This is a genomic window from Trinickia sp. (genome assembly GCF_035492435.1).
GTDB lineage: Bacteria > Pseudomonadota > Gammaproteobacteria > Burkholderiales > Burkholderiaceae > Trinickia.
In genome coordinates, this window is sequence record NZ_DATJJF010000205.1 from 1 (window position 1) to 86,031 (window position 86,031).

Annotated in this window: 61 protein-coding genes; 34 read left to right on the forward strand and 27 right to left on the reverse strand. The window is 58.9% G+C overall.

Annotated features, from left to right (window positions below; genetic code table 11):
* The coding region (locus tag VL598_RS14500; protein ID WP_325327425.1) for a trifunctional serine/threonine-protein kinase/ATP-binding protein/sensor histidine kinase at window positions 1-5,507 on the reverse strand (5,507 nt) is incomplete at its 3' end.
* A gap of 1,067 nt (window positions 5,508-6,574) precedes the next feature.
* On the opposite strand from VL598_RS14500, the gene VL598_RS14510 reads away from it, so the two are divergent.
* Window positions 6,575-7,861 (forward strand): MFS transporter, encoded by a 1,287-nt coding sequence (locus VL598_RS14510; RefSeq protein ID WP_325327427.1) that lies wholly within the window; start codon window positions 6,575-6,577, stop codon window positions 7,859-7,861.
* Window positions 7,862-7,898: 37 nt separating this feature from the next.
* Here VL598_RS14510 and VL598_RS14515 read toward each other — a convergent pair whose 3' ends face one another.
* Window positions 7,899-9,344 carry an NAD-dependent succinate-semialdehyde dehydrogenase gene (locus tag VL598_RS14515; protein WP_325327428.1) on the reverse strand — a complete coding sequence of 482 codons (1,446 nt, stop codon included), beginning with the start codon at window positions 9,342-9,344 and terminating at the stop codon, window positions 7,899-7,901.
* Between the two features lie 273 nt (window positions 9,345-9,617).
* A complete protein-coding gene (locus VL598_RS14520) occupies window positions 9,618-9,905 on the reverse strand; it encodes a hypothetical protein (RefSeq protein WP_325327429.1) in 288 nt (95 codons plus the stop codon).
* Between the two features lie 280 nt (window positions 9,906-10,185).
* Between VL598_RS14520 and VL598_RS14525 the strand changes: the two genes are divergently transcribed.
* Both VL598_RS14525 and VL598_RS14530 read left to right on the forward strand, forming a co-directional pair.
* Window positions 10,186-10,392 (forward strand): hypothetical protein, encoded by a 207-nt coding sequence (locus tag VL598_RS14525; protein ID WP_325327430.1) that lies wholly within the window; start codon window positions 10,186-10,188, stop codon window positions 10,390-10,392.
* Between the two features lie 122 nt (window positions 10,393-10,514).
* Window positions 10,515-13,373 (forward strand): ATP-dependent Clp protease ATP-binding subunit, encoded by a 2,859-nt coding sequence (locus tag VL598_RS14530; protein WP_325327431.1) that lies wholly within the window; start codon window positions 10,515-10,517, stop codon window positions 13,371-13,373.
* Window positions 13,374-13,455: 82 nt separating this feature from the next.
* Here VL598_RS14530 and VL598_RS14535 read toward each other — a convergent pair whose 3' ends face one another.
* Window positions 13,456-14,703: a DUF445 domain-containing protein gene (locus VL598_RS14535; protein ID WP_325327432.1), complete on the reverse strand. Its 1,248-nt coding sequence runs from the start codon at window positions 14,701-14,703 to the stop codon at window positions 13,456-13,458.
* Window positions 14,704-14,942: 239 nt separating this feature from the next.
* On the opposite strand from VL598_RS14535, the gene VL598_RS14540 reads away from it, so the two are divergent.
* Complete coding sequence (locus VL598_RS14540) at window positions 14,943-15,260, forward strand: hypothetical protein (RefSeq protein ID WP_325327433.1); 318 nt, start codon at window positions 14,943-14,945, stop codon at window positions 15,258-15,260.
* 240 nt (window positions 15,261-15,500) lie between these two features.
* On the opposite strand, the gene VL598_RS14545 is transcribed toward VL598_RS14540, so the two are convergent.
* Entirely contained in the window at window positions 15,501-16,733 is a 1,233-nt protein-coding gene (locus tag VL598_RS14545) for a molybdopterin-dependent oxidoreductase (RefSeq protein ID WP_325327434.1), read from the reverse strand.
* A gap of 323 nt (window positions 16,734-17,056) precedes the next feature.
* Between VL598_RS14545 and VL598_RS14550 the strand changes: the two genes are divergently transcribed.
* The 4 genes from VL598_RS14550 (at window position 17,057) to VL598_RS14565 (ending at window position 22,563) form a co-directional block, all read left to right on the forward strand.
* Window positions 17,057-17,917, forward strand: a complete 861-nt coding sequence (locus VL598_RS14550; protein ID WP_325327482.1) for a DMT family transporter — start codon at window positions 17,057-17,059, stop codon at window positions 17,915-17,917.
* Between the two features lie 168 nt (window positions 17,918-18,085).
* Window positions 18,086-18,478 (forward strand): DUF2946 domain-containing protein, encoded by a 393-nt coding sequence (locus tag VL598_RS14555; RefSeq protein WP_325327435.1) that lies wholly within the window; start codon window positions 18,086-18,088, stop codon window positions 18,476-18,478.
* Window positions 18,479-18,636: 158 nt separating this feature from the next.
* Complete coding sequence (locus VL598_RS14560) at window positions 18,637-21,087, forward strand: TonB-dependent receptor (RefSeq protein ID WP_325327436.1); 2,451 nt, start codon at window positions 18,637-18,639, stop codon at window positions 21,085-21,087.
* A gap of 42 nt (window positions 21,088-21,129) precedes the next feature.
* Complete coding sequence (locus VL598_RS14565) at window positions 21,130-22,563, forward strand: PepSY domain-containing protein (RefSeq protein WP_325327437.1); 1,434 nt, start codon at window positions 21,130-21,132, stop codon at window positions 22,561-22,563.
* Window positions 22,564-22,728: 165 nt separating this feature from the next.
* Here VL598_RS14565 and VL598_RS14570 read toward each other — a convergent pair whose 3' ends face one another.
* Together VL598_RS14570 and VL598_RS14575 are read right to left on the reverse strand one after the other, a co-directional pair.
* Window positions 22,729-23,340, reverse strand: a complete 612-nt coding sequence (locus tag VL598_RS14570) for a cupin (RefSeq protein ID WP_325327438.1) — start codon at window positions 23,338-23,340, stop codon at window positions 22,729-22,731.
* Between the two features lie 313 nt (window positions 23,341-23,653).
* Window positions 23,654-24,583: a histone deacetylase family protein gene (locus VL598_RS14575; protein WP_325327439.1), complete on the reverse strand. Its 930-nt coding sequence runs from the start codon at window positions 24,581-24,583 to the stop codon at window positions 23,654-23,656.
* A 644-nt stretch (window positions 24,584-25,227) separates the two neighbouring features.
* Here VL598_RS14575 and VL598_RS14580 point away from each other — a divergent pair.
* On the forward strand, window positions 25,228-25,890 hold the full coding sequence (locus VL598_RS14580) for a c-type cytochrome (RefSeq protein ID WP_325327440.1): 663 nt from the start codon (window positions 25,228-25,230) through the stop codon (window positions 25,888-25,890).
* A gap of 143 nt (window positions 25,891-26,033) precedes the next feature.
* On the opposite strand, the gene VL598_RS14585 is transcribed toward VL598_RS14580, so the two are convergent.
* The 5 genes from VL598_RS14585 to argG form a co-directional block, all read right to left on the reverse strand.
* Window positions 26,034-28,826: an Hsp70 family protein gene (locus tag VL598_RS14585; RefSeq protein ID WP_325327441.1), complete on the reverse strand. Its 2,793-nt coding sequence runs from the start codon at window positions 28,824-28,826 to the stop codon at window positions 26,034-26,036.
* Window positions 28,827-28,829: 3 nt separating this feature from the next.
* Complete coding sequence (locus VL598_RS14590) at window positions 28,830-30,677, reverse strand: Hsp70 family protein (RefSeq protein ID WP_325327442.1); 1,848 nt, start codon at window positions 30,675-30,677, stop codon at window positions 28,830-28,832.
* Window positions 30,674-31,252: a DUF2760 domain-containing protein gene (locus VL598_RS14595; RefSeq protein ID WP_325327443.1), complete on the reverse strand. Its 579-nt coding sequence runs from the start codon at window positions 31,250-31,252 to the stop codon at window positions 30,674-30,676. The genes VL598_RS14590 and VL598_RS14595 overlap by 4 nt, the downstream gene beginning before the upstream one ends.
* Window positions 31,253-31,476: 224 nt before the next feature.
* Window positions 31,477-32,601, reverse strand: a complete 1,125-nt coding sequence (locus VL598_RS14600; RefSeq protein ID WP_325327444.1) for a hypothetical protein — start codon at window positions 32,599-32,601, stop codon at window positions 31,477-31,479.
* Between the two features lie 98 nt (window positions 32,602-32,699).
* Entirely contained in the window at window positions 32,700-34,034 is a 1,335-nt protein-coding gene (gene argG / locus VL598_RS14605) for an argininosuccinate synthase (RefSeq protein ID WP_325327445.1), read from the reverse strand.
* Between the two features lie 877 nt (window positions 34,035-34,911).
* On the opposite strand from argG, the gene galU reads away from it, so the two are divergent.
* The 7 genes from galU to VL598_RS14640 all read left to right on the forward strand — a co-directional run bounded on the left by galU (window position 34,912) and on the right by VL598_RS14640 (window position 44,596).
* Window positions 34,912-35,826, forward strand: coding sequence for a UTP--glucose-1-phosphate uridylyltransferase GalU (gene galU, locus VL598_RS14610; RefSeq protein WP_325327446.1), 915 nt, complete (start codon window positions 34,912-34,914; stop codon window positions 35,824-35,826).
* Between the two features lie 159 nt (window positions 35,827-35,985).
* Complete coding sequence (locus VL598_RS14615; protein WP_414718725.1) at window positions 35,986-36,981, forward strand: helix-turn-helix domain-containing protein; 996 nt, start codon at window positions 35,986-35,988, stop codon at window positions 36,979-36,981.
* Window positions 36,982-37,098: 117 nt separating this feature from the next.
* The gene (locus VL598_RS14620) at window positions 37,099-38,457 is read left to right on the forward strand and encodes a UDP-glucose/GDP-mannose dehydrogenase family protein (protein WP_325327448.1); all 1,359 of its coding nucleotides are present in this window, start codon (window positions 37,099-37,101) and stop codon (window positions 38,455-38,457) included.
* A 365-nt stretch (window positions 38,458-38,822) separates the two neighbouring features.
* Window positions 38,823-41,114 carry a YjbH domain-containing protein gene (locus VL598_RS14625; RefSeq protein WP_325327449.1) on the forward strand — a complete coding sequence of 764 codons (2,292 nt, stop codon included), beginning with the start codon at window positions 38,823-38,825 and terminating at the stop codon, window positions 41,112-41,114.
* Window positions 41,115-41,132: 18 nt separating this feature from the next.
* Window positions 41,133-41,870: a carboxypeptidase regulatory-like domain-containing protein gene (locus VL598_RS14630; RefSeq protein WP_325327450.1), complete on the forward strand. Its 738-nt coding sequence runs from the start codon at window positions 41,133-41,135 to the stop codon at window positions 41,868-41,870.
* Between the two features lie 435 nt (window positions 41,871-42,305).
* Window positions 42,306-43,328 carry a GlxA family transcriptional regulator gene (locus VL598_RS14635; protein ID WP_325327483.1) on the forward strand — a complete coding sequence of 341 codons (1,023 nt, stop codon included), beginning with the start codon at window positions 42,306-42,308 and terminating at the stop codon, window positions 43,326-43,328.
* A gap of 146 nt (window positions 43,329-43,474) precedes the next feature.
* Window positions 43,475-44,596, forward strand: a complete 1,122-nt coding sequence (locus tag VL598_RS14640) for an acyltransferase family protein (protein ID WP_325327451.1) — start codon at window positions 43,475-43,477, stop codon at window positions 44,594-44,596.
* Here VL598_RS14640 and VL598_RS14645 read toward each other — a convergent pair.
* Window positions 44,587-45,318 carry a GDSL-type esterase/lipase family protein gene (locus VL598_RS14645; protein WP_325327452.1) on the reverse strand — a complete coding sequence of 244 codons (732 nt, stop codon included), beginning with the start codon at window positions 45,316-45,318 and terminating at the stop codon, window positions 44,587-44,589. The genes VL598_RS14640 and VL598_RS14645 overlap by 10 nt on opposite strands.
* Window positions 45,319-45,574: 256 nt before the next feature.
* Between VL598_RS14645 and VL598_RS14650 the strand changes: the two genes are divergently transcribed.
* Complete coding sequence (locus tag VL598_RS14650) at window positions 45,575-46,261, forward strand: hypothetical protein (RefSeq protein WP_325327453.1); 687 nt, start codon at window positions 45,575-45,577, stop codon at window positions 46,259-46,261.
* A gap of 12 nt (window positions 46,262-46,273) precedes the next feature.
* Here VL598_RS14650 and VL598_RS14655 read toward each other — a convergent pair whose 3' ends face one another.
* From VL598_RS14655 to VL598_RS14715, 13 genes are all read right to left on the reverse strand, one after another.
* A complete protein-coding gene (locus VL598_RS14655; protein ID WP_325327454.1) occupies window positions 46,274-47,443 on the reverse strand; it encodes a glycosyltransferase family 4 protein in 1,170 nt (389 codons plus the stop codon).
* Window positions 47,440-48,603 carry a glycosyltransferase family 4 protein gene (locus tag VL598_RS14660; protein ID WP_325327455.1) on the reverse strand — a complete coding sequence of 388 codons (1,164 nt, stop codon included), beginning with the start codon at window positions 48,601-48,603 and terminating at the stop codon, window positions 47,440-47,442. Before VL598_RS14660 ends, VL598_RS14655 begins: the two co-directional genes overlap by 4 nt.
* Window positions 48,600-49,769 (reverse strand): glycosyltransferase, encoded by a 1,170-nt coding sequence (locus tag VL598_RS14665; protein ID WP_325327456.1) that lies wholly within the window; start codon window positions 49,767-49,769, stop codon window positions 48,600-48,602. Before VL598_RS14665 ends, VL598_RS14660 begins: the two co-directional genes overlap by 4 nt.
* Window positions 49,766-51,244: a murein biosynthesis integral membrane protein MurJ gene (gene murJ, locus VL598_RS14670; protein WP_325327457.1), complete on the reverse strand. Its 1,479-nt coding sequence runs from the start codon at window positions 51,242-51,244 to the stop codon at window positions 49,766-49,768. Before murJ ends, VL598_RS14665 begins: the two co-directional genes overlap by 4 nt.
* Window positions 51,237-52,439: a glycosyltransferase family 4 protein gene (locus tag VL598_RS14675; RefSeq protein WP_325327458.1), complete on the reverse strand. Its 1,203-nt coding sequence runs from the start codon at window positions 52,437-52,439 to the stop codon at window positions 51,237-51,239. The genes murJ and VL598_RS14675 overlap by 8 nt, the downstream gene beginning before the upstream one ends.
* Window positions 52,440-52,446: 7 nt before the next feature.
* Window positions 52,447-53,577, reverse strand: a complete 1,131-nt coding sequence (locus VL598_RS14680) for a glycosyltransferase (RefSeq protein ID WP_325327459.1) — start codon at window positions 53,575-53,577, stop codon at window positions 52,447-52,449.
* A gap of 162 nt (window positions 53,578-53,739) precedes the next feature.
* Window positions 53,740-55,956, reverse strand: coding sequence for a polysaccharide biosynthesis tyrosine autokinase (locus tag VL598_RS14685; protein WP_325327460.1), 2,217 nt, complete (start codon window positions 55,954-55,956; stop codon window positions 53,740-53,742).
* A gap of 2 nt (window positions 55,957-55,958) precedes the next feature.
* A complete protein-coding gene (locus VL598_RS14690) occupies window positions 55,959-56,399 on the reverse strand; it encodes a low molecular weight protein-tyrosine-phosphatase (RefSeq protein WP_325327461.1) in 441 nt (146 codons plus the stop codon).
* The gene (locus VL598_RS14695) at window positions 56,396-57,451 is read right to left on the reverse strand and encodes a polysaccharide biosynthesis/export family protein (protein ID WP_414718726.1); all 1,056 of its coding nucleotides are present in this window, start codon (window positions 57,449-57,451) and stop codon (window positions 56,396-56,398) included. Before VL598_RS14695 ends, VL598_RS14690 begins: the two co-directional genes overlap by 4 nt.
* Before the next feature lie 174 nt (window positions 57,452-57,625).
* Window positions 57,626-59,014 (reverse strand): undecaprenyl-phosphate glucose phosphotransferase, encoded by a 1,389-nt coding sequence (locus VL598_RS14700; protein WP_325327462.1) that lies wholly within the window; start codon window positions 59,012-59,014, stop codon window positions 57,626-57,628.
* Window positions 59,015-59,066: 52 nt separating this feature from the next.
* The gene (locus tag VL598_RS14705; protein WP_325327463.1) at window positions 59,067-60,599 is read right to left on the reverse strand and encodes a mannose-1-phosphate guanylyltransferase/mannose-6-phosphate isomerase; all 1,533 of its coding nucleotides are present in this window, start codon (window positions 60,597-60,599) and stop codon (window positions 59,067-59,069) included.
* Window positions 60,600-61,063: 464 nt separating this feature from the next.
* A complete protein-coding gene (locus VL598_RS14710; protein WP_325327485.1) occupies window positions 61,064-62,446 on the reverse strand; it encodes a sigma-54 dependent transcriptional regulator in 1,383 nt (460 codons plus the stop codon).
* A 152-nt stretch (window positions 62,447-62,598) separates the two neighbouring features.
* Complete coding sequence (locus tag VL598_RS14715; RefSeq protein ID WP_325327464.1) at window positions 62,599-63,585, reverse strand: EAL domain-containing protein; 987 nt, start codon at window positions 63,583-63,585, stop codon at window positions 62,599-62,601.
* Between the two features lie 1,199 nt (window positions 63,586-64,784).
* Here VL598_RS14715 and VL598_RS14720 point away from each other — a divergent pair.
* Window positions 64,785-65,651, forward strand: coding sequence for a crotonase/enoyl-CoA hydratase family protein (locus VL598_RS14720; protein WP_325327465.1), 867 nt, complete (start codon window positions 64,785-64,787; stop codon window positions 65,649-65,651).
* A 23-nt stretch (window positions 65,652-65,674) separates the two neighbouring features.
* On the opposite strand, the gene pdeR is transcribed toward VL598_RS14720, so the two are convergent.
* Window positions 65,675-67,696 carry a cyclic di-GMP phosphodiesterase gene (gene pdeR / locus VL598_RS14725; protein WP_325327466.1) on the reverse strand — a complete coding sequence of 674 codons (2,022 nt, stop codon included), beginning with the start codon at window positions 67,694-67,696 and terminating at the stop codon, window positions 65,675-65,677.
* 1,108 nt (window positions 67,697-68,804) lie between these two features.
* Between pdeR and VL598_RS14730 the strand changes: the two genes are divergently transcribed.
* The 16 genes from VL598_RS14730 to VL598_RS14805 all read left to right on the forward strand — a co-directional run.
* Window positions 68,805-69,866: a DHHA1 domain-containing protein gene (locus VL598_RS14730; protein ID WP_325327467.1), complete on the forward strand. Its 1,062-nt coding sequence runs from the start codon at window positions 68,805-68,807 to the stop codon at window positions 69,864-69,866.
* 335 nt (window positions 69,867-70,201) lie between these two features.
* Window positions 70,202-70,777, forward strand: coding sequence for a DUF4255 domain-containing protein (locus tag VL598_RS14735; RefSeq protein WP_325327468.1), 576 nt, complete (start codon window positions 70,202-70,204; stop codon window positions 70,775-70,777).
* A gap of 41 nt (window positions 70,778-70,818) precedes the next feature.
* Window positions 70,819-71,658, forward strand: a complete 840-nt coding sequence (locus tag VL598_RS14740; protein WP_325327469.1) for a hypothetical protein — start codon at window positions 70,819-70,821, stop codon at window positions 71,656-71,658.
* 21 nt (window positions 71,659-71,679) lie between these two features.
* Window positions 71,680-73,269 carry a phage tail sheath family protein gene (locus tag VL598_RS14745; protein ID WP_325327470.1) on the forward strand — a complete coding sequence of 530 codons (1,590 nt, stop codon included), beginning with the start codon at window positions 71,680-71,682 and terminating at the stop codon, window positions 73,267-73,269.
* Between the two features lie 56 nt (window positions 73,270-73,325).
* Window positions 73,326-73,784, forward strand: coding sequence for a phage tail protein (locus VL598_RS14750; protein WP_325327486.1), 459 nt, complete (start codon window positions 73,326-73,328; stop codon window positions 73,782-73,784).
* Window positions 73,785-73,827: 43 nt separating this feature from the next.
* Entirely contained in the window at window positions 73,828-74,292 is a 465-nt protein-coding gene (locus tag VL598_RS14755) for a phage tail protein (protein WP_325327471.1), read from the forward strand.
* 5 nt (window positions 74,293-74,297) lie between these two features.
* Window positions 74,298-74,498 carry a DUF5908 family protein gene (locus VL598_RS14760; protein ID WP_325327472.1) on the forward strand — a complete coding sequence of 67 codons (201 nt, stop codon included), beginning with the start codon at window positions 74,298-74,300 and terminating at the stop codon, window positions 74,496-74,498.
* Window positions 74,499-75,197: a peptidoglycan-binding protein gene (locus tag VL598_RS14765; protein ID WP_325327473.1), complete on the forward strand. Its 699-nt coding sequence runs from the start codon at window positions 74,499-74,501 to the stop codon at window positions 75,195-75,197.
* On the forward strand, window positions 75,190-76,974 hold the full coding sequence (vgrG, locus tag VL598_RS14770; RefSeq protein WP_325327474.1) for a type VI secretion system tip protein VgrG: 1,785 nt from the start codon (window positions 75,190-75,192) through the stop codon (window positions 76,972-76,974). The genes VL598_RS14765 and vgrG overlap by 8 nt, the downstream gene beginning before the upstream one ends.
* A 71-nt stretch (window positions 76,975-77,045) precedes the next feature.
* Complete coding sequence (locus tag VL598_RS14775) at window positions 77,046-77,348, forward strand: PAAR domain-containing protein (protein ID WP_325327475.1); 303 nt, start codon at window positions 77,046-77,048, stop codon at window positions 77,346-77,348.
* Window positions 77,349-77,358: 10 nt separating this feature from the next.
* Window positions 77,359-77,784, forward strand: coding sequence for a GPW/gp25 family protein (locus VL598_RS14780; RefSeq protein ID WP_325327476.1), 426 nt, complete (start codon window positions 77,359-77,361; stop codon window positions 77,782-77,784).
* Window positions 77,768-81,592 carry a baseplate J/gp47 family protein gene (locus tag VL598_RS14785; protein ID WP_325327477.1) on the forward strand — a complete coding sequence of 1,275 codons (3,825 nt, stop codon included), beginning with the start codon at window positions 77,768-77,770 and terminating at the stop codon, window positions 81,590-81,592. The genes VL598_RS14780 and VL598_RS14785 overlap by 17 nt, the downstream gene beginning before the upstream one ends.
* Before the next feature lie 2 nt (window positions 81,593-81,594).
* Window positions 81,595-82,392, forward strand: a complete 798-nt coding sequence (locus tag VL598_RS14790; protein ID WP_325327478.1) for a hypothetical protein — start codon at window positions 81,595-81,597, stop codon at window positions 82,390-82,392.
* Window positions 82,393-82,415: 23 nt separating this feature from the next.
* Entirely contained in the window at window positions 82,416-82,760 is a 345-nt protein-coding gene (locus VL598_RS14795; RefSeq protein ID WP_325327479.1) for a hypothetical protein, read from the forward strand.
* A gap of 3 nt (window positions 82,761-82,763) precedes the next feature.
* The gene (locus tag VL598_RS14800; RefSeq protein WP_325327480.1) at window positions 82,764-85,286 is read left to right on the forward strand and encodes a hypothetical protein; all 2,523 of its coding nucleotides are present in this window, start codon (window positions 82,764-82,766) and stop codon (window positions 85,284-85,286) included.
* 5 nt (window positions 85,287-85,291) lie between these two features.
* Window positions 85,292-86,031 (forward strand): contractile injection system tape measure protein (locus tag VL598_RS14805; protein ID WP_325327481.1); only part of this gene is annotated, 740 nt, incomplete at its 3' end.

Here is an 86,031-nt window from a genome sequence, read left to right on the forward strand (position 1 = left end):
AATTGAAACAGGGCACCCTGGGGCATGTTCGCGCTCGCCCACAGTCGACCGTGATGAGACTCAATGATGGACCGGCAGATCGATAGCCCCATCCCCAAGCCGCCCGGCTTTGTACTGTAGAAGGCCTCAAAGACATGATCAAGAGCCGCCGGCTCCAGGCCCGGACCAGAATCTCTGACCGCGACGAGCACTCCCCCAAGCTCATCTTTCTCGGTGCTCACGAGCAATTGCCGTTCCCCTTCGCTGACAGCTCCCATCGCTTCTACCGCATTGACGATCAGGTTGAGGATGACTTGTTGTAGTTCGACTCGGTCCGCTTCGATGAGCGGCAAACCGTCCGCGAGCTCCGAGCGCACCGAAACGCCGTGCCTGAGCGCTTCACCCCTTGTGAGATCGATCATCTCTCGAATCACTTCGTTAATCGGCAAGCGGTCCTTCCGTGGCGGCGTTTTTTCGATGAGCACGCGGATACGGCCAATGACCTGGCCGGCTCGATAGCCATCCTTGACGATGTTTGCAAGCGCCTGACGCACCTCGTCCAGTTCCGGTGGTTCACGCGCAAGCCAACGCAGCGCCGCCTCGGCGTTGGTAGCTGTCGCCGCAATCGGCTGGTTGACTTCATGGGCAATCGAGGCCGTGAGTTGACCCATCGTTGCGACGCGGTTTGCGTGAGCCAGCTCCATCAGCACCTCCCGATAGCGGCGCTCACTATCGCGTGCTTCGGCTTCGGCCCGCTTGCGCTCAGTCAGATCGAGCACAAAAGCGACGCCCTGATTCGAGCGCCCCTCGAAGCTCACCGGCCCAACGAACACTGGCACGCGGCTGCCGTCTTTGCGCCAATACTCCTTTTCGAACGGTTGCGCCGTTCCCGTCATCTTGATCTCTTGAACGGCCCGCGCGTCGCTGGCGTGCCATTCGGGCGGCGTCAGGACCGTCCAGCGTATTCGATCTGACGTCAGGTCCTCACGGTCGTAGCCCACGATGCTCAGAAACGCGTCGTTGGCCTCGAGAACCCGACCTTCGAGATCCCACGTGCAAATGCCGACGACATTGGCGTCGACCAATCGGCGGATCTTGGACTCCCGTTCGCGAAGATCGTCATAAAGCCGTGAATTTGCGAGCGAAATCGCGGCTTGCGAAGCGAGCAGCTTGAGCACCGCGATGCGCGCCGGCGCGAAGACATGGGTGGCCACGTTGTTTTCAAGGTAGAGCACCCCGACGAGCGCCGCCTGGTTGATCAATGGCATGCAGAGAACAGAACGTGCTCGGCGATGACGAAGGTAGGGATCGTCGGCAAACGTGTCGTGCGCCGCGGCATCGTCGAGCACGACGCTTTCCTGCGTGCGCAAAACGAAGTGCAGGACTGACTCCGGCAACATGGCTGCCGTCACCCGCAGCTCCTGCATCGCCACCTTGATCTCGTTGTCATGCGTTGTGCCTTCCGCCGCGACCCACAGGTCCGCCCCCCGCGAAAGAATCAAGAGCCCGCGCTCGGCACCGGCATGCTTGATCGCGGCGCAGATGACGATGTCAAGCAGCCTTTCCAAGATGATCTCGCCCGCCACTGCTTGCAACACCTTGATGACCGTCGCAAGATCCAGGTGCTCGATCGGCGCACCGATGGTGCTCGTCGGGCCGGGCACGGGCACTTCTTGGCCGAGGTGCGGATGGCGATGATCGAGCTGCCGCACCTTGCCGTCGGCCCCCCAGCGTAGATAGCAGTAGCGCGCGTTGCGCAGATAGAGATGCTCGATCTGCTCGAAACCGCGCGCCCCATAGAAGCCCGCCGCAAGCTCATTGGCGAGCGCCTCATTATGGACAAAGTTGTTCGCGCGGGCCGAGCGAATGGCCCGCTCATAGAGCGCCTCGGCATCGACCACGCGACCTTCGATGCGGGCGATTTCAGCGCCCGCCAGTGCGGCCCGGTTCTCGAAATTCTCGGGGCAAATCTGCGCCCATAGTTCGAGCTGCTTGTGGTGCGCAGCCAATGCGTCGAAATGCCGCTGTCGTTGGTCGTCTGAGACGCAACCCCAGCATCCTGCGTGCGCAAGCGCGCTGTAGAAGTGAAACTCTGCCGTTTCAAAGAACGACGGCGATCTCCACAGAAGCCCTTTCACTCGCAAAGAGGCATCGACGGCAGCAGCATGCTCCCCGGCAAGACATCTCGCTTGCAGCTTTCTCACCCAATATCGGAACTCGATGAGCCCTAGACGCGGATTGCTCGCCAAGTGACATTCAAATCGATTTTCATCGAATGAGTCATCGTCGAAACAGCCAAATTTGGAGGTCAATCCACGAAGCGTCAGGACAAACGCACGTTGCGTGCTGATGTTGTCGATCATGACTCCAAACCGAACCTTCTGCACGAACGCAAGGCCATGCTCGACTTCACGTTGTACCTCCGCCAGCGGATCTCCCGCCGCAATGAGGTTGGTGATCAGGTGGTTCAGGCTATACGCGGCGCAGGCAAGATCCCCGATTTCGTTCGCCGCATCGAAGGCGCGACGTATCAGATCGCGGCCCGTTCGGACATGCCTCGTCCAAGGCATGATGACGTTTCCGTAGAACACATAGGTACGCGCTTGGAAGCGCTTTAACCCCCGCGCCTCGACAAGGTCATATCCCAATCGGCCAAATCGGAATCCTGCGTTGTAATTTAGAAAACGCGGCCCAGCGATGATGGCGAACATTACATAAGCGAAGCAGGACCCGTCGCTGTTGCCGTGCTCGAGACTGAGATTCACCATGCGGCAAATGACGAGTGCACAGAAGTTCTCTTCGGAAAAGAGCGCCGGTGTCACGAGTTCCGCCAGGACGTCGAGCGTATCGAGGACGTCTGGGTTCGTCATCAAGGGCAGTTCAATCAGTTCCTCGATTGAGCGGTTCCCAATCTGTGACCAGATACGATCGTATTCGCGCATGACTTCATCGCTGGTCGGATGAGGCGACCAGTCATTGCCAGTGCGCCTCAGATATTCAAGGCATACCTCAACGCCACGCTCAGTCCGACCCAACGTGTTGTACAGCATGACGCGCAAACGCGCGACGAGGGCAACGTCGTGACCGCCTTGGGCAAGTTGTGCCAGCCTCAGAAGCCGGGCTTCGGCTGCCGCCACGTCTGCGGTCAGCAATTCGCACTCGGCCGTTTCATATTCAGTGGAAAAGCTCAGTACGTAGTGTTTGTCCCAGCTTTCTTCGGTGAGTAACGCGCGGGCAGCGCGCAGATACGAAAGCGCCGAGGTATAGGCAGTCGAAATCTTGGCGCGTCTGCCAGCCATCAAGTTCAATTCGGAAAGCTGCCTACGTTCCTCTTCTGACTGAATGAGGAGAGACGCACGATTGAGCTGATTGACGATTTCGAAGACAGTCTCTGCGCGTTTCCAGGGAACAGTATGCGACGCAAGAAGACGCCCTAATCGCAGATGGGCGCTCGCGCGCGATGCCTCCGAAATCAGCGAATACGCTGCCTCCTGGATACGGTCATGCACGAATCGGTAGGCATTGTCGCAGCGTTGGACCAATCCAGCGTCGATCGCTTCGCGAAGGTTAGTGTGCAATTCATCTTCTGAATGCCCATACACCATGGTGAGGCGCGTGAACTCAGCACTGTTCCCGAGACAAGCAAGCTGCTGCAAGGCAACTTGCGTTTCGTTCGGAAGCCGGCGCAGCTTCTCGACCATGAGGTCAACAACGTTATCGGTGTAGCCCTTGGCACGAATCCGCCTGAGATCCCAAGACCACCGTGCGTTTTGATGGTCGAAGCAGAGTAGCCCCTCCTCGGCTAGCAACGACAGGAATTGGATGACAAAAAACGGATTACCCCCCGTCTTCTCGTGCAGCAAATGCGCCAGCGAGGCCGCCCCCAGCGGCTCGCAGCGCAGCGTGTCCGAGATCAATTGCCCCAGGTCTTCTCGCGTGAGCGGCGCGAGGACGATATCTTCCACTACCGCGCCGGCTTTCCTCATCGCTTCGATTTTTCGAATCAGCGGATGATTCGAATCCACCTCGTTGTCTCGATAGGCACCGATTAGCATCAGGTACCGCACGTCGGGCTGGATCAATAAGTCACCAAGGAAATCGAGCGTTGCCGCGTCGAGCCATTGCAAGTCGTCGAGGAAAAGTAGAAGCGGATGCTCCCGTCGCGCAAAAACGCTGATGAATCGCCGCAATACCAGTTGGAAGCGTCCTTGAGCATCATGTGACGGAAGAACGGGAACCGGTGGCTGTTCCCCTATGATGAACTTCAGTTCAGGGACGATCTCCACCATGAGTAATGCGTTCAGGCCGAGCGCCTCCTGAAAGGCGTCGCGCCACGTGCGCACCTCGGCTTCGCTCTTGCTCAGTAGCCGACGGACAAGGCTTCGAAACGCTTGCGCCAACGTGGCATACGGGATATCGCGCTTTAACTGGTCGAACTTGCCCGAAGCAAAGAGACCCTGTGGCGGGAGTACCCTGTTCAGCTCATTCACGATAGACGACTTGCCGATCCCCGAATAACCGGAAACGAGCGCCAATTGCGGCTTGCCACTCGCTACGACACATTCGAATAAGGCAAGCAAACGCTCAGTCTGGGAGGCTCGCCCATACAGTTTCTCGGGAATCAGCAGCCGATCCGGCGTATCGTGCTGGCCAAGCAGGAATTCATCGATGCTGCGCCGCGTTTCCCAGTCCACAAGGCAGCGTTGCAGATCGCGCTCGACGCCGGCTGCCGTTTGATAACGTTCCTCAGCCATCTTCGCGAGCAGTTTCATGACAATGGCGCAAACCGGCGCCGGCACACTCTCCAGCCTTTCGCTCAGTGGCGTCGGCTTCCTTGCGATATGGCAGTGAACCCATTCCATCGGGTCGGAAGCCGAAAACGGCAAACTGCCGGTCAACAGTTGATAAAAGGCGACTCCAAGCGAATAGAGATCACTTCGGGAATCGATAGAGCGGTTCATCCGACCCGTCTGTTCGGGCGCCATGTAAGCCAGCGTTCCAGCGATGAACTCCGGAGAGTCGGGCGACTGGCGCTCTCGTGATAGACGTGAAGCGATACCAAAGCCCGTCAGCCAGACGCGATCGACTGCCGGACTCACGAGGATATGGGTCGGCTTGATGTCCTTATGAATCAGTCCACGTTCGTGTACGCGGCCAACTGCAGCCGATAAGGCGACGGCGAGTCGTAAGAACTTCGCGACCTCCATAGGCGGCTTGACCAGACGGTCAAGCGGCTCGGCATCAGGGCACTCCAGCAGCAACACGGTTCGCCCGTGCTCGCGCACCAATTCCAGGGGCCGGAGCGCCCATGCGCCGTCGAGGTCGTCCCTCAACGCATACTCACGGGCGAGACGGTTGAGGCTGTCAGGAGTCGGGTGTTCTGTGGTGGGAAAGACGGCCAGTATGGCCTGCCGGTCGTGGTTTACATCATTGCGCCATCTTTTGCAGGCGACACGTTCGCCGTCGTGCCACCACACTTCTTCAGCACTTTGGCCCTGATCAGCGCCGAACAAGGAGGATGGGTTCACCTACGGAACTCCTCTAAGTGCCAATGCTCTCAGCGGCCAGTCAACCGGGGCATACGGCGATCGCCGTTCACCCTCTCCTTGCATCGGTCAACAGCATAGCACCGTGACCGAGTGGCAAAGAAACACCTTACGCTGCGGTGCTGCGTCGGCAGATCGCAGAATACCGGGCCCAAAAGCATGCCAGGGGGAGTCGGGGGCCATTTGTCGAACGCAGCGACGCGGCGCTGGAAAAATCGAAAGCGAAGCGGTTGCCACGTAGCGCCACCCCTCGACGGCGCCCCGGTTTATGTTAGCGGTCGTCTGCCCAGCGTCGGGAACGCGGCACCCGGGAATCCACTCAATGGCATCGACTAAGATCGTCACTACCGGCCGGCGCGGCCGTATCACCCGATGCCGAGCGACCGCCACCCGTACCGCTAACCGCGATGCAGCCCTGAGCGCCGGCCCGATGCTGTCCTACAGCGCGATCACCATCGTGCTGCGCTGCAAGCGTTTGCACACTTGGCCCGCGTTGCGACGCTGGCGCGCCCACCTCTGGATTGTAGAACGGCGCCGGCCCATAACCGCTTGCAAAAGCAGGCGCCGCAAGTGATCCAAAGGTCGCCAGCAGCAGTGGCGCAATGAGTTTGCTTTTCATGATGACCTCCTCGATTTGGATGACTCTATAGGTCCGCGCCTCGCGTCAAACCAAGCGCATCCAACCAATAACACCTTTCCCGGAATTTAAACAAATCAATCATCAGTCGTATAAACCCAATCCCCCAAATTGGTGCAATGCAAGCCCGAAGATCGGCCTGTGAAATCAGCATGAAAAGTCACATAGCCTTGTGCCAGGCCACCATCACTCACATCGCAGACAAAAACGCAATGCGTCAGGTTCGTTCGATGCAAACGCGAATGTAGCGCCTGACTGCAGGTCTCTCGCGACGCCCATAAAATAGCGGCGGTGGACGCCACTTATGTCCTTCCATTTAGCGATTAAGCGGCTCTGCGCGCTGACTGCCGTGTCCCGCGCGGCCGATCGGGGCGAAACGTCGTTGATCGCCCGAAGCACTGTCTAAAAAAACATGAGCTCCGATACACCCGCCCCCTCAACCCCTCGGTCACTCACCCCGCCCGCTCACGCCTCCCTCAGCCCCTCGCGCGGCGTCGTCCCCGGCTCAAAGGCCTATCGCCGCATCAGCCTCGCCCTGTTCCTTGCCGGGTTTTCGACGTTCTCGTTGCTTTACTGTGTGCAACCGTTGCTTCCCCTCTTCGCGCGGGAGTTTGACGTGGGCGCAGCGCAAAGCTCGCTCGCCCTATCAACGTCAACGGGCTTTCTTGCGTTTTCCATTCTTTGCGCAGGCGCGCTTTCCGAGCGCTGGGGCCGGCGCGGCCTGATTTTCGCTTCGATGACGCTCGCCGCAGGCTTCAACGTGTGCGCCGCCATCGTGCCCAGCTGGCACGGCATTTTGGTTGCGCGTGCGCTCGAAGGCCTGGCACTTGGCGGCGTGCCGGCGGTTGCGATGGCCTATCTGGCCGAGGAAATCGCGCCGCAGGGGTTGGGGTTCTCAATGGGACTGTATGTGGGCGGCACGGCGTTCGGCGGCATGATGGGGCGGGTCGGCATGAGCTATTTGAGTGACCATCTGTCATGGCGCACCGCGATGCTGACGCTAGGTATCGTCGACGTCACTGCAGCCATCGCCTTTGTCCTGCTGTTGCCCGCATCGCGTAACTTCGTGCGCCGCACTGACATGAGTCCCGCACTTCACTACGCGCTGTGGCGCAAGCATTTGACGAGTGCGACGCTACCCGCTGTTTTCGCCATCGGCGCCCTCGTCATGGGCGTTTTCGTGACGATCTACAACTATGCAGCGTTTCGCCTCATGGCGCCGCCCTTCGATTTGAGCGCAACACAAACGGGCCTGATCTTCTGCGCCTACGTGTTCGGCATTGCGTCCGCCTCCGGTGCCGGCGCACTCGCGGATCGGTTTGGCCGAGGCCCGATTCTGATCGCGGGCGTCGTGACCGCCGCTCTCGGACTCGCACTGACATTGGCTCACGAACTGCTGCCTGTGGTAATCGGCATCATCATGATCACCATCGGCTTTTTCATGACCCACTCAGTGGCGAGCGGCTGGGTCGGACAACTGGCCGATGGTGCCAAAGGACACGCGACCTCCCTGTACCTGCTCAGCTATTACCTCGGCTCGAGCATACTGGGTTCGTGGGGCGGGTGGTTCTGGCAAAAAGGCGCTTGGCCGAGCGTCGTGGCCTTTTCGTTCGCGCTGCTCGCCGCATGCGGCGTGCTTGCGATGCGCGTCGCACGATTCCAGTCGCGCAAGGATCGCACACCCGCAAACGCCGCCTGAACGGGACGTGCCGTGCGCCACGCGCACGGCACGAGGCTTACACCGCGGTGACCGTAACCGACTTCGTCACCAGATAGGCCTCCAGCGCTTCGGGGCCGCCTTCCGAGCCATAACCGGAATCCTTTACGCCGCCGAACGGCATCTCCGGAAAAGGCGTCGCCGGCTGATTGATCCAGAGCATGCCGACTTCGAGCCGCTGCGTGAGCAGGTGCACATTCTTAAACGAACGCGTGAACGCATAGCCGGCGAGGCCGTAGCGAAGGCGATTGGCTTCGTCGATCGCATCTTCGAGCGCGTCGAAGCCCCGAATGGCGGCCACGGGGCCAAACGGCTCGTTATTGAACACGTCGGCGTTGAGCGATACGTCGGTGAGCACCGTCGGCGCGAAGAAGTTGCCCTCGCTGCCGATGCGTTCGCCGCCGGTCGCGACCGTCGCACCTGTCGCACGCGCGTCTTCGATGACTTTCGCCATTGCGCTCAACCGACGCGCGTTCGCAAGCGGCCCGAGCGTCGTGCCATCGGTGAGACCATCGCCTACCTTGAGTCCTTGCGCATGCGCGACGAGCGCGTGCGTGAACGCTTCGCGAATGCTGTTGTGCACAAGAAAGCGCGTTGGCGAAATGCAGACCTGCCCCGCGTTTCGGAACTTCGCAGCCCCTGCGGCTTTGACGGCCAGCGCGATATCGGCATCCTCTGCCACGATCACGGGAGCATGCCCGCCGAGCTCCATTGTCGCGCGCTTCATGTGCTGGCCGGCAAGCGCTGCCAACTGTTTGCCCACGGGCGTGGAACCCGTAAACGTCACCTTACGGATAACCGGGTGCGCAATGAGGTGAGCGGAGATTTCAGCCGGATCGCCATACACAAGCCCAATGACCCCGGCTGGTGTTCCGGCATCGACAAACGCACGCAGCAGCGCCGCCGGCGACGCCGGTGTCTCTTCGGGCGCTTTGACGAGGAACGAGCATCCGGTGGCCAGTGCGGCGCTCAGCTTGCGCACCACCTGATTGACCGGAAAGTTCCATGGCGTGAATGCCGCGACCGGGCCAACCGGCTCCTTGACAACGGTTTGTTGGGCGGCGAGGTTGCGCGGCGGGACAATTCGCCCATAAACGCGGCGCCCCTCGTCGGCGAACCATTCGATGATGTCGGCGGCGGCCGTTACTTCGGCGCGTGCTTCGAAGAGCGGCTTGCCCTGCTCTTGCGTCATCAGCCGCGCAATCGCGTCGACGCGCTCGCGCACGAGCGACGCCGCGCGGCGCATGATAGCCGCGCGCTCGTACGCCGAGACTTTGCGCCAGGTTTCGAAGCCGTGCTGAGCCGCGGACAACGCGCGCTCCAGATCGGCTGTGCCGGCGTGTGCCACGTGGCCGATCACCTTGCCGGTGGCAGGATTGACGACATCGATCGTCTTACCGCTCTCTGCGTCGCACCACTCGCCGTTAATAAGAAGTTGTGTGTCTGCGTACCCTTCATTCGCCATGCTTATCTCCGGTTCTCGATCAGGGAACAGCCCGTCGCGCCGTGGACGCCAGACTCATGGTCTACGCGCAAAGCGCCGGGCGGAGCGTAACTTTCGCAGAATTTGAGCTGCTTAGGCAGCGTAGCGCACATCCTGGGATCGCGGGCCTTTCGTTTGAGTACGCTCCGGTTGGCCAACCTCGAGTCGACGAGGATACGTCCCTGGGCGCATTGTGCAGCGGTTTGCCTGGTTAGCCCAGGCGTTACCGATAGCGATGTGTTGCGTTATACGGTGTTACAACGCGCGTTGTAGATCTGCGCAGTCACCAGTCACGGGCAAGCGTTCGTCGCAACCTTCCGAGTGGACATTGTCTTTTTCCGAAGCCACAGGGTCCGGCTTGGCTGGACCGAGCAAAGTCAGCAACGCACACAAGCGCTGCCGGTCCGCGGCCGATATGCTCGGACGCTCAAGCAGGCCGTCGATTTGCGAAACCCAATAATCGCGCCGCAGTAAGCGCGGACGAATGACTAACGTGTTGACGGCTTTTTCGAGTGCCCCGATATCGACTTTCTGGACCTCCACCTGCCTCTCCTTCGAACGCCTGAAACTTCGAATTTAGGATGTAAGCGGCAATACACCTGCCCCGCAACGCACGCACGCACGCGCGTTGCGCGCAAAGCACTTTGTTATGTCTGAGATAACGGCAACGTGGCTCATTCGCTTGACTAGGGTAAACCCTTACTCTAGGGCGAGCATTCGTCTGTCCTCCGAAGCGTTCACCCTTCCGAAGATCGCGGAAAGGCAAGCTGGAGCGGCTCTAATCACTCATCGACGACATGGCGCCGCTCAGTGCCTCGGCGCAATGCGCAACGGCGATCGCCAAGACTTCACGATTGTCGAAGTGCTCATCGGGTTCGGCCATCGCGAGAATTGGCAACGTCCTCTCATCGAGACGGCCAATCCGGCCAATCCGGCCAATCAATACGCCGACCGGTTGATCATCGACTGGCGTGCTTATTGCGGAGCCTATGACCGCGCACCCTACATGTCTGAATGGGCAATCCGATAAGCGCAACGATAAGCGGGGCCCATACCACCATTTTTGCTGAAGCGAGTTGCTGCGCTGTGCCGCTCCCCGAGCGTTCGTACTGCCGGCAAGTGAATCCCGAAGCCGTTGTAAAGGAGCAAGTCATGGCCAACTGCAGCATTTGCGGCAAGCCTGCGACGTCGCAAATTACCCTTACCGAGAACGGTCAACATCGGCAGCTGATGTTATGCGATGAACACTACATGGAGTTCATGGCACGCAATCAGCAGCGATGGTCGCCGCTTGAATCCCTCTTTCACGGCGGACTCTTCGAAGGGCTTTTTGACGAGACATGGCCCTTTGAGCGCGGGCGTGCCGCGCGCCCCGGCGCACTTGCCGGGGACGTTGCCGGCGAAACGACGGCCAGCGCATCGGAAGACGAACCGCAGCCCCCTGCGGCTCACCGACGGCGTCGTGCCAGAGCCCGGGAAGCCGTCGATCTGCAGTCGCTGATGAGCGAGAGCGGACTTGATCGATTGCAAGCCGCGGCGCAAAAAGCCGCCGAGTTCGGCAAATCGGAGGTCGATACGGAACACCTGTTGCTATCGGTCGCCGAGGACAACGTCGCACGCGAGATTCTTCATGAATTCAAGCTCGACCCCGAGGAGCTCAAGAAGACGATCGAGCAGACCGCTCCGCGGGGCAAGCCGATCGAACACGCGGCGGAGATCGGCGTCTCCCCCCGGGCCAAGAGTGCGCTCGAGCATGCGCTCGTCGCATCCCGCGAACTCGAGCACAGCTATGTGGGCCCAGAGCATATTTTGATCGGATTGATTGAAGAAGAAGACGGCTTCGCCGGTGACCTGCTTAGAAAGTACGGATTGTCTCCCCACTCGCTCAGGCAAAAGACCGCCAAGGTCGTGGGCAAAGGCGCGGAGGAAGGCAAGCTGGAGGGTCGCTCGGCCACGCCGACGGTCGACAAGTACGCTCGGGACCTGAGCGAACTTGCAAAACGGGGCAAACTCGATCCGGTGATCGGTCGAGACAAGGAAATTGAAACGACCATCGAAGTGCTCGCCCGTCGCCGGAAAAACAACCCCGTCTTGATCGGCGAGCCCGGTGTCGGCAAGACAGCCATCGTCGAAGGTCTTGCTCAGCGCATCGCACAAGATCAGGTGCCGGAGGTGCTGCGCGGCAAACGGGTTGTCGAATTGAATGTCAATAGCCTCGTAGCTGGTTCGAAATACCGCGGCGAGTTCGAGGAACGCGTGAAGCAAGTTCTCGATGAAATCGTCGAGCACCAGGATCGCCTGATCATTTTTATCGACGAGCTTCATACGATCGTCAGTGCCGGACAGGGTGGCGGCGAAGGCGGCCTCGACATCGGCAACGTCTTCAAGCCGGCGCTATCTCGCGGGGAACTGCATCTGATCGGCGCAACAACGCTCAACGAATACCAGAAGTACATTGAAAAGGACACCGCGCTCGAGCGCCGCTTCCAGCCGGTCGTCGTGCCTGAGCCGAGCGTCGAGGAAACCATCGAGATCCTGAGAGGCTTGCGCGATCGGCTTGAGGCACACCATAAAGTGAAAATTAGCGAAGAGGCGATCCAGGCTGCCGCTAAGCTGTCAGACCGCTACATTGCCGCGCGTTTCCTGCCTGACAAGGCCATCGATCTGCTCGACCAAGCCGCGGCGCGTGTGCGGATTTTGTCAAGCTCACGTCCGGAACAATTGCACGATATCCAGACGAACATTCGCCGCTTGCATCAGGAACAAGACGCAGCCTCCGCCGCAAAGCAATTCGACAAGGCCAAAGAATTGCAGGAAAAACTCGTCGCCGACGAAGCGCGACTGCGCGAGGCCACCGAAGCGTGGAAAAAGCAGCGCGGCACGAGTTCGCAAAGCGTGACCGCCTCAGATATCGCCCAGATTGTCTCGTCGTTGACAGGTGTGCCGGTGTCAGAACTGACGCAGGAGGACCGGGAGAAGCTACTTCATCTAGAGCAACGGCTAAAAGAACGCGTGATCGGCCAAGATGAAGCCGTGAGCGCTGTGGCGAAGGCGGTTCGCCTCTCGCGCGCGGGCCTGAGCGAACCCGGCAAGCCAATTGCCACGTTCCTATTCCTCGGCCCAACGGGCGTGGGAAAAACGGAGCTGGCCAAAGCACTGGCCACCTGTGTCTTCGGCAATGAAAACGCGCTGGTGCGCATTGATATGAGTGAGTACGCAGAGCGGCACACCGTTGCGCGACTCGTCGGATCGCCGCCGGGATACGTTGGCTACGAAGAAGGCGGCCAACTGACGGAACGTGTGCGGCGTCGCCCATATTGTGTCGTCCTGCTCGACGAAATCGAAAAGGCCCACTCGGAAGTGCACAACATCCTCCTGCAATTGTTCGATGAGGGAAGGCTGACCGACGGCAAAGGGCGCCTCGTCGATTTCACCAACACAATCATCATCGCAACCAGCAACATCGGCTCGCAGATGATTCAGGACAACATGAGGGCCGACTCGAAGCAGCTCGATTACCCGGCACTGCGCGCTCGCTTGCTGGAAGTACTGCGACATCATTTCAGGCCGGAGTTTTTGAACCGTGTCGACGAAGTGGTCGTGTTTCATGCGCTCGGCAGGGAGCAGATTCGCGGCATTGTCGATTTGCAACTGGCTCGCGTACGTCATATCGCCATGACACAAGGGCTGGACCTGTCGTTCGATGACGCGTTACGCGATCACCTTGCCGCTATTGGTTATGACCCGGAATTCGGTGCGCGCATGCTCAAGCGCAAGATCCGTCTCGACGTGGAATCGGAACTCGCAGATGCCCTCTTGCGCGATGACGTTCGCTCAGGGGACAAAGTACTCATGAGCTACGATGCAAGCGCGAATGCCGTACGGGTCCATAAAGAGCCGCCCGATGCGCGCTCGCCTGGAGAGGAATCGAAAGAACCAGACCTGATGACCGAGCCACCGCCACAACGACATCGCGACGCCGCGGCCCACTCTGCACGTCATCGTCCGTGACGCGCTCATCGGTACGTTGCACGCCACCGGCACGGTCGCAATCGATGCAAAGGGAGCTGCTGACGCTGACTCCCCGGAGAGCTCACGCCAGCATCGCGAGCGCGTGCAATACGAGACCGACGATACCGCCGATCAGTGTGCCGTTGATCCGCACGAACTGTAGGTCACGGCCCACTTCGACCTCGAGCTTTCGCGTCACGGTGTCGGTATCCCAGCGTCGCACTGTTTCGGCGATCAGTTGGGCGAGTTGATGCCGCTGAGCGGGCATCAACTCGAGGATCACTTCTCTCGCGCGAGCGTTCATTTTTGCGCGCAATGCGTCGTCGCACAGTGCGTCTTGCGCCCACTGTGCGATGATCGCCTCCAGCTTTGCGTTCACCCACGAGTCGGAGGCCTGCCGATCCTCGCGCAAACGTTCGACCGTCTCGCTCCAAAGCCCAACCATAAGCGCGGAAAACGCTGGATGTGCCAGTAGCTCATCGCGCAACGCCTCACACTTCGCTCGCCACGCCGATGAGGCCGCGAGCCCGGCCATGCGCTCACGCGCGAACTCGCCGAATCGCCGGCGCCAGGGGTGCTCGCGCGTATTGCGAACTTCAGCCACAGCCTCGTCGATCACTTTGATCACCGCGTCCGCGATCTTCTCGTCGAGCGAAATACGCTGCCAGATCCAGCCGCTGCGCTCTCGAACACGATCGCGGATAATGTCCCGGTTCTCCTCGAAAAGCAGCGCAATCTCCTCCAACGCAGGGGTCAGCAGCGCATCGTAGTCGACGCTTTCTATGGTGTGCGTGACGATATCGTTCACTAGTGGCGCCAGATCGAACTCGCGGATGCGCATAGCAAGCTCGTTTTGCGTGAATCGCTCAACGTCTCTGGCGTCGACTTTTGCGAGCAAATCGGGGATGAGCGCAGCGCAATATTGGACGATTTGCCGGGTATGTTCCGGCTTTCCGATCCAGCGCAGCAATCCACCGGACAGGTCGACCTGCTCCAGCTTGTCGGCCACAACCTCTCTCGACAAGAAGTTTTGCTCAAAGAACGCGCCAAGGTTCTCACCAATGCGGTCCTTGTTGCGAGGAACGATCGCCGTATGCGGCAATGGCAGACGCAGCGGATGGCGGAACAACGCCGTGACCGCAAACCAGTCGGCAATACCGCCCGCCATGCCGGCCTCGGCGAACGCGCGCACGAATCCGAGCACGGGGTGTGCGCCCTCATAGAGCCTGGCGCCGACAAAAAGCGCGACCATCGCAATCAGGAGTCCCGTCGCGGCCCATTTCATGCGTAACAAGTCACGCATCTTGTCGTTTCGTTGTTTGAGTTTCATTACTGAAAGCAGAGCTCGTGTTACCAGTCGCCGTCATTCTAGGCGAGCGACCAGCAATCCATGCCAAGTGCCATTTGCGCAGCTTTTGATCATTGTTTTGCACCTCGTCGCCATGAAGGGTTGAGACCAGGAAGAGGCGCGCACGATCGGCGGCGGCTTGGAGGCATTGCAGTTGCGGGCAGGCGCGGTTCCGGGATTGAAAAAGCCGCTCGGGCTCGCACGCATCGACGCTCGATGCGGTGACCGCGACCCTGCGGGGCGCCGCGCTGCCTCATTTGATCAACGAACCGGTGAAGCCGTCGTTGGCACCCAAGCGAGTAGTCCTCGCAGGAAAACGATTGAAGCCGAGATTAAAGCAGCGCTCGTTGTCGAACAAGCTTCGCGAAGAAGCCCCCACGATTTGCTGTAAACGTGTATGCGTACGCTATGGCTTGCCGTTGATCGACGTCAAATATTTCGCGATGGGCTCGATGTCTTCTTCCGACAGTGGCGCACCATATGCAGCTCGCATCTTGGCGACCTCCGCCTTCCATTCGTTAAAGGAAAGCGGCGGCTGACGCAGTACCATCCCTGTGGAATGACATATCAAGCAGTGCTGATTGGCCAGATCGGAACCGGGCCCAGGAGGAAATGCCGTCGCTCCAGTCGGCAGCGTGACTTGCAGCGAGTGCAAGACCGCGCTGGCGGTAGGCTTCGCTGGGTCGGCTGTCGACGTAGAGACGACCACCGATGACGCAACAGCGACAAGACAGGCTCGAAAAACCAGAGTAGTCGCAAAAGGCTTCACGCGTCCCTCCTTATGCTGCTACGACCGTTATCGCTTCCACGACATTGCGCATATAGCCGCCCGGATTCCAGTTCGGCGTATCCGGCTGTGCCACGCCATCGTCATTGATGGCTTTCACCTTCAGCGTGTATTGGCCGGCTTTGGAAGGTGCAAAGTGCGCTTGCCAGCGGCGGAAACTGTACTTGCCGGAGTCAGGACCAAGACGTGCCGAGGCCCACGTTGCGCCGTTGTCTGAAGAAAAACGTACCTCACGCACGCCCTTGTCACCGCCGAACGCGATGCCACGCACTGTGTGCGGCTTTGCGACATCGATCGTCGAACCATCACTCACGTTGGTGAAAAACGATCTCGGCACCATGCGATTGATTGAGACCGTCTTCACCGCCGTCTCTTGCGGCGAAACGCTCGCATAGGGCGTATCGGGAATTTGGTAGGCCTTGGCCATCCAGAAGTTCTGATCCGGCGTGTCGATGACCTCAATGTCGTTCAACATCTTTACCCAATACGTCGAATACCAGCCGGGAACAATGAGCCGCAACGGGAAACCGTTCAGCAACGGCAGGGGATCGCCGTTCATGCCGAACGCGACCATCACCTCGCCGTCGCGTGCATGGTCGAGGCTGAGCGACTTGATGAAGTCGGGTGTCGCCGGAATGACGCCCTCGTCCAGCCCGTTGAAACGGACCTGGACCGCGCCGGCCTTGACGCCTGCACGCTCCAGGATGTCTCTGAGCCGCACGCCGGTCCACAGCGCATTGCCCATCGCACCATTTCCCCATTCGCCTCCGGCCACGCGCGGCTTGAAAAAGCCTCGTGAATTTCCGGCGCACTGGTTTACCGCAGCCATTTCGACCCGCTTGAAGTCCCGCATAACGTCGGCAATCCCGAGATCGAGCTCTCGTGCCACCGCACCGTGCACCCTCAGACGGAATGTCCGGGCGTCTACCTGCGCAGGAATGCTGGCCAGATGCCATCGCACGAAAAAACGATCGTTCGGCGTGAATACGCCTTCGTCGAAGACTTGAAAGGGCGTCTCGAGCAACGGGGGACGGCTGCGCAAGAGTAGCATCTCGCCCTTTTGCGGAAATTCAGTCGTGAGCGGGCGCAGGCCATTTTCGAAAGGCAGTGTGATGGCATCGACGGCGTGCACGACGTCCGTCCAGGCGCTCGTAGCGGCAGCCACGCCACCCGCCACCAGCGATCGAAGCACGCGGCGCCGCATCATGCGGCTCTGTTCGTTCATGGTCGATCTCCCCGAGCGAGCACGCAACGCACCGATGCGTGTCGTCGCTGGCACTCAGCGACAAACCCCTACCACTATAGGAAGCGAAACCATGACGCTGTATCGGGAATACCCGAAAACGTGCGGGCATCCAGTGCAGGAGAAAAGCCGTCGCGACTCGCGGGAAAATCTCGTGACTCAGCCCGGTGTCGCGGGCACCGCTCGCAGTTGGCGCGAACGCATGTGTGGGCGTCAAGCGCCCGATCATTGCGGCCATGCTATCGTCGATCCTCGTCATTGAAAGCGAGTCCGATCGTCGGTCTATCGAAGGGAGCGTTCCGAGCGTGTCTTTTGTGCGTGTTGTCATCCTGACGCTATTGTCGATGGTAGCGTTCGCAGCCAATTCGCTGCTGTGCCGTCTCGCCCTCCGGGCCGCGAAGATCGACGCGGCGAGCTTTACGTCGATCCGCATGGTTTCAGGTGCGCTCGCGCTGTTGCTGATCGTTTGGCTTCGCAGCAAGCAGTTCCGCAGTGCCGGCAACTGGCCCTCGGCGGTAGCGCTCTTCGTCTATGCAGCGGCTTTCTCGTTTGCGTACGTCAGTTTGCCTGCAGGCACTGGGGCGTTGCTTTTGTTCGCCGCCGTGCAAACGACCATGATCGGGTATGGCATCTATATCGGCGAGCGGTTTGCCGCACGTCAGTGGCTGGGCTTTGCGTGCGCGTTGTCCGGACTCGTCGGCCTGCTGCTTCCGGGCCTTTCCGCCCCCCCTCCCGGCGGTGCGGCTTTGATGCTCGTGGCCGGTATCGCGTGGGGCATCTATTCGCTGCGTGGCCGAGGCGCGCGCAATCCCACCTTGGAGACAGCCGGCAACTTCGCGCGCGCAGTGCCATTCGCCGCGGCTTTGAGCGCTGCGACGGGGATGCATGCGACACTCGACTACCATGGCTTCGTCTACGCGGCGGTGTCAGGCGTTGTGACGTCCGGCATCGGCTACGTGCTCTGGTATGCCGCTCTGCCCGAACTGAAAGCCGCGAATGCCGCCACGGTTCAACTCAGCGTGCCAGTAATCGCTTCCATCGGGGGCATCGCTTTTCTTGGAGAAAGCCTGACGCTGAGGAGTGCGCTAGCGTCGGTGGCGATCCTCGGAGGGATTGCCATGGTTGTTGCCGGCGGAAGGCGGGTTGCTGTGGCGAAAAAACGCTAGAAAGCGCGCGTGCCGCGGCTTAAAGCTGTGCCTCAAACGAGTGCTTGGGCGTGCAGGGCTTGATCTGCGCTTCGAGGGCGAATTGTCCGCAATATTGCGATCTAACACGTTAGACCATGACGATGATAGACTCCGCCTCGCGGCATTTTGCCCTATTGCATCTCGACCATGACCAACCGATCCCGCAACCGCTTGACCGCATGGCTTGGCCTCGTTGCCATGTGGCTCATCGTGCTTGCGCCGCTCGTCAGTCAGTTGGTGGTTTCCTCGCGATTGCAAAATCCGGCTGATGCACAGCTATGCTCGGCCGTGATGTCGATGTCTGGCGACATGTCCCACGACGTCTCGCATAGCCATGCCGATATGCTCGCCGCGTGCGGCTACTGCGATCTGCTCGCTGATCACGTCGCGATTCCGGCAATGCCACCGGTGCTATTACCGTTCGTGCTGCTGCTAACCTTGGTCGTCGCCACAGTGCGGTCGACCCGCTACACGCCATTCGGCGCATTCCCTTCCGGGCGCCCACGCGCGCCACCCGTTCTCCGTCCATCAAGCCTGTAACCGCGCAACGGCATCGTGCGCGTTCGTTCACGTTCGCGGGTCGCCGCGCGACGTGCTCAGTCTGATTCGACGGAGATGTACCGATGTGTACTCCGAGCCCTCGCGGCGCGGCATTTGCCGTGGCCGCGCGTTGTGCCGCTCCCGCTCTGGGAGCCCGCGTGCTTCTGCCAGTTCTTCTGTCCGGTGCACTTCACGGCGTCGCCAACGCGGCGTCCGACACTGCGGTCCTTCCCAGCGATAACGAGCAAGCGTCGCCGACCGGCCCTGCCGCCCCTGCTGCGGCGTCCAGCCCGCCCCGCCCGGCCGCCGCGGCTCGTCCTGCCACCTCCACTGCGCCTGTCGAGTCGCCCCCCGCTACTCAAAGCCTGCCGGCCGTGCAGGTCATCGCGACGGGCTCGTACGCGAAGCGCAACCGACTACCGCAGACTACTGCGAGCGTGACCGCACAGCGAATCGCCGACACGACCAACGCCATGGACGTCGAGGATGCCCTGAAATACATGCCGGATGTGCTCGTGCGCAAACGCTACATCGGCGACACGCAGGCACCGATGGCGACGCGCACCACCGGCATCAACGCGAGCGCGCGCAGCCTCGTCTACGCGGACGGCATTCTGCTCACGCCGCTGATCAACAACAACAACCAGAACGGTTCACCTCAATGGTTCATGGTTTCGCCGCAGGCGATCGACCGCATCGACGTGATGTACGGCCCGTTTGCCGCGGAATTCCCTGGCAACTCATATGGTGCCGTCGCCGAGATCGCGACGCGGATGCCGCAGCACTTGGAGGGGAGCATCGACATCACCGGTGCGACCCAGCACTTCAATCAATATGGGACAAACACGAGCGCACCGGCCGAGCAGTACAGCGCGACGCTAGGCGACCGAATGGGTAAGTTGTCATGGTGGTTTAGCGCGAATCATCTCGACAGCTTCTCGCAGCCGATCACGTATGCGACGGTCAGTCGCTCGACGACGCCTGCAGGCGCAGGGCTGCCGGTCATCAGTGGCGGATACTCGACCAGCAACCGCACTGGCACCCCGATCGAAGTCATCGGTGCGGGCAACTTCATCCACACCATCCAGGACGATGCGACGTTCAGGCTCGCATACGACTTCACGCCAACGCTATCCGCGACCTACACGATCGGTTACTGGCAAAACCGTTCGACCGCTCCGTCCGAGACCTATCTGACGACCGCGGCCGGCACGCCATACTATGGCGCGGCGAGTGGCAGCGTGAACCTCGGTGGCTTCGCTTACGGCGCGAGCACGATGGCCGGCCAGTTCTCCAGCAACGACGTCGAGCAAGAACATCTGATGCAGGCCCTCGAAGTCGGCACGCACACGCGCGGGCCATTCGACTGGCAGTTTGTCGTCAGTAACATGGACTATCTTCAGGACTTGACTCGGCTGTCGACCGGCCTCTATCCGGCCGCATTGAGCGGCGGCCCTGGCCGAACGACCGACATGGGTGGAACCGGCTGGACGACGCTGGACCTGAAGGGCATCTGGCGGCCTCAGGGCGTGAGCGGCGCGAACATCGTGAGCTTCGGCGCACATTACGACCAGTTTCGCCTGGAAAGCCCGACTTACACGACGACCAACTGGATGTCAGGCGGCGAGGGCTCACTCTATGCGAACTCGCTCGGCCGTACCGAGACCAGCGCGCTGTGGCTGCAGGACGTATGGCACTTCGCGCCATCGCTGACAGCAACACTCGGCGGACGCTACGAATGGTGGCGCGCATACGACGGCTATAACTACTCGATAGGCAGTGATGGCGTCGGCGTGTCGATCAACCAGCCCGGCGTAGCGAAGGCCGGCTTCTCGCCGAAGGCGTCGCTCACCTGGGCGCTGAACGACATTTGGTCGGTCACAGGCTCGGTCGGCCGCGCACTGCGCTTCCCGACCGTCGGCGAGCTGTATCAGAGCGTGCAGACCGGTACGACGTACCTGCAGGCAAACCCCTTCCTGATGCCGGAGGAGGTCTGGTCGGGCGAGCTCGCGATCGAGCGCCACACCAGCACGAGCCGGATGCGGCTATCGATCTTCGATGAGTACGTCTCCGATGCGCTGATCTCTCAAACTGCGCTGATCCCCGGCTTCGCGACACCAGTGTCGTTCACGCAGAACGTCGGCCGCACACGAGAGACCGGCGCCGAACTGGCCGGCGAGCAGGATAACGTCGTCGTCCGCGGACTATCGCTGTCGGGCAACGTCACGTACGTCAACTCGCGGATCCTGGAGGACGACAGTTTCGTATCGACGTCAGCGGGCGATACAGCGGTCGGCAAGCAGGTGCCTTACGTGCCGACGTGGCGTGCGACGCTCGAGGCGACGTACCGGCCGGATGCGCGCTGGGCGTTCACCCTCGCAGGCCGCTACAGCGCGCGGGTCTACGCGACCGTCGACAACAGTGACATCAACGCTGCCACCTACATGGGTTTCGAAAATTTCTTTGTGATGGACGTGCGCGTGCATTACCAGCTCGACCATCACTGGAGCGGCGCAGTTGGGGTCGACAACCTGAATAACCAGAAGTACTTCCTATATCACCCGTTTCCGCAGCGTACGATCTACGCGGAGCTGAAGTACGACCTGTGACGCGCTGCGCTTGCGTGCACACGACGGACAAGGAACCACTCCATGGATACACGACCTGAAACCTTTGTTCAATCAGTAAGCGGAACCCGCGGCTATCGCACACTCTGGCGCTGGCATTTCTATGCCGGACTATTCGTGATGCCGTTCCTGGTGATACTTGCGATCACCGGCTCAATCTACTGCTTTGCGCCGCAGATTGAGCCGCTGCTGTATTCGCACCAGCTCGTCGTCGCACCGCAATCCGCTCCGCGTCTCGGAGAAGATACGCTGCTCGCGGGCGCCCGCAAGGGGTTGCCGGTCGGCGCGATCCCAATCACCGCCCGGATCTCGGCGCAGGCCAACCGCAGCACCGAATTCATCTTCAGGATGCCGGACGGGCGCAAAGCGAGCGTGTACCTGAATCCGTATGACGGCACCCTGCTCGGCCAACTCGATCCCGAGCACCGCTTCATGCAGATCGACCGGATGATTCATCGTAAGCTGCTGCTCGGCAAGCCGGGCGAATTGCTAATGGAGCTAGTCGCGTGTTGGACGCTTGTGATGATTGGCACGGGCATCGCGCTGTGGTGGCCCCGCGCCACGCTCATGCCGGATTTGCGGTTGCGTGGGCGCCCACTATGGAAGAGCCTTCATGCGACCCTTGGCATCTGGATAGCGGCGGGTGCGCTCGCGTTTGTGGTCACCGGGCTCCCGTGGACCGGCTCTTGGGGCAAGCATTTCAAGGCACTTGCCACGAGCGCCGGACTAGGTTCGCCGCGGGGCCACGTGCCGTTTCGCTCGACCCCGCCGGGGCAGTCCGCTACGAACAGCGCAACAGCGAACCGCCATGCTTCCTCACCCGGCAGGGATTCGATGTCAGGCATGACGATGGACGACATGCCTTTGCCCCAGGTGCCTTGGGCAGTCGGCGCGGTACACGTGCCGAACTCACCCGGGGTCGGCGCCCCCCACGCCAGTCCGTTGCCACTCGATCAAATCGTCGCGCAGATGCGTGCGATCGGACTCACGGGCGGTTACGACATCGTTCTGCCGACTTCGCCCGAAGGCGTCTACACCGTGTCGTACTTTCCGGCGAACCCGAAGCTGGAGCGCACGATGTACATCGACCAGTACAGCGGCGCGCTCCTAAAGGACATTCGGTATCGCGACTACGGTGCCATCAGCAAGGCGGTGTCGTACAGTACGTCACTGCATATGGGGCGCTATTTCGGGCTTGCAAACCAGCTCGTCTGCACGGCGCTCTCACTTGCGCTAGCAACCCTTGCTATCACAGGCTGCGTGATGTGGTGGAAGCGCCGCCCCTCCGGCTCACTCGGTGCGCCCACACGCGAACGCACGGCCCCACCCATGCGGGCCTGGAAAATCGCACTCGTCGCCCTTGGTGTCGTATTTCCCCTGATGGGAGCGACTGTCGCCGCGGTCTGGTTTGCCGACCGCTTCTTGTTCGGTCGCGTGGTTCCGAGTGCTCCAGCGTGAATCCGTGCCGTCGAGAAGAGCGCCGGCGCCACGTCAGAGTGACGGTGAACTGACTCGTGATGGGCCAGTTTCACGCCCCGATGCCCGCAGGCAACGGCGAAAAAGCGGAGACCGCCCCTGCCGATGCGGCTAGACGGTGCAAAACGTGCAAGCTTGAGCGGCGCGCTAGGCGGTGCGCCAAAGCTGTGTCAAAGGACCACCGCGCCCGGATAACGGATCACTCGGCGGAAACGCAACCTCGAGCATCGCAACCCGTTGCGACTCACTCAACGCTTTACGGCTGATGCCGATGTCCTCATCGGGGGGGTAGGCGCCCACCACGAGAAAGTCCGCGCTCGCTTCGATCTTGCAATGCCCTGTGCCGGCCGGCAGTACGACGACGTCACCCGCTTGCACCTGCACTTCCCGCCCGATCGGCAGGGGCCCGCCGAGGATCAGACGGGCGCTGCCGCCCGCGAACCCGAGCACTTCGTGGGTCGACGGATGAAAATGATGGAAGTCGTAGATGCCGTTGCGCCATTGCGGCGGCCAACCGTTTTGCGCGAACACCTGCTCGAAGCGCGCGGCCGGGTCCGGGCCGGCGATGGGCACCGCGCGACGATAGACGAGCACAGGTAAATCGGGGTTGTTCGGAATCCAGCCGTTTGCAGCAAATCGAAAACTGTCGGGCTGCGGGGCCGCAGCCGTGGCGTCGGTCGCGGCGAGCGTGCCGGCCGCGGGCAGCAATCCGCCCAGCGCAATGGCGGTATTGAAACGTCTGCGTTGCAGATCGGTCATCAGCATTCTCCCAGACTACTTCACGAACAAAGCAAGCAAGCGGCGTGCAGGCCGCTAAACGTTGCCAAGATAATCGCGAACGCCGGCGCGATCAGCGTCGTCTGCCGCAATACTGATTTGCGACGCCAGTCGGGCATGAGAGGAATGGGCGAAAGCCCGCGTGCGGCGGCAGCGTTGTCCACCCGCGAGAAAGGCGCTTTGTCGATGGAGATCAAGCGAAAATCAATCCTCGCGGACCTCGATAGAATGGCTCGCGCCAGCTGAGACTTGCGATTCGAGTATGAGACGCCGCCTCAGCCGTCGCTATCCGCCATCAAGCCATCAATGCGCGCACATGTGCCGCCGTACCCGAGGCCAATCCCTCGAGGCTATACCCCCCTTCGAGAATGGAGACGACGCGTCCGCCGCAGGTCTCGTCCGCAATGCGGACCAGCTCATGCGTGACCCAATGGAAATCGTCGTCTTCCAAATTCATGCGGGCGAGCGGGTCCAGGCGGTGCGCATCGAAACCGGCCGAGATGATGACGAGTTCCGGGTTGAACTTGCGCAACGCGGGAAAGATGTCAGCTGCGAAGCGCTCGCGGAAAACCTGCGACGCGCAACCCGGCGGCAAGGGGACGTTGACGATATTGTGGTTGACGCCGGTTTCCGACGCCAAACCGGTGCCGGGATAAAGCGGCGACTGGTGGCTCGAGGCGTAAAACAGCTCCGGACGGTCGAAGAATGCAGCCTGCGTCCCGTTGCCGTGGTGCACGTCGAAGTCGATCACCGCCACCCGTTCCAGCTTATGGATCTCATACGCATAGGCTGCTGCGATCGCAGCCTGATTGAAGATGCAAAAGCCCATTGCCCGCGCCGGCTCAGCGTGGTGACCGCAAGGGCGAGTCGCACAAAAAACGTTACGAGCGTCACCGTTCATGACCGTATCGACGCCAGCGCACGCTGCACCCACGCAGCGCATCACCGCTTCCCAAGACCCCGGCGACATCACGGTATCACCCCCATCCAGCGGCAGATAGCCCTGCCGCGGCGCAAGCTCGGCGACTTCGTCCACGAAGGTGCGATCGTGGATCAATTCCACCTGGTCCAGTGTGCCCATCGGCGCATCGCGCCATTCAAGAGCGGCAAACTCGGGCGACTTCAACGTGCGCAGCACAGCCTCCAGCCGCTCTGGCGATTCGGGATGACCGGGGCCGGGGCGATGGTCGAGACACGCAGCGTGGGTATATACAAGAGTAGTCATTTGAATGGAATGTCCGTTGGGACCGATGCGGGATCTGGCACGCATCGCGTCCTGTTGCCACTGGAGCGACATTGCTGTCGGCGTGCGGAAGCGTAGCTAACATGCCGCACGACGCCGGCGAAAATTGCCAATCCGCCAAGTGTAGGGGCCGCGAGCACCTCCGAGACAATTAGACATTGTGCAGCGGTTCATAAGCGTTTAGTTATAGCACACTCCGATTACCGGCCCTCTTGTTGCTAACGGCTTGGTCGATGGACGGGACAGAAGACACCCTTTCGCTGTAAGGTAACGTTGCGTGCTGAATATCGAAATTGATGACGCGAATCGATTCCAATTGCTGCAATTACGCAGAAAACTGTTTTTCGATCTTCTCACAGAACGAAATCGGACATCGCTCAAAGCCTTGTCACGCCGTGGTTCAAGCAGATACATAGGGACAATCAATCATCCCGATAGGAATGCTCAATTGTCTCTCGGGCGCCGTGAGGCAGGAACATACTGTTGTCATGATTTTCTTGTTTGCAACGCAGATGACCGCCCGTTCGATGACACCGTTTCGCCGTCAACCTTTCAGCTTGGATCAGCGCACGTCCGATGCGCCGTTCGGAAAATCTCCTGATTGCAGTGCCAACCAAGCAGCGCCCATGAATCGCTTTGCAGTGTGCGTGTCGCGTAAATTGGGAACGCTGTTGCTCGCAATAAGCGCCGTCTCCCACGCACCATTCGCCGCTGCGGCGTCTGCCACTTCTCCCTCGCTTGATCCGCATAGCGGTATGGTCGCCACTTGCGCCGAGTGCCACGGCGCCGCCGGTGAGGGTTCGGCTGCGGCAGGCATACCCCGGCTAGCAGGTCAGAACGCCGACTACATGGCTCATGCACTGTCGATGTTCAAGGCGGGCACGCGCGCGAGCCCAGCCATGCAAGCCATCGCGCGCAATTTGTCAGACAGCGACATGCGCGCGCTCTCCGATTACTTCGCAGCACAAAAGCCACCCCTCGCGGCCGCGACACAGCCGCCTCAGCAGGCAGACGTTCAGCGAGGCCAGCAGTTGGCCCAGTTGGGGGATGGGGCAAATGTGGCGGCATGCTTCAGTTGCCACGCCGCCGGCGGCAAGGGTAACGGCGCCCGCTTCCCCAGCATCGCGGGACAGCCTGCAACCTTCACTGTCGCACGATTGCACGAGTTTCAGGAGAGGGCCAAGCACGGCAAGCCCAAGCCTGGCTCAATGACTGCCGTCGCAGCGCAGATGAGCGACGCCCAGATCGAAGCCGCGGCAGCCTATTTGTCAACGTTGTCGACCAATTGAGGCGACACGCAACGCTTTGCCTAGCCCGGACGCGCGCGTTGCGCTCAGCAACCGATTCGAGTGGTTGGCATGAGGATGCGACGTACGAATCCTCATTCGCCTGCGGTGAAGGCTTTACGCAGGTGCGCGCGCGAACCGGATAATCATTCGGCGATGAGTTTCAGGCCTGCGGGCAGTGCCTCGCCGAAAACACGCACCGAATCGGCTTCGTCGAACGCCACAGCCTCACGGACCATCTGAGCCCATCTTGGCGGGGCATGGACGGCTTCGAGCCGCCGCGCGACGGTTTCACGAATCGGTGCAGGCAAATCGCGAGAACGATCGCCCGTGACGCGCGATATCTGCACGGCGGCGAACACCGCGGGCTCTACCTTTTTCCAGTCGAGCGCCAGAATCGCGTCGAGCCAGCGCGTGGCAACTTCGGCCGGCACGACGCCATGTGCGCTGCCGTAGAACGGGCGGCGCGTGCCAATTCGCCCGATGGCCCACCATTGCTGCTGATTTTCGGTAGGCTTGGGTAGCCGGGCCAACAAGCGTTCCGCCATCTCGATCTTGCGCTCGACCGGCACGCGTTCCAGCGACGCCGAAAGCAGCGTCATGTCGGCATAGCCCACCTTGGCCGGATCAAAAGGCATTTTCCGCCGCTTGATGTTGGAAGGCTCGAGGAATGCCATCGCATCCAGCAATTGGATTTGTGCCGCCTCACCGAGCCCGCCCGCCGCACGCCGCCACATCGTCCACCACTCGGACCAAATGCGCCCGTCGTTCACATACTGAATGCCATCATCGAACAGTGACCACAGCTGCTCGACGCGCCACTCGTCGAGCGGGTAGCCGAATCCCGGACGGATACAGTAGCCCGCCAGGTTGAGCCATATGCGCTCATGGTCCACGGATCGGCGCCTGCGACGCGCGCGCTCCCACAACGCACCGAACATGTCGCGAAGCAAGCCACTTTCCCAGCTATCGCGCGGGCCGAGAAGCTCCTCGAGTTGGGAGCGCAGTCGCTTCATCTCTCTCGGGTCGATGCCGGCCGAGCGGGTGCCAAATGTCCGATCAATGAGAGCGATTGCCCTATCGAGTGAGGGATGTTGTCGCGCGGCATCGGAGGTTATCCCCGCATCGGGATCCCCGGCTCGCAGCTGAAACTCCAGCAGCCATCGCTGCGAAGGGTCATCGATCGAAATGCAATGCATTTCCAGCGTGCCGACTTCCGTCAGCGACGTAGCAAGCTTGACCGGTGTTTCTTGCGATCCGCGCGCATCCTGCGGCTGCACGACCGTCGCGATGGGCGGCAGTCGAACGAATTCGTCCAACGCGAGATCGACGAGTTGCCCCTGCCGATAAACGGTCTCCGCTGCCGTCGAAACCAAATGGAAGCGCACAGGGTGCCCGAGACGCAGCGCAAATTTGCGATCTTCGAGATGCACTTCCCGACCTTCCTCCGTCCCGCGCGGCAGCACACACACGCCGCGCTGCGCTTGCTGGTCCGTTTGCCGATCCTCATCGAGGACGAGCATGTAGCTGCGTGGCGCGCCGCCCCCGATACGCGGAGCCCGTCCGCCGCGCGCCAGTCCATAAGCCACAGCCCCGCGCGCCACGGCCACATCCGGATGATCGTTGCGCAGCACGTGCATCGGCTCGGTGCGCCATGCGGCCAGCGTGTCGGCCAGACGGTCGGTCAGCACTTTGCTGCGGAAAACGCCCCCGTTGAGCAAGAGCGTATCGGGCATCGGTGAATCGCCCCCTGCGTGCTCCGACGCGCTCACTGCTTCGCGCGATGGCCCGGCGAAGCGATTCACAAATGCTGCAATATGTCGCGTGATTGCCGGGTCCGTCGCATAAGGCAACCCGAACTCCACAATCGCACCACGTGAGCGGCGTGGCAGTTCGTCAGCAGCCACGCTCGGGAAAAAGCCCTCAACGACGATCTGCTCGACCTCCTGCCTCGTGAGCTGTGTCGTGCGCGCGCCCCCGACGAGGCTCGCTCCCGCACCGAGCAGTGTGATCGCGATCGATTCGCGCGCTTCGTCGCTGAGTAATTGCTCCTTTGCCGCACGGCACCGCTCAACGAGCTGCGACAGGCTTGCCGCCGAAAGACGCGTTTGCTCACCGGCAATCCTCGTTTCGGCGAGGCGGGCGAGCGCCAGATCCATGTTGTCGCCACCGAGCATCAAGTGATTGCCGACGCCGATGCGGGTCAATTGCGGTTGCCCGTCCTCGTCGAAGTGCACTTTGATCAGCGTGAGATCGGTGGTTCCGCCTCCCACGTCGCAGATCAGCACGAGCCGCGTTTCGGCGAGTTCAGTGCGAAGCGTCGTGCGATGACGAAACAGCCAATCGTAGAACGCCGCCTGGGGTTCTTCGAGCAAGCGCAGCGTCGGCAGCTTCGCCATGCGCGCGGCTTGGAGCGTCAGCGCGCGCGCGCCCTCGTCGAAGGAGGCGGGCACGGTCAGCACCACGTCCTGCTCTTCGAGCGGTGCGTGTGCAAATCGGTGGTTCCACGCATCGCGCACGTGGGCCAGATAGCTCGCACTGGCCACGACGGGCGACACTTTGCCGACTTGATCGTCAGCCCCCCACGGCAAAATCGGCGCGAGTCGATCCACCGATCCATGGGAGAGCCAGCTTTTTGCGCTGGTCACGAGTCGGCCGGGAACCTGCGCGCCCAACGCCCGAGCGAATTGACCGATCACAGCGGACGGCGGATTGGCATCGGCAACGGTACCGTCCCAGGGCAACCGCAGGTCGCCCGGGTCGAGTTCCCCCAGCGCAGGGTGATAGCGCACGGACGGCAAAAGCGGGCGCGCGTTCGCCTCCCCCGCGCTTACGAGCTGATCGACATCGAAGACCTGGATATCGTCGGAACCCGCTTCGACGTAAGCGAGAACCGTGTTGCTGGTACCGAGGTCAATGCCAACCGTGTACTGCTTCATGGATCAGCCGCCGACTGTACCGCGCACGTCAAACTCGACTTTCCAGCGCTCGTTGGTGCCGCGTGGAATGGCTTCCAGCTCCAACGTGCCCGCCTCCGTCACCCTTGCATGTAGCTTCACAGGCACGACTTCGCCAGCCATGCGCCCTTCCTGCGGCAACGTGGCCTGGATCTCCTCGAGCTCCTGCAATTCGTCGGGCGACCACACATCGAGCAACGTGCCGACCTGATCGAGGCGACGCACCGACGAGCCGAAAAAGCGGAAATGCACGGGCTCGCCCACGACGAGGCCGAATTCCTGTGCCGGCAACTCAGCCTCCGTACCTTCTTCCATGCCGAAGGGCGCCACGCACAATGCCTGTACGGGCGGCTCGATACCGGGTACAGCAGGCATCGCGGATTCAACTGCGACGTAGTAGGCGCGTGCCGTGCCGCCGCGAATCCTTACCCCCTTTCCACGCTTGACATAACCGTAATACGCCGCGCCACGCGCAACGGCAAGATCGAGATCGGCGCCCGCCAGCAAGCGCGCAGGTGCTGCCCCCTCGGCGGCAAGCCAGCCGTTCAGCGTCCCGAGCAACCGCTCGACGAGCAACGGCGATTTGAATACGCCCCCGTTGAACAGAACCGCTGTCGGCCGCAAGAAGCTGGCGCCCTCGCCCTGCGTTTGCTGCAAGCCGTCCAGCTCGGCCAGCGCTGCAACTTGGCGGCTCAAGAACGCGGCAAGGTGCCGCGTGATACCGGCATCCTGAGCGTACGGCAGGCCAAGCTGAGTCAGACCGGCTCTTGGACGGTGGACCGGACGTGCCGAGGCCTCGACCTGCGGAAAAAACCCCTCGAGCAGCGTTTGCGTCAGTTCAGCGCGAGTCAGCTCAGTGCGGATCGAGCCGCCAATGAGCTTCGAGCCGCGGCTCGGGACGACGAGCGGCACGACGTCCGCATCGGTCGAGCTGAGCAGCGTCTCCTTGGCCGACCGGCAAGCATAGGTAAGTGCCCGCAATTGCCACGCATCGATCTGGGTACCCTGCGCGGCCAGCTTGCGCGCGACGATATGAGCAAGCGCCAAGTCCATGTTGTCGCCGCCGAGCAGGATATGATCGCCCACCGCAACGCGATGCAACTCCAGGTTGCCCTCACGTTCGACGACGGCAATGAGCGACAAGTCGGTGGTGCCTCCGCCCACATCCACGACGAGGATGACGTCGCCCACGCGCACTTGTTTGCGCCATGCACCATCGCTTTTCTGAATCCAGCTGTAGAGCGCCGCTTGCGGTTCCTCGAGCAGGGTCATGCGCCCGTAGCCGGCCGCCTCGGCGGCCTCGGCCGTCAATTCGCGCGCGGCCGGATCGAACGATGCGGGAATGGTGACGGTGATGTCCTGTTCGATGAATGGTGCATCGGGATGTGCATAGTCCCAAGCTTCGCGCAGGTGCGCGAGATAGCGCATCGAGCTTTCGAGGGGTGAAACACGCGTGACTTCCGGGGGGGCATCGCTCGGCAGAATGCCCGCGCGACGATCCACACCGGGATGACACAACCAACTCTTCGCGCTCGAGACAAGGCGAATGGGCGTTCCTGCCCCTCGGCTGCGGGCCATTTCCCCTACGACGAAATCGCGGGTGGATGTCCACGGCAGCGTCAGGTCACCCGGCGCGAATTCACTTTCGTGCGGGACATAAAGAAACGACGGCAGCAGTTCGAGTTCCTCGATTGCGCCTGCCGCAGTCAGTTGCGAGATGGACAAAACGCCGTGACGCGTCTTTTCGCCGTCGCTCGCGGACAAATCCACATAGGACAGCGCAGAGTGCGTCGTGCCCAGATCGATTCCGATCGAATAACGTGCCTCGCTCATAGCTCCACCTCCGCGGGTGCGATGACTGTCGCATCATGACTGCCAGTCAATTTCGGAAGGTGTACGTCTTCCACTCTCCAGCCTCGATGGCTGATGCTGCCGGAAAACGGCGGCTTGCCGACGACATTGCCGGTCAGGCGAATGGCCTTCGCGTCGAAACCTTCAGAGAGCGTCACTCGGCTGCCTTCGGCTTCCTCTCGCACCGGGCGAATAGTGAAGTGTTCGCGTAGCGCCGAACGGCAGCCCTCGTGCACGAGCCGCGCGGCAGCGCCGATATCCGTATCGGAATAGCCGGCAATGTCTTCTTCGACGAAGTCGATGAAGCGCGCTTGGCGCTGAAGCAGTCCGAGCAGTTGCAATGCCGATTCCGAGCTGGCTTCCTTGATAGACGGCGCGGCCGGAACCGGGGGCTGCGGTGCTGCGTAAGGGGCAGCGGGGGCGGCGGACACCGCTTCGTGCCCTGCCTCGCGTAACCGCAGGACGCTCGCGGCAAACTCGCTATCGCCGAGAATGGAGAAAAAGCTGCCGACAGCAAGCGAGAGTCGGCTGAAGAAAGATAGTTTTTTGTCGTACATGAGCAATGGCTCCTATGAGCACGCTTGAACGTCAACAGGAAATGGTTTGTTCTCGACGCTTCGCGTCGATCGTGAAATAGGGTGCAGACGCCCGTACGCGCGATGAGCGCGCGGTTGTGTCGCAACACAACCGATATTGTGCCTGCGCGCACGCTTGTCTGATCGGATCGCCCCTATGCGGTCTTCGTCGTCAACGCCCGGTTTTATCGAGAACCGGCTGACGATCATTGCACCGGGCGACGGCGGATCCATTCGGCGAACGCCTCATCCTCGATGCGGTATTCGCCGAAGGCCAGTCGCGTGACCACGTTGTCGGCCCGCAATCGCCGAAGAGCGTGCGCCACAGTATTTTTCGTTGCCGATTTATGCAGCATCGCAGACAGCTTGGCAAGAACGGCCAATCCATGCATGTCGGCTTCCCCACGCGCCAGCAGTGCAAGCACGGCCTGGTCTGCGGGATTCAGCTCCGACCACTGCTTGAAAAAATGCTCGTCCGAGAAGACGGTAGCCTTCGTATGGGCCAACGCGCCCTGCGCACCCTGTAGCTGGTAAAGCATGTACCGCTCGATAAACCTTTTGAAGAACTCCGGCGTGCGGTGCAGTTCGTCGAAAGCATGTTTCGCTGCCTCGAACGTCAGCACGTGCTTGGCCATACTGTTCATGATGTCGACGGTGAATGCGACAAACTCTTCACCGAGCAACGGGAATGGTTCCAAGGGCGCCCAGTTGTAGAACGGCTCCGACGCACGTGCGAACATTTCTCGCAACGTCGTCTCGGAGCTGCCAGCGAAAATAACCTTGATTCGGTCCTTGCGGATGTCGAGTGCCGCTCGAAGTGCATGCGCGAAATCGTTGTGGTCAGCCCGCGCCAGCACCTGCGCCTCGTCGATCACGAGAAGCAGCGGCTTTTTCTGCCGGTCGAGCTGCCTGAGCACCTCACGAAGGGCGTCCGCCGTGCCGGTGTTGGGCTGGGCGAGTTCGGCCTCGAATGAACCTTCCGCGCCACCCGGTATCTTCGCCGTAGCTCTCAGCGTCCTGACTGGCCTGCGAAGCTTTTCGAGCACCGCATTAACCCCCTGCGGCTCCAGCGCATCGGTCAGCGCCGAGATCAATGCGGACTCAGGAGCCGAGCGGATGTCCCACAGGTTGGTGTAGGCGACGAAATATCCGCGGGCGACGGCCGCCGGCATCAAGTCGCGCTGCAGGAACTCCGTTTTGCCCATGCGGCGGCGTGCGAACAAACCGCGAGCCGACGACAACTTCAGCTCGAACGCATTCAGATAAGCATCCGCCAGCTCGGGACGAGGAAAGTGCCAAGGGTCCGGCCCACGCGTATCAAAAGGTTTCACCTATTTCGATAATTCTCAAGGTTACCGATACTCGATGATACCTGCGTGGGCCTCCAGGGTAAACCGTAGGTGCCTCCAATGACCGGAGACCGTTCCGCCTACTTGGTATCGTCCTTCACCTGAGGCAGCGCGGACGACTCACTCGGCGTCAGCAACCCGACCTGCGAGTAAATGCGCAGCTTGTCGCGCGTATCGGTGATGTCGAGATTGCGCATGGTGAGCTGGCCAATGCGATCACGCGGCGAGAAAGTCGACGCGACTTTTTCCATCGAAAGGCGCTCGGGCTGATAAGTCAGATTCGGCGATTTCGTGCTCAGGATGGAATAGTCGTTGCCACGGCGCAGCTCGATCGTCACTTCGCCCGTAATCGCACGCGCCACCCAACGCTGAGCCGTCTCGCGCAGCATGATCGCCTGCGAGTCGAACCAGCGGCCCTGATACAGCAGCCGGCCTAGGCGGCGGCCGTTCTCGCGATATTGCTCGATCGTGTCTTCGTTGTGGATGCCCGTAACGAGACGTTCATAGGCGATGTGCAGCAACGCGAGCCCTGGCGCTTCATAAATGCCGCGGCTCTTTGCCTCTATGATCCGGTTTTCGATCTGGTCGCTCATTCCGAGGCCATGACGCCCGCCGATCCGATTCGCCTCGAGCATCAGTTCCACCGCATCCGAATAGGCGACGCCGTTGAGCGCGGTAGGACGGCCTTCTTCGAAACGGACTGTCACCTCTTCTTTCGCGATCTGGACGTCGTCGCGCCAAAACGCAACGCCCATGATCGGATTCACGATCTTGATCCCACTTTCGAGGCTCTCGAGATCCTTCGCTTCGTGCGTAGCGCCAAGCAGGTTCGAATCAGTCGAGTAAGCCTTCTCCGCCGACATCTTGTACTCGAAGCCCGACTGGCGCATGAACTCAGACATTTCGGCGCGCCCGCCCAGTTCATCGATGAACGTCTGATCGAGCCAGGGCTTGTAGATCTTCAGATCCGGGTTCACAAGCAGGCCGTATCGATAGAACCGCTCGATGTCGTTGCCTTTGTATGTGCTGCCATCGCCCCAGATGTTGACCCCGTCCTCCTTCATCGCGGCGACCAGCATCGTTCCCGTCACGGCACGACCGATCGGCGTCGTATTGAAGTACGTGACACCGGCCGTCGAAATATGGAAAGCGCCGCATTGCAATGCAGCGATGCCCTCGGCGACGAGCTGGGCTCGGCAGTCGATCAACCGCGCGCCTTCAGCGCCATACTCGATCGCGCGCTTCGGGATTTGGTCATAGTCATCCTCGTCCGGCTGCCCCAGATTCGCCGTGTAGGCATAGGGTACGGCCCCCTTAATCCGCATCCAGTGAAGCGCGGCGCTGGTGTCCAGGCCACCGGAGAATGCGATGCCGACCTTTTGCCCGGCCGGGAGACTTTCGAGAATCGTGGTCATGAGGAAACCGCTGAATTTGAGGTCTTGAAGAAACTGTGAAGGATATACGAATATCGGCTTCAGGCGGCAAGCCACGCCCCTCTCCCTGTTGGCAGCAGCGCGAATCGGAGATTCGCCTCGCGGTGCCGAAGGGCAATACAGTATACAAATTCATACCAATTCTTGCGGCCAGCTACTTGCCACAGCCTCGCCCAAAGAGCGCGATCGACGTGCGTTGCCGGCGGCACAGGCTCCCGCTGCCTCGTGGACAGAGCGCGTCTGCCGGCAAACCTTCATGCCGCTTTATCGTTGGTGTGGGGCCGGCCGTAATGCATGCTGTACGAGCTGAACAGCGGATGACGTGGCTCCTCCGCCATGCATATGCGCCGATTCAGCACGCTGGATGGCTCGACATGTCCGGCAAGACGTGCGCGCGTCCTCAGGTACAACGACGATGTGCTTGCTCGCCCCGTCGATGTCGAACCATCAAAGTATGGCCTATAACATCGAAGCAAAACATGCGCTCAAAAACCGCCATCAAGCTCGATTCCGTCAATTGCAAACGTTTTCACGGTGCAAAAGAAAAATTGATAAGAATTCACTTAACAATAATTATGAATACGAAAAACCAGATCCGCCTCGATATGCGTTAACACTTTTTTGCAATCGATCGCCCTACACTCACTCGATCAAAGCAATCGCCTGAGTTCCGCGGAAGGCTCCAGCAACGATAGCCAAACGTTAATGTCACATTCTCTTATTACTTTCTGTTCGATCGGCCACTCATAATTTAATGAGATAGTGGCGCATTCCGCCAAAACACGAATCGCTGCCGCCATCTACAGCATTCTGTACTTTTGGCACGGTACAGTTGGTTCCAATGATTAGAGGAGCTCTAATGTTCAAGGTGACAAAGGCCGTCTTTCCGGTCGCGGGGCTGGGCACGCGATTTCTGCCTGCCACCAAGGCGAGCCCGAAGGAAATGCTGCCGATCGTTGACAAGCCGCTCATCCAGTATGCAGTGGAAGAAGCCATCGCAGCTGGGATTACCGAAATGATCTTTGTCACGGGCCGGAGCAAACGGGCCATCGAAGATCACTTCGACAAGTCATATGAGATCGAAGCCGAACTTGAGGCACGAGGTAAGGACAAGCTTCTCGAACTCGTTCGCACGATCAAGCCGAGCCACGTCGATTGCTTCTATGTGCGTCAAGCCGAAGCACTCGGCCTGGGACACGCAGTTCTGTGCGCAGAAAAGCTGGTTGGCGAAAACCCATTCGCCGTCATTCTTGCGGACGATCTTCTGCATGGCGAACCGCCCGTCATGCAGCAAATGATCGAGGTATTTGATCACTACCATAGCTCCGTCGTCGGCATCGAAGAGGTGCCGCGGGACGCCACTCGCTCATACGGGATTGTTGCGGGGAAAAACTGGAGTGATTCAATGATCAAGATGTCCGGCATCGTGGAGAAGCCGGCTCCCGAAGCCGCACCGTCCAATCTTGGTGTCGTTGGGCGATACATATTGAAGCCACGAATCTTTCGCCATTTGCGCGCGTTGCAACCCGGCCAAGGGGGCGAAATTCAATTGACCGATGCAATTCAGTCACTTCTCTCCGACGAACAGGTGCTAGCTTACAAATACGACGGCAAGCGCTATGATTGCGGGAGCAAATTAGGCTATCTAAAGGCAACGATTGAATTCGGTGTACGGCATCCAGAAGTTGGAATCGATTTCAGCACCTACTTACAAGAATATATGTTTGAGGAACAGTCTTCCTTGCGCTCATTCATTAGCGCCGCAATGACCTGAACATCGGGGAGCAAACTAACCGATTGACTGCCACTGGGACGAAACCCCTCGCGAAACGACCTATAGCGGGCGCAGGACATCACAAATGACCATGATGGATAAGGTCTACACAGTACGAAAACAAAAATGCAATGCAATTTGCAGACTGGGGAAGGACAAATGGAGTGCACCGTTGAACTTAGCCGCGCTCACGTATTAGCCACAAGATCGATGCCTCGGCCGCGCATGGTTCGGGTCATTGGTTTAGCTTTATCCAACGGTTTTGCGCTTCCCGCTGCCGCCACCATCGTAGAGGTATTTCAGGCGGCCAATGCGGCGGTCAACCGTCCGGGAAAGAGCGACCAACTCGCTTACGAAGTCTGTCTTCTTTCCGCCGCAGGCGGCCGCGTGGCAAGTTCGTCATCGGTCTCGGTGTGGACAGAAAGTGTGGAGACTTACCGGAACAACGACAAATTCCATGCAATTTTTGTCGTGGGAGCCGTCGCCGGCACCAATGGACTGCGAGACGAACGGCTCGTCACGTGGTTACGCCGCGCCTACCCCACCAGCGAACTCGTTTTTCCGGTCGGCGAGGGGCGCATGCTGCTCGAGGCGGCGGGGTTTGGACACGCGCTCAGTGATTGGCGCGCCAGGGTGCCTTCGACCATTCAATCCGTGAATGCGTTGCCCAACGCCACGGATACCCTCGAATCGCTGCAAACGGCGCTTGCCGTTGTCACGGAAGATTTTGGCGAGGAAGTCGCTCATCAGATTTCCAACTGGGTTGCGCCTCCGCCTCCCACACAATTCAGCTCGATCGTCCGCAAAAACGCCTCTGTTTGCGTGAGCGAAAAGATCCGCGAATCCGCTCGTTGGATTCAAGCCAACGGCGACCGCCCGATCTCCATCGACGATGCGGCACAAGTTGCGGCGATGAGCGAGCGCAATTTTTTGCGGCGCTTCAAGATGGAAATCGGCGTGACACCGTCCGACTATTTGCTCTATGTGAGGCTTGACATGTGCTGCCGTCTCCTCGTCGAGACCGATTTGCCGATCGACAAGATCGCGCGCCGGTGTGGCATCGGCAGCGGTGGGCGCCTGTCGAAGTTGTTCCGCAAGCATCTGACGATCACCCCTACCGAATACCGCTCGCAAAACAGGCTGACCGAAAGGTAAGCCAAGCTTTCCTGGCTTTGCGAATTTGTCGGTTTCCCTCATTCGGCCCGCGCATTGCCGGCGGGTTTCTTTTTTACTTTCCGGTAATCGGAAAGACAACGCCAAAACACAGTCACAATGAAAGTCACCATCGTCGGAACAGGCTACGTCGGACTTGTGACCGGGGCATGCCTAGCTGAGTTGGGTAACGATGTCTTTTGCCTCGATGTCGATCAAACAAAGATCGATCAACTCAACAGAGGCGTCGTGCCGATCTATGAACCCGGCTTATCGGACATCATTGAGCGCAATCGCAGCGCAGGACGGCTGATCTTCTCCACCGATGTTCCGCGGGCCGTCGAGCACGGCGATATCCAATTTATTGCGGTGGGCACACCGCCGGAAGAGGACGGCTCCGCAGACTTGCAGTATGTACTCGCCGCGGCGCGCAGTATCGGTGCGCATATGACGCAGTTTAAAGTCATCGTCGACAAATCGACGGTGCCGGTGGGTACAGCGGACAAGGTGCGAACGGTCATCGAAAATGAGCTTGCCACCCGGGGCGTCGATGCGCAATTCGCGGTCATTTCGAATCCAGAGTTTCTCAAAGAAGGCGCAGCAGTCGAAGACTTTATGCGTCCTGACCGTATCGTGATTGGGTGCGACGACGACGTGCCCGGGCTGCGGGCAAAGAGCCTGATCGAGCAGCTCTATGCCCCCTTCAATCGCAACCATCAGCGCACTTTTTTCATGGATGTGCGTTCCGCTGAGTTCACGAAGTACGCAGCGAACGCTATGCTGGCGACGCGAATCTCGTTTATCAACGAACTGGCCAACCTCGCGGATCGCGTGGGTGCGGATATTGAGAATGTTCGGCGTGGCATCGGCTCAGACCCGAGAATCGGATATAGCTTCCTGTATGCCGGGTGCGGCTACGGGGGCTCATGCTTTCCCAAAGATGTACGTGCTTTGATGCACACCGCCCAGGAGCACGGCATGGAATTGAACGTTCTCGCTTCAGTCGAGTTCGTCAATGACACCCAAAGACGTGTTCTCTTTGAGAAGATCGAACAGCATTTCAATGGGGATCTTTCTGGTCGGCATTTCGCGATCTGGGGCCTCGCGTTTAAGCCGAATACGGACGACATGCGTCAGGCAGCGAGTCGCACGCTGATCGAGAACTTGCTGAAGGCGGGCGCGTCAGTGAGCGTGTACGACCCCGTGGCGCTCGACGAGGCGCGCCGCTGTCTCGCACAGGATGTCGGGGCTGATGCCTTTGCGCACATTCAGTTTTGCACTGAACCCTATCTCGCGCTGCAGAACGCCGATGCACTTGCGATCGTCACTGAATGGAAAGAATTTCGAAGCCCGGATTTCGAACAGATGAAATCCGCGTTGCGTGACATGGTGATATTTGACGGGCGGAACTTGTACGATCCGGCCACGATGAAGAACGGGGGATGGACCTACAATACGATCGGGCGCAATGCCGTCTAAAAGTAAGCGCCGTGGGGCCTGAAATCAGGCCTCACGCGAAAAGCAATATGCCCATCAATGCTAGCACCCAAAGCGGCATCGATACTAATCGATACACCTGGCAACATTCTGTCTGAAAAAGCCCAGCGAAGTATTTTACTTTTCCCGCTGCTAGCGCCATTAGGTTTAGCCGCGCCTCGTGTTACGGACACAAGGCGACCGATGCCGCTCGCGCCCCTCAGTGACCGGTGCTGATTTCATACCGAGCCATTTTGCACGCGAATTGGAAGCGCGCAAGCGCATTTAAAACTCCCAGTCAAAAGCGACGTCTGCTCTGACACGCCACCAACGGCGCCAGTGGCGCATCGATGACGAAGGCATTTAGATTGCAAAAGAAACAACTTCAGCCATCGCCAATGGCCATTGCGGTTTCGCTTGCCATGTCATCCCTGCTCTCGCAGGCTCATGCAGCGGACCCTGCATTAAACGCGTTAGGCCAATCGGGAGGGCTGGTCATTCCGTACGGCTATACGCTGCCTGAAGGCGTTTCGGAGGCGCAATACAACTCATTCCTTGATCCGCGCTATGGAAAAAGCGCGACGACGGCACAAACCTATTGGGGCGCCGTCGGGCTTTTACCTTTCGTCGAGGTAGCGGGTGGCTTGGCGAACTATCCGGGCAATGTGCATGCGCCCTTTGTCGGCGCCGACCATGCAATCTTTCGACACTTGATGGGCGACGCCAAAGTCGAGATACCGAAGCTCTTTACCTATCAGCCGGCTATCGCATTGGGAGTCACTGACGTGGGTGGACAAACCCACTTCTTTCGCTCGACGTACGGGGTTGTGTCGCAGTCGATCGGGCCCGCCACTTTCACCGTCGGCTATGGGCACGGGGATCGGCTTAACGGTGCGTTCGGCGGAGCTCAATTAGCTCTTTGGCACACTGGCATATCACTGCTTGCGGAACATGACTCGGCAACACCTTACGTAGGTGTCCGGTATCAGTCCCCCGGCATCAAATGGCTTGCCGATGCCAGCGTCGTTGGCACCGTCATGCGCTCGGTCAAAAGAACCAACGGCGTATTGCCTCGGGCATCGGTTTCGATTGGCATCCAGATCCCGCTTGGCAAACGCTTCAGCCCCGAGCGGTGCACAACCGGGCTTTGCAGCGATGACGCCCCCATGCAGCAGCAGCCAACGAGCGAAAGCGAAAGCAGCGAGCATTTGAACGATCCAATAGTGCCTGCTCCCTTGGCGTCGCCCCCCGTGCAACAGGTATCGGCAAAAGAAACGTCTTCCGCTTCTTCGGGCGCACGAATGCCAGCCGTGACTAGCCCCTGGGTGCCGGCACACCTGCAAACCATCGCCGAGAAGCTCTTTGCTGCGGGTCTTGAGCGAGTACGCGTCGGGGTAGCAGGCCACGACCTTATCGTCGAATACGAAAACCACCGATACAACCAAAACGAAGCCGATGCACTGGGCATTGTTCTCGGTGTGGCCAGCGTCGAGGCGCCGGTTGACGTCGAGCGCATCCACGCTGTGGTCAAAAAGGACAATCAACCCTTAGCCGAAATCACCGTCGATCGCAGTGCCTACGCCGCGTTCGTAGCGGACGGCTCGCGCGGCACGGCTAGCGTGGCGCTCACCATGCGCACGCGTCCGACCTTCGACGCGGACTCCATCGAGTGGATAGGCAACGAGCACTCGCACAGCTGGGTTCGCCTGCAGGTCGCCCCGGCCGTGAACTATGTGTATGGCACCGAGTACGGTGTCTTCGATACGTCGCTTGGCGCCGCATTCACGGCGTATGCGCCGCTATGGCGCGGAGCCGAACTGTTCTCGACGTATATCGCGCCGGTCTACAACACGAAGAATCTCGACAACGGCCGCGTGTTCAGTCAGTACCGGCTTCGTGGGGGACTATCGGATGCGGGATTGGCCCAAACGTTTTGGATCGCTCCGAGCGTTCTCAACGTAGCGTCCCTTGGCAAATTCGACTACCAGTATCTCGGTGCCGAAAATGAAACGACGTTGTTCGTGCCCGGCCGACCTGACATGGTGCGTCTGCGCCTGGCGTACCTGCATCACGAGCCGGGTAAGGACGTGCTGCCCTCCATATCGAATGCGATGCTGACCTATCGATGGGTCCAGCCGGCATGGAAGCTTTGGGTTGAAGCAGGCGTCGCACGCTACGTCGACAACGACAAGGGGCCGCTCGTCACCGTCACGCGCTGGTTCGACGACGTTTCTGTCAGCCTCCACGCCGAGCACAGTGGTCGCGGCAGCTTCGTGGGCGCGACGATCACCTTCCCGCTCACGCCACGACAAGGCATGAAGCCAGGCCTCGCCGAAATAGAAGGCGTTCAACAATTCGGGCTTGATTTCCGCACCCGTGTCGGCTCGACCAATTACATCAGCTCCTATGCGGCTGAGAACCTCGATTTCGCCTACAGCACGCAAATGAACTTGCTGAATAGCGGGCGCTTTAGCGCCGATTACTTTACGAGCCAGTTGTATCGAATGCGCGACGCCTACCAGCGTTATGCCGAGCCAGCAGGCGATGCGACCACGCAGCACCGCGAAGCAGGCAAGCCCAAACTTTCGAGTAATTCCGCGTACGGATTAAAACTGTGTCAACGCGATGCCACGCAAATCTTAACGGTCCCTTGCATGTAACTCCTATGGAGAGAGACGATGATATCTCTGCATCTCAAGAAGTCACGCACCCTGCGGTTCGCCCCGTTAGTACTCGCAAGCTGCGCATTCGTTGCGTGCGGCGGAGGCAACTCGAGTGGCACGCCGCCCATTGGTACGATCCAGGGCACCGCCACCGGCGGAGCACCGTTGGCCAACGCGCTCATTCAAATCACTTGCAAGAATGGCTCAGCCAATGTCTCCAGCGACGCGAATGGTGCTTATACGGCAACATTTGCATTTGACAGCCCCTGCGAAATTTCGGCGACGAGCGGCGCTACCGTGCTGCATTCATTTGCGACGGGTACGGGAACCGCCAATATCACGCCTCTGACCGAGTTGCTTCTGACGTATTTGGCCACTCAATTGAACACTACGCTGGATGGATTGGTGTCCGGCGTCAGCACGAACCCCGCCTTTCAAAGCGCACTCACCAACCGCACGGTGATCACCAACGCGGCGAACGGCGTGAAAACGGCCATTCAGCAACAGTACGGGGTCACGCTTTCCACGACTTCATTCTTGACTGTGCCACTTACTCCAGGCCAACCGGCCGACGCGGACCTGCAACAGCTGCTGACCAAAGGCGCGATTCAGGCGGACGGGGAACCCGCACCGGCGCTGGTCAGCGCTGTCATCGTCGCTGCGCTGGGTGCTTCCACCATCCCCGGTGGCGGTTTCGTTAACCCCACCGGCGGTACGGGTGGCACGGGTGGCACTGGCACAGCCGCGCCGTAATTCGTCTGTCTGTGCGGACAAGCGACGCACGGACAGATCGGCAGCGACGCCCTAGACAGCAGGAGTCGCAGAGCGTTGCATATGATGGCAACGGTTCGATCAGCCATGTTTTGATGAACCGGCCATCATGCTCACGCGAATATCGAATCAAAAGATATAGAAAGCCGGCGGCATGGCACGAACCAAGTGTAGATAACTTTGTTTTTTCTCAAATACTGAGACCACGAGCATTACTGCTCGAATAGCGGGTTTTAAGACTATATTGGCCAAAAGATTTCGCCAAATGCCCCCCGCCTTTAGCTTGGCCTCAATCCGCCAACATCTTGGCAACTATAGCCACAACAAATTATTCGACGAAAACCTTGGTTAGGATGCCAAGCGGCGACAAGCTACGAACATCGAAAAATGTCGATGGGCCTGACACGGGGACGTCATATGGGATGCGCGTATGAACTCACAAGCATCAACACGCTGCCTACAGGAAATGCGTGTCGATCAGGCGCCGCCCGCCGTATCGGGCTTCCTGTGTTCAATGGTTTTGCACTCCCCGCTGCAGCCACCATCGTAGAGATCTTTCAAGCAGCCAATGCTTTAAATCGTTCAGGCAAAGACGACCGGAACGCATACGAGGTCTGCCTCCTATCAACCGCTGGCGGACGAATTGCAAGTTCGTCGTCGGTACTCGTCTGGACAGAAAGTGTGGAGGCCTACGCAAACTCGGCCGACTTCCATGCAATCTTTGTCGTAGGCGGGACAGGTGTCGCCCAAGCCCTGCGCGACGTCCGCCTAGTCAATTGGTTAAGACACGCCTATCCGAGTACCGAACTCGTCTTTTCACTCGGTGAGGGACGCCTGTTGCTCGAGGCGGCCGGCGTACGCCAGAACTCGAAAGCTAACAATAACCGCCTGCATTCCGGCGCCAATATGAGTCGCGTGTCGTCGTCGACTGACAGCCTGGATGCACTGCAACCCGCGCTTTCCCTTGTGGCGAAAGATTTTGGTGAAGACGCCGCACGCCAGATATCGAACTGGGTAGCGCCGCCGGCACCTACGAAGTTCAGTTCGATCGTCCGAAAGAACCTGGCCGGCTGTGTGAGCGAAAAGATTCGCGAGTCGGCTCGCTGGATCGAGGCACATGGCGATCGTGCGATATCGGTAGACGACGCCGCCCAGGTGGCTGCCATGAGCGAACGAAACTTTTTGCGGCGCTTCAAGACGGAAATAGGCGTCACCCCTTCCGACTATTTGCTCTACGTGCGCCTCGACATGTGCTGTCGTCTTCTCATCGACCGCGACCTGCCGATCGATAAGATCGCTCGCCGATGTGGCATCGGCAGCGGCGGCCGCTTATCGAAGCTGTTTCGCCAACACCTGGGAATAACACCCACCGAGTACCGCAAACAAAACGGCCACCGAGGTGGTGCGACCGATGCGCCCCCTCTCACGTCATTACCTTAATTGCTCGGGCCAGCCGGCTTCCAACATCAACGGGCCCCATTTCTGGCAATCGCGCAGTCGTTCTCCAGTGGATGACATCTCGCACATACGCATCGGCATGCCCGGTCCAGATCCCACCTCAGCTACCACCACACAAGGAAATTCCAGTGAGCCGGTTTTCCAAACAATCTTCAGAAAATGAAGCGTTTTGCCGCGATACCACCAAAGGCATATTAATGCTTGCCATTGTGATCGGCCACAACAAGATCACACAAGATTACCTTCACCTCCTCGCATTCCCAATTTTGTATTTTTGGCATGTGCAGGCATTCTTTATCCTTCCGCACCCAGAGGGATCAAAGCCACACATAAAAAAATCACTCGATTACCTCATCAGATACATGACACCGTACTTGATATTTTGTGTCGCAGTCTACATTGCAGAATACATCACAAGAACAAATATCGCCTCGCCCACAAATTCCGCACTTTTGATCCTTGCCGGATCGGCATCTGCGTTACAACAAGGAATAATACTCGTAGTCTTGTGGTTTCTTCCAACCCTGACCAGCTTCATGATCGCACGCTGCGTCATTTCACAATTTCCAGCACCAATATCCCTAGCCGTCAACACTGTTCTTTTTATCGGCGGAATCGGTGTTGCTGCGGCCGGACACACGCGAGCACCGAACCTCTTGCCGCTCAACTTAGGCATTGTCCCGTACATCTTTTCGATGAAAATAATTGCCGACGGGATCCTCAATCTTTACCAAAGACACCACAAACTAAAAAGAGAAATTGTTTTCGCAGCCGCACTGATCCTAGGATTGTCAGCATACTGGCTAATAAAAACCGGAGACGTCATTAACGTTTCCTACTATAGACTCGGTGAATCACCGATCAGCATTGCGATTGGACTAATGGCTCCGGCATGCGCACTCGTCGTAATCATGGAAGCAACCGTTTTAATCCGCTTCGGCTCGATCATCCGATCACTCGGTAAGTACTCGATGCAAGTCTTCTTGCTTCACCAGTTTTTTCAAATCCCCATCTGTGCGGTTCTCATGAAGAGACTACATCTGGAGCAAGGCTCACTGATCGCCTTTGTGACGATGGCCGCTTCGGTCGGAGCCACCGCGCTGCTTTCGCTTGCCGTAGGCAAAATGCTATGTGCACTCCCACTCGCCAAGCGGTTTGTCTTTCCAAGTGGGTGGAAAGAATTACTTGGCGGTGGACGACGCGCACCCGCCGTTACCAACAAAGAGCTGACGGACACGCTTCACTCTTGAGCCTTTCGTCCGGATACAGAATTATCAACGGCGGCTTTGAGTTTAGGGACGATCACCTCATCGTATGCCAGATTGTTTGGGTGTATTCCATCGATCACACGGTGGTATTTCTGACGCAAGTTTCCGTCGCTATCGGAAAGGAGCGGATTCAGATCGACAACCAGACAATCTGGCGTCGAGCGACATGCGGCAAAAGCTGCTTCATTGATCAAATCGATGCGTGCATTCCATCCCGGCCGGACCTTCGGGGCCTTCTCGTCCACCCGAAAAATTCCAAGCAGGACAAGTTTTGATTTGATCGCAAGGGATTTAATCAAATACCGATAATTCTCGATCGTTTTCTCATCGTGCGATACTCGAAACTGAAGATCGTTGACTCCACCTTCCAAAACGATGGTTGCCGCGCCACCTAACGATTTATAGCTGGACAAACGCGATACGATTCCCGACGTCGTATCGCCCACGATTGATAGATTGAGCAAACGAGGCCCGAGCCGCGCCATATCCGGCATATAAAAGAGGATGCTATCGCCGATCAATATCGTCGATCCCTTCGGCGCCAGTTCGTCAGCCAGCGACTGCTTGGCGACCGCCACCTTATAAGCTACCCGATAGGTCTGCGCGAGATCGTCTTGCTGGCCACGTGCAACAGTGGAAAGTACGGATAGTGCTACGAGCGAAGCAGCACGAGTAAAGAATATGCAATCCATGGTTTCGTCCACGGCGAATCAACAAAACGTTTTTTCAACACCGATTTCCACGTCTTATTTTTTAGCTAACGCTCGTTCCTTTCGAATGCAAAAAAAACACGGAAAAGGTGGCTTTGCTTTGTCGGCTCTCTTCCGGCCACACGCCACAGCATATCCCATTCCCTTTTGGCTCGACGCACGTGACCGATCAGAGCCATATGTTGTCAAATTCGGACCAATCAACAATGACAGAATCGCCCGCACCAACGCAGTGAATAGAAACGTACACATGCCGAAATCGACACTTGCTTTGTCTGGGTCACTGCTGCTTGTAATGGGCATGTTAGGCACAGCACAGGCGCAGACGCAGACACAGACGAGTGGCTCTTTCGCGTCGAGTAACCCGTCACAAGCCAGGCCCTCGCGACTTGGCAGCGGCGCCCCCCCCAATCAAGGCGGAAGCACCGCGGGCTTCGGTTCGTCGAGCACGGCGGTGCTGGACAATCTGCTAGGGGCGCCGCGCGACTATTCCGCTTCACCCGACGGTTCGACGACGACAGATCAGCAGTTCGACCCGCTGCTTGGCGGGCCAGCGGACAATTTTGACCCGAGTTCCTCCGGCAGCACATCGCCGCTCAAGAATGGGGGCGGTGTGGCAGGGGGCGGTATGGCACCCAACACCGACGGCTATGCGCCCACACCGACGGAACGGGCACTCGTCCTCGACGATACGGGACTCGGTACAAACCAATCGCCGCAACTTCACGTCATCACGTCAAAGAAAATGGGCACTGCGCGTAAGGCCGACGTGTCGCAAGCGATGCATCTGCACGGACTCACTCAAACGCCAACGGACCTCACTTCGATCCCTGACTCCGTTACGCCGTCCATCACGCCGTCCCTTATCCAGCCAGCTGCCCCGCATACCAGCAACGGCAATAACGTCGCCGCCCAAGTCTACGCATTACCGTGGTGAATGGCGTTGCCATCAACTCGCCACTGATGCGATCACCTTCAGGTACTGATCCGTCACGCGATCCCAGGTATGCTCATTGGCCGTGCTCTGCGCTGCGGCACCGAGCCGCCGCCTTGCACCCGTATCCGCCATGAGCAGGCCAACTTTCCTCGCAATATCTTTTGCGTCCCGCTCGATCAGCAAGCCGTTATGTCCGTCGTCGATGATATCGACGATCCCCCCAACAGCTGTCGCCAGGACAGGCTTCGCGCACGCCATCGCTTCCAACACGACCAGCGGAAGCGCCTCATAGGCGGTCGGCAAAACGAACGCGAAGCACTGCCTGAAAAGGTCCCCGGGGTTGCGTACTGTCCCAAGGAAGCGAACCCGGTTTGAGACGCCCAAGGTCGCGGCGAATTTTTGGTACTCCTCGACATTACTGCCGCGCCCGCCAGCTACCCACAGCACGACATTGCCAGGCAGATGCGTTAGCGCCTCAATCAGAAATCTAAGTCCCTTGCGCTCGAATTCGTGCCCGACGAAAAGTAGCGGGATTTCATTTACAGAGGCACTGGAATCAGCGTCGTGCATTTCCGTGCCTTGACTGAACCGGGCGGTGTCCACACCATTCTGGATGACAAGCGTTTCGCGCTGGCCTTTGATCATACTGGCGGCCTCTTCCAGCGTCGGCCTTGATACGGCCACGACCGCGCGTGCCTCGCCGCGCCCCAGCACCCACTTTTCCCTGACGATACGCGCTGTAAATACCGGATTCAAAAACCTAACGAGGCTCCACATCTTCGACTCGCGCTCCATTACCGCTTGTGCGCTGAAGACGTTGTGCAGGACTATCACGTCGCCAATCAGGATTTCAATGTTGTGATTGACGATCAGATAGCCCTGCTTTCTGAAGCTCGCTGCAGTCCACGTGCCTAAGGCCATGAAGCAAAGAATTTGTAACGTGTGGCGGGCAATCCGCGAAGCTTTATGTGTCGGCCGCCAAGCCTTGAGTTTCTCCCCGAACCATGTTGTTCTCACCGGGACCTTACCGGCAAGCTCCGGAATTGACGTGTCGGATAGGACAACCACCTCACAATCGCGTCGCGCCAGACCGAGCGCGGTTTCGATCAGGACGCGGCCTCCACCCGATCCATTCACATCTCGCCCACTGATCAAAACCTTGATGTTTGCCGGCGTGTTCATGTCGTCAAGTAGCTCGATTTAAGCTGCGATCCAGCGTTGGGCACGTTCGCACGAAACGCTGGCGCGTTCGCCAAAAGTTCCGTCATGTTCTTGCGAAACATCTCGATGGAAAATCGCTCTGCGTTCTCCCGGCAAGCGCGCGGATCCATCGCAGGACCAGCCTCAAAGCGTCGAACCGCGTCGACGATCGAATCCACCGTCTGCTCAGCGAAGAGCGTTCCCGTCAGGCCGTCTTGCACGATCTCGCCCGCTCCGCCGGAACCATAGGCAATAACGGGCGTGCCGCATGCTTGAGCTTCGACCATGACGATACCGAAATCCTCCTCGGCCGCGAACACGAACGCACGCGAGCGCTGCATCAACTCCACGACCTTGGCGTCCGGTTGACGGCCAAGCACTTCGATGTTCGACACACCCTTCGCGGCGCGCTCGAGTAAGCTTCGGTCGGGCCCGTCACCGATCACCAGCAGACGCCGATCGAGACACCGAAATGCCTCGGCGATCAACGGCACTCGCTTATACGGTACGAGGCGTGCCGCCGTGACGTAATAGTCCCCCTTCTGCTCGCACAACCCGAAGCGCTCCGTATCCACGGGCGGATAGACCACTGGCACCACCCGCCCATAGATTTTGCTGATACGTCGCGCGATGAAATTTGAGTTGGCAACAAATTGATCGACGCCGTGCGCGGTCCGAACATCCCATAGCCGCATGTAATGCAGCATGGCACGGGCCGCTAAAGATTTCGGACCACGCAGCAGCGAAGCCTCGCGCAAATACTGATGCTGGAGATCCCACGCGTAGCGGATCGGCGAATGCACGTAGCTCACGTGCCACTGATTGGGACCCGTCAGCGCACCTTTGGCCACGGCGTGCGAGCTCGATATGACAAGGTCGTAGCCGCTTAGATCCAGCTGCTCAATGGCGAGCGGCATCAGCGGCAGATACGCTCGATAGCGTCGGCGCGCAAACGGCAAGCGCTGAATAAAGCTCGTTTGCGCGGTACGCCCACCGAGAAAGCTGCGCTGATCCTCCGGCAGGAAATCACATACGGAGAAAAGATCAGCCTCAGGATAGAGATAGAGAATCTGTTCGAGAACACGCTCGGCACCGGCATAGGTGACGAGCCAGTCGTGAACCACTGCGACACGTTTGCTCATGATTGTGTTTCCGTGACGAGTGCCAGCATCCGTTCTGTCCTGGCGCTATAGGTGTGTTCACGCGCAAGATCGATGCGCTGCTGTTGCGCAACGCCGTGCCCCGCGAGCGCGTCCTCTATGCCTTCGATGAACTCGGCGACCGACTTCGCGAGCCGAACCGTTTTCGCATAGTCCACAAGCGACGGCAGATCAACGCTTACAACAGGCCGCCCGGCGGCCATGTATTCGAAGAATTTCATGGGGAACATCGCCGCCGTATACTCGTTCAGCTGATTCGGCAGTATCGCGACATCGAAGCCCTTCAGATAGGCCGGAAGCTCCGCGTACGGCCGAGGGCCGATGAGATGAACGTTCGGGAGATTGCGCAACACCGATGCGTCCGTCCACGGGTCACCCTCGCCGACTTGACCGATCAACACGAGCGACCATTCCGGATGCGCGTGGGCCACCTCCTGAAGCAGCTCGAAATTGACCTTATAACCGCTGATTGCGCCGATAAAACCGATGCGCGGATGGGGAATCGTGGCGAGATCGTCGGGAACCAACGTCGATTCATCCAACGCACGCGAGAAGTGATCGAAATCCGCCACGTTCGGAAAGTAGTACGTCCGCGGATTGAGCGCTCGACGAGACGCCTCGAGCGTCACCGAGGTCACGAAGACGATGTCGGCCTGTTGAACCAGGGCGCTTTCTGCGCGCATGAGCGTATCGGCCGGCATACCCGGCATCGCTTTGATCTCGTCCACGCAGTGATAGACGACGGAGCGCCAGCGCTTGAGATCCAGCAATTCGGTGCTAAGCGGGCTATACGTCCACAGGATCGCGTCGCGCATGTTCAGTTTGAACATCCACAGCTTGAGGCTGGCAGTCAGTATGAGCCGATTGATTTTGCGCACCCACGGCAACCCGTGAAAGGGTAGCAAGATGGGAGACCAGACCCATACTTCCTCGCGAACGTGCCGCGGCGGCTTGAGGCCGCTTACCAGACGGCGCCAGATTCGGCTGGCGTCGCTCGACGAAAGGCTCGGACGGCGCAATCCCAGCGAGTCGATATAGAGAACTCGGAAATCACGCCGGCTCAGCTCCACCGCGACGTGCTGCTTGTTCGTCCAAAAAGGGTTGTCCCAATCGGCCGTGGACAGCAATACAACGTTTTCTCGACTCATGTCGCCGTTCTCCATCTTGCGAATATGGAGCGAACGTCCCCCCTGAGCACCGGCACAGCGGTGATGAACGCGATCCAGTAGGCCGCGAACCACAGCGCCGCCTCCATCATGCCGAGCCCCCCCTGCCCCACGACGGCAAGCGAGGACAACGCATATCCAACCGAACCCAAAGCCAACCATGCAAGACGGCCGACGACGACAGGCCAGACATCGAGTGCGCGCGCACTCAACACGAGCAGCACGACCCCGTAGGCGCAACCGCCCACGCCGAGCACACTCGGCCCGAGCACACGATAGAGGCTGAAATTGATCAATGTGTTGGACAGGAGTGCGACTGCCATGAAGCGAAACACCTCACCGTTGCGTAGCTTCGCGCTCAGCGCCTTGACGAGCACGTAACTTGCGACCTGCGCCCAAAAACCGACTGCGTAGCCCCACAAGATGATTTGCGTGAGATGCGTCGAAGTCGCGTCGAACTGCCCACGCTGGTAAATGATCGCGATGACCCAATGACTATTGACCGCCAGCCCCGTTGAGAACGGCACGGTCGCAAGTAGCAAGGGAGGCATCAGGCGGCTCAGCGTCGCATAAGCCTCAGCATCGCTCATCTTGCTGATCGTCGAGAGCCCTGCCAAGCCGAGCGGCACGGCAAAGAGCAGGATGCCCGTGTCGCTGATCAGCTTGGCATAATCCAACGCCGCGGACGTGCCGACACCCAATAAAGACGCCACCGCGCGCTCCGCGACGATGTTGCCCTGTAGAAGGATCGGCACGAGAACGAGCGGCTTGACGATGTGCCAGAATTCTCGGGCGACACTACGGACATCCTCGCGCCTCAAGCCCGACGGCAATGGCACCCAATTTTGTCGAACGATGCGGGCGCAGCCCCACGCTGCGTAGATGACGTAGGCGACGGTGAAGCCCCATGCGAGCAGACTCGGCCGATTGAGGGCGAACGCCGCTAAGGTGCCGGCGATCATGCCGGCGCTTTGCAGCGTCGCGCGAGCCGAAGCGAGCGTGTAGACCCCGTGCCCCATCTCGAGATACGAAAAGAGCCCGCCCGCGATATAGAACGGCACGCCGAGTCCCATGATCTCGACGAATTCGATCGTCAACGCGCGCTCGCTGGCGCCGAATCCGGGCACCAGCACGCCGATCCAGTACGGCGCGCCGGCCAGCAACAGCGCGACGGTGACGACCGACGCCGCGAGGAGCAGGCCCGCGATCCACCAGAAAAGGGCACCGGCCCGATGCGCGTCGGTCTCGCGGTAGCGCGTATAAAGCGGCAGGAATCCCGCGGATAAACTATCGGCGGTGAAAAAGTTCACGGGCACGAGCGTCGCCGACTGCGCCGCACGCAGCGACGCAACCATACCCGACGTGCCGAAGGTAGCGGCAAGCAGTACCTCACGCAGCACACCGGCCAGCTTGCCCGCGAGCGATCCCGAGAACAGCTGCAGAAATGATCTAAGCATGTTCCTGCGCCATCGAAATCGTCTTGGTACGCCGCGCCGATAGTGTGCAAAAAAGCCCCAAGTAAGCCTCGACGCAAGCTGCGAGAGAAAACGTCGTCGGCAACGCGCCCTCTGGCAGCACCCCAATGGTCAAAGCCCGATCCAGCGCACTGGCCACTGCGTCTGCGTCGTGTGGCGGCACACTGGATACATGCGAGCCGAACATCGCTTCGTCAAGCACGCCCCGCGAGACCACGCACGGCAATCCAACCGCTAGGGCCTCCAGCATGTTGAGTGGCAGCCCTTCGACGCGGGTCGTCGTAAATAGCATCACGTCCGCTGCTTGCAAATACTCCAGTAACGCCTCGCGCGCAACGCCGCCGGTGAAATGCACCTTGTCCCGCAGCCCTAGCCTCGCCGCGTGCTCTTCGAGCGCGGACCGCTCCGGCCCATCGCCAACCACTAGGTAACGCACATGATCCACGCGCTGTGCAAGCAGCGAGACGGCATTGAGGCTGAGATCCACGCCCTTTTGCTTGTGCAAACGGCTAGCGGACACCACAACGCGAACACTATCGTCCCACCCGAGCATCTTGAGCAACCGCTGGCGGCTCTGCGGATTGGACCGAAACATCGTGGTGTCGATCCCATTGCTGATCAACTGCACCCGCTCGCCAGGCAATGCCCAGCGTATCGGCGCTGACAACATGTCGGCTTCAACGCGCTCACCTACGGCCACGACGGTGTCGTAACGACGATAGGCGCGCAGGTCGTTAAAGATCCACCCAATGTTTCTCAACGAGCTGAGCCAATTGCGCGGCGTACGCGTGCGCCACTTCGAGAGAACCTCGCCCATCGAAGTCCCATGAGCCTGCATGACGAACGGAATGTGCGCATAGTGCGTGCGCAGCTGCAACAGCGCATTGGCCGCGGCACTTACGCTGAGCACCGCTTCGCAACTCGACGCAAGCTGCTCGAACACCCTCCGGCTGCCGCGCCACCAACCGGCGCCGTACCGCTGCCATGGCACGCCGGACAGTGCAATGATGCGCACACCTTCGTCTTCGAACGTGTGCGGACGTCCCGGCAACTCTGCGGTCACCACCGTGACCTGATGCCCGGATCGAACAAAAGCTCGGGCAAGATCCCATGCTACGGCCTGCATGCCGCCGATGCTGTGGTGGGGCAAGACTCGCGAAAAGATAGCGATTTGCATGGGCCTCTCAAACCAGTTCTTTGTACAGGTCGGCCAACATGGCCGATTGCCTGACGACGTCGAAGTTCGCCTCAACGTGTCTTCGAGCAGCCTGCCCCATTCTTCGTCGAATAATTGAGGAGTCCAAAAGATCCGTCAGGCAATGCGCGAGCGCCGTTACGTCGTGTTCCTTCACAAGCAGTCCCGTTTCGCCATCGACGACAACCTCCGGTATCCCGCCGCTGTGCGTGCCGACCACGGGAATTCCCGAGGCCGCCGCCTCGAGCAGAACCATACCTAGCCCTTCCGCATCGCCCGATTTCGCGGTAACGCTAGGCTGGCAAAGCAGCGCGGCCTCGGTCATCATCCGGAGCACCTCCTCCTGTGATCTCGCGCCCATGAACACCACGCGTTTCTCGACACCAACCGTTTGAGCGCGCCGCATCAAGTCATCGCGCAGCGGACCATCGCCAATGATGACAAGCCATGCATCCGCATGTCGCTTAGGCAGCATCGCGAAAGCCCGGATCAGGTCATCGGCCCCCTTCTTCTCAACCAGCCGGCCTACGTGCAGAACAATCGGCTGATCCGCGCGCACCGCAGGCGGCACGATCTGCGCAGTATCGACACCGATGTAATGCAATCGTGTTCGGCTCTCTGGGAATCCCTGTGCGAGAACCTGTTGCCGGATGAACTTGGAGACACACAGAAAAAGTGCTCCGTTTCGTGCAAGCGCGCCACGATGCAACAGATAGTTGGCCCAGGAGGGCTTGCCCGACTTGAGCATGTTGATGCGCCGGGTCGTGATATCGAAGCCGTGAAACGTGGTGACCAACGGGACATCGAGGCGAGTGGCGACGCGCTCGGCGTAAACCGCGTCCACTCCAAAATGAGCGTGGATGAGGCCGACGTCGAACGGGCGCAACAATTCGACGACGGGTTCGGGCTGACGCGTGATCGCATGGCGTACACGTGCGAGCTTCCCCTGATGTCGCGCTACGTCGCTGATTGCAACGCTGGCCATATCGGCAAGCGAGATACCCCATCGCTCACGGCCAACCATGATCGGGCGAAAGCCCGGCAAATGCATTGCCTGCTGCTCGATAAACGGTTCAGACCGCTTGAACAGCTGATGGCGATAGATGGCGACGTTACGCATAGGCAACCCTCGCTTGTGTTGCGAGCGCCGCCGCGCGTATGGGCCGTCCTACGTCAAAGCAAGTCTTGAACACGCGATTCATTTCGATGCTCGGTGAGGTGCTGTGCAATTCGACACGCGAGATAGGCAAAGATAGGCGAGCCGCGCGCCTATCAAACCCGATTAATTGGATGCGTTTTCGTATCCGTAGTAGCTCGCGTAATACGCCCCCGACGTGATGCCATGCCGAGCCACATCAGTGAATAGCGTTCCCTTGACTGACACGCCCGCAGCACGCAGACGCTTTACGACCTCGATGAGCTCCGGCATCGGGTGCCCGCCATGCCGTATCGCAAGCAACGTCGCGCCGGCATACTTGCCGATCACCGCCGGGTCCGTTACCGCGAGGACAGGCGGCGTATCCACAACGACGATGTCGTACTCGCGTGAGCATTGGTCTAGCAGCGTCTTTAGCCGATCGTTAATCAACAGTTCGGCAGGATTGGGGGCTAGCGTGCCCTTGGTGAGGACATCCACGTTCGGAATCGGCTGGCGAAAAATTGCCTCGGAAACATCCACACTGCCGGAAATCACGTCGGATAAGCCCGGCTCGCGCGACACACCAAAGTAATGGTGGATGTTCCCTCTACGCATGTCGGCGTCGATCAGCAGCACGCGCTTGCCGCCACTTGCAAGCACTGCGGCAAGATTCGCCGATGTGAATGACTTACCCACCTCAGGGCGTGAACTGGTAATCGCGACGACGTTATTGGATGCCCCCAGCAATCCGAATTGCAGTGCGGTGCGCAGACTGCGTATCGCCTCGACCGCCACGTCGCTCGGTTGCGACAAAGCAAGCAAATGCGTGCCGGGATGACCTCGAAGCATGCGTTGCGCCAACCGCGCCTGCGCATCGCTGTGGGGGACCATTGCGTAGACCGGCAGGCTGAGCGTGCGCTCGATTTCCTCGCTGTGCTTTACGCCACCGAGCAGCATGCGCCGACCGAACGCAATGAGTGCACCGACAAAGGAGCCCGCCACGATGGAAAGCAGCAAGACGATCAGCTTCTTCGGTTTAACCGGCAAATCCTCTGCGACCGCAGCGTCCACGATACGCACGCTGCCTACTTGGCCAGCTTTGATGATTTTCAGCTGCTGCGCGCTATTGAGCAGGTTTGTGTACAGCTCCGTGTCCACGCGCACATCGCGCAGCAACTGCAACGCGGTCTGTTCAGTATCGGGCAGCGCAGTGACTTGCGTGCCAAACCGATCAAGCACCGACTTGATTTCGCCGATCTGCGCATCCAGTGCCGCAACCGCAGGATGCGACGCGGAAAATCGCAGTGCTAACTCCGCCCGCCTTTGTTGGAGTTCAACCAGCTTTGTCTTGTTTTCTACGATTTGCTGCAACAACAGTTGGCTTTCCTGCGAGAGGTCCACCGTGCCCTTGCGGTTACGAAACGCGTTGTATCGGCTCTCTGCCTGTTCCAATTGCTGACGCAGCTGCGGCAACGCTTCGTCGAGGAATTTCAGCGAATGCTCCGCCTCGGCCGATTTGCGGTCGATGTTCTGCTGGACGTAGGCGTCGGCGATTGTGTTGATGATTTGCGCCGTGTGGGCGCTGTCCGCACCGTCGAGCGAGACGCTGATGATGCCTGACTCCTTTGCCATTTCCGTGATCACCAACTTCTGCTGCAAGTCGCCGATTGTGTCGAGCGTCGAGGAGCGCCTGAGGATGAACTCGGTGCCGGTCCGCGCCGTCAGCGCATCGACAAAGAGAGAGACAGGGCCGCTCCCGTCACTGCCGCTCGCCAAGCTGCCCACGCGCCCATGCAGGACGAGCGCCCCGTCAGCATCGAACAGATCGTAGGCGTCGTTCTTGCGGGCGACCAGGGTGTACTTTTCGTCGTAGCTTGCCTGCGCGACATCAAAGCGCGACACCTTAATGATTTCGCCGCCCCAAGCAAAACGGTCGAAGCCGAGCAGCGGCGCTTTCAGCACGCCGTCGACAGCGTGGCGTGCGTAAATGCGGCCCAGCAGCGGAACATAGCGTGGAAGTGCGCTGATATCGAGATGCAGCAGATTGACGGTCTTGCCGACCACCAGCCGCGATCCGATCAACTCCATTTCCGCGGCCGCGGTCTGCTTGGTATTGAAAATCGATGCAAGTTGGCCCAGCGCGTCGTTTGCCGAGTTGGGGTTATCCTCGACTTGGATCATCGCATCGGCACGGTACTGCGGCGTCGCAATGACGACATACAAAACACCGATGACGAGTGCCACGGCAACGCTGACCGCGATGAGCTTCCGATGCTCCAGGAGCGCCGCGATATATTCCGATAAATGAACTTCCTTGACCGGCGCGACATTGACTGCGAAGTCTTGATTTAACGAGGCCATAGTTAGTAAGCGATTTTTTGCAATGCGCCTAACCACCCGGTAAGACACCGGTCGATTTGCGATAGGGACAACTCGAAGGCACCGCGTCCACATCGGTGCGGGTCGGCGACGTCGATGCCGTCGTACTCACCGATGCAGTACACCTTCCCTTTGGCGAACGGATATCTCGACTCGATCGCTTTGCGCTGCGCCCTCGTCATCGTCAGAACCAAGTCCGCCATGCGTAGGTGCTCCAGGTTCAGGGTCACCGCGATGTGGTCCTTGATATCGATACCTCGCTCTGCCATCAGTTGGATCGCCATTGGATCGGCGCCGTGGCCGGCGATGGCCGCGCATCCTGCCGATATCACATCCACAGCAGGCAAGCGCTGAGAGAGCAGGCCTTTAGCCATCGGGCTGCGGCAGATGTTGCCCTCACACACCACCAAGATCGTCTGGATCATTTCGTCAGCACAGCCCCAGTGAGGCCCGCGTTGATGGCAGGCAGCAGCAGGCTCAACACCCGACTAATGCGGACGAGGCCATTACCATCGACATACACGACATCCTTCGGCTCAAGTTCGAACTGATTTGCGAGAACCATCGAAACCGGTGAATGTGCGTCGAGATGGTAAACCTGCGGCGACTTGGTCAACGAACCTCGGATAACGTATAGCTGCGCCGCATTGGCCGTGTTGCTATTTAAGCTCCCCGCTTGCGAAATGGCATCGCTTAGCGAAAGTCTTCCATCTCTGAACGGGATGGCCGTCACTGGCTTATTGACTTCGCCCATGACAAAGACGCCGTTTTCGTCGCGCGATGTCACGCGCAGCACATCGCCCGTTTTCATTACGATGTTCGACGGACTCTGACTATGTTCGAGCATACTCGTCAAATCGATCCCATACGAAACACCATTGCGCACGAGCACCAATCGACTTTGATCCGCCGTCGGATTGAAGCCTCCCGCTCTGTTTACCGCCTCGTAAAGCGTCATCGGGACGTCGTTGATCGGCACAGCGCCTGGTGTGCGAACTTCACCGTCCACATAGACCTGCTTCGCCCGAAACGACGCGACCCTTACAGTCACCTGAGGTTTCTCGTATGGCCCATGGGACAACATTTCCGATATCAGTTGTTGCGCCTGATCGACGCGCAATCCGGCGACGTCAATCGCTCCCGCATAGGGAAAGTGCACGTTTCCGTTATCGTCGATCACAAAGCCCTGCGCAGGATCCGTCGGACGTGGCGCCGTTTGCTGCTGTGCACCGAGCGCCGCAGCAAGCTCTGGGTGATCCCAAACCGTGATCTGCAACACGTCTCCGGGCGCGAGGGTGTAGGGCGCCGGCTTCCCGAATAGCGCTCGGGTTTGATCCGCACTGGTCTCAGCTTCCTTTTCGCGCATCGCGCTGATGATTTCAGCATTGATGTCCGTCACCGGAATTTGCAGCTCAAGAGGCGGCTTCCCCGCTTCGCCACTCGCGATCTGCAACTCCGCCGGCGCCACCATCCGCATGCCCGGTGCCGCCGTACACGCTGATAAAAGGACGCTTACGCTCAATATCGCGACTAAATGCGTCTCGCGAACAGACGCCGGCCAAAGCGCGTCCGCAACGCGGTTGATCAAAGAACCCATTGGATTTCCTCGTGTTCAGATGCAGAAAGACTCTCTTATGCAAGCCTTCTTCTTTTAATAAGCGTTTCGATTCACAAACCCTTTCACGACCGTGGCCAAAACGATGCGCATATCCAATGCAAAAGACCAATTGCGCAGGTAGTAAAGGTCGTACTCGACCCTCCCCTGCATCTTCTCCAGCTTGTCTGTCTCCCCTCGGTACCCGTTGACCTGCGCCCACCCCGTTATCCCCGGCTTGATGCGATAACGATGGATATAGTTATCGACCACCTTTCGATATAGCTCGTCATGCTCGATCGCGTGCGGGCGTGGTCCCACGACCGACATCTCACCTCTCAATACATTGAAAAACTGCGGCAACTCATCAAGACTCGTTCGGCGCAAAAATGCCCCCACCGGTGTAATTCGAGCGTCGTTACGCGTTGCTTGCCTGACAATGCCCGGTGTTTCCTTATGGGGGCGCATCGTCCGGAACTTATAAATATTGAACACCCGCCCGTCTGCCCCTTTTCTGTGTTGGGTGAAAAAGACGGGGCCTCGCGAAGACACTTTCACAGCGATCGCGATAACGGCCAGCAACGGCGTCAGCGCCAACAGCGCCAGCGCTGCAAATGAGCGATCGAAGATTTCTTTTTTCCACATCGCATGTCCCGGCATCGGTGATGCGACAAGATTGATAGCCGGCTCGCCAAGCAAATCCGTCATGCGGCTATCAAACAGCGATACATTGCTGACATCGGGTACATAACGGATGTTTACGAGTTCGTCTCGGAAAGCATCAACGACCCGAGAAACGGTTCCCTCTTCGGACAGACCCAGTGCCAACCACAATTCCTGTATGCCTTCTCTGTGAATGTGATTCGAAAACGCTTCGAAATCGCGAAACACCGGAATCGCATGCGTGACGATACTTGCCGCTAAATCGTGGCCATCGGTCGCCCAGATCGCTGCGGCGCGAAATCCGCTCGTGGTCGAGGCATCGATCTTCCGCAGGACCTTTCCGGCTTGCGGGCTCGTCCCCACCACCGCGACTTTGCGCAGGTTCAGCCCCGCGCGCCGTATGCGGCCAAGCATGAAATGCACGACGCCGCGAGAGACAATGAGCGCGCCACCTGTCATCCCAGTCCAATAGGCAAACCAGAGTCGGGAAATCAGGTCGGTCTTATGAGTCAAAAACATCAACGCTAGACCACACCCTTGAACGGCTAGCCAAGCGACTGATAGCTGCCCCGCAAAACGGACAATAGAGCGCCCGCGCCAAGACTCGTAGATGCCAAATGCCGGAAAAACAACGAGCGTGAATGCGGCAGCAAACGCGATGAACTCGGTGTCGACAGTTGCGCTGACGCTTTCCTCGAACCGAACTTGTGATGCGGCAAACGCGCCGGCCACCACGAGCGCGACGTCCAGCATGCGCGCTAGCAGACCCTTTACCCCGTTCATGGCTGTCTTCCTCTGGTCAAAGCGGCACCCTTCGCGGGCTGCGGCGTGCGCGTCATACGCGGCCGTACTTGTCGTCAAAGCGAACGATGTCGTCCTCGCCTAGATAAGCACCCGATTGCACCTCGATGATTTCGAGCGGCACTTTGCCGGGATTTTCGAGCTGGTGTCGCACCCCAAGTGGTATGAACGTCGACTCATTCTCAGACAGCAGAAACTTCTCTTCACCGCGTGTGACGTGAGCCGTACCACGCACGACGATCCAGTGCTCGGCTCGGTGATGATGAAGTTGCAGCGACAAACAAGCCCCCGGCTCGACGACGATCCGCTTTACCTGGAAGCGCTCACCTTGATCGATCGAATCGTAATAACCCCAGGGCCGCCTGACTTTACGATGAACATTGGCCTCAAGTCCCTTATCAGCTTTGATTCGCTCGACAACCCCTTTGACGTCCTGAACACGTGAGCGGTCAGCGACAAGCAAAGCATCGTCCGTCTCCACCACGACAAGATTGGATACACCGACACAGGCGATGAGTCGACCATCGGAATGCGCGAAGCTCGAAGTCGCTCCTTCAAGGATGACGCGCCCGCGTGCAACGTTTCCGTTCGCGTCTTTTTCCGACGCCTCCCACACTGCGTCCCACGCCCCCAAGTCCGACCAACCGGCTTCCATTCGAACCGCCACTCCGTACACATGCTCGTCGAATGAACTTAGATGCTCCATGACCGCATAATCGATCGAATCATTAGGGGATCGCGAAAAGTCCTCTGCAGCCGGACAATAGAACGAGCCATCCTGCCGCCCATTGGCATACGCGGCCACGCATGCCTCAAACATGGCCGGCTGCAGGCGACGCACAGTCTCGAGCCAGACGCTCGTGCGCGTGATAAAAATTCCGCTGTTCCACCAATAGCCGCCGGAATTGACGTACTGCGTCGCCAATTCCTCCGCCGGCTTTTCGACAAAGCGCTCTATGCGGTAGGCGTTGCGTCCAATTTCATTTCCGAGCTTGATGTACCCGAATCCCGTATCCCCTCGCGTTGGCGGCACTCCAAGCGTCACAATCGCGCCAGCTTCCGCATGACTCAACGCCACGTTGATAGCTTCTTGGAAAGACGGAACGTCCGCGATCAAATGATCGGCTGGCATTGCGACAATGATGGAATCGCCGGCGTCTGCAGCCGCCGCAGCGGCCAGTGTCAAGGCCGATGCCGTTCCGCGCCGCGACGGCTCGGCAATGATGTGTGCATTGACGGCACTAGCGGCGAGCTGCTTGGCGGTGATGAACCGATGGTCGTCGCCGCAAATCACCAGCGGAGTTGCAACCTTTCTTCCCCTATCGGCTTCGAAGCCGCGCCAACGCTCCAATGTTGACTGGAGAAGCGAGGAGGCACCGGTTATTCCCAATAGTTGCTTGGGATATTGCTCTCGCGACATCGGCCAAAGACGGCTTCCAGAACCACCCGCCAAAACCACGGGCACCACCGGCATAACCGGTTGCCGAGCGGCTTGCACACCGGATGTCAAGGCCGGCTCATGCGTGGATGGATCCACCGTTTTGGCATCTCGAACCTCTCGTCTCATCGCTTAGGACTCCTACGGATACGGGAAACCAATTACCAACACGTGGCTCGGGTTTACACACACTTGCCTGTTGCATGATCAATGTCATAGCCTTACTGCAATGACGACTCAAATCCGGCTATGACATTATTTTTTTGACCTTTGCCTTCACTTTCACAAAGGTCACGTTTGCCGATGTGCGATATCGAAGCAACGCATCATCGCTTCGATGCACCGCTCGTTTGGCTTCAAACAAGCAATTGCATAGGGGTGAAAAATACGGGAAGGCGGATGGCGTATTCGGTCACCCTAATGATCGATTCCGCCAACTCGCTGTGGCGGCCCACATGAGCGCGCTTTATCCGCTCCATCAGGCCGGTTCGCTCAAACTTTCCGTTGCACGCGTATGGCTTTAACGCATCGACGGATCAAACTGTCCACCTCGACTTCCCTCGTCGAAACGATGCACGTTAAAGGTCTAATCTCTATGTAACCCCTGCATGCTCCGCTTCAAAGATTTGATACTTTTTCATCTTCTCCCACAGCACTTTTCGGCTAATCCCCAAATACTGCGCGGTGTCCTGGCGTTTCCAGCCGTTTGCGGTAAGCGCTTCCAGAACGCGGTTTCTGTCAGCAATGTCGCGACTACTACGGTCGCTCACCCCCTCCCTGGAGCGCTCAGCCATCGCCGCTTGGGTCTTCTGCGCATTGGCAAGCAATGCGCGCAGCCGATCGGGATCCCATCGGCCGCTTTGCCTGACGGTCACAGCGATTCGTTCGGCCAAATTGCGGAGCTCGCGAACATTGCCGGGAAATCGCATCTTTGCGATCTCGGCCTCAAGCCACCGCGGCATGTCCGGCAAGGTAGGCATCAGTGCCTTACCGACGGATCCTGCAAAGATGGAGTTGAAAATTGCGACCTTGTCGATAGCCCCACGGGCCTCAAGCGAGGGAACGCTCAGTTCGATGACAGCGAGCCGATAAAACAAATCGACGCGGAACGAGCCGTCCTTGACAAGCCGCGGAAGGTATTTGTTTGTCGCCGTGACTAGCCTGAAATTCACTCGATTCGGCGTGGTCGATCCTATTCGCGTAACCGTGCCATCCTCGAGCACCCTCAGAAGCTTCACCTGTTGGTGCAACGGCAAGTCTCCGATCTCGTCCAGAAAAAGCGTGCCTCCGTCAGCTTGTTCGAAATAACCCTTATGCGCGCTCAATGCGCCGGTGAATGCCCCTTTTGCGTGACCAAAAAACAGCGATTCGAAAAGGCCTTCCGGTATCGCGCCGCAATTGACGGGCACAAATGCCCCTCGCCGATAGCGGCGATGCTTCCTGTGCAGCAAATTCGCGATGCTCTCTTTACCCACGCCGGTTTCGCCGCAAATGAGCACACTCATGTCGCAATCGGCGAACAGGTCAACCTCTTGCAACAATGTCCGCATACAGTCTGCATGTGCGATCAGCCCGTCAGCAGGTGTTTCGCCATCTTCTGCACGCAGGTTCGAGGCTATCCGCTCCACCATACAGCGCAGGGCCGAATCGCTGAAGTCGAGCGGCAGCACGTTCAAACCTTGATCGATTTCTACGCCGTCGTCGGCTTGCGGCGTTGTGCCGACCCAAATGACAGGCGTGGCTGCTGCCCTCTGGCATTCGCAGAGGGCGGCCATCGAACCGTCGAACACACTCGTGTCGATTACTGCCAATGAAGTGCGGAGCCGGTTCATGATCGGCAGTGCCGCGATGTCGTCGGTTCGAACGACCTTGACGTCCGCGCTGCCGGTCAAAGAACGAACGACGCGGTCCACGAGCTGGATTTCTCCTTCCCACACGTAGACGGTGAGACTCCCAACGTGATCAACTCTTGTCATCATCCAGTCAATTGGCAGCGCACATTTTATCGGTCATAGTTAGTCGCTTTTCTCGGCACAGTTGTCGCAGGCCGATAAGCCTTCCTCATGCAAGCATGGCTCGCACTCTTGCGTATGGGCAGACATGCGCCCCTCCAACCTGCCGACATCGGCTAGCCGAAAGAGACTTCCGAGTACTTGATGGACTTTGCGGATTCCGGCCAGGCGACGCTACAACCCAGCATCCGCAGCACCTTGATGAACTCCAACAGCGGCGGCTCTCTGAGCGATCCAACGCCCGTCAGTTGGATAACCAGCCGGGAAGCCACTCGTGGCTGCCTTGCCAGCGTCTCAATCACGAGGTGCCACCAGCCGTCGAGCCTTGCGCTCTGCGCAGAGATACTGCACCTCAGCCGAAACGGGCCCGCATGTTCTCGCAGCATGTCGATCACGGACGTAACCATCCACCTGTCGAGCCGACTCACGAGGCCGAGCCGCTCGAGCGCAGCAAGCTGCTGCGTGGACCTGACGAGCGTGCAGTCTCCCTTCCGACGCCACAGCACGTCATAGTGAGAAATGGGGTCGACGTCATAGCTCCTTTGCACTGCGTCGTATTCGAGGTACAGGTCGCCGCGGCTCAATGCCGTGAGCAAATCCTCGGCCCGCTCCATGTCGGCGACATATCGGCTCCGCCAGCCCAGGCTTTCATCGTGGTCCTGCCGCGCGACCACATCCAACAGGTCTAACGACGAATCTGCGCGCTCCACCACCGTTGTGTGAATCGCGGGGTAGACCAATCGCCCGTAACCATTTTCGACACCCACGCCGAGCAGTTCGATGATTTTGTCGACAAGCTCCGCTTCACTCGGTTTTCTTTGCCCTCCATCCAATTCGAGGTTCGGGCCGTACTCAAATACACAAACAATGTGCTCGCCGCTCGCGGCCGCGAACCCACCCTCCGCTCGGCAGAACTCGCGAGCTCGTCCCAAGACCACTTGACGCACGGTAGAGGCGAGCCCTGGCTCGTATGCCAAGCCAATTCGACGCAGATTGACGATCGAGGCAACGATACATAGCGGCGGGCAATCGGGGCCAGCACCGCCTGCGTCGGAGCAGATAGCCTGCAGAGGCGCTTTCACCAGACTCGCGGCGCGGCTCATGAAACACCCACGGTGTGCGCATGGAGCCGGTGTATGGAATCGGCCCTACACCATGCAAACGCAGTGCTGAGTGCGCGTCGCCCCAGCAACTGATGCGTATGGGGCTGCGCAATTGTTTCGGCGTGCGACGCCGGCCCTTCATTATTCGAAGCTTTCACCACCCCGGCCCCTCTTTTGGCTTGGCTCATTGTTCAGGCTCTTGTGCGCATGCGCCCCAACAGCCAATTTGTTCCTGCCCGCCTACGCGGTGCATGATGGATTGAATTTTCTATAACGCATTTAGCCGCTTGTTTTTTCCCGCCCGACAAACGGCGCGTTACCTACCCCAATTACATGCTTTGTTTTAGGTACGAATTATTTATGGCTTTTCGCACCCAAGCTTACTCGTATCTTAAAAACATACTCGTACACGGATGGCGAATTCCGTCACAGTCGTGATCGATTACGCCAACATTCATTAATGGATCATTCTTGGATAGATGGGCACGCGTCGGCGCATCTCAGCGCGCCGGGAAACGCACCGCTCCCATCACAGTGCACAGACGGTGCCGAACTCATTGGCTGATCGGCGTGGCGAGGCGCGGTGCAAAAAGAGGCCAATGCTCCCGCGATAAACTTCACAAGGCACAAATAAATCTCGAGAACCGCGTGCTTTATCAACCACGATTCCACGCACTGAAGTGGCACATCGAATACAAGACACGGAGTGCCCCACCTACTTATCTCATCCTTCGCGAGCAGATGTGACTCGGATCACTGAAGCATCGATCAGGTTTCATTAACATATTGAAATTCTATTTTTTACGCTTGAGCATCTAAGATTCGAGCAGATTGATATTTTTTCGTCCTCGCCGTGCCTCGCTTCATCACGTTGCGTCGAAGCGCATTACGCCCATCAGAGCGAGCGTTTCTTGTCCGCCAAGACGCGTCCCGCTCGTCACCGCCCCGTCCCCTTCGATCGCCGAGATTTCTTACCAATCCCTTAAACCGCTTCCCCAAAAAATCGCCAATACGAGTACCTCGGCGCGTCAGTGTCAAGGGGTGAACAATTTGTTTTCAGCTTTATGACCCGAGAACAACGCCGACTGATCGAACATCGCTTCGATTCGCGTGGTGTCATTTTGTTTAGTGCTTTAGCCTGTTGCGGCTTTACCAAAAGTAAAGCGAGGTAAACAAACTTTAAACACTAGGACACTCTAATGAATCCCAAAAACCATCCTGCGTGCCGGCCATTTTTTGAGGCAGGCGACCTGTCTCAGCTCAGCGCATACTACGAGGAAGGACGTAACATCATGTGGATGATGCTCAGATCCCAACCACGCCCATGCTTCAACCAGAGCCTGGTTTCGGACATCATAAAACTAGCGCGAGCGGCCCGTGAATCCGCGCTGCGTTTTGATTTTTGGGTGACGGGCTCGTTCGTGCCGGAGATTTTCAATGTGGGCGGCGATCTCAGTTTCTTTGTTGAGGCCATTCGTACCGGACAACGGGACATGCTGATGGCGTACGCGCGCTCGTGTATCGACGGCGTCTATGAAATCTTTACCGGTTTCGGAACTGGCGCGGTGTCGATCGCGATGATCGAGGGAACCGCGCTGGGTGGTGGCTTCGAGGCGGCGCTGGCGCATCACTTTGTGCTCGCCCAAAAAGACGCCAGGCTCGGATTCCCGGAAATCGCCTTCAATCTGTTTCCCGGAATGGGCGGCTACTCGTTAGTGGCCCGAAAATCGCACATGCGACTGGCTGAGGAACTGATCAGCACAGGCGAATCGCATGATGCCGAGTGGTACTTGAGCAAAGGCCTGATCGACCAAACGTTCAATGCAGGCGAGGCTTACTTGGCCACCCGCACCTTCATCGATGTGATGCGTCCGAAACTGAACGGAATACGTGCGATGATTCGCGCCCGCCAGCGTGTGCTGCCGCTCTCGCGTGCAGAACTGATGGACATCACCGAGGATTGGGTGCACGCCGCATTTACCCTCGAGGAGAAGGACATCGCCTACATGGAGCGGCTCGTCATGCTTCAAAACCGGCGAGTGTCCAAATTAAAGCGCGCAAGTTAAAGGCGTAACTGCATGAGTTGCAACTAGTAGCAAGGAAGGTTCAGGCACTCAGCCGGAGCCTTCTGTGCCAAGCCAACCCACGTTTCAAAATCCTCGACTGCCATCGGCCGCGCAAACAAAAATCCTTGCACGAAATTCACACCAATCCGCTTAAGCACATCTGCCTCGGCTTGCGTCTCGACACCTTCAGCGAGTACGGAGAACCCCAGCGCCTGCGCGACTGCAACGATCGAACGCACCAAAGCCTGCGATTTGGGGTTCGTATCGATGCCCTTGATGAAGCTGCGATCAAGCTTGATCATGTCGAGTGGAATGCGCAGCAGTTGCGCGAGCGACGAATACCCCGTTCCAAAGTCGTCCAGATGAATGCGTGCGCCAAGTTTCCGGAATTGATCCATGAGCGCCAGCGCGGTGCCTTCATCCTCAATAAAGCAGCTTTCCGTCAGTTCAATGTCGAGGGGACACGATTTAAGACCCGCAGCCTCGAGGATCTCGCCAAAGCGCTTCGCGATATCGGTATCGCAAAGCTGTCGCGCGGACACGTTGACCGAGATGCGAATATCCAAGCCCTTCGCTTTCCACTTGGCCGCTTGCGTTGCCGCCTCCTTCATCACCCACCGCCCCAATGGGCCGATCAATCCGGACCCTTCCGCATACCCGATAAATTCTGTGGGGGGCACCAGACCGCGCTCCGGCGAATGCCAGCGGATCAATGCTTCCGCACCGTGCACCTTCCCCGTTACGATGTTGATCAACGGCTGGTAATGGAGGACGAATTGGTTCTCGACCAGCGCCTTGCGCAGATTGGTATCGAGCCACAAGTCCTCAGCCACCTTCCAATCCATCTCGGCCGAGAAGAATCGATAGGTATGCTTGCCCGCGTACTTGGCCGCGTACATGGCGGTGTCCGCGCTTCGAATCAGGCGTTCCAGCGTGTTGCCGTGCTCAGGGTACAGCGCGATGCCGATGGAGCAGTTGCCATAGATTTCCATCAAGTCCAGATGAAACGGCGTACGCAAGCGCATTAAAACGCGCTGGGCCGTCTCCTCCAACAGGAAGTTCGTTGCGTTATCCAACAACACCAAAAATTCGTCACCGCCCAGCCGGGCCAGCGTCGCATCGTTCGGCAGGCAGCCTTTTATCACGTCCGACACTTCTTTGAGCAGGCGATCCCCAAATGCATGCCCATAGTGGTCGTTGACCCGTTTGAAATTGTCGAGATCGAGAAACAAGATGCCAATCCGAGATTGCGGCGAACCGCCAGTGCCCGCAAGCGCGGCCTCGATCTTTTCGTTGATCGCGTTGCGGTTCGGCAATCCGGTGAGACCGTCCGTATTGGCAAGTTCGAAAAGCCTGTGCCGTGCTTTGCGCTCCTCGGTGATGTCCGTGCCCGAGCAAATCAAAAACTGATCGTCCGCCCCGCTTCCGCTCCGGACAAACTTGTTGCGGAACAGGAATAGACGCGGACCCTTGACCGTATTGATATAGCGCTCGACGGCACAAGGCTCCTTAGTGGCAAAGAAATTGGAAATGTTCTGCTTTGATTTTTCAGCCTGTTCCGGACTCATAAAAAGCGCATAAGCACTCTTACCCACCACATCCTCTTCCCGCATGCCGGTCACTTCCTCGCACATGCGGTTGAAACGTTGCACGTTTCCATTTCGATCGAGGATTGCAACGAGCGAGTTGACTTCCGACACGACCTGCTCGGCACACGAGAGTCCGTGAGCCAGATCACGCGCAACCGACTCCGTATCGGTGTAGGCGGACGCCGTTCCGGCCCACTCCGTTTGGTTGCACTTTTTTCCAACCAAATGCAGGCGCATCGGGTCGCCAAAGATCGAAATGTCGAGCAGAAGATGCGATGTGACGCCGGTAAAGCTGCGAATTTGCGCTGCCTGATCCGATTTCAGTGCAATGCTTACGTTGGTCATTCCGCGTACGGCCGCCAGCTCAAGTGCGTTGCTATCGCCTCCCAGGCGCCAGCACGGACTAGCCATGCCGAAGTGGGTTTCAAGTATTAAACGATCCTGTTCATCGTCCATTGACGTGCTCCATCAAAAAGACACGTGTTGAATTCGATAGCGCAAACACACAAAAAGCGGTTAGTTCCACTTGGCATTTCATTGCCCAGTCCCAGCCGAGCGCGCTTTCCCGGGAACTGCCCAATTCGCTGGCATTACCGCCTGTTCAGGCATGATGCGATACGCATTATGGAGCCTTCGCCATAGGCACATGGTACCAAATTTGACCCATGTCAAACGGGCCCTGTAAGAACTCAATCGACCTATACGGAAAGTGGCCTAACTAAGAAAGTGATGAATTAAAGCGGGCGCTCGACGCAATGCTATTCATATGTTTGGCTCTGCCCGGACGGCCACCAATGCAAGGTTTTGGAAAGATTTTTGACAGGCTACAACCGCAGCATGACTCCTTCCATATAACGGTATTGAATGCTCGACAATTTCGTAATATGCAAGCATCAAGTCCTCAAGAAAAACCTTTCTCTGCCGTATATCTATCTATGCACGCTTGCGCATGTTCCCCGGCTTTCTAATGTAGCAATCACCGCAAATCGCGATGTTGTCAGTGTTGAGTTTAACTTTGTGGAGTTATGAACTCGTCGGAAATGATAGTCGCCCTGGGAACTGGGGGTTTCCTTGCTCGCGCGACCTGGTCGCCGGCATCGCTGCATTGACGCTCTAGGTGCATACCGGATCCGATGTGAACGCTATCGCAGCGAATCCCGCCAACCCCATGAATCAGCGACACAATAGGCATCTTCAGGCTCAGCCGCTAAGATTCGCCCAAATGTATCCGTCAATTGCCGCAGCATGCGAGCGAACCGAGGGTTGCCAAAGCGCTGCCCAGTACGATGCATCGGCAACTTGACATTGGGGTATCGTTAGATGCGCGCTCGCCCTGGGATGAAGAGCTGGCACGCAGTAGCCCCCGCTTCTGCAACACTGCGCCGCTGATGAGTGCGCAGCAAGACGATGTAATGAGTCACTGAAACCACCGATGAATCGCAAAACGCTCACGCCCGCTGCCTGCGGCGACGACGCAGTCGTCGAAAATGGTCGTTTCGCCGCAACGCGCGGCAGCGGTCTAACTTTTGCACTATCTCGAAGCAAGTAGCGCGGGGGTTGAACAATGACTGCACATGCCAACGATACAACCGGCGAAGCATCCGCCCGGCCCGCTTTCGATGTCTTCAATGGCGACGCAGACGGTATCTGCGCCCTGCACCAACTCAGGCTGGCGCGACCGGCCCAAACGACGCTGATTACCGGCGTGAAGCGGGACGTAGGGCTGCTGTCACGCATTCCCTCTCCGGGTGCGGACGCGCCGATCGACGTTACCGTGCTCGATATCTCGCTCGATACCAACCATGCGGATTTGGTGAGGCTGCTCGACGCGGGCGCGCGCGTCGCCTATTACGACCACCACTCGGCACGCAAAGCCTTCCCGCATCCCCGATTGCGGCTCGCTTGGGACGACTCGCCAGCGATATGCACCAGCCTCATTGTCGATCGGGAGCTAGGTGGCCGATATCGCGGTTGGGCGATCGCGGCAGCGTTTGGCGACAACCTCGACGATTGTGCGAGCAGGCTATCGAACGAAAGCGGTTTCGGAGAACGCGAGACGGCGGCATTGCAATCGCTCGGACGCATCCTGAACTACAACGCTTATGGCGAAACCGTGGCCGACCTGCACGTCCCGCCAGCCGAGTTGTATCGCGAGCTTCAGCCCTATCGCGATCCTTTCGATTTTCTCTCCGATTCGCAACGCTATAGAGGCCTTGCGGACGCGTATCGCAGCGACACCGCGCGCCTGGAATCAATCAAGCCACATTGCGCGTTTGATGGCCTTGCTGTTTATGTACTGCCTGACGCACCGTGGTCGCGCCGCGTGTCCGGCGTGCTCGCCAATCGGCTCGCCAGTGCAGAGCCTGGCTCATCGTTCGCAGTCCTAACTGAGCGAGCCGACGGCCGTTATGCAGTCAGCGTGCGCTCGGGGGACCCAACGAGGCGGCCAGCCAATGAGCTTTGCGAACAGTTCGCGAGCGGCGGCGGGCGTCGCGGTTCCGCCGGCATCAACCAGTTGCCGGCCGGATCCCTCGGCACATTTATCGATGCCTTTCGCGCATATTTTGATCACACCCCCGTACCCGGGATCAAAAGCGCGGATCATGAGCCCGAGCAACAAAACTGAAATGCGGCCCAGCTCACTGTGTCCACTGCTCGGCCCCGACGATTTCGGTTGACCGAATTTTCCGAGCGTCGACGCGCACATGCAACGGCAGCATCGGGCTTGCGCATGACCGCAAGCGCTCCGCAGTTGACCGACCTGCGCGCCAAAGGCAAAGCGGCCCGCAATTAATTAGTAGTCCAATTTAACGTCATGAATTACATAAAAAATTCATCGGTTCATGGTAAAGTCTCGCCTCAATTCCAAACGTTAGCAAAAATGATGCGTTTGCCGTGTTGAGACGCGCTATAAGTATTCGGGAATTGTGGGATCTGTTGCTGAATTGTCTGGATCATTTCGTGATTAGCGCTGCCATTGGTCATCTTGCTGACCAACTCAACGAATTTCTCAAGCAAACCTATGCACTAACCGAGGACATCGTACTGATGTCCAGCTTGGTCGACGCGCAAGGACAGGCCCTTCCCACCACGAATAACAAGCTGGTGGTGTTCCTGACCCGCCTCGAAAAAGACACTGTCCCCTATCGTCAGCAGGCTCCCGGCCAAGCCGGTGCACCGTACCAAGTCACCAGCAGTGCGCCGGTGTACCTGAATCTGTACGTCATGGTCGCCGCCAATTTCAGCGGCGGAAATTATCCGGAGGCACTGAAATTGATCTCCGGCGCGATCGCTTTCTTTCAGCGCCATCCGGTATTTGACCATCAAGCCGCGCCTGGACTGGACGCGCGCATTGAGAAGCTGGTGCTCGATATCGAAAATCTGGACATTCAAGGCCTCAGCAATATGTGGTCGCTGCTGGGCAGCCACTACATGCCATCGGTGCTCTACAAGGTCAGAATGGTGGCGTTCGATACTGAAGACGTCATCGCACGTTTGCCAAACGTGCGCTCGACTGCCACAGCAGCCAGCCACTGAGTGATCGGCGTGCAATAGCGTGCCGCCATCGAAAACGCGATATGTCCGCCTATTCGCCATTGTTCAGCGTCAGTGTTGATCATGCCTTCTGGACTCAGCCGACATCCGAGCTGACCTGTGCTCCAACATTGGAAACGGCCGAATGGATTCGCCGCCGCGACTTGCTCGTGCGCCCGCAACGCAACGGCATTGTCGTGTTCTGCGAATCGGCTCGGCGCGAGTTGTTGTTGAACGGCCTGGAACCGGGTAGCGCACTGCTGGCGTTCAAATGGTTCGCAAATGATCCGCTCTTCTCGCGATACACGTTACCGGTCATAGAGACCAACCAAATGCTGTACCTGCGCAGCAAAAACAGCATGCACGAAAACGACGGCAGACATCGCCTCCATACCGGCGAGCATCTGGACAACTCGTTAGCGCAGCCGATGACCGCGCCCATCCTGGCACGACATCTGGAGCGCCACGACATGCTGCGCAAACCCGTGTGCGTAGTCGAAATCGACTTGGCCGATCACGTCGCTGGGCAGACCGCCGGGGCCGATTACTACGCACGCTTCTCCGCGCGCAAAAGCTTCTGGAAGTACTACTTCGTCAGCGATGCAAACGCCGCCGACATGGTCGTCGTCGACTTGGACGAAACGGTGCGCTTTGCTACTGCCGAGCCGGAGCAATGGCCGGGAAACCGGCGCGCGCTGGTATTCATTAGCGACCGTGAAATCGAAATGCAGCAGCGGTATGCGCAGCGATTCCAGTTACGGGAGCGAAGCAAGATGGGCGAGCGCGTGTTGATCCGCCGCCTACCCAATGCCGATGTGCACAAAGTCACGCAAGAAATAGTTGGTAGCAGGACAGTGTTGGTTTCAGAAATCTTCATCAATTGAACGACGCCTGAAGGAGAAATCATGGCGCAGTACAAAACACCCGGTGTTTACGTTGTCGAGAAGAGTGCTTTTCCGAACTCTGTCGTAGAGGTCGCGACGGCCGTCCCCGCCTTTATCGGCTATACCGAATTCGCCGACAACAAGGGCACCTCGCTCGCCAACAAGCCTTGGCGCATTACGTCCATGGCAGAATTCATCGCTTACTTCGGCGGGGCACCGAAGACACGCTTCTCGATCGCCGGGTTGGCTGCGCCCGCAGCGTCGGAAGCCGGTGGTGCGCCTGCGGCAAACGTTGGCTCGGCCGATTTCTCTTTCTTCGATGCCGCGACCAAAAAGCGTCAGCAATACGTGCTCAGCACCGAGGGTACGCCTTACATCCTCTACTACAGCATGTTGTTGTTCTTTCAGAACGGCGGCGGCCCGTGCTACATCGTTTCGGTCGGCAACTATGGTGACGACCTCGACGCCGACAAGATCACGGCCGGCATCGACACGCTGCTGAAAGAACAAGAACCCACGATGGTGCTGGTGCCGGACGCAGTGCACTTGAAGGCTCAGGATTGCGCTTCTGTTCAAAGCGCGCTGCTGATGCATTGCGGCTACAAAACACGCAATCGATTCGCATTGCTGGACGTGTACGACGGCTACAAGGATCGCCAAGACCCGGCCGGCGATTGCATTTCCGCGTTCCGCGAGTCCGTCGGTTCGAATTTCCTCGATTTCGGTGCGGCTTACTATCCTTGGATCAACACGTCGATCGTCAAGGACAAGGACCTCGATTTCACATCGATCGCCAATCCCGACGTGCTCACCGCTCTCATCAAGCAAGAGTTGTCGTCGATTCTCGACGCAAAGGATCCGACACCGGCGGCCAAGGTCAAGATCGATCAGATCAACGCAACGCTTGCCGCCATCACGACGACGCAGGACCAATCCAACGAATCCGCATTCGACATTCACACGGTCAACAAGACGCTCATGGCCGTGAGCAGCCTGTATCCACAAATTATTCTGGCCATCCAAAAGAAACTCAACCTGCTGCCCCCGGCTGCCGGTATGGCCGGTGTGTACACCATGGTCGACAATACGCGCGGTGTTTGGAAGGCACCGGCCAACGTCAGCATCAGCGGCGTCGTCTCGCCCGCAGTGTCGATTTCCAACGATGAGCAGGAAGATCTCAACGTCCACACCCAGGGCAAATCGGTCAACGCAATTCGCTCATTCATCGGCGAAGGCGTGATGGTGTGGGGCGCGCGCACACTCGACGGCAACAGTCTCGATTGGCGCTACGTCAGCGTGCGGCGCACGATGCTCATGATCGAAGAGTCGATCAAGCAGGCCTGCAAGGCGTATGTGTTCGAACCCAATACAGCCAACACCTGGGTGACCGTCAAGAGCATGGTGCGCAATTTCCTGACCAGCGTCTGGAAGCGTGGCGGCTTGGCCGGCGCAAGCGCGGACGATGCATTCAGCGTGTTCGTCGGTCTAGGCGAAACCATGACTGCCGACGACATTCTGGAAGGTCTCTTGAAAGTATCGGTGCTCGTGGCCGTGAGCCGCCCGGCTGAGTTCATCGAAATTACGTTCGAACAACAAATGCAGAAATCCTGATGCCGACGGCATAGCTAATCGATTTCATTTCATTCAATCGCTAAACGAGGTTTGTGATGGCAGACGACGGTTCGCAACAATCCACCAGCCTATGGCCGCTTCCCAAGTTCTATTTCCAAGTGAAATGGGATTCGCAGGTCATGTCGTTCCAGGAAGTCAGCGGCCTGGACATGCAATCGGAAGAAATCAAATATCGCCACGGCGATAGCCCCGATTTCGCCGTCATCAAGATGCCGGGCATGAAGAAGGTCGGCAACGTGACCATGAAGAAGGGCATCTTCAAGTCCGATAACAAGTTCTGGGACTGGTTCAGCCAGATCAAGATGAACACCATCAAGCGCGTGCCCGTCACGATCAGCCTGTTGGACGAAGCCGGCAAGCCGACCATGGTGTGGACGTTAGCCAACGCGTGGCCCACCAAGATCACCGGCACCGATCTCAAGGCCGAGGGCAATGAAGTTGCCATCGAGACCATCGAAATCGTGCACGAAGGCCTGACGATCGAGAACAAATAAGACGACTGTCAGCGCGAACGTACCATTCTCGTGAACTAAGCCGATGTCTTCCCTGTTCTCAGTTGTCTATCCGCCTGCCGCCTTTTATTTCAAGGTGGAGTTCGGTTCGACGCGGGGCTTGTCCGACACGTCCTTCCAGGATGTGTCCGGCATGTCTGCCGAAATCGACACCGAATCCGTCGTGGAAGGCGGCGAGAATCGTTTCGTCCACCAGTTGCCCAAGGGGGTGAAGCATCCCCTGCTCGAATTGAAGCGGGGCATTGCGCCACTGAGCTCGCCCTTGGTGACATGGTGCCGTTCGGTGTTCGAAATGGATTTCATGGCGCCGGTCGTCGCCCAGCCGATCGTGGTCAAACTGCTGAACGAGGAAGGCGAGCCGATGCGAGCATGGTCGTTTGCCAACGCCTATCCCGTGAAGTGGGAAGTGGAAAGCTTCAACTCAACCAAGAACGAAGTGGCCATCGAAAAGATTGCGCTCAGCTACACGTACTCGAACAGGCTGATTTAAGCACCATGTCGATCGAAATCAGACAGCTCAGCATCAAGGCGAATGTCGTACAGCGAGTGGGCGAGAACATCGACACGGCCGGTGGCGATACGCTCGCCGGCCATGCGCGTCGCGGCAAAAAACTGGACGAGGAAGCACGCCAAGAGATCCTGGCGGAATGCCGAGCACTGGTGCTCGATCTTCTGAGTCGGGCACGGGAGCGCTAAATGGCCATCAGCTCGGGCAAAAAGAAGAAGCTCAGCATTGCCGCCTGCAAGGTGAACGACGGGAGCATTAGCGTAGACGGCAGCAGGGATGCGTTCGAAGCGATGATCAATCCTGCCGCCTACAAACGCCAGCTCGACATCGCCTACAGCGAGCAGCATACGCTGGGCCAGTTTAGCGCGGCGCCGAAGTTCAGTGCCATTCTCCCAGAGAAACTGACGCTGCAGGACTTGGTGCTGGACGGCACCGGCGTTGTCGAGATGGCCAGCCCGAAAAGCGTCAAAGACATGATCGACGTTTTGCTGGCTGTGATCTACAACTACAACGGCCAAAAGCACGAGCCGAACTACGTGCGCCTGTTGTGGGGCACTTTCATCTTCTTCGGCCGTGCCGAATCGATTTCGATCGACTACACGATGTTCAAGCCCAGCGGCGAGCCCTTGCGCGCCAAGGTGAGCCTTTCGTTCACTGGCTGGATGAGTGCGGAGGAAAGCACGCTGCGCGCGAACCAGAGCTCCCCCGACTTGAGCCACTTGGTCGAAGTCGCGATGGGCGACACCCTACCGCTGTTGTGCAGCCGCATTTACAACGACCCGTCGTATTACCGCGAGGTCGCCCGCATCAACAACCTCACCAATTTTCGGAATTTGAAGCCGGGTACGGTGCTCCGTTTCCCGCCGCTCGTGCGACGCCATGGCTGACTCCCCGCAACTCCACAGCAGCGATGTGCTGAAGGTGACCATCACGAGCGATGGCACGCCGATCCCTGATACCGTCCAGGTCATTTCGATGGAGGTGAGCAAGGCTGTCAACCGCATCTCGACCGCGCGCCTCATCGTTCTCGATGGCGACATGCCCAACGGCGATTTCCCGGTCAGCGATCTCGACGTATTTGCCCCCGGCAAGAAAATCGTCATCAGTGCCGGTTACGGAAGCGAAGTCGCCGTGGTGTTTCAGGGCATCGTTGTCCGGCACGGCATCAAGATTGGCCCAAACAACGCGGCCTGCTTGCACATCGAATGCAAGCACAAAGCTGTGGCGCTCACCATCGGCAAGAAGAACGCCAACTACGTCGATCTGAAAGACAGCGAGATCATCAACCAATTGGTGCAATCATGCGGCGTCGAGGCCGACGTCACCGCGTCTGATACGCAGCACAAGGAAATCGTTCAGTACTACAGCACGGACTGGGACTTCATCGTCTCCCGTGCCGAAGCCAACGGCTTCCTGGTCATACCCGATGACAGCAGCGTGATCGTCAAGGCGCCCCAGACTGCCGTCGCCGCGGTGCTCCAAGTGACCTACGGCATCGATCTCATGTCGTTCCAGGCCGATATCGACGCACGCACACAACTGAAGAGTGTCGTCGGCACGGCTTGGGACCCGGCCACCCAGGCAGCGGTGCAGCAGACGAGCAGCCCCGTGACGCTGTATTCGCAAGGCAACCTCGACGCCGCCACGTTGGCCGCGATCGCAGGACCCGCCTCATACCGGCTTCAAACGCCGGTGCCGTTGGAAACCAACGAACTCACGGCCTGGACTGCGGCACGCCAAATGAAGGCCGCACTCGCCAAGATTCGCGGCAAGATGACATTTCAAGGCAGTGCCGCCGCTAAGCCCGGCGCCATGATCGACGTCGCCGGTGTGGGCAAGCGCTTCAGCGGCAGCGTGTTTGTCAGCGCCGTTCATCATGTTATCGGTGCCGGCAACTGGACCACCGAAGTCGATTTCGGTATGGCGCAAGAATGGTTCAGCGAGCAGTACGGCAGCGATACATCGGCGTCGGGGTTGTTGCCGGGCGCCTGTGGCCTGCAGATCGGCGTGGTCAAGAAGCTCGACGCCGACCCCGAGGGTCAGTACAAGATTCAGGTGTCGATTCCCGTGCTGCAGGCAGAGACCGAAGGCGTCTGGGCCAGGCTGGCGAGCTTTTATGGTTCGTCGGGCGTAGGCGCGTTTTTCATCCCCGAAATCGGCGATGAGGTGGTGATCGGTTACCTGAACAACGATCCGTCGCATCCGATCATCGTGGGCAGCCTCTATAGCAGCCAGCGCAAGATGCCGTATGAGCTGAGCGCCGAAAACTACACCAAGGCGTTGTGGACCAAGGGCTTGCTCAAAGTGGTGTTCGACGACGAGAAAAAAGTCATCACTATCGTCACGCCAGAAAACAACAGCATCGTGCTGAGCGACGACGCCAAATCGATTTGCCTGACCGACCAGAACAACAACAAGATCGAAATGAACCCGGACGGCATTTTGATCGACAGCCCCAAGGACATCGTCATCAATGCCAAGGGGAACGTCAAGATTTCGGCCGTCTCCAATATCGAGCAAAGCGCCCAGGCCGACATCAAAAGCGAGGCATTGAACATCAACAACACGGCCAAGGTGGGGTTTGTGGGCAAGGGCTCGGCTACAGCAGAGCTTTCCGCCAGCGGTCAAACCACCGTCAAGGGTGCGATGGTGATGATCAATTGATGGCTCGATACAACGCAAAACAACGCACAACGCAGACCAATTCCCCACACGCGACCTAGCAAGAGAGCTTGATGCCACTAGCAGCCCGAATTACCGACATGCATGTCTGCCCGATGCAGACGCCCGCATTTCCGGCACCGATCCCTCATGTCGGCGGCCCGATCGTCGGCCCCGGCGTGCCGACGGTTTTGATCGGGAAGTTGCCTGCCGCGGTGGTGACCGACAATTGTGTCTGCGTTGGGCCGCCGGACAGCATCGTCATGGGATCGACCACCGTGTTGATCGGCGGCAAGCCTGCCGCGCGCATGGGTGACACCTGCGCACACGGCGGCAACATCGCCATGGGCTGCCCAACTGTCATGATCGGTGGATGAGGCACGACGCATGACCGTCAACAAGTCTTTTCTCGGCACCGGCTGGGCCTTCCCACCGCGTTTCGGCAACGATGCCGAGCGGAGTGAAGTGGTTATGGTTGAGGAAGAGCAGGACATCAACGAGAGTTTGTTCATCATTCTCTCGACCACACCCGGCGAGCGCATCATGCAACCGACGTTCGGATGCGGGCTTAAGGCCTACGTATTCGATGAAATCAACGAAAGCGTGATCACCGAAATGCGCGATGCCATCGATCGCGCCATCCTGTTCTTCGAGCCGAGAATTTCGGTCAACGCGATCTCCGTGGACGAAACGAACGCCATCGAGGGGCGGCTGGACATCCGTATCGACTACACCGTGCGCGGCACGAACACGCGTAGCAACGTGGTCTATCCGTTCTACTTCCTGGAGGGCAGCAATGTCCCCTACAAGTAATACGGCGCCCCCGGCCCGTCTCAACGGCGACGTCGCATCGATGCACAATCTCGTCATCCGGGATGGCACAAGCCAGGCGATGCGTGCGTTGCCCGCATTGCAGGACGGGTATTTCAATCTCGATGAATTGTCGTTCGAGGACTTGGTGACGATGGTCACCGGGTTCGCGGCGATGGTGCGCTTTCACAATGAGAAGGACGAACCGGACGGCGACTGGAAACCGTTTTTCCGTTCCGACGAAACGGTGGTGATGTGCCGCATCTTGGCGTTCGACGTGAACGGTTGTGCAGCGCGCTTTAACGACTGGTGGCGCAAGACGCCGGAATTTGTCGGCGTCGGCGCCGCGAGCAGCAGCCCCGGCTGGGAACCGCATGCGCTGCCGATCGTCCTTCTGGTCAATGCGATCAACGATTGGTATGCAGCGCTCTCCAAGACGCAAAGCGAAGGTGGCCGCTCGTTGCGCATGGCGATTGAAAGCATCATCGTGCGACTCAATGCTGACCGAACCGGGTTGTCGGATCTTTTGCGACATGAGAGCACGGGTTTGCAGCTCGACCCGGTATGGTCCGCGCACACCGACGTTCGCCAAACCAAAACCGGACTCACTGAGCCCGAACGTTCGGAAAACGCGTTGAACAAAAGCGCGATGCGCGCCGATTTCCACGCCTTCCTGCAGGCTGCCGAGATGATCCGCAAGGAGGCGGCAGCGCGACTTCCAGCGTCACTGCAAAGCCAGCGGCACGACCCGGCTATCAGCATGCTGATCGCCTTTGCGCAACAGTTCATGAAGCTCAAGCGCAAGCTAAACCGGTTCACACAGAACTACCTCGATTTCTATTACGACGAGATGCTGGGCTGCGCGCCATTACCGGCCGTGCCGGACTACACGTGGCTCGTGTTCAAAAAGAATCCGGCGACGCGCGATGTACTCGTCCCGGCGCGTACCTCGTTCCTGGCTGGATTAGATTCGGACGATCGTGACATCCTGTATTTGGCCGACAACGACTTGGTGGTCAACGATGCCCGCGTGAGTGCTTTGCACACGCTCTACTTCGATCACAATCGTTACAGCGCGCTCGAAAACAAGCTCAGCAACGACAATGCTGCCGCGATAGCGACGGGCAGCAGCAGGCCTTGGCCGACGGCGGCCTCGTTCAATTCGATGTCGATGTCGCCGAGCGTCGACGACCCTGCCGAGACGCAAGCTTGCTCCATTCTCGGTGCGCCGAAGAACAGCAGCCTGCCCACATTATTTTCGGAAGCTCGCATCGGCTTTGCTCTCGCCAGCAACGTGCTGCTGCTCAAGGAAGGCACGCGCAAGATCAGCGTGACGATTTCATTCGAAGACGATCGCCTCGCGCGCCGCCTCGAACAGGTAGCGGCCGTCATGCACGAAAGCGGCGACGACGATGGAAACGGCAGCGATGCCTCGCACGAAGAGATTCGTCGCCAAGACATCTTTTTCAAGATCTTTCGCAGCATCTTCTTCATCGGCATTACGGGCGAGCACGGTTGGATCGACGTGCCCGATTACCTGCCCGCGTACGACGGTCAGGCCCTTACGCTGACCCTGGAATTGCCGCCAGAAGCCCCATCGGTGGTCGCGTACGATGGCGCGCTGCATGGAGAGCATTACGCCGTCGCCGCGCCGATGATCCGGTTCGTCATCAATCCGGGCGCCTACCTGTATCCATACGGCTTGCTGCGCGATTTGGCGATACTGCGCGCGCACATTGAGGTGGAGGTCAGCGGCTGCCGCGATCTGGTCTTGTATAACAACATCGGCCAACTCAGTGCAGCCGTGCCGTTCGCACCGTTCGGGCCGTTACCTCGTGTGGGCAGCTATTTGATAATCGGCAGCACCGAAATGGCCGGCAAGCGCATTTCAGCGATTGACGTGGAGATCGAGTGGGCGGATCTGCCCCAGCTCAATGGCGGCTTCGCGACCTATTACGACGGCTACGATGTCGACCTCGCCAACGACAGCTTTCTTGCGACTACGGCGGTGCTGGCCAAAGGCGCTTGGGCACCGGACCCGGAGTCGGCGCGACCGGCCGTGCGGTTATTCCGGGCCGACGCGCAACGACTCACTAATCGCGCCGTGTGGAGCGCCACCCCGATTGCGCATCTGTTCGAACCTGACGACGGTGTTCGGGTCGGCAAACCGTTGGATTACAGTCCGGGGGCCAAGCACGGCTTTTTCAAATTCACACTGGCCTCGCCGGCGTGCGCATTTGGTCATGATCTCTATCCGCACATCCTATCCTCGACGTTGACGGAAAACGCTCGCATGAAGCGTTTGCGACGCCAGCGTCCGGTGCCCCGCGCACCGTACACCCCGCAGATCAACGCCATCTCCGTCAACTACCGTGCCGGCAGCGTTATCGAGATCGATCGCCATGCAGTCGACGTCGCCGAGCGATGCAATCGGTTCATCCACCTGCATGCCGCGGGTTGGAACTCGCTCGGCGTGTCGAGCCGTCCAGCGCCTACTCTGCTGCCTCGCTTCGACTTCTCCGGCAACTTGTACATCGGCATCGACGCACCGAAACTGAGTGGCACGCTCACGTTGTTTTTTCAGCTGCGTGAAGATTCCCTGCCTTTGCCGATCGATACATCGCAGCGAGGACAACCCAGCCCTGCCGAGCCCGGATTGCACTGGTTCTATCTCGCCAACAACGAATGGAAGCCGCTGCCGCAATCCAGCGTCATCTCGGATGGCACGCAGCATTTCATGACCTCGGGCATCGTCACCTTGTCGATTCCGACCGACATCAGCGCGGACAACAGCGTCATGCCGAACGGCACGTATTGGCTGCGTGTGAGCGCCGATTGCAACCTGGATCGGTATTGCAGCTTGTATGCCGTTCACACACAAGCCGTGCAGGTGCGTCGTAGCGAAGCCGTGTCGCCACAGGTCCCAATGGTGCTGCCTGCGCAATCCATCAGTCGCAGCACGAAGCCATTGCCCGGCGTGACGAGCATTCTGCAGCCGCTCTCCTCTATCGGCGGCCGCGCAGCGGAGACTCGGGCGCAACTTCGCACGCGCGTGAGCGAACGCCTGCGGCACAAGAATCGCGCCGTTTCGGCAGCGGATTATGAAGCCTTGATCCTGCAGCACTTCCCCGAGGTCTATAAGGTGAAGTGCTTCGCCAATCTGGCGACCGACCGCGGCCCGCGCGATTGCCTACGTCCCGGCCATGTTCTGGTGGTGCCGTTGCCGTATTGGCCGACAGTCGAGCACCACGACCAGATGCCGATGCTCAACGGCAACCTGATGCACGAAATCCGTGATTTCTTGAAGACGCTGGCGTCGCCGTGGAGCGATATTTCGGTAGAGAACCCGGTGTACGAAAGGATTCAGGTTCGCTGCAAAGTGAAGTTCGCCGGAGGATTGGGCGACGGATTTTCGATCACCCAGCTTGACCGGGCGATTTCTGACTTCCTGACGCCGTGGCACAACGAATGTGGCTATCGCACCCACTTCGGTTGGCGCATCCGGCAACACGACATCGAAGCTCATATCAGCGCACTTCCCTATGTCGAGAGCGTCACCGGCTTCTCGATGTTGCGCATCGCTTCGCCCGATGCGCAAACCTATTCCTTGTCCGACACGGCCGGCAATGCGACACCCGTCGACGCGCGGAACGGCAGTATGGACATCACGCCGCTGTGCCCGTGGAGCATCGCCATCCCAGTCTCCCGACACGCCATCGACGCCATCGACGACACGTTCCAGCACAGTCCGACGCGCGCTGCGCTCAGCCGCCTTGAAATCGGTTCAACGTTCATCATTTCGAAAGACTGAAGATGCCTAGCAAATCCTTAGTGCGGCGCAATCGCGACACGCTCAAACGCAAATTCGGGGATGGCGAAATGCCGTCTGCGACGGCGTTTGCGGACCTGATCGACTCCATGCTCAACATCGTCGATGAAGGCTTCGATAAAACGGCGGAGGACGGACTCAAGGTCGCGCAATTGAGCCAGGGCAAGCTGTTGAGCTTTTACCAGAACATCGACGTCAAGAGCCCGATCTGGTCGATCCGACTCGACGGCCCGGAAGGCAGCCTATCGTTCGGCAATGGCTCAAACGACCGCGTGCTGAACTTGCGCGAGTTGAAGGCTGAGCGCGACGGCGAGGCACGCACGGCCGAATACGAACTGGACTTGGCCGGCCGCATCGTTGCCGACGGCAGGCGCGGACGCGCGGGTCGCTTGAGCGTACCGGCCGACGGCAAGTGGCACAACATCACCGACACCCTCACGGGCTGCAATGCCTTCGAAATTACGGCCGGTGTGGGCAAGCCTGGCAGCGGCAAATACGCCTTGATGCATGCGTTCACCATGATCGCTTTCAACGGCAAAAGCGAAATCGACTATCGTCAAGCGCATTTCGGCAGCAGATGCAACCGGCTGCAGTTGCAATGGGTGCCCGATCCGCAAGGCGCGCGCCATGCCTATGTATTGCAGATGCGCGTGGGTTGCTCGTATGACGATCGACGCAATCCCAAGGACAAGACTTGGGTGTCGTACTACATCACCAATTTGTGGTTCGACCCATTGATGGAGGCCTGCGCACAAGATCCCGAAGCCAAGGTGAAATCGTGAGCCGGAATGTCGAACGCGCAAACATGCAAGCCTTGGAAATGGCATTGACCGCGGATGAGGCCAATCTTGTCATCACCGCACTGGCCGAGCGTCCGTTCAAACTCGTGTATGAACTCATCGGCAAGCTCAATCGCCAAGCCAACGTCGCCGCACAAACCCAGGCCGACGGGAGCGCGTATGTCTCGTTGCTCCATGCAAGCGAGTGGATGCTGATCCTCGATGCCCTGGGCTACCTTCCTTACCGCCAGGTCAGTGCGCTGGTGGAGACTTTGCGTCTACAGATGCAAGCGGGATTCGACGATGCAGGCCGCGCGCCGAAAGAGGCCCGCGCGGCAGTGAAACGTGGCGCGTCGAAAGGGAATCGCTGAGTGATGAAAACGCCCGATTACATCGATAGGATCGGACCTGATCCAGACGGTCTCGATTTCGATGCCTTGAGAAAGTCGGGCATTGCCATGCTGCAGTCGCTTTCTGGCGAAAGATGGACCGATTACAACCTGCACGACCCCGGCGTCACCATTCTCGAGCAGCTTTGTTACGCCCTGACCGATCTTGCTTACCGCTCCGAATTCGCACCCGAGGATTACTTGGCGGGGCCATTCGGCAAGATCGATTTTGCGCGGCATGCCCTCCACCGCGCCGATGACATCCTGCCAAGTCAGGTGCTGACGGCTGACGACTATCGCAAGATCCTCTACGACACGATTCCAGAAATCGAGGATGTCTGGCTGACGCTTAGCAGTACTAACGAAGAAAGCGCTTATGCCGGCCTGTACCGGATATCGATCAAAGTCTGCGACCGTCTTCAAAGCGACCTCCCTCCCGATGAACAGGCCCGGCTGGCTGAGCGGGTAAAGCACCGCGTCATCGACGTGTTCAATCGGCACCGTAACCTCGGCGAGGATATCGGCGAGGTGGTCGTTATTGGCACGCAGGCTGTCTTTCTTTGCGGCGATATCCAGATTCATAGCTCGCGCGATCCCGCCGCGATTTTTGCTGAAATCTTCCTTCGCTGCGCCCAGCAGGTGGTCTCAGGCTTCAGCGTCGAGCGTTACGTCGATGCACAGGCGGGCGGCACCTCGTTGGAGACGCTGTTTTCCGGCCCCCTGACGGTGCACGGACGCATCGTCGATACCGGGGCCAACGTGCCCGGTGCGGCGATCCCCATTGCCCGGCTGATTTCCGTGGTGCAGGCCGTCGAGGGCGTCACGCAAATCCAGCGTCTGGCCTTATGCGATGAGAACGGCCAGTTGGTGCAAGGCGACAGCATCGGTGGCAAGGTATTACGTTTGCAATTTCCGGAGAAATCGCAAAGCACATTCCTGCGCCTGCATTTCGCCAGTAGCGCCGTCTCACACTACCAAACGCCGACATCGGTGCAAAGCACACGTCTGCAGGAAGCGAAGGCGGAGTTCATTCTCGAAGACGCGCGTGGTGCGCTTCGCAAGGCACAATTCGAGTTCGATGCCGCCCGCAACACCCCGCAACCACGGCAACAAGTCGTGCCTGAGCCGCAAGGCGTGCAGCGCCCGGTTCGCGATTACTACTCGATTCAGCACCAGTTCCCCGCAATCTACGGCATCAGCAGCGCCGGCGTGCCATCTTCGGCGCCGCTCACACACAAGGTCAGCGCGCATCAACTAAAGGCGTACCTCTTCCTCGCGGAACAGTTGATGGCCAACTATTTGGAGAATCTGCAAGCCATCCCGCAAGTGTTCTCCAACGACGATGTGCAGCACACGTATTTCTCGCAGACGCTCGACAATCAGGCGTTGCCGGACATCGAAAGCCTATACGTCGATGCGCCCGAATCCATCAGTGCAACGCTGGCGCGCATCGTTGCGGGGGTAGACAAACCCGAAGATCGTCGCAGCCGATTGATCGACGTGCTATTGGCGATGTACGGCCAAGAGTTTTGGCAGAGATCACTGCGTCGTTTCGGTGATTACGAAGACCGCCATCTGATGCGGTGGGTGGTCGACAACAAGCTGACGTTCCTGAAACACATCGTGACGCTGACTCGCGATCGCGCAACGGCGTTCGACTATACAAAGGGGACGGCGCGGGAGGACGGCCGCCCTAACCTCGCGGGCATCAACACCAAAATCGCGATCCTGCTGGGCCTGCCCCCGACACCATCGCCCCGAGATTTGTGCCATCAGCTGCGGCATTACTCACTGCGGCTGAGTACCGCCGACGAAATATCGGCGGCAGACTATGCCCGCGTTGCGGCACATCTGACCGGACTCGCCGGACAAGGTGAGGAAGGTGAGGTGGACCTTGGCCAACCCGAGCCGGCCCAAGAAATTTTGCCGGCGCCCTTGTTGACCCAGGGCGCCCGCCTGGAGAACTACACTCTGGAGCAACGCAGCGACGCAGTGCATGTGCATTTCCAAACCCACGATGCCCGAGTCGGCACAGTGTCGCTGGGTAGCCACGTGCACATGGGCGACGCGGATCGATATGTGCGGCAACTACACCGCTTCATTTGCCACCTCAATGGGGAATCAGAAGGGTTTTATCTCGTCGAGCACGTGTTGTTGCGGCCGCGTGAGGCCGGCGATGCCAACGTCGCACACAGGGACGCCGATTTCTACAACAGCCGTGTGAGCCTTATATTTCCTGGCTGGTCTGCGCGCTTCAGCGATCCCGACTTCAGAGCTCTTGCGCAAGAGACGGTCTGCCGCAATTTGCCGGCCCATCTGTATCCGGAATTTCATTGGCTCGATTTCGCGGCGATGCGCTATTTCGAGCATCGCCACCAGATCTGGCTGAACGCGCTGCGCAGTGATTCGAAAAGCGCTGAGCCACAACGCCTTAACGCCGCTTGCGCCAACCTGGCAAAGTTTCTTATGCGCCGCCGCAACGACGTGCCCCGAACCTATTGGCTGTGACAGACGTGAGCGCCAACCACCGCATCGACGAACTGCTGTTCGACATTGCATTCGCCTCGTTCACACCAGAGATGATGCACACCGATGCGATACGCGCTTTAGTCGTCGACACTCTCTTGCCCGTGTTGGATCGTGAATTCGATCAGTATTCGGATGACGACTTCATCTTGCGAATCGATTCACTCGAAATCAACGTCGGCAACGTGACCGAAGCCGAGTTGCCGGCAGCCTTGGCTGAGAGTCTCAAGAAAGCGTTCGAGCAGACACTGCAGCACGGCAGTGCGTCTTCGCCTACGGCACGCCCTATCCCGCGCAGTCGCGACGACGTCCAGAAGCTCCTGACATTCCTCGCCGACGGTTTGATGCCTTGGACGCCGGACGTTCGCGCGCAGGCCGTCCATGAGCAATTGCTGGAAAGGATATTGCGACAAGGCGTCGACACATTCTTGCCCGCTCTGCGGACGTCGCCCGTGCGCGGCGTCCTGCTGGCACGGCTCGTACGCCAGTTCCCGGTGGAGCAATTGTGGGCATTGTTGCGGCAGCTCGCCGCGCAGCATGCCGACGTCCTCATGGCACGTTTTGATGCGCTGCAAGCCCTGTTGCAGGAGGCGGCACTGGATCGTGCTACAGCGACCACGGCCATGCATGCTGCATGGGAGAGCCTCCTCACGATATACATGGAACCGCATGCGTCGCTGCCAACGTTCGTCGCGCTGCTAAAACCGGCAGTGGCCGCGATCGCAGC

Bases quoted from the DNA above. Each gene is read 5' to 3' on its own strand.
- VL598_RS14510 (WP_325327427.1), top strand. From the start codon at position 6,575: ATGAGCTCCGATACACCCGCCCCCTCAACCCCTCGGTCACTCACCCCG.
- VL598_RS14515 (WP_325327428.1), bottom strand. From the start codon at position 9,344: ATGGCGAATGAAGGGTACGCAGACACACAACTTCTTATTAACGGCGAG.
- VL598_RS14525 (WP_325327430.1), top strand. From the start codon at position 10,186: ATGCGCAACGGCGATCGCCAAGACTTCACGATTGTCGAAGTGCTCATC.
- VL598_RS14530 (WP_325327431.1), top strand. From the start codon at position 10,515: ATGGCCAACTGCAGCATTTGCGGCAAGCCTGCGACGTCGCAAATTACC.
- VL598_RS14535 (WP_325327432.1), bottom strand. From the start codon at position 14,703: ATGAAACTCAAACAACGAAACGACAAGATGCGTGACTTGTTACGCATG.
- VL598_RS14545 (WP_325327434.1), bottom strand. From the start codon at position 16,733: ATGAACGAACAGAGCCGCATGATGCGGCGCCGCGTGCTTCGATCGCTG.
- VL598_RS14555 (WP_325327435.1), top strand. From the start codon at position 18,086: ATGACCAACCGATCCCGCAACCGCTTGACCGCATGGCTTGGCCTCGTT.
- VL598_RS14565 (WP_325327437.1), top strand. From the start codon at position 21,130: ATGGATACACGACCTGAAACCTTTGTTCAATCAGTAAGCGGAACCCGC.
- VL598_RS14570 (WP_325327438.1), bottom strand. From the start codon at position 23,340: ATGACCGATCTGCAACGCAGACGTTTCAATACCGCCATTGCGCTGGGC.
- VL598_RS14575 (WP_325327439.1), bottom strand. From the start codon at position 24,583: ATGACTACTCTTGTATATACCCACGCTGCGTGTCTCGACCATCGCCCC.
- VL598_RS14580 (WP_325327440.1), top strand. From the start codon at position 25,228: ATGAATCGCTTTGCAGTGTGCGTGTCGCGTAAATTGGGAACGCTGTTG.
- VL598_RS14585 (WP_325327441.1), bottom strand. From the start codon at position 28,826: ATGAAGCAGTACACGGTTGGCATTGACCTCGGTACCAGCAACACGGTT.
- VL598_RS14590 (WP_325327442.1), bottom strand. From the start codon at position 30,677: ATGAGCGAGGCACGTTATTCGATCGGAATCGATCTGGGCACGACGCAC.
- VL598_RS14595 (WP_325327443.1), bottom strand. From the start codon at position 31,252: ATGTACGACAAAAAACTATCTTTCTTCAGCCGACTCTCGCTTGCTGTC.
- argG (WP_325327445.1), bottom strand. From the start codon at position 34,034: ATGACCACGATTCTCGAAAGTCTCCCGGCCGGGCAAAAGGTCGGCATC.
- galU (WP_325327446.1), top strand. From the start codon at position 34,912: ATGTTCAAGGTGACAAAGGCCGTCTTTCCGGTCGCGGGGCTGGGCACG.
- VL598_RS14615 (WP_414718725.1), top strand. From the start codon at position 35,986: ATGGAGTGCACCGTTGAACTTAGCCGCGCTCACGTATTAGCCACAAGA.
- VL598_RS14620 (WP_325327448.1), top strand. From the start codon at position 37,099: ATGAAAGTCACCATCGTCGGAACAGGCTACGTCGGACTTGTGACCGGG.
- VL598_RS14630 (WP_325327450.1), top strand. From the start codon at position 41,133: ATGATATCTCTGCATCTCAAGAAGTCACGCACCCTGCGGTTCGCCCCG.
- VL598_RS14635 (WP_325327483.1), top strand. From the start codon at position 42,306: ATGGGATGCGCGTATGAACTCACAAGCATCAACACGCTGCCTACAGGA.
- VL598_RS14650 (WP_325327453.1), top strand. From the start codon at position 45,575: ATGCCGAAATCGACACTTGCTTTGTCTGGGTCACTGCTGCTTGTAATG.
- VL598_RS14655 (WP_325327454.1), bottom strand. From the start codon at position 47,443: ATGAACACGCCGGCAAACATCAAGGTTTTGATCAGTGGGCGAGATGTG.
- VL598_RS14660 (WP_325327455.1), bottom strand. From the start codon at position 48,603: ATGAGCAAACGTGTCGCAGTGGTTCACGACTGGCTCGTCACCTATGCC.
- VL598_RS14665 (WP_325327456.1), bottom strand. From the start codon at position 49,769: ATGAGTCGAGAAAACGTTGTATTGCTGTCCACGGCCGATTGGGACAAC.
- murJ (WP_325327457.1), bottom strand. From the start codon at position 51,244: ATGCTTAGATCATTTCTGCAGCTGTTCTCGGGATCGCTCGCGGGCAAG.
- VL598_RS14675 (WP_325327458.1), bottom strand. From the start codon at position 52,439: ATGCAAATCGCTATCTTTTCGCGAGTCTTGCCCCACCACAGCATCGGC.
- VL598_RS14680 (WP_325327459.1), bottom strand. From the start codon at position 53,577: ATGCGTAACGTCGCCATCTATCGCCATCAGCTGTTCAAGCGGTCTGAA.
- VL598_RS14685 (WP_325327460.1), bottom strand. From the start codon at position 55,956: ATGGCCTCGTTAAATCAAGACTTCGCAGTCAATGTCGCGCCGGTCAAG.
- VL598_RS14690 (WP_325327461.1), bottom strand. From the start codon at position 56,399: ATGATCCAGACGATCTTGGTGGTGTGTGAGGGCAACATCTGCCGCAGC.
- VL598_RS14695 (WP_414718726.1), bottom strand. From the start codon at position 57,451: ATGCGGATGGTGGCGCCGGCGGAGTTGCAGATCGCGAGTGGCGAAGCG.
- VL598_RS14700 (WP_325327462.1), bottom strand. From the start codon at position 59,014: ATGAACGGGGTAAAGGGTCTGCTAGCGCGCATGCTGGACGTCGCGCTC.
- VL598_RS14705 (WP_325327463.1), bottom strand. From the start codon at position 60,599: ATGAGACGAGAGGTTCGAGATGCCAAAACGGTGGATCCATCCACGCAT.
- VL598_RS14710 (WP_325327485.1), bottom strand. From the start codon at position 62,446: ATGACAAGAGTTGATCACGTTGGGAGTCTCACCGTCTACGTGTGGGAA.
- VL598_RS14715 (WP_325327464.1), bottom strand. From the start codon at position 63,585: ATGAGCCGCGCCGCGAGTCTGGTGAAAGCGCCTCTGCAGGCTATCTGC.
- VL598_RS14720 (WP_325327465.1), top strand. From the start codon at position 64,785: ATGAATCCCAAAAACCATCCTGCGTGCCGGCCATTTTTTGAGGCAGGC.
- pdeR (WP_325327466.1), bottom strand. From the start codon at position 67,696: ATGGACGATGAACAGGATCGTTTAATACTTGAAACCCACTTCGGCATG.
- VL598_RS14730 (WP_325327467.1), top strand. From the start codon at position 68,805: ATGACTGCACATGCCAACGATACAACCGGCGAAGCATCCGCCCGGCCC.
- VL598_RS14740 (WP_325327469.1), top strand. From the start codon at position 70,819: ATGTCCGCCTATTCGCCATTGTTCAGCGTCAGTGTTGATCATGCCTTC.
- VL598_RS14745 (WP_325327470.1), top strand. From the start codon at position 71,680: ATGGCGCAGTACAAAACACCCGGTGTTTACGTTGTCGAGAAGAGTGCT.
- VL598_RS14750 (WP_325327486.1), top strand. From the start codon at position 73,326: ATGGCAGACGACGGTTCGCAACAATCCACCAGCCTATGGCCGCTTCCC.
- VL598_RS14755 (WP_325327471.1), top strand. From the start codon at position 73,828: ATGTCTTCCCTGTTCTCAGTTGTCTATCCGCCTGCCGCCTTTTATTTC.
- VL598_RS14760 (WP_325327472.1), top strand. From the start codon at position 74,298: ATGTCGATCGAAATCAGACAGCTCAGCATCAAGGCGAATGTCGTACAG.
- VL598_RS14765 (WP_325327473.1), top strand. From the start codon at position 74,499: ATGGCCATCAGCTCGGGCAAAAAGAAGAAGCTCAGCATTGCCGCCTGC.
- vgrG (WP_325327474.1), top strand. From the start codon at position 75,190: ATGGCTGACTCCCCGCAACTCCACAGCAGCGATGTGCTGAAGGTGACC.
- VL598_RS14775 (WP_325327475.1), top strand. From the start codon at position 77,046: ATGCCACTAGCAGCCCGAATTACCGACATGCATGTCTGCCCGATGCAG.
- VL598_RS14780 (WP_325327476.1), top strand. From the start codon at position 77,359: ATGACCGTCAACAAGTCTTTTCTCGGCACCGGCTGGGCCTTCCCACCG.
- VL598_RS14785 (WP_325327477.1), top strand. From the start codon at position 77,768: ATGTCCCCTACAAGTAATACGGCGCCCCCGGCCCGTCTCAACGGCGAC.
- VL598_RS14790 (WP_325327478.1), top strand. From the start codon at position 81,595: ATGCCTAGCAAATCCTTAGTGCGGCGCAATCGCGACACGCTCAAACGC.
- VL598_RS14795 (WP_325327479.1), top strand. From the start codon at position 82,416: ATGCAAGCCTTGGAAATGGCATTGACCGCGGATGAGGCCAATCTTGTC.
- VL598_RS14800 (WP_325327480.1), top strand. From the start codon at position 82,764: ATGAAAACGCCCGATTACATCGATAGGATCGGACCTGATCCAGACGGT.